Consider the following 115,343-nt stretch of genomic DNA (forward strand, 5'->3'; position numbering starts at 1 on the left):
CAGAATTATGAACACCCTCGTGGCTTGTGACCATATGAGGCTGAGCCTGTTCAAATGGAGCGGTAATATTATGGAAAAATATGCAATCTGGCAAAAATTAAGATAGCAACTTAGCTTCAAAGCCATTAGATGAATATTTTCCTTTATACGAACTTAATCCCAGAATACGATAAAAAAGCAGATTGGGTCAGCCCTTGGTAATCGAGATCACTTCTGCAGTTGGTAGAGTGGGCTCTCAACATAGTGTACTAACCACCCTCAATGGAGCTTCACCTTCATTCGATGTACAGCCTCCCATAAGCAGACCTCCAACGCCAAAATATTTAATCTAGCGAGCCTGCATTTTAGAAATGCCCCGTGATTTACTTGTTGTGCTTTTCATATTCAGATTGGTAAAGCGCAAAAAAATTGGCAGTGTGATTACCTCAAAATACCTTGGTACTTATTCCGTCAGTACCTCTGGCAATCACACTAGTGCACTCTATACTAAAATTACTTAACTGTTATCGTAGATAAGTAGACATGATCGTGACCAGTTAATGCGTCAAACGTTTGCACCACTCTAAAATCACCGCTTTTTATTAAACCACTTGATAGTGCTGCGTACTCATCAGAACGTAGATTTTCATATATTTCTTTATCTGATTTCCCTTCTCTTTCATTTATAGAAATTGACATTTTGTTACTTGCTCCATAGGGTATTAATACTTCATTGTATGAGATAAAACTCCCTGTCCCCTTATCATTATGAGCACGCAAAGTAAAAAACGTTCCAAATCCTTCAAAGAAAGTATTGTCATTATCCATCTCAACCTGTCCATAGGAAACAACATACCCATCGACAACACCTGGGATATCTGGATCATCAAATTCATCCCCAGTCTTTTTCACCTTACTAACAATATAACTTTCACCATTTTTTTCTTCATTTTCTGATGCATAATAACGATCTGCAACATTATCTAAATAGCCGACGGTGACATCGATATCTTGTTTTTCGCTACGATTAAATATTTTAATCGTAGCCTTTTGTGGAACAAAGATTAATCCCCACAAAACTTCAATTGCTAAGTAGGCTGCTGTAATCGCAACTGCACCACTTAGGCACGAAAGTAACGCTCTTCTAGCTATTACTCTTTTGCTAAAGAATTTAACATACGTTTTTTTCGTTCCCATACTTTTTTCTACGGATAGAGCAAATGATTTTGTAATAGCACCCTTTACCTCAGTCTTAAATATCTTACGACAAGTAGCATAAATTAACTTTTTAATAGCTGTCGCAAGCCCTAATTCAAGTGCAGTTCTTGCACCAAAACCAAGATATTTTTGAACAGTCGATTTTTTACCAGACTTGTAAATAACTAAAAATTCTTCAAACTCTGACTCAATCGGCTCACCATTTTCTTTATAATAATTGTATCGGTAGGAAGGCAAATCTTGGAAATAATCTTGTGCACTTTTGCTGGGCTTTGGTTGTTTCCAAATATACACCTTTGCAGCTCCATGCTTTATAACAGAGTAATGTGAACCGGCAGATGTTACAAAAGGTGCCCACTGTTTAAGTGCATCATCTTCACCTTCCTCTGAATACTGAGCTAATAGTTCACCTAGTAATCGTGAATTTTTCACATCATCTTCAGAGGGTTCAAGCAAGGCACCTCCTTTCTCCAGGGCTATGTCGAACAGTGCAAGCTCGTCTGCTGTAAACGTTTTACTAGGGCCAAAAGGTTCTAAATCAATTTTTCCATCTTGATCGTCACGAAACTCAACAACTAACCTCGGCGGTAACGCTGAATTGCTAGGTGCTTTTTCTGATTGAAGCGCCTTTATTCCATAAATATACTTTTTCCGATTTTCTTCCTTTATCGTGAATTTACTAGCTGTATCGATATCCTGTTCAACCCAACCGCTTTTTGAACATGCTTTCCAACCTGTTAGTTCAGATTCTAAAACGTATCCATCATCTAGTTCATGAAGAAAAATAACATGATGATATGGGTCAAACTCTTTGCTTCGATTACCTTCAATGTCAACATATAGTCCGTGTAACTCATCCTTCAATGCAATGATCATTGTTTTCATAACTTTTCCTCTAAATTATTTGGCTGAAAGCACTGGGAACTAACTTGTATCGACAGAGATATTAGGAAGAGATTGGAAATTTTAAAATTACACTTGATTACAAGACAACCAACAATGTCGAAAGCAAAGTTTTGCAGCTCTCTCTTTCAGACATTTACAGGCCTCTGATTCCCACTAAAGGAGGGGCCAATAGCGCTGAGGTTTGTTTTAACTTTGGATGGCACCCCTATGGCTGGGTGGCTGTCACTCCTTGAATTTACTGAAAATCACATACCAACTTAAAAATTAAAACCACTCTTTTTCAATGGCTTCTTATAAGTTGTGCAAGATGAGCTTTCTGAATGTTCGAAACCTGCACAGAATACATAAGGTAATTTAAAAGAATGACTGGAAAATATTTTTTAGCTTTAGAAGATTTTTGATTTTGGAGTGAAATCTGACACCGCAAACTTTGGAGTTTGGGTGGCAGTCTTACCAGCCACATCCCGGCACACGAGTCATTCGCTGTGGCTGCTTCCTTCCGGACCTGACCAGGTTCACGAACTATCGTTGCGAGAGGACCAATAAGACTACCATTGAGGGCCTTGTTTGGCGCGGGATGAATTATCGCGAGTTTCACGCTGGGTTGCAAGGATAAATGTGAAAAAGCCCGGCTAACTGCTTAGTGAGTATACAATTAGACGGGCTTTGCTGTTTTGGTTGGTTTTTTCTTGGGTTTTTAACTTACTTTGCCAGCGCGACTTTTAGGTCTTGCAGGCGCTTTTTCATTTTCTTCATGTTTTCCGGGCCCATGCGCAGGAATAGCTTTTGCGCATCAGACAGTTGCTCCCACTCTGCATAAGCGTACTTATAAGTCACAGATTCTTGCAGCAGCGGCAGGCTGGTTTCCGGGATAGGTGTTTCCAGCAGCTCGCCAATGGCTTCTTGCAGGGTCAGGTCGAATTCGCCGCCGTCGTAGCCAATTTCTTCGTAAGCTTCACGAATTAACGGCTTGAACTTGTCGTACGTGCGTACCAGCTGAGCTGTACTCATCGCATTGAGCATGTTCACGTATGGTGTGTAACGCTCGTAGCTGTTTGGGTCGGTAATGATGATGTCGTCTTCGATCACCATAAAGTTGTCTTGAGGTTTGCTAACCGGGAAGTGATTTTTAGCCACTTTACCTTGTGCCAGGTTGTCGACAAATACCACGCTGCGGCGGATCATGTCGTCAGTGACCACCAGATCCATGGCCGTGTCGTTCAGATAGTTGCTAATTTGCTCGCTCAGGGCCACGTCGCTGTTGTCCAGTGACGGAAGCGGCGCAGCTACTGGTTGTTCCGGCTCGCGCTGTGGCAGTGGCTCAGGTTCCGTTACAGGCTCAGGCTCTACAATTGGTTCTGGCGCTGTGGGCTCTTCAACCTCAGTAGCAAGCTCTGGGCGTGCAGTGTTGACCACTTCCGCTGGCGTTTTCTCCGGCACCACAACGTCTTGTTTAAACTTGGCGTTTTCCTGCTCATTATCCCGATTTGAAAGCACAAATATGGCCACAATAACGAGGGCCACGACCACGCTTACGGCAAGCAATAAGTGGCTGTTAGACGGCTTGCTGTTCCTTGATTCTGCTGAGTTGTGCTCTGACATGGAAGCTCCATTAAATTTGCTAAACGAATTAGTTGCACTTACGGTGATTAAAGTGCCAGATTGGGCGCTTGGCCGCGTCTCAGGCAACAAAAATAATCTATAATATACAAAAGATTATAGCTTATCGCTGGGCCCTTTGACGACCTTTGCGTTTGCAACCCATGGCATTTTTAGTCTCTTTAAACGCGTATACTCACAAATGCATCCAATATTGGTGAGTATTCATTAAAAGATATCGCATCCGCGACAAGGTGCAATATCAATTACTGCTTAGTGAGCATATGGGCGCAATATGAATCGTCAATGAATTTGTTTCTGAATCGCGATGTATTGCTGTTTTACTAAGTTAAACAAATCGTTATAGTAAGTGTACTAGGCTTCTCAAGGCCTGAATTTTTTTCTCAAATCAACCTTTGTAAATTGCGTGGTTAAGGAAGCATATGAGTCAGCAGCACAGTTCGCGTTCATGTCCTCGTTCAGCACTGTTATTAACCGGTGGTGGGGCCCGGGCTGCCTACCAGGTTGGCGTGCTAAAAGCGCTGGCGCACAGCCTGCCCAGAACCGCCCCGCTGCCCTTTCGGATTATAAACGGCACCTCGGCGGGGGCCATCAACTCCGCGGGCCTGGCTTGTTATGCCTCGAATATGCATCTGGCGATCCGTAAAATAGAATCAATCTGGAAAAACTTTCATACCGATATGGTGTACGAGAGCGGCTTTGTCGGTGCATTTGGCCACATTCTGGGTAATATGATGCGCAGTTTTCAGGCTGAATATATCAATCAGCCACCAGCCAGTTTGCTGGATAACACACCACTGCGCCACCTGCTGCGTGAGGTGCTCGACCTTTCGAGGATCGACCGTAACATTCAGCGCGGCTATCTGGATGCCTTGTCGGTGACCGTATCCAGCTACTCAACCGGCCGCTCTGTGGCGTTTTATCAGGCAAAGGACGCGCGCCCGTGGCAACGTGCCAAGCGCATTGGTGTGCCCGACCATATCACCCTGGATCACCTGATGGCCTCCAGTGCCATTCCTATGGTGTTTCCCAGTGTGCGGGTCAGGCACCATTATTACGGTGATGGCTCAATCCACCAATTGTCGCCACTGAGCCCGCCGATCCATCTGGGGGCCGAGAAGATTTTCGTCATTGGTGTTGAGCAGCCAAAAATCCCAACCCCGCTTGGCTACGAGCCGCACTTTCCCGGCATGTCGGTGGTTGCAGGTCACCTGCTCGATAGCGTGTTCAGCGATACCTTACAATCTGATCTGGAACGACTGGAGCGGGTAAACCGTACGGTCGGGTTACTACCCGCCAGAGATAAACACAAAGAGCTGAAACACATTAAAACTCTGGTGGTCAATCCCACTCATAATTTCAATGAACTGGCTTTACATTATTACGATGAGTTGCCGATGGCCATTAAGCTCTTGCTGCGCTCTATCGGGGTAAGACGGCACTCGCCATCGAGTTTAACCAGTTACTTGTTGTTCGAAAAAGCCTATACCCGGGAGTTGATAGAGTATGGCTATCAGGATGGGCTTGCCCGGCTGGACGAAATTCGCGCCTTTCTGGAGCTGGATTAAACCACACCATTCGCTATGGCAGGCCGTCTAGCAGGAATTGCTCGGCCCGCTCCACTCGCCGCGGCTTGCCTTTAAGCAGCAAAACATCGCTGGCACATAAGGTGATCTCTTCATCCGGCATAGAGATTTCTTCGCCATTGCGCCGCAGTGCTTTTACCACCACTTTATGACGTGACAGGTCCAGCTCGGCAATCGACTTATCGACCGCAAAGGCATCGTCAGGCAGCGCTATGGCATGCAAATACTCCAGCCTGTCTGAGCTGTAGCTGGCACCGTCTGCGCCCGCGTATTCTTCCATTTCCTGGCTGTCGCCGGTAAAAAAGCCGTGTAAATACTCATAGCGGTTTTCCCTTTCAATGCTCACCCGCTTGAGGATCCGGCGCATCGGCACGCCAGACATATACAACACATGCGATACCATCATCAGGCTGGCCTCCAGCGATTCTGGCACAACTTCTGTGGCACCGAGTTCTTTGAGTGCCTCCAGGTGGGTATCGTCCTTCATTCGCACCAAAATTTTTACCTCAGGGGCAAAGCGCTTCACCGCGTCTATCACGGCCTGGGCTTTGTCGAAGTCATTGAGCGACACAATTACCAGGCGGGCTTCACTGACATTGGCGGATTTCAGCACTTCCTGCTGAGTTGGATCGCCAAATACCACGGGCTCTCCGGCGGTTATCGCTTCCTGAACTATGGCCGGGTTACGCTCTACGGCAATATATGGAATGGCTTCCGGGCGCAAAAACCGCGCAATGGTCTGCCCCACCCGCGCATAACCAAAGATCACCACGTGGTTTTTAACCTTGCTGGAGTCTATAAAACCCTGCTCGTGAGGCTCTGGGCGCCCTTCGCTGTCGATACCAAACAGCTTAATAAGCCGATCTGTTTCGCTGATCAAATACGGGGTTAATGCCATAGACAACACCCCCAGCGCTATCAGGAACGAGGCCACCTCGGCACTGAGCAACTGGTGTTTGCCGGCCAGCGCCACCAATACAAAGCCAAATTCGCCCATTTGCCACAGCAACACACCGGCTGCAAAGGCGTCTTTACGGCGCTCGCCCATCAGCTGGGCTAGCAGGAAAATAATGGCCAGCTTTAGCACAATCAGCAGCGCCAGAACCAGCACAATATAGATAAATGACTGGATCACATACGACACATCGAGCTGTGTGCCTACGGTCACAAAGAACAGCCCCATCAGAATATCGCGAAAGGGCCGTATCTCAGCTTCGAGCTGGTGCCTGAACTGGCTTTCGCCGAGCATCATTCCGGCCAGAAATGCACCCAGCGCCATGGAAAGACCAAACGCATAGGTTAGCGCTCCGGCACACAGCGCCACCACCAGAGTGGTCAGTACAAATAACTCATCGGTGCGGGCCATCGCCACTTCGTTAAAGACTTTCGGCAACACCCACTTGCCAATGGCCCACAACAACATACAAACAAACGCACCTTTGGCGAGCGCAAGAATAAGCGCGCCGACTAATACCTGGTTATCAGACTGGCTTAATAAAGGAATGGTGATCAGCAGCGGGACCACGGCAATGTCCTGGAACAGCAAAACCCCCACTGCCAGCTGACCACGGCGAATATTCAATATGCCCCGCTCTTTGAGCTCTTTCACTACAACGGCTGTGGAAGACAAGGCTATCAGGCTGGCAATGATCAGCGCTTCAATCCAGTTAAATCCCAGATACTTTAAGATCACCGCCAGCACAACAGTGGTGACCAGCACCTGTAAGCTGCCCAGCCCAAATACCACGCTACGCATTGCCATCAGTTTGGGGATCGAAAACTCCAACCCCAGGCTAAACAGTAAAAACACAATCCCCAGCTCAGCTATCAGTTGGATCTCATGACTATTATTGATCCAGCCAAAGCCATAGCTACCCGCCAGCAGGCCGGTTAATAAATAAGCCAATATGGGGGGCAACCCAACCCGCTTAAACGACCACACCAGCGCCACGGCACAGAGCAACAAGGCTATCAACCCGGTAAATTGGCCCTCCAGGGCGGCAACTAGCGTACTGGTGACATCCTCACCTAAAAACCCGGCAAAATTTTGCTGCAAAGCGCCTCCCAAGCGTCAATAAATTACTGGTGAGTAATTTTTATTCACTACTAAATATAGCAAGCAGCTGTTTTTCAGCCAGTTTAAATTTTTGGCATGAAACTCGCTTAGAACAGACTGAATGTTGTACTTTAGGGGAATACTAGATGGAAAATGTCCATATTTTGACACAGCGGGCACCGACGCGCGGGGATTTTTTGCCGTTTAACGCGCAAATGCAAATGTCGCACGTCCCCGAAAACCCAATGAGCCTGACTGAAAAATTACAAACAACGCTCGATGTAAATGGACTGCTCGACATCTTTGCTGGCTATATTAAGCGCATTATAAACCTTGCCGGATTGCAGTTTCATTCCAGTGAAGGCGTGTTTCAGATGCAGCAAAGTAACAACCAGCTGAGCCCTTATACGTTTGATCTGGAGTTAAACAACCAGCATCTGGGTCAGATTGTGTATTTCAGTAAATATCGCCTGAGTGAGGCGTTGCAGGCAAGGCTTATCCAGCTGCATACCTGCTTGTTGTATCCACTCAGAAACGCCTTGATGTATCAGCGGGTACTCAAGCTGGCCACCAAAGATTCGCTGACCGGTTTATCTAATCGCAGCCAGTTCAATGAGTTTTTGGCCAAAAAGCTTGAACGCAGCCGCCGTCATCACTGCAATTTTAGCCTGATGCTGCTGGATTTAGATAACTTTAAGCAAGTGAACGACCAGTATGGTCACAAAATGGGTGATAACGTATTAATTGAATTTGCGCGTATTCTGGAGTCATCCGTGCGAGCAACAGACACCGTGTTCCGTTTTGGCGGTGATGAGTTTGCGATCCTGATTGACGATCCAGCCTTTACCACCAATAAAGTGATTGCGGAGCGCATCATGGCGTCTGTCAGATGCTGTACCATCATGAAGAGCCATGATGTTACCACCAGCATTGGCTTTACGCTGGCAACCAGCCAGGATTGCCCGAACGAAATTTTCTCGCGGGCGGATAAGGGGCTGTATCGCGCTAAGGACGCCGGCAGAGACTGCGCCCGGACAATCTAGACGACAAACTGTCTGACCATATCGCGTCCCCTAACGCGATATGGTCCTTACTTACGCAGTAAAACCAGCTTATACAGCAACAGTAGCAGTGCAAAACCCGCGAAGAAGCTGTTGATCACCCATGCCAGTGACAAAAAGTCTGGCAGTTCGCTGAAAATAATGGCCAGCATAGGTGCACCCAGGCCAAAAATAAAAAAGCTCCCGCCCTTGCCGTGCCAGTAAGCCAGCAACAGCGCCGCACTCAGCCCGCCCACACTCAGGCTAAGCACAACATTGCCGATATTCAGGCCACCATTCATCGCCAGAATAAAAAACAAAGCACCGCAGCCAAGTACTGCCCAGATAGCTTTATTTGCCAGCGATTCACCGATCTTGTGTGTTTCTTGCATCTTCTAACTTCCAATTGAGTCCCTGAGACGATGCATACGCCTCATTGACGAAAAACCCCACTACCTGTACTAATTCATCGTTGTAATAAATCAGCGGCACACGGCCGCGCTCCCAGGTAGGGACACCATAATCTTTTAGCCAGTGCTTGAGGGTATTACGGCCACTACGCCCAAGCGGTTTAACTTTTTCGTTCAGGCAGTTAAAGCGCACCGACACCTGTTCATCCGGCATTGGATGGCGGATCCCTTTCCCCTCAATAACAGATAATGTCGTGCTGTCATCCAGCATCACAGGCGCCAGAGCGATATTGCTGTACGACTGCCTGGGTGCCTGCTCACAGACCCAGTATAAGTTGTCTCTGAAGCGCCTAACCTGCCCGGCAGGTAAAGTAACAGCCATTTGTGCGTCCGCTTTGGCATTCAACGCCTGTGTCAGGATCTGTTCCAGCTGTTTTTGCGACGGCATCTGAACGCCCCGCTCAGCCAGCCAGGCACGCACCAGGTTTTGCTGGCGTAATGGCGCAAACTCTGCAAGGCGAGTAACAGACAAGCTTTGCTCATCCAGGCAGTGCATAAGATCGGCCCGGGTGATTTCATCCAGCAATGCCTGCTGCCCCTGTAACAGCTCAATGGTACGCATAACGCTGGGAACAAAGCCCGTAAAACGGGATTTTAACAAGGGCAATATCTGGTTGCGCAAAAAATTGCGGTCAAAGCGGTCGCTGAGGTTAGATTCATCTTCTATGTGTGATATGCCGAATGTCTTGGCAAACGCTTCTATGTCTGCGCGCTGGGATGTGAGCAAGGGCCTCAGACATACCCGCCCGGATGGCAACTCGGTGCGTGCCTGCATGGCGCCCAGCCCTTTAAGACCAGAGCCTCGTTTGAGGCGCAGCAGAAAGGTTTCAACCTGATCGTCCGCGTGCTGCCCCAGCACCAGTGCATGATGCGGATAAGCCTGCTTGTCCAGTGCCTCGTAACGTGCTGCACGGGCCTGAGCTTCAAGGCTCTGACGATTTTGTGCCACCACCTTAACCGAAACCGGGGTAAAGTCGATGGCCAGCGCCTCACATTGTGCCTCACAAAACGCCTGCCACTTTGGTGAATTAGGCGACAAACCATGATCAACATAAATTGCCTGTAATGCCAGCCGAGAATTGCACTGCACATAATGATGGCACAGGTACAGCAGCACCACAGAGTCTACCCCACCTGAGAGCGCCACAGTAAGGCCACGCGTTACCACTTGCAATTTAGAGTGCACTCGCTCATCAGCCAGTAAGTTATCCAGGCTGGCAGCAAAACGTTTATAAAGCGGGGTCTGAGTCATAATCTCGGATGTTGTCGATAGTTAGGTCGTATTATCCCGGTTTCGCAGGTACAAAAAAAGCCGCAATGCGGCTTTTTTCGGTGTTGCAGTGTCACAGTGGCTTAGCAATAACCAAATGACATCAGACGCTGGTAACGTTGCTCCAGCATTTCTTCTGTGCTCAGTGCTTCCAGTTCGCCCAAGTCACGCTTAAGCTGAGCTTTAAGGTTTTTCGCCATCGTGTCGTAGTTACGATGTGCGCCACCCATAGGCTCATCAATAATGGTATTGATGAGATCCAGCTCTTTAACTCGTGCTGCTGATACACCCATGGCTTCTGCAGCCAGAGGGGCTTTTTCTGCACTCTTCCACAGGATAGAGGCACACCCTTCCGGTGAGATAACAGAGTAGGTGCTGTACTGAAGCATGTTAACGCGGTCGCCCACACCAATGGCCAGTGCACCACCAGAGCCACCCTCACCAATCACGGTACAGATGGTCGGCACTTTCAGTGCAGCCATCACTTTAAGGTTACGAGCAATTGCTTCACTCTGACCACGCTCTTCAGCGCCAACGCCCGGATAAGCACCCGGGGTGTCGATGAAAGTGATGATTGGCATTTTAAAACGCTCAGCCATTTCCATCAGACGCAAGGCTTTACGATAGCCTTCAGGCTTTGGCATACCAAAGTTGCGCTTGATTTTTTCGGCTGTGTCGCGGCCTTTTTGCTGGCCGATAACCATGACTGGTTTGTCGTCTAGTCGTGCAACACCGCCCAAAATAGCCGGGTCGTTTGCGAATGTGCGGTCGCCCGCAAACTCGTCAAATTCAGTGAAAATACGCTCGATGTAATCGCGTGTATAAGGACGAAGCGGATGACGCGCCAACTGAGATACCTGCCAGGCACCGAGGTTGTCGAAGATCTTTTTCGTTTGTTCTACGCTTTTTTCCTTGAGGCGGCTGATCTCTTCTTCAAGGCTGAGATCAAGACTGCCAGAGCGGCTTACGTTTTGTAATTCATTGATTTTTGCTTCTAATTCTGCAATTGGAAGCTCAAATTCAAGATAATTGAGGCTCATGCTCTAAACTACCTGTTTAATTAAATTCTAGTTCTATTTCCTGCGCCGCCATCTTGGATAATCGTCTGAGGAGATCATCACTGGGCGTCACACACCATTGCATACCTAATGTAACTTCCGCTATCGCGTCCGGGCGCTGATATTGGATTTTTACCGGACACGTACCAAATTTGTACGGTTCCAGTACTTTTTTCAGATTATCTATGAAGTTCGTGTCAATTTGCACCATATTCAAGGTCATTTTTATCGCACTGATCCGCTTTTCACGGGCCTGAGATATGGTACAGACTTCTCTGGCGGTCATTGTAATGCCGCCGGAGAAGTTATCAAAGCTGACCTGTCCGGATATTACCAAGATTTGGTTCATTTGCAGCATATCTTGGTACATTTCGAACTGTTCAGGAAATAAGCGTACATCAATTCGTGCGCTCTTGTCATCTAAAGTTATCAGACCCCAGCGTTTGCCTTTTTTGTTGACCAGCACTCTTGCATTGATAACCAACCCGGCAGCCGTCGATTGCACATCGCGATTTGTCGGCTGTAATTCTACTAGACGACCCGAAGTATAATTTTTTAACTCTTTTCTGTACTGATTTATCGGGTGACCGGTCAGATATAAGCCCAGAGTGTCTTTTTCACCCTGCAACCATTCATCATCCGACAGCGGGATTGCTTTAACAAAGGCCTGCTCAACTTCGTCTGGCTCAACGGCCAGCAAGCCAAACAAATCACTTTGCCCCAGTGACTCGGCCTTGTGGTGCTGCTCGGCAGACTTCATGGCGTCTTTCAGGCTGGCCAGTAAGGTAGCACGCCCGGGCTGGGTTTTTTCCGGACCCAGCTGGTCCAGCGCACCTGCGTAAATCAGCTTTTCAATCACCCGGCGGTTCAGGCGTTTAAGGTCAACCCGGGCACAAAAATCGAATAAGTCTTTAAACGGACCGCCCTGCTCGCGGGCTTCCAGAATGGCTTCAACCGGGCCTTCACCCACGCCTTTGATGGCGCCGATACCATAGACGATCTCGCCCTGGCGGTTTACCGCAAACTTATATACGCCCGCGTTGACGTCCGGTGGCAACAGCGTCAACTTCATGTTTTCGCATTCGTCCACCAGGGTCACGATTTTGTCGGTGTTATCCATATCCGCCGACATTACCGCTGCCATAAACTCAGCCGGATAATGGGTTTTCATCCACAGCGTCTGATACGATACCAGTGCATAAGCAGCAGAGTGTGACTTGTTAAAGCCATAACCCGCGAACTTCTCTACCAGATCGAAGATCTTCATTGCCAGTTCGCCGTCAACGCCGTTGTCTCTGGCACCGTCTTCGAAGGTGCTACGCTGCTTGGCCATTTCCTCGGGTTTTTTCTTACCCATGGCTCGACGCAGCAAGTCTGCGCCACCTAGGCTGTATCCCGCCAGAACCTGGGCAATCTGCATTACCTGTTCCTGGTATAGGATGATCCCGTAGGTCGGCTCCAGGATTGGTTGCAGGCTGTCGTGCTGGTACTGCGCATCCGGGTAAGAGATATCTTCTCGGCCATGCTTACGGTCGATAAAGTTATCTACCATGCCCGATTGCAGCGGACCCGGACGGAACAAAGCAACCAGTGCGATCATATCTTCGAAGCAGTCCGGCTTCAAACGACGGATCAGGTCTTTCATCCCCCGCGATTCCAACTGGAATACGGCGGTGGTTTCAGCTCTGAGCAGCACTTCGAAGCTGGCCGGATCATCTAACGGAATAGCCGCGATATCGACCGGCTCAATGCCATCACGCGCCAGTCGCTCGTTGGTCATATCGAGCGCCCACTGCAAGATGGTCAGTGTACGCAGACCCAGGAAGTCGAACTTAACCAGACCGGCCGTTTCAACGTCGTTTTTATCAAACTGGGTGACCGGGAACTTACCTTCTTCGTCGCAATAGAGCGCGGCAAAGTCGGTGATACTGGTCGGCGAGATAACCACGCCCCCGGCGTGCTTACCGGCGTTACGGGTACAGCCTTCAAGAATACGACACTTGTCTATCAGCTCTCGAACTTCTTCGTCGCCGTCGTACACTTCAGGCAGACGCGGCTCAACCTCAAAGGCTTTGGCCAGGGTCATACCCGGATCGCCCGGGACGAGCTTAGAAATACGATCGACAAAGCCATAAGGGTGACCAAGCACCCGACCCACGTCGCGAATTACCGCCTTGGCGGCCATGGTACCAAAGGTGATGATCTGGGATACCGCCTGACGACCATATAGCTTAGATACGTGGTCGATTACTTCATCCCGGCGGTCCATACAGAAGTCGACGTCGAAGTCGGGCATCGAGACACGTTCCGGGTTAAGGAAACGTTCGAATAGCAGGTCAAATTCCAGTGGATCCAGATCGGTGATCTTTAACGCATACGCCACCAGTGAGCCCGCACCGGAACCCCGCCCCGGCCCGACCGGAATATCGTTATCCTTACTCCACTGGATGAACTCCATTACGATCAGGAAGTAGCCAGGGAATCCCATCTGGTTGATTACGTCGAGCTCAATTTGCAGACGCTCATCATACGGGCCGCGTTTTTCTGCGCGCTCAGCATCGTCCGGGAATAGGAACTGTAAACGCTCTTCCAGACCATCACGGGATACCTTCACCAGGAAGTCTTCGATTTTTAAATCGCCGGTCGGATAATCTGGCAGGAAGTAAGTGCCCAGCTGAACGGTGACGTTACAGCGCTTGGCAATCTCTACCGTGTTTTGCAGCGCTTCCGGAATATCGCTGAATAACTCCTGCATTTGTTCAGGGGTTTTCAGGTACTGCTCTTTGGAGAAACGTCTGGGACGGTTTTTATCTTCCAGCGTGTAACCGTCGTGAATGGCCACACGAATTTCGTGGGGTTCGAAGTCATGTTCATGGAGGAACACCACTTCGTTAGTTGCCACAACCGGCAAACCTCTTTCAGTTGCCAGCGCGACCGCCGCATGCAGGTATGCCTCTTCCTGCTCACGGCCGGTACGGTGTAGTTCAAGATAATAATGATCGGCAAAATGGGTTTCGTAGAATTCCACCGTGTCGGCAATCAGTTGCGGGTTGCCCTTTAAAAGCGCTTTACCCACATCGCCGTCTTTAGCACCGGATAATAAGATCAGGCCTTCTTTGTATTTAGCCAGCCACGCTTTGTCTATTGCGGGACGATGAAATACGTGGCCCCGTAAATAGGCCTCGGAGATCAATAAGGTAAGGTTTTTATAACCTTCGTTGTTTTTGGCCAGCACCACAATGCGGCTGGGCTCGTCCGGAAACTGATCGCTCTTAAGCCAGAAATCGGCCCCGACCAGCGGTTTAATACCCGCACCGTGGGCCGCGCCGTAAAAGCGCACCAGGCCACATAAGTTCATCTGATCTGTGATGGCAAAGGCAGGCATGCCCAGCTCGGCGGCACGCGCCACGATGGGCTTGGTTTTTGCCAGCCCGTCGACCATAGAAAAGTCGCTGTGTACTCTTAAATGAACAAACTCAGGGGCTGCCATAACTAAGATTTCTCCGCCAGAATGCGCTGTACCGGTTTGAAACTGGTTCTGTGATGCGGGGTTGCGCCGTGTTCGCTGAGCGCTGCAAAATGGGCTTTGGTCGGGTAGCCTTTGTGTCCCGCAAAACCATATTGCGGATATTGCTTATCCAGCTCCAGCATTTCCTGATCGCGGGTCACTTTTGCCAGGATAGAGGCAGCACTGATCTCAGCGACCAGGCTGTCGCCTTTAACCACCGCCTGAGCAGGCACGCTCAGTTCGGGCAAGCGATTGCCGTCAACAAATACAAACTCGGCTTTCACTGCTAAGCCTTCTACCGCGCGCGTCATGGCCAGCATAGTGGCATGCAGGATATTCAGCTCATCAATTTCGCTCACCGTAGCACGTGCCACGTGGTAGCACAGTGCTTTTTGTTTGATCTCTTCAGCCAGCAGTAAGCGCTTTTTCTCGGTAAGTTTTTTGGAATCCGTCAGCCCTTCTATCGGGTTGGCCGGATCCAGGATCACCGCCGCTGTGACCACGTCACCCACTAAAGGGCCACGGCCTACTTCATCTACGCCTGCAATATACTGCACATCAGGACGTTCAATTTGCATCTATTAACTCCACTACAGCCTGTGCCGCCTGTTTGCTGGCGTCACGGCGAATATTCTGGTGAATATCATAAAAACGTTGGATAAGCGCTGAGTTGTCTCCTTTCAGCAAAGGTAGCAATGCATCTGTGAGTGCATCGGGGTTACAATCCTGTTGTAAAAACTCTTCAACCAGGGCTTCATCTGCCAACAGATTTGGCAAAGAAAAGTGCTTAATGTTGAAGGTAAAAAAGGTATTAAAAATCCAATAACTGAGAGGCTTGAGCTTATAACCGACCACCATTGGCTTTTTATACAGCATGGCCTCCAGTGTTGCTGTGCCCGAGGCGAGCAAAACGGCAGTTGCCGCCGTCATCGCCAGCGAGGACTGGCCATCGAGTAAAATGGTTCTCAGCTCTGGGGCAACCTGGGCCTGAATAGCCTGAAATTGCGCTTTGCGCTTTTCGTTCACCAGAGGCACAAGAATTTTCAGGTTGGGGATCTTATCGGCCAGTGCTTTGGCCGTCAGTAAATAGGTTTCACTAAGCTGGCTTACTTCAGAGCCGCGACTGCCTGGCAACAGAGCCAGCACAGTATCTGAGTCTTTCAGGCCCAATTGCGCGCGCGCGGCTGACACATCCACATCGAGCGGGATTTCATCCGCCAGTGTATGACCGACAAAGGTGCACGGCACTTCGTGTTTATCGTAAAAAGCTTTTTCGAATGGCAGCAGGGATAACACCAGGTTGGTGGCTTCCGCGATTTTAAAAATGCGTTTTTGTCGCCAGGCCCAGACTGACGGACTGACATACTGAACGGTTTTAATACCGGCCGCTTTAAGTGGTTTTTCTACGCGCAGGTTGAAGTCGGGCGCATCAATACCGATATAAATATCCGGTTTATGCGCGATAAAATGCTCGACCAGTTGTTTGCGGATCTTCAGTAGGCGTGGCAGCCTTCCTAATACTTCCACCAGGCCCATCACAGCCAGCTCTTCCATATCGAATAAGGTTTCGCATCCGGCCGCCAGCATCTTCGGACCGGCAATACCGATAAATCGGGCATTAGGATAATGTTCGCGCAGTGCATGGATAAGTCCTGCACCTAAGATGTCGCCAGACAGCTCGCCGGCAACAATCCCTATCGTAATTTCTTTTTCGTTGGCCATGTGATTCATTTTAGAATAAAAAAACGCCATACAGGCTGTATGGCGTTAGTATATCAGATACAGATATGCGATGTAGAAAGGTTATCGGCCGTTATCAAAAATTAACGTACCAGTCCTCTTTCTGAGGTCGCAATAAAGTCAATCATGTCCTGAACACCGGCAAACTTTGCGGCATCTTCGCGCATGACTTCCAGCGCTTCATCCAGCTTCAGACCTTTACGGAACAAAGTCTTATAAGCTCGACGAATGGCCATGATCTCATCCGATTCATAACCACGGCGCTTTAACCCTTCTGTGTTTATCGCAGCAGGTCGCGCAGGCGTACCAGTGGTTGTTACAAATGGCGGTACGTCCTGATTCACACCGCTGTACATGCCAACAAAGGCATGAGCACCGATTTTACAGAACTGATGGACACCCGAATTACCGGCTAAAATCACAAAGTCGCCGACATGTACATGCCCTGCCACACTCGCATTGTTAGCGAAAATCACATTGTTGCCGATGACAGCATCGTGCGCAACATGGGTGTACGCCATAAACAAGTTATTGCTGCCGATCTGAGTGATGCCTTTATCCTGAATGGTACCACGGTGGATGGTGGCGCATTCGCGGATAATATTGTTGTCACCAATTACCAGCTTGGTTGGTTCATCCTTGTACTTTTTATCTTGGCAGGCTTCGCCGACTGATGCGAACTGAAAAATATGGTTACCAGAACCAATCACGCTGGGTCCTTTGATCACGACGTGAGATTCTATTTTACAGTTGTCTCCAATAACAACATCATTGCCGATATAGCTATAGGGACCAACTGATACATTTTCGCCCAGTTGAGCACCTGACTCAATAATTGCAGTAGGATGGATCACGCTTAAAACTCTCTTCTTGCACACATTAGTTCAGCGCTACACACGACCTTGCCGTCGACCTTTGCAACACCAGAAAATTTCCAGATATTGCGGCGCTCTTTCACAAATTCAACATGCAAATGCATAGTATCGCCCGGCACGACCGGCTGCTTGAAGCGCGCATTATCTATCGCTGCAAACAAGTATAGTTCATTATCACCGCGATTCTCGACGGTCTTAAAGCCAAGCAGGCCAGTCGCCTGAGCCATGGCTTCTAAAATCATCACGCCTGGGAAAATAGGCTGATCAGGAAAGTGGCCTGTAAAAATAGGCTCGTTGGCAGTCACATTTTTGACTGCATGTAAGTATTCGCCAGGCTTATAGTCAATGACCTTATCTACCAGCAGCATCGGGTAACGATGTGGCAGTAGCTTGAGGATTTCTTGAATATCAAAGCTATTTAATTCGTTGGCCAAAATAACATCCTTTAGTTATCAGTATGTTTAAGCTGTTCAGTGAGGCTTTCCAGCGCTTTCAATCGCGCTTTAAAATCCGAAAGATTACGCAGATGAGCAATGTTTTTACGCCACTCTTTGTTTGTGGTGTGTGGCATACCTGATGAGTAAATCCCCGGCTCGGAGATCCCTTTGGTCACCATGCTCATGCCTGTAATGACGACTCCGTCACACACTTCATTATGTCCGTTGACAGCCACCATACCGCCAATTTGGCAATATTTGCCGATTTTTACACTACCGGCCATTACGCTACACCCGGCAATGGCGGTACCGTAACCAATCTCAACATTGTGTGCGATTTGAATTTGGTTATCCAAAATCACATTATCGTGGATCACCGTGTCATCCAGCGCACCCCGATCTATCGTCGTGCTTGCCCCGACTTCTACGCGGTTACCAATAATGACGCTACCAAGCTGAGGAATTTTAACCCATTCTCCGCCTTCGTTTGCATAGCCAAAGCCATCGCTCCCGATCACGGCGCCGGACTGAAATAAACACGACTCGCCGATGACCACTTCATGATAAATAGTCACGTTGGCCCAGAGCTTAGTTTTAGCGCCAATACGGGTATGTTTACCAACGAAACAACCTGGACCTATCTGCACGTCATCGCCAAGCTCTACGCCTGCTTCTATCACGGCATTCGCGCCAATGCTGACATTATTACCGAGTTTCACCGACTCATGGACCGAAGCACGCTCATGAATTCCCTGCGCTGAATCAGGCGTGGTATCCATATATTGCGCAAGCTTGGCGTACGCGACGTAAGGGTTGTCACAGATTAGCTTGTTACCCGGGAAGTGTTCAGCCTCAGAGGGTGCCAGTATCACGGCCCCTGCTTGCGTGGCGGCAAGCTGGCTGCGGTATTTTTTGTTTGCCAGGAACGCGATGTCCTGGCCACCTGCATTAAGCAAGGTGGCAATTTTCTCAATTGGCTGATCCGGATCGCCCTGTAAATCGGCGCCCACAGCATCAGCCAACTGCGACAAAGTGTAGTGTTTGGTCATTACTTTTTACTGACTACTTCAACAATTTTATCAGACAGGTCAGAAACTTTATCAGGGTTGAAGTAAATTGTCGTTTCTTTTACACGAACTTCGTCGTATTTTCCTTTTTTGGCAACTTCTTCAATGGCATCAACGATCAGTTTCTGTACTTTTGCCAGTTCCTGATTTTGACGCGTTTTGATTTCTTGCTCTAAAGGACGACCCTTTTCAGCCAGTTCTTGCTGCATGCCCTGAATTTTCTTACGCAATGCAGTTTGTTGCTCTTCGCTCATAGTTGCGCTCTCACGCTTAAACTTTTCAGCTTCGAAACGAATGTCACCTTGTAGTTTTTCTAATTCTTGACGACGTTCTGCGAACTCTGACTTTAGCGTTTGCTCAATTTTAGCCATTTGTGGCAATTGTGAGTAAATGCTTTGCATGTCGATCAGACCAACTTTGTGTGCAAAAGCAGACGCAGAAGCCCCCATCATGAGTGTTGCCATCAGCGCCATGGCCGAAGTTTTGAATAGTTTTTTCACAATTAGCTCCTTAGAAAGTATTACTTATGTTAAAGCTGATGAAGTCTGTTTCATCATCCTCTTCTTTTTTCAGTGGGTAGGCAAAGCTGATCAGCATAGGTCCCATTGGCGAGATCCATTGCACAGATAAGCCAGTAGACACTCTGAACCGGCTTGGATCTGAGTAGTCTGACAATGTTTTATATACATCTGGTGACAAGTTCGTATAGCGGTCGGCATCGAACTCGGTATCCCAGACGTTCGCAGCATCAACGAAGAAGCTGGTACGTACCGAACTGGTATTTTCCTCATCCAGGAATGGCGTCGGAACAATCATTTCAATACCTGCCAGCGCTTTTGCGTTACCACCGATACGACCACCCTGGATCAGGTTATCAAACTGCGGATCACCACCAATCGAACCTGGTATTGTACCATCCGGCAGCGGCGTGCCGCCGATTGAAGCAGGTGAACGCTGCAATGCGCGTGGCAAAATGGTATTACGGTCAAAGCCACGCAATTCCATTTCGGTAATACGATAGAACTCCTGGAATGGCAAGGTTTGTTCAAAGCCATTGATTTCGCCGTAGCCATTACCATAAGCAAGTCCCGCACGAGCTGAGAACACCCAGCGATGATCGTTACTCACAGGCCAGTAGAAGCGTGAATCGTAGTTTACTTTGAAGAAGTTCAGATCTGAGTTTGGCGTTGTCACTCTGAAAGTCGCGCTCTGACGAGAACCGTCTGTCGGGAACATACCACGGTTAACCGTGATCCGTGACCAGCCTACGCTCAGCTCATACTTGGTGAAGTCGAACCCTGCATCCGGGTTATCCGGATCGGTAAACGCCAGTCGCATCACCCGAGATTGCTCGTAATCCGGGATACGATCCAGCTCTTCTTCAATCCAGCGTACACCAAAGTTAATGCGGTTAACCGCATCAATTGGGAAACCGAAATTGGTGCCAATACCATAGTTGGTCTGGTCGTAATCGATCAGGCCCAGCTTGCTGCCGTCAAAGTCGCTGTAGAAGATACTGCTACCCTGTGACACACCATCTGGCGTGAAATACGGGTTGGTATAAGATACCGTGTAGCGCTTCGAGCCGCGACCCGTGTTAATGTTAAACGCCAGCTGATTACCGGTCCCCAGGAAGTTAGACTCACTGACCCCCACGTTAAATTGCAAGCCGCCGTATGAACCATAGGCCACACCGGCCTGGAAACTTCCCGCAGGCTGCTCTTTCACCTTGAAGTCAACATCAACCTGGTCGTCAACGCCAGGAATAGGCTTCACTTCAAAATCAACGGTTTCCATATACGGCAGACGCTGGATCTGGAGTTTAGAGCGCTCCAGGCTCTGGTTAGACAACCAGGCACCTTCGAGCTGCGTCATTTCACGACGCACTACGTGATCGGCAGTCACCTGGTTACCATTAACCGCAATACGGCGCACGTAAACACGCTTGCCCGGGTCAACTGCCAGGGTGAGTTTTACCTCTTTGTTTTCGTCATCAATGTCAGGCACGGTGCGCACCTCTGCATTGGCATAACCAAAACGTGCCAGGTAGCTTTTGATGAATTCTTCGGTGGCCGTTACGATTGAGCCATTGTATAGCTCACCGCTCTTCAGTGGCACCACGCTGCGGATCAGTTCTTCACGACCAAGCAGGTCGCCAATGAATTCGAAGTCTTTCACCATGTACTGCTCGCCTTCTGTCAGGTTGGCAGTAACATAGACAGACTCACGCTCCGGGCTCACCGACACCTGAGTTGAATCTATGTTGAAACGCAGGTAGCCACGGTCAAGATAGTAACTGCGTATCTTTTCCAGATCGCCCTCAATGGTTTGCTTCTGATATCGGTCGCTCGACAGGAACTTCCACCAGGGTAAGTCTTGTTGCGACTCAACCAGCTTCAATAATTCTTCATCGGAGAATAGCTCGTTACCAACCAGGTTAATTTGCCTGACCGATGCCGCATCACCCTCTTTAAAGTCCAGCTTTAAGCGAACCCGGTTACGCGGTAACTCAACAATGCTCATCTCAATTTTGGCATTGTATTTACCGATACTATGAAAGAACTCGATCAGGCCTTTTTCGACACTGTCAATAACCGTTCTGTCGAGCGTTTCACCAGTACGGATATTTTGCTGATCTAAGCTTTCCTGTAACTGCTCATCTTTGATGTCTTTGTTACCATCAAATTCGATTGAGGCAATGGTCGGACGCTCTTTAACTTTGAATATAACCTGATTGCCATCACGGTATGCAGCGATATCGTCGAAGTGACCAGACGCAAACAGCGCCTTAATTGTCTTTGACACCGTGTAGTCATCAACTTGATCACCCACGTTGATAGGAATATGTGTTAACGCCGCGCCCAGCGCAACGCGCTGCAGGCCTTCAACTTTCAAATCTTCTACGATAAAGGAGTTTTGCCCCAGAGCAGCAAAGCTCGCGCCCAGTAAACTCGTTACAGCTAAATGTTTTTTTATAGGCATTTTATTATCTTTATCCTTTACAGCTTACGGCGAACAGTGCGCCTCAATTGCTATCGCACCTTGCGGCCTAAAGCCTCGATACATCGTTAAGTAGTGCAAAACAAGTTAGCGCCAGGAGCACAACTGCACCCACCTTGTAGCCTAACTCTTGTGTCTTTTCAGAGACCGGTTTTTTGCGAATAAGTTCAATAAAGTAATACATTAAGTGCCCGCCATCTAAGACCGGCAGGGGTAAAAGGTTAAAAACCCCCAGGTTGACGCTGATTAAAGCCAAAAAGCCTAAAAATGCGACAAACCCGTAACTGACACTATTTCCGGCCCCAACGGCAATACCAACCGGCCCGCTGAGATTTTTGACCGATACCTGACCGGTCAATAAATTACCAATCATCTCAAAACTGAGCGCCGTTAAGTCGTAGGTCTTTTTAACGCCCAGCACGATACTATCGAATACCCCGTATTGTCTAGTTTCAATGTACCCTTCTGGCCAGGGCTCAAGCACCGGTACCACGCCCAGATAGCCGATAAGGATGCCGTTATTATCTTCACGGCCCTGAGGTGTTGGGTAAAGATCAACCTCTTCGCCCGCTCTTTGCACCACTAAATGGCTGCGTTGTTGCGCTGAGGTTTGCACCAGCTGAACGAATTGCTCCCAGGAGTCTAATACTTCATTGTTATAACGCAGCAGCTTGTCACCGTTGGCTAATCCAGCCTCCTCAGCGGCAGAACCTTTAGCGACCTGCGCAATTTCCAGTTTAAGGTCCGGACGGTAGGGTTGAACGCCAACCGAGGTCAACGGGGGTACGTCCTGCTCGTCCAGTCGCCACTGTCGGGTGTCGAGCTGGCGCAGTGCCAGTTGTCCTTTGCTGTCTCGTACTTTGAGTATGATTTCAGATTCACCCAGGCCGCTCATCAGCGCAAAGGTGACCTCCTGCCACGACTGCACAAGCTGCTCATCAACACTGATAATGTGATCGCCCGGCTGCACCTGGGCCTGAGCGGCGATGCTGTTTTCGGCCACACCGCCGACGATCGGCTTGGCATTTTGCACGCCAACCATGTACATCACCGCGAGCACCAAAATAGCGAATAAGAAGTTAGCAAGGGGTCCGGCTGCTGCAATGGCGATTCTGGACAGTACAGGCTTGTTGTTAAACGAGAGGTGTTGCTCTGAAGCGGATACGTCGTCGACACGTTCATCTAACATGCGAACATACCCACCCAGCGGAATGGCGGCAATGACATATTCAGTGCCCAGCTTGTCATACCAACGGAACAGGGGTTTACCAAACCCGATGGAAAAACGCAGCACTTTAACGCCGGCTTTTCTGGCAACCCAAAAATGGCCATATTCATGTACGGCCACCAAGATCCCCAGCGCGACGATGAAAGAACCCAGGTTCCAGAAAAATTCCAACATAATGACTCCTACTTAGTGATCAGTTCCCTGGCCAGTCTGCGGGCTTGCGCATCCTGTGCCATAATCGCGTCCACAGAGTGTAAAGGCTCCAGGTGGCAACGTTCAAGCACTTCGGCGTTTATGCGGTAAATGTCGCAAAAACCGATTTGCTCGTTTAAAAAGGCCGCGACCGCAATTTCGTTTGCCGCATTCAATGTAGTTGTTGCTGATTGACCACTACGGCAGGCATCAATTGCCAGCTTTAAGTTGGGATAACGGTTGAAATCAGGCTTGGTAAAGGTGAAGTCAACAATATCGGCAAAGTCGAGCGGCCTGACGCCGGCTTCAATGCGCTCAGGGTAAGCCAGACCATAGGCAATGGGTGTGCGCATATCGGGTTGGCCCATTTGCGCTATCACCGAACCATCGATGTACTGCACCATAGAATGGATCATACTTTGCGGGTGGATGACCACGTCTATGTCGTCGGCCTGGCAATGAAACAGCCACTTTGCTTCGACAAATTCCAACCCTTTGTTCATCATGGTGGCAGAATCCACCGAAATTTTCTGGCCCATCGACCAGTTAGGGTGTGCGACAGCCTCAGCCACGGTCACATCCGCCAGCGTATCAATATCGCGGTTTAAAAAGGGTCCACCGGAGCCGGTTAGCAGGATTTTACGTATCCCTTGTGCATCAAGGGCCGTGCTAGTGCCCTTTTGCAAAGCATCAGGTAAACACTGAAAGATGGCATTGTGTTCGCTGTCTATGGGCAGCAAAGTGGCACCATGGCGTTTTACTTTGTCCATAAACAACTGGCCTGACATCACCAGAGATTCTTTATTAGCAAGCAAGACCTTTTTGCCCTGCTCGACCGCCGCGAGTGTTGGCAACAATCCCGCTGCACCGACAATAGCCGACATCACAATGTCGACGTCGGGGTGAGCCGCCATATCACACATGGCCTGAGTGCCGCTGAGCACTTCAGTCTGTTGGCTGTTGAGTGCTTCGGTTACTTCTTTGGCAGCGTCCTCCGCTCCCATAACAACATAACGAGGCTGGTGCTTTAGCGCCTGCTCAACAACCCGCGCCACGTTGCGCCCGGCAACCAGCGCAAAAACCTGATATCGCGTTTGATTTCGCTCAACAACGTCCAGCGTTGATGTACCAATAGAGCCCGTAGACCCTAAAATAACCAGGTTTTGTTTGTCACTCATAAGGTTACCGTCCAGGCGTACAGCAGAGCAAAAATCGGCGCGGCAGCCGTTAAGCTGTCGATACGGTCGAGAATGCCGCCATGTCCTGGCAGGCATTTACCGGAATCTTTTAAACCGGCTTCGCGCTTGAACATGCTTTCGAGCAGATCGCCAATCGCAGAAAATAAGGCAATCACAACAGTCAGCCCGGCATACAGGAGCCACTGGTGCTGATCCACATCGCTGCAATAACAAAAGATGACCACAAACACGACAGACGTCAGTAAACCGCCAATCAAGCCTTCAATGGTTTTATTGGGGCTGACATTGGGCATTAATTTGTGTTTGCCAAAATTCTTACCAGCAAAGTAAGCGCCGATGTCGGCACTCCAGACAATGCCCAGCACCACCATGATTAACACTGAGCCGTATTGCTCTGCCTGATGATACTCTGCACTGCGCAGCACATTGAGTGCCAGCCAAAGTGGGATAAGCGTGAGAAATCCGGCGATGGTACGCATGATCATGCCTTCATTCCAGGCTCTGGCCATACGCGGGTAATTCATAACCAGGATGGTTGCAACCAGCCACCAGGCGGCGGCCAGTGTAAAGACATAATTTGCATCAGCGACCAGGCGGCCCTGGTGCCATAACTCTGTGATCGGCCAATGAATATGCAGGCCAGCCAGAACGGCGGCCATCATGGCAACATACACGCCTTTGTGCACGCGGTCAGTCAGACCAATAAATGCGGCCCATTCCCAGGCGCCCAGTAAGATAATGCCGCCTGCGATCACGCTAAACAGATTCAGCGGTGTAAAAAACACCAATAGTAAAGCCAGTGGCGCCAGCACCACCGACGTCATAACACGTTGTTTTAACAAATTTTATACCTTCAACTTGTTGTTTTGCGCTCGGCGAGTAATTGTTTTATTTGTTCGCCGGTACAACCGAAACGTCGTTCTCTGGACACATAACAGGCCAGCGCCTCTGAAAACGCTTCTTCATTAAAATCGGGCCATAATGTTTCGGTAAAGTAGAGCTCAGCATACGCTGCCTGCCACAGTAGGAAATTACTAATGCGGTAATCTCCACCGGTACGGATCAATAGATCAAGCGGGCTTTGATCCGCCATGGTTAGCTGCGATGAAATCGCTTCTTCAGTAATGTCGCTCGCCGCAATGGCGCCATCAGCCACCTGTTCAGCCAGAGACTGGGCTGCCTGCATGATGTCCCAGCGACCGCCATAATTGGCCGCGATGTTCAACCTTAGCCCCGAGTTGTGCTCGGTCAATTGTTCTGCATCGGCAACTTTTTGCTGTAACCCGGCAGGAAAACGCGAGATGTCACCAATGATTGTCAGCTTCACATTATTCTTGTGGAGCTTTTTAACTTCTTTACTCAATACAAACAGGAATAACTCCATCAAAGTGCTGACTTCGTCCTCAGGACGACGCCAGTTTTCACTACTGAAAGCGAACAACGTCAATGACTCTATCCCTAGCTTAGAGCAAAACTGCACAGCACTGCGAACTGAATCTACCCCTTTTTTATGTCCGTATGCGCGGGGACGCTTGCGCGCCTGGGCCCAGCGGCCATTTCCATCCATAATGATAGCGACATGTTTGGGCAGAGATTGCTGTGAAATTGCGTCAGCGGTTAAAATCATAATGCCTATTTAAGTAAAAAAAAACGCCGTCTAGTATACCTTAGACGGCGCTGCAAACCTAATAAATTTGTGGCTGCTTAGATTTCCATCAGCTCGGCTTCTTTGGCGCTCAGCTGAGTGTCCATCTCTTTGATAAACTTATCAGTTAGCTTCTGGATCTCGTCTTCTGCCTGACGTGCTTCGTCCTCAGAAATCTCTTTATCCTTCAGCAGTGACTTCACGTCACCGTTGGCATCACGACGAATGTTACGAACTGCAACACGACCGCCTTCAACTTCGCCACGTACGATCTTGATAAGATCTTTACGACGCTCTTCCGTCAGCGGAGGAAGTGGTACACGGATAACCGTGCCCGCAGACATTGGGTTAAGGCCCAAATCAGATGCCATGATGGCCTTTTCTACCGCTTGTGCCAGAGACTTGTCGAATACGCTGATAGCCAGAGTACGAGAGTCTTCTACCGTCACGTTAGCAACCTGGTTCAGAGGCGTATCAGCACCGTAGTAAGATACTGAAATACCGTCAAGTAATGCCGGGTGTGCACGGCCAGTACGGATTTTAGACAGCTGGCTTGCCAGCGCAGCTACACTTTTTGTCATGCGCTCTTGCGCATCTTTTTTAATATCATCAATCACAGTGCTATCCTATTCTTTACTGTATTAATCGGACTCAGCTGGCGAGTTTAATTACTGTTTTGCCAAGGCTGTTAGCCTAAGCCCTTACTCCGCAGCTGGTTGTGTACTGATTAAAGTGCCTTCTTCTTCACCCATGATAACACGCTTTAGCGCGCCTGGTTTGTTCATGTTGAATACGCTCAAAGGCATGTTGTGGTCACGAGCCAGGGTAAATGCCGCCAGGTCCATAACCTTTAATTCTCTTTCAATCACTTCATTGTACGTCAGGTGACGGTGTAATTCTGCATCTGGATTTTTCACCGGATCATCACTAAATACGCCATCTACTTTAGTGGCCTTGATCACCGTATCGGCTTCAATTTCAATACCGCGAAGACACGCTGCTGAATCTGTGGTGAAGAACGGATTACCAGTACCTGCTGAGAAGATCACAACGCGACCTGATTTCAGCAAGCTAATTGCTTCTGCCCAGTTGTATGCATCACATACGCCATTGAGTGGAATGGCAGACATCAGGCGGGCATTCACAAACGCTCTGTGCAGTGCATCACGCATCGCCAGACCATTCATCACAGTTGCCAGCATCCCCATGTGGTCACCCACTACGCGGTTCATACCGGCTTCGGCCAAAGAGCCGCCACGTAAGAAGTTACCGCCGCCGATAACCAAACCCACTTCTACGTCGAGTTCTACAAGTTCTTTTATTTCTTGGGCCATACGATCCAATACTTTAGGATCGATTCCAAAGCCTTCATCTCCCATCAAAGCTTCGCCGCTAAGTTTAAGAAGAACGCGTCTAAAAACAGGTTTTCGATTGATAGTCATAATTTCCGGGCCAAATTAAAAGTGAGATACAAAATAACCGCGCTTATGAAAGACATAAATGCGCGGTTATTTTAGAGAATTTTGTGCAGTGACGCAAAAGCAAATCTCATCTCGAGGGGGCTTTTGCATCACTTAATCACCTAAGCGTGATTATTCGCCTTTCGCAGCTGCGATTTGAGCAGCAACTTCAGCAGCGAAGTCTTCTTCTTTCTTCTCGATACCTTCACCAACTTCAAGGCGAATGAATGAAGAAACAGAAGCACCTTTCTCTTTCAGGTACTCGCCAACAGACTTCTTAGGCTCCATGATGAAAGCTTGACCAGTAAGAGAGATCTCACCAGTGAACTTCTTCATGCGGCCAACAACCATTTTCTCAGCGATTTCAGCAGGCTTGCCTTCGTTCATAGCGATTTCAACCTGAACCGCTTTTTCTTTCTCTACAACCTCAGCAGGTACGTCTTCTGGGTTTAGGTAGTCAGGCTTAGAAGCAGCAACGTGCATTGCAACGTGCTTCAGAGTCTCTTCGTCAGCGTCACCAGTTACAACAACACCGATACGGTCGCCGTGACGGTATGCAGAGATGTTTGCGCCGTCGATGTACTCAACGCGACGAACGTTGATGTTTTCACCGATTTTAGCAACTAGTGCAACACGCGTTTCTTCGAACTGAGCTTTCAAAGTTTCGATGTCTGTCTTAGCTTCAGTAGCAGCGTCAAGAACAGTGTTAGCGAAACCCAGGAAGTTTTCGTCTTTAGCAACGAAGTCAGTTTGACAGTTAACTTCAAGAAGTGCAGCGAAACCTTCACCTTGCTTGATCAGGATTGTACCTTCAGCAGCAATGTTACCAGCTTTTTTAGCCGCTTTAGCAGCACCGCTCTTACGCATGTTCTCGATCGCCAGATCGATGTCACCGTTAGTTTCAGTCAGTGCTTTTTTACAATCCATCATGCCAGCGCCAGTACGCTCGCGAAGTTCTTTAACTAGGGCAGCAGTTACAGCCATTAGAATATCCTCAATTCTGAATTCGGTTTTTTGATAAGCGAATTACCGCTTGTAAAGAATATCAAGTCTTCGGAAAAATAAGATGAAGACTTGATGACAGCTTAGTGCGTTACAACCGGCCACCCGCACACCTGTGTTGCCAGTGGCACGGTTTGTAATCTATTACTCAGCTTCTACGAAGTCGTCGCTTTCAGCTTGAGCAACGATGTTGCTTTCACGACCTTCAGTGATAGCAGTTGCAACAGCACCAGTGTAAAGCTGGATAGCGCGGATCGCATCATCGTTACCTGGGATGATGTAGTCAACGCCGTCTGGGTTAGAGTTAGTATCAACAACAGATACTACTGGAATGCCCAGGTTGTTTGCTTCACGGATAGCGATGTGCTCGTGGTCAGCATCGATGATGAAGATAGCGTCTGGAAGACCGCCCATATCTTTGATACCACCAAGGCTCTTCTCAAGCTTTTCCATTTCACGAGTTTTCATCAAAGCTTCTTTTTTAGTCAGCTTCTCGAAAGTACCGTCTTGGCTTTGAGCTTCAAGGTCTTTAAGACGCTTGATTGACTGACGAACTGTTTTCCAGTTAGTCAGCATACCACCTAACCAACGGTGATTTACGTAGAACTGCTCGCTTTGAATAGCTGCTTCTTTAACTGCTTCGCTTGCAGCGCGCTTAGTACCTACGAAAAGGATTTTACCTTTGTTAGATGCAACGTTCGAAAGGAACTTAAGTGCATCGTTGAACATAGGAACAGTCTTTTCCAGGTTGATGATATGTACACGGTTACGAGCGCCGAAGATGAAAGGCTTCATCTTAGGGTTCCAGTAACGAGCCTGGTGACCGAAGTGAACACCAGCTTGAAGCATATCGCGCATTGAAACGTTTGCCATTTGTATTTTCCTCTAATTTAGTTAGGGTTAGGCCTCCACATATCCCATAACACCAACAAGTTCGAAAATTCGGTTACCCGATAATTTGTTCCGAGCTTGCACCCAAGTGTATGTGTCGATATGTGTGTGTGTTAAAATTAAATTTCGTGTTGTCTTCGTTACAAACAACCTAAGAGCCAAATCGCCCTGAAAGATTTATTTGTAAAAAGACGGCGCGCTTTATACCATATAAAAGAAATTAACTCAACGTTTGGGCTAAAAATCGTTCATAAACTAGCCTGACGTTGTTGCGTCGAAACTATGACTTGGAGTCTCAATGAGTGCAGTGATCAAAACCCCTGAAGAAATCGAAAAAATGCGTGTTGCCGGTAAGTTAGCCGCTGAAGTATTAGAAATGATTGAACCTTATGTCAAACCAGGGGTGACAACTGATGAGCTGAATACCATTTGTCATAATTATATTGTGGATGTGCAGCAAGCTGTGCCGGCACCACTTAACTATCATGGTTTCCCTAAGTCTATTTGTACCTCAGTGAACCACGTAATTTGCCACGGTATTCCTAACGACAAACCGCTTAAAGAAGGTGACATCGTCAACATTGATGTGACAGTGATCAAAGACGGTTACCATGGCGATACTTCAAAAATGTTCTTTGTGGGTACGCCCAGTATTCAGGGTAAGCGTCTGAGTGAAGTGACGCAGGAAGCCCTGTATATCGGTATCCGCATGGTGAAGCCGGGCGTACGTATTGGCGACATTGGCGCTGCGATTCAAAAATATGCCGAGGGCTTTAACTACTCTATCGTGCGCGAATATTGCGGCCATGGCATTGGCGCCGAATTCCACGAAGAGCCGCAAATTGTCCATTATGGCAAGCCGGGTACAGGTGAGGCCCTGCAAGCCGGTATGTGTCTGACCATCGAACCTATGGTCAATGCCGGTAAGCGCCACTGTAAACTGCTCAAAGACGATTGGACTGTAGTAACGAAAGACCGCAGCCTGTCTGCTCAGTGGGAACACACTCTACTGGTGACTGAAAACGGCGTAGAAGTGCTGACGCTGCGTAGTGACGACACCATCGAACGAGTGATTGAGCACACAGCTTAAGCTGAACTCAAAAGCGCCACCAGCCGGTGGCGTTTTGCTTTACTGACTTGTATGCTGGCTTTTCATCCAGTTAACCACCCTCTCTCTATCACTTTCTCGCATTTTTTTGCCACTTAGTGTAAAACTGAGCTGTGAGTTTTGCGCGCAATATAGGGAGCCCAGGTGGCACTACCAAACAAAGTAAAAACGCTTCTCGACGAAGCGCAAACCTTAAACGACTATAAAAACTGCCAGGCCTACTTTTACAAGTGGCTGAATAATCAGTTTTCCAAACAACCCGTCAGACAATTGATCAACGCCCGAGCCGAATTTATTGATAGGCTGCTGATCAAGCTCTACACCGAAACCGGACTGGCGCAGTTCCCGGATCTGGCGTTGATTGGTGTGGGAGGCTATGGCCGTGGCGAGTTGCACCCGTATTCCGACATCGACTTCCTGCTGCTGTGCAAGCAAGAGCCCGGCGCAGAGCTGACCGGCTCGCTGGAGTCATTTATGACTTTGCTGTGGGATCTGAACCTGGATATTGGCCACAGCGTCAGAACCCACGAGCAGGTGCTGGAACAAAAACGTGAAGACGTACACTTTACCACCAGCTTGCTGGAAAGCCGCTTAATTTGTGGTAATCACGTAGAGTTCGAACGGCTGAAAAGTCATATTGTCGAAACCCCTATCTGGCAATCCGATGAGTTCTTTATCGCCAAGATCAAAGAGCAGCGCCTGCGACGTAAAAAATGCCACGGTACCGCCTATAATCTTGAGCCAAATATCAAAGAGAACCCCGGAGGTCTGCGCGACCTTCAGACCATCTTCTGGGTGGCGAAAAAGCACTTTCATGCCGAAACCCTGGAAGAGCTGATCAGCCATGGCTACCTGACCCATGAAGAATATCAGGAACTGCTGGAGTGCCTGGAAAACCTCTGGAACATCCGCTTTGCGCTGCATCTGGCCGCCGGGCGCAGCGAAAACCGCCTGCTGTTTGACTATCAGCCTCATGCAGCGGAATTATTAGGGTTTGGCTCCGAAGGTAAAGCTTCGGTTGAGCGTATGATGAAACGCCTGTTCCGGATCATGAGCCGGGTACGGGAAATGAATCAAATGCTGCTGTCCTATTTTGAGCAGAGCATTCTACCGGATCAGAGCGAACAGACCGTAGTGCCACTCGATAACCACTTTGAGCGCGTTGGCAAAAGAATTCGGGTCAAAAACCCTTCTGTATTTTTTCGTCGGGAAAACCTGATCTTATTGTTCGAGCACATTGCCGACAACCCCGAGATCACCGATATCGATCCCAGCACCATACGTACCGTACGCCAGGTAAGACGCCGTTTGCTAGGCGACTTGCAGGATTATGCCGCCTGTCGTGACGCACTGATGCGTCTGCTCAAACACCCTAACGGTATGGGCCGCGCATTTACCCTGATGCACAAGCACGGGATCATTGCCGCCTATCTGCCACAGTGGCGTAATATTTTTGGTCAGATGCAATTTGACTTGTTCCACGCCTATACCGTGGATGAACACACCCATAAGCTAATAAACAACATTTATCGCTACTTCAGCCACGAGCATCAGAATGAGTTTCCGCTGTGTTCGGAAATTGTCACCCGCATGGATAAGCCCGAGTTGCTCTATTTAGCAGGGATATTCCATGATATTGCCAAAGGCCGTGGTGGCGACCATTCAGAGCTGGGAGCGGTGGATGCCGCGGCGTTTGCACGCATGCACGGTTTTTCCTCGTCCGATAGCAAACTGGTCGCGTGGCTGGTTGAAAATCACCTGCTAATGTCGGTCACAGCGCAGCGTAAGGACATCAATGATCCGGATGTGATCAACGAATTTGCTTCTCGCATCAAAAACGAGCGCCAGCTTGATTACCTTTATTGTCTGACCGTGGCGGATATTCGTGCCACCAATGACAATCTCTGGAATGACTGGAAAAACACTCTGCTGCGGGAGCTTTATTTACATACGCAGCGCGCACTGCGGCTGGGGCTTGAAAACCCCATGGATATGCGAGACCAAATTCGCGATAAAAAGCAACAGGCCAAGCAGCGGCTTATCAACAAAGACTACCGCGAAGATCTGATTGATATGATCTGGGCGCGCTTTAAGGCCAACTATTTTACCGCCTTCAGCGAGCAGCAAATTTCCTGGCATACCGAATACCTGCTTGGTCGTGATGATTTGAGTAAGCCTTGTGTGGTGGTTTCTGAACAACCGATGCACGGCGGCACTCAGGTATTTGTCTATGCGCCTTACGAAGCCACATTGTTTGCCAAACTGGTGGCGGTGATTGGCTCCAAAAAAGCCCAGATCCAGCATGCTCAGGTGCTGACCACCAAAGATGGCTACGTGGTCTTTAGCTTTGTCATCTTGGAAGTCGATGGCCGCCCTATCAGTGGCAGCCGGGCCAAAACCCTGCGCCGCAGCCTGGAAGTGATCCTGACTGATCCGAAAAAGAAAATTCGCCTTAAAAAGAACCGCTCGCAGCGCTTTAAAGACTTTAATATTAAACCTAAGGTCGTGGTCCGCCCCCACGCCCGTAATGACCGCAACCTGATAGAGATCCAGGCAGTGGATATTCCCGGTTTGTTGACTAAAATAGCCGAGGTATTTCAATTGCATTCACTGCATATTCACGCCGCACGTATTACCACAGTGGGCGAACGTGCGGAGGATTTCTTTGTGGTTTCGGACAAAGATTATCAACGTCTCAGTGAAGATGCTAAAGCATCGTTACACCGTTCACTGATGAAAAAACTCAATGCAGAATCTGAATAAATGAGGACACTATGTCGGATTTAAAAACCATAATTGAACAGGCCTGGGAGCAACGCGATACCATCACACCAAGTGATGTGTCACCTCAGGTTAAAAATGCCATCATTGATGCGCTGGCCATGCTGGATTCGGGTGCTGCCCGTGTTGCTGAAAAAATCAGCGGCGAGTGGGTTGTACACCAGTGGCTGAAAAAGGCGGTTCTGCTGTCGTTTCGTATTCGCGATAATCAACCGCTGCATGATGGCGTTAACCAGTTTTACGATAAAGTGCCGCTTAAGTTCAGCGACTATACGCCTGAGCAGTTTCAGCAAGGCGGCATGCGTGTAGTGCCTAATGCCGTGGCGCGTCAGGGCAGCTTTGTTGGCAAAAACGTGGTCCTGATGCCCTCTTATGTGAATATTGGCGCCTATGTTGACGAAGGCACTATGGTTGATACCTGGGCCACCGTTGGCTCTTGTGCGCAGATCGGCAAAAATGTGCACCTGTCAGGCGGTGTGGGCATTGGCGGTGTGCTGGAGCCATTGCAAGCCAATCCTACCATCATTGAAGATAACTGCTTCATCGGCGCCCGCTCTGAGATTGTTGAGGGCGTGATTGTCGAAGAAGGCGCGGTCATTTCTATGGGCGTCTATATTTCACAAAGTACCCGTATTTACGACCGTGAAACCGGCGAGATCCACTACGGTCGAGTGCCGGCTGGCGCTGTGGTCGTCCCGGGCTCTTTGCCAAGCAAAGATGGTACACACAGCCTGTATGCGGCCATTATCGTGAAAAAAGTGGATCAGCAGACACGCGAAAAAGTCGGTATTAACGCCCTGCTTCGCTCAGTGCAGGATTAATACGCATCCCGGGCTTTGTTACAAGCCCGGGGATCAACTATGCTGTGACATTCAGCCCCTCGCTGGCCTCTGACGGCATGTAGCTTTGTCCGTGTAGCGCCCTAACAACCGCCAGCCTTTCCTTCAAAAAATCCACCTGACCCACATCCCCAATGCTCTCGCTAAACTCGATGGACTGCTCAATCTGCCCAATATAGTCTGTTTTTACATCGCCCATTTGGGCCTGCTGACCATCCAGATGCACCCGGCCACCGGGTAAAACCATAGGAACAGCCAAGTCGGCAACACCCGAACGTACCAGCGCATTGTATTGATTAGGAGAAATATTGTGCATATCAATCGTCTGCTCGGCCTGACCGCCCGGCGAGGTTTTGGCAGCGTCAGTTTGCTGATAAGCCGACACCTGAGATTTGCCGGCCGTGTTGTATTGATTTGTGTTTGTGACGGCAAAGTTTTGCCCCATTCCTTGAATATTCATAGTACACCTTTGTACTTTTGTTAAACACACTTACACTGAGCATATTTTGAACCACAATGAAGCTAAACTCTAAAATACTGAGCATCAATATTTTAGAAGAAGAAAGAGTATTGGAATGGTCATCACAGGCCCTCAATTTCAAAAAGTTTAAACGTATCTTGCTAAGCTATGGCTTGTTTATCCGCAAGCATTGAATACAACAACGCGGGGTTACCAGTAACAGAGCCTCACTTTTGAAACATCATACTTTGATAACAGATGAGAAAAGAAATGGAGGTGCCTGCACTTGTAGAGGCGCTCAGTCAGTGAAATTAAACGAACAAAAAAGGAAAAGCGGGCACGAGCGTGCCCAGACAACACGATATGTTAGCTTAGGGGATCACCCGGCAGTTATGCCCTGCCAGTGATTGAGTTAAGCGCTTCAGGCAGACTGAGGTTCGTCGATTAAATCGCTTTGGGCCCCTTGCTCCAGCAAACTCAAGAAGTTTGGCTGGCCAAAAATCATCATAATATCCAGCAATTGACAAGCCGATAAGTCAGACTTGCCGCATTCCCAGTTCGAGATAGTTGCTTGATCAACGGGTGTAACAAGCTTTTTGCCTAACTCAGCCTGAGTTAAGTTCATTTCTCTGCGCAGGCGACGGATCGCAGTTTGAATTTGCTTCCTGGCTGCTATGGTGTGTGCTTTACGCACAGATTCATTTCTTTTAACAGTAGTCATAACATATCCGCTTATTATCAAATCACAGTGTCTTACAAACCTACAGCCTTGTGTTTAAAGCTAATCGATCTATAAGCCCCTAAACACAGGTCTGAATTTGTACTTAGCTGGCATCTATGCCAAAAAAGTGCTTAATTTTTCGACCCGGTTAGACATTTGACTAAGAGTCATGTAGTCTGAACGGGTCAGGTGGATAAATAATTAACCGGATTGGGTCATATGTCAAATACTTTTGCTACAAGATTAAAACAGTTACGTATCAACTTGGGGTATTCTCAGGTTGGCTTTTCAGAAATACTGGATATTCCCACTGCGTCTTACCGAAAGTATGAAAAAGATGTAAGAGAACCCACCTTATCTGTGATCAGTAAATTCTTTTTGCATCCGGCAACCAAAGATAATGCGCTGTGGTTACTCACCGGAGAGCACCCACAGCAAAGCGCCACCCCCCAAGCCACGACTGAGCCACCTATGGCTTACCACTCTGACATGGAACAAAGCCTGATAGGCAGTATTGCCAGCTCTCTTGAGTTTATTGCGCATATGAAATGGTTCACACCGGGCTCACAGGCAGGTTATCAGGATTATGGACATATCATCCTGCGCGACCTGAAACCGCTTCTGCAGCGAGGCTCAGATGCTAGCGTGCATGAAGGCAAAAAACGCGCTTAACTTAATGGATTATTGCAAAATCAAAAGTAACCCAAAGCGACCACTTTTGATTGTTTTGTCTCTACAGATTGGTCACCGTGTCCTAAGCGGTTAGACTATTACCCTTTTCTTCTTTCTTGTCGCCCGCCAGTTCCTGAGCCAATATTTGTGCGCGCTGATACGCCTGTTTAAGCGATGCCTGATGTCTGCTGTCGGCAAACTCCTGATATTCACTCACTATCTCATACATGGCTTCCACACCCAGATAACGGCTCAGTGTGCGCAAATGTGGCATGAGGTGATTACTGTTAGCCCTGACCTGAGGCGCATCAAAACCAAACTCACCGCATGAGGCTATTGCAATCAAGGTCTTTCCCGACAACAAGGGCTGCAAAGGGAAATCTCCGCGAGCGAGATCAAAGTCGAAGGTTTTATTAACTCGGATCACCTGATCAAACCAGGCTTTAAGCTGCGCCGGCATACCATAGTTATACATAGGTGTTGAAATCACAATAATATCGGCAACGACCAGTTCATTGATCAAAGTATCGGATAAGGCCAGCAGCTGCTTTTGCGCCTCAGTGCGCTTGTGTTCGGCAGTGAACACCGCTCCAATCCAGTCCTGAGTGATAAATGATGGCGGATTTATGCCAACATCACGATAAATGTACTCATCTATAACGCCTGTTTGTCGCCAGCTTTCTATGAACTTATGCGCAATGTTTTTAGAAATTGAATTATGCGACGGATTGCTGTTACTAATCGCCCTGACACTAGAATCTATATGTAATATTGTACTCATGCTGATTACCTTATTGATTAATGAACCACACTAGTGTGCGTTTCAGGACTCTGTTAAACAAACGATACTTTTACACCTATAGATGAGTTAAAATCATCTACTTCACTATTGACTGAGTCTTTACTATGCCCCTATCTGTTTCATTACAGGCACTCAGAGCGTTCGAAGCGGCGGCACGTCATAGCAGCTTTAAACGCGCAGCAGAAGAGCTTGCCTTAACACCGACGGCGATTTCTCACCATATCAGCAAACTTGAAGACCGTCTTAATGTTTGCCTGTTTGAACGTCGACCCAGGCAAGTACAGCTCACAGATACAGGGCAACAATTGGCCAAGGCGACGACTGAGGGATTTGCCAAAATTGAGCGCGCGCTGGCTGATATTCAACAATTAAATGAAGTAATGCAGATAAGTACCACCTCCTCATTTGCCGCTCAGGTTTTGCTGCCCGCACAGCACACCTTTGCGGCCACTTACCCGGATGTTTCAATGCAGATTTTGAGCGGTGAGCAGGCAAACAGCCATCCCTACTCTATTCCTGTACGGCTGGGCAATACCCAGGATGTTGCCATTGAGGACAGGCTTAATGTGGAACAGTACAATGTATTTACAGGCGCGGACACGACGGCTTTACATGACCCATCAGCTCGCCCTGTGCTTTACACAACACGCTGGAAAAATCCCGCACTGCGTAAACCACCACTAGAGACCTGGTTGGCCAGTAACGCGCTAAACAGAGACAACTTTGTGATCAGAGAGTTTGATCAGGAATTATTTGGGATCCAGCAAGCAATGGCACAAAATGCGCTGGTATTTTGTTCAGAATTACTGGTGCGGGGTATGTGCTCAAGTGGCCTGCTTGAGCCTGTGAGGGGCAATAGTGTTACCTCTGAGCTGTGTTATTACATTCCCAATAAAGCGGGCTTCAGGACGCCCAATGCGATGAAATTTATTACCTGGCTAGAAGGGCTCATGTAATACCAATTTCACTTAATCCCCGTCAATTTGAAGGAGCAAATTGGTATTACGCACAAAGCACCTGCTGAGGATAACGGCGAATACGAATAGTTGTATTGATACAAGCTTTACTAAACGGTGTGCAAACAGGCCTTGCCAGAGAGCCTGCAAGTAAAAGACGCTACTTAACCACCTTCAGGTTTACAGGGTTTTGATTATTCTCGGCTCTGAACTCTTCAACGCGGTCATAAATGTCTTTCACGCCGTAATACTGCTCGAGATTTTTCTCAGCCGCCAGTAAGTCCCCAAACTCCATCACTATTTCATAGGCTTCAGTGTACTTGTCTTCGACTTCTTCTTCGTCTTTAGCTGTTATGATAAGCGCTTTAAGACGCTTTTCAAAAGACGTGAGCTTAGTCCCTTTTACCAGCATGGCCAGGACAAAAATAAGGGCCATTACTATAAACGCACCACCGATAAAGATTAGTTGCATAATCAGATCGCTCCTTTGGTAAGTCTTGATTCCATCAGTTTGTAAAACGGATACTTAGATAGCGCAATAAACGTGCAGATGTTGAAACTCACTACGAATGGTCCATATACTTCATACAATATATGAATATCCAAATAACCACGCAAAATAAGCTGCGAAAAATTCAGACACATCAGCATAAATGATATGTAAGCTACGAGGCGTGATGTGGCAGAAAAACTACAGCCGCGGATGACATGCAGCAAATATAAAACAGTAATGAAAGACACACCAGTACATACCAGAGCAAAGTAATATACCTGGCGCATTTGTATAAGTTCAAGAGGAAGGTTGAGAATGTATGCGCCCAAATTTGCACTCACTGGGTAAAACACCAGAACGGCTAGAGCGGAAAGAAAGCATGAATGTAGCTCATGGTCTTCTTGCTTTTTCAGAGTGCTTTTGCCACCGAAAAACAATCCAAAGCGATGCTTCTTGAAACTATACAGCAGGAACAAAACAATAAACAATTCCAATGCTACTATGATCCACGAAGTGACTAGATAAAACTCATTCATGCTCGGCCAAAACCCTACTATTTACCCACTAACTAATTTCGCAGCTTCAGGAGAAAAACGTTGCACGCGAGGTTGCGCACCGCTTCCTCCGCTATTTCCACCAGACACTAACTGGGCATTTGCATCACTCAGGCTCAAGGCTCTGTCTGGTTGGATTGTGTTTGACTTTTTCTTCAAGCGTTTAGTAAAAAACTTCATATTTTCCGTCCTTCTGTAATTTTAAAAGGACCACCCACTTAAGGTTGCACACATGTTAACCTTATTGCCATATAGTAACAAGCATTAATTGTCATAAATTCACTTGATTGCGGATGATCTCGTACGCCATGAGCATGCCAAAAGCTCACTACTGACCTAATCATGGTATTGCCCATGATAAGGAAAATTAGAAAAATTGGAACAACAAAACGGCGGGTTGTGCTGTGTTCTGGTTGTAAATCAGGCTGCGATACGCAGAAATATGCCTTTGTTTAAGCCTGGCAAGCATATCTGTATCAAGCTGGAAACAACCTTTAAATAACAGACAAAAAAGCCGCAGCCTGTATAGCTGCGGCTTTTACAATTAACAAAGCAGACCACACCTACAGCGCCGTCTGCATTTCCTCGAACTTATCTGTGATCTCAGTACTGGGCTGCGCTGTGGCCAAGCTCACTGCAACAATTGCAATGGTCGCAGCGATAAAGCCCGGCACAATTTCATAGATAAGGGCACTAAGTGGCTGACCATCGACAGTCACGGGTCCATAGATCCAGAATAATACCGTGGCAGCCCCTATAACCATACCAGACAGCGCACCTGCAAAGTTCATGCGCTTCCAGAACAGGCTGAGCAGTACCAGTGGGCCAAACGCTGCGCCAAACCCGGCCCAGGCATTACTGACCAGACTCAGAATGGTGCTATCGCGATCATAAGCCAGATAAATGGCACACAGTGATACCAGTGCAACGCTGATACGTCCAACCAGTACAAGCTCTTTGTCTGAGGCGTCTTTGCGCAGGAAGATTTTATAAAAATCTTCGGTTAATGAGCTGGAGCTCACTAGTAACTGCGATGAAATGGTACTCATAATGGCTGCCAAAATCGCAGCCAGTAAGAAACCGGCGATCAACGGGTGGAACAACAACTCAGAGAGGATCAGGAAAATGGTTTCAGGGTCTTCAACCACAATGCCATTTTCATGGGCATAAGCCGCACCAAACAAACCCGTTGTAATGGCACCCATCGTTGCCACCAGCATCCAGCTCATCCCAATGCGGCGTGCGGTTGGCATGTCTTTCACGCTACGCACCGACATAAAGCGCACAATAATGTGTGGCTGACCAAAATACCCCAGGCCCCAGGACATGGCTGAGATGATACCGATTGCACCGCCTGCCCCAATCCAGGTAAGCAGCTGCGGGTTAATATCGTTGAGCGTTACGCTGAGCGGGTTATCCAGCAGTGAATAAGTCACGGCTGGCACCAAAATTAACGCCAGGAACATGATGCAGCCCTGCACAAAGTCGGTCAGGCTCACTGCCAAAAAGCCGCCAAACAGCGTATACAAGACCACCACACCGGTTGTGATATACAGGCCGGATTCGTAGCTCATGCCAAACGAGTTTTCGAACAGCTTGCCGCCGGACACCACCCCTGCAGATGTATACAGAGTAAAGAAAATAATGATCACCAGCGCGGATACAATACGCAGTGCATTGCCTTTGTCTTCAAAGCGATTAGCAAAGTAGTCAGGAATGGTGATCGCATCGTTTGCCAGCTCGGTGTACACTCGCAGTCGCGGTGCCACCAGCAAATAGTTTAAAAATGCGCCAATAACCAAGCCTATGGCTATCCAGGTACTGCTGAAGCCACTCACAAACATAGCGCCGGGCAGACCCATCAGGATCCAACCACTCATATCTGAGGCACCCGCAGACAGGGCCGCGACACTCGGTGGCAAGCTGCGGCCACCTAACATATAACCCGACACGTCGCTGGTTGACTTACGATACGCATACAGTCCGATACCCAGCATGGCGATGAAATACATGGCAAGAGAGATCATAGTGCCAGTTTCCAAAATTACCTCCTTTAGTTCGGGCCCCTCTCCACAATATCAGATACTGTTATGTTATTAGCTGAGATTGGGACAAAAGCCATTGCGAAAGGCTCACTATAACATGGCAAAGATCACCACCCAAGTTACACAAGATGAAGTGAGCATGAATTAAGCGTAGCCCCTCTCATACCTTAATACCAAAAGCTGAAACAAGCTGAATTAGTTAATGAAATATGCCTGAGATTGACTTATATTGTTGTGCAGTAGAAGTATTCAGTCAGGTGTATCTTTCATGTATTTTTATGCCGCCAGGCAGCCAATCCTAAACAAAAACAAAGAACTCGTGGGCTATGAGCTGTTATTTCGTGACGGTTTGGACAATGTCTTCCCGGAAATTGATGGCTCAGAGGCAACCTCCAGGTTGATTGAAGGCAGCCAGTTTAACTTTGGCCTGGAAGATTTAACCGATAACAAACCCGCCTATATTAACTTCACGCTGGAAACCCTGCTGAAAGGCTATCCAACCATGATGGGGCGTGAGCAACTGGTGGTAGAGATTCTTGAAACGGTGCAGCCGGGCAAGCGCCTGCTGGGTGCAGTGCAGGACCTCAAAGCAAAGGGCTACACCATAGTACTCGACGATTATCAGCACCAGAAGGTGTGGCGACACTTTTACCCGTTTATCGATCAGATCAAGATAGACATGCTGACCACAGATGTGGCCACCATTGAAGAGATCAAAGAAGCCATCGCGCCGTTTAAGAACATTGAGCTGGTTGCAGAGAAAGTCGAAACCCATGAGCAGTACCAGCAGGCACTGGAACTGGGATTTAGCTATTTTCAGGGCTTCTTTTTTGCCAAACCCGAGGTGGTACAAAGTAAAACCCTGCCCCCTTCTGAGATGGCGCTGGCGGAGCTGCTGTACGAAACCTCCAGTGTCGATGTTGATTTAAAACGCATTACTCAGGTATTCGAGCGCGATGTTAACCTCAGCTATAAACTGCTGCGTTACTCCAATTCTGCTGCATTCAAGCGCCGCGCCGAAATCTCCACCATTAAGCAGGCGTTGGTCGTGCTGGGCAATCAGGAGCTTAAAAAGTTTCTGTCGCTGCTGTTTGCCTCGCAAGTGTCTTCAGAGAAACCGCTGGAGCTGGTACGTCTGTCACTCACCCGCGCACGCTTTGCCGAGCTGCTGGCCATTAAACACCATAAGCTAAAGGACACCGGCATGGCCTTTTTAGCAGGTATGATGTCGCTGATGGATGCCATTTTGGATGAAAGCATGGAAAGCGTAATGAGCAAACTGCCGCTGGCCATTGAGATCAAAGACGCGTTATTGAAACAAGAAGGGACACTTGCCAGCTACCTGACACTGATTAAACAGTACGAGCAAGCCGACTGGCAAGGTGCCAATGAAGCGGCAAAGCAACTGGGTCTGGACCCGGACCTGCTGCCCGATTATTACCATGAAGCGCTGCAATGGTGCGACCAGCAAATGGAAGTCATGGCAATCTAGCCCTTTGGCGGATTAACCCCTTTGAATACAGCCACCACTCGGTGGCTGTATTTGTTTTAGGTCAATGTTTTGTATTTACTCTCGTTAAATCCACTGAAGTGCGACAATTTGTCACATCCCAGGCGCTTGTCTGACAAGTAAAATTCCTCTCAATAAAAACGTGAAAACACTTTGGGATGGATCATGACCAGAAACCTTATTTGGCTTGCAATAACCGCCGCTTTTTCTGCACACAGCCAGGATATGCACACAGACAACCTGGAGCGCATCGTTGTTATAGCGCCTATGCATAGTCCTTTAGACATTAAAACCGACCCAAAGGCACCCAGACAACCTTTACCCGCACAGGATGGTGCCGATCTGTTATCCAGTATTGCCGGTTTCTCTTTGGTTAAAAAAGGCGGCGCCAGCAGCGACCCTGTGTTTCGCGGTATGGCCGGGTCGCGCCTCAATATAATTACCGATGGTGGCCTGACCCTTGGTGGCTGTGGCGGCCGCATGGACCCGCCCACCGCCTACATCACACCACAAACCTACGATACCCTGACTGTTATCAAGGGCCCGCAGACCGTGTTGTACGGTCCGGGCAATAGCGCCGCCACGGTGATTTTTGAGCGTGAATCGGAACGCCTGAGCGAGACAGGCTGGCAGGGCTTTGCCAATGCAACCCTGGGCAGTTTTGGCAAGCGCATGGTGAATGCTGATGTAAAAGGCGGCACAGAGGACTATTACGCCCGCGTTGCGGCAAGTAAGAGCGACGCCGATGATTATGAAGACGGCGAAGGCCAGTCCATTCACTCCGCGTATGATAAATGGAACCTGGACTCAGAATTTGCCTACACCCCGGATGATGACAGCCTCTATAGCCTGAGCCTTGGGCGCAGCGACGGTGAGGTCGCCTATGCCGACCGCATGATGGATGGCAGCAAATTCGACCGTAATCACGTCGCGCTCAATGTTGAGCTGGATGAACTCTCCGGATTTGCTCATGCATTAGAGGCCAACGTCTATTACAACCACATTGACCATATCATGGACAATCATAGCCTGCGCCCCTTCACGCCCAACATGATGATGAAGAACCCCACTTCATCGAATCCGGATCGTCGTACCTGGGGTGCCAAGCTGATGCTAACCTCTACCATCAATACACAGCACACCCTGAGCTATGGATTGGATCATCAGCAAAACCGTCACCGTACTCGTGTCAGTATGAACCAGCCTGAGATGCCTGTAGAATCTATGCCGCGCCGCGACAACGCCGAGTTTAAACAAACTGGATTATTCGGTGAGCTGGAGTACGCATTGAGCACACAAGGCCCTACACGCAGCCAGTGGGTGAGCGGGTTGCGACTTGATGACTGGTCTGCGACCGATAAGCGCCAACAACTTGGCTCCATGATGATGCCAATGACCAACCCAACGGCGAACGAAACACGTGATGACACCCTGTGGAGCGGATTTACGCGCTATCAGGTCCAGCACCAGGATATGAGCTATTACATTGGCGCAGGTCACAGCGAACGCTTCCCGGATTACTGGGAGCTAATGGGTGGCGGACGTCGTGGCGTGGATAGCCTGAGTGCTTTCTTATTAGAGCCGGAGAAAACCAATCAGCTGGATATCGGCTGGATGCTGCAAAAATCTACGATGACCACCTCCGTCTCGCTGTTTTATAACCGTATCGATGATTATCTGCTAACCGATAACCAATACGAAACGATGGATAAAACACTGGCTGTGACCCGCAACATTGACGCCCAGACCATGGGTTTGGAAATGGAAACCCGGGTTGAGCTCAGTAAACGCCTGAATTTCACCACCAGTATCAATTATGTGCGCGGCAGCAATAAAACGGATCATACGGCCCTTGCACAGCAGCCTCCCCTGCAGGCTCGCTTTGCCATGGATTACACACTGGATAAGTGGCAAGTGGGTGGTTTATGGCGTCTTGTTAAAAGCCAGAACCGCGTTGCCATCGGTCAGGGCAACATTGCAGGTCAGGACGTTGGGCCCAGCCATGGCTTTGGCACACTGGCACTGAATGCGTCTTATAGCTACTCTGATGAACTGCTAGTGAGTTTCGGCGTCGATAACGTGCTGGATAAGGCTTACGCAGAACACCTAAGCCGCGCCGGCGCTATGGTCAGCGGCTATGCGCAAATAGACAAAGTCAACGAAGCGGGCCGCACCCTGTGGGCCAATGTGAACTGGCGTTTCTAATCTCATATTGTCTGGAGCCTGACTCTATCAGGCTCCTTCTACCACAGAAGTAGCTCGCTCCCGCCAAAAGAAAGCTGATACTATGCAAGCAAAGATAAAAAAACCGGTCAGTGAATGCTGACCGGTTTAATATGAGGTTACAGATTCTCGAGGAAATCCTCATCGAATTCCTCGGGCTCCTCCTCGACGGGCGGGTTGCCATCATGGAGTTCATACAGCTGGCGCTGAAAATACACGTCTTTGAGGAAAATATACGGGTCGAGCGACTCATTAAGGAGCTTTTCCTGTGACATCAGGCTGGCTCTTGCTTCAACGGCACGCAGGGCAAATACCAAAATGGTTTGTGGCGTAGACAGCGCAATTTCTGGCAGCACAACGTTATCGACCACATCACCTGTGAGGTTACGAGCCGTTGACGGACCATAACCTGGGATCATCAGATAAGCACCATCACCAACCCCCCAAACACCCAGCGTCTGACCAAAGTCTTCATCTTTGTGTTCCAGGCCCAGCGTCTTGGCCACATCAAACAGACCAAAAATGCCCACGGTTGTATTCACCAAAAAGCGCGCAACATTGACACCTGCATCGCCGGGTTTTGCCTGTAAGGCAGCATTCACGGCGTCTGTGGGTGCTGCCAGGTTGGTGGTAAAGTTAACCAGACTGCTGCGAACCGGTGCCGGTGTGATGGCAATATAGCCCTTCGCAGCGGGACGCAGGATATAGGCATCCAGCACGTCCATATTAAAGTCATATAACGGACGGTTGAGCGACTGGAGCGGATCTCGCGCGTCTTGTTTTTCTACGGGGACTTGCGCACACCCGGATAAAATTAGCGCCAAAGTGGCGCCAACAAGTTTTTTATACATTTAGCTTCCTGTGCTGGTTATAACACGACTGATAGTGACCGCCACCTGCTGTGCTTCTGGAGTCAGGGTAATGGTCTGGGTCACGCCTTCTAGCTCACCGCTTTGCAATCCCACATTGCCGTCTGCTGAAATACGCGCTGTAACAACCACTTCTTTAAACCCAGACATTTTCAGGTTAGGCATCATCGCCATACTATCGTCCAAGTTGACACTTAATGGCAAGTTAAAATCTGTAAGTTTGGCCACCGCCAGTGGCATAGGCGGGCCCTCTGCGGCTTTAGCAAAGACAAATAGCGTCGCATTTTCAGGGATTTTATCCTTCAGCTCATCAGCAAGCGTCACCGACACCTGCAAACCATCCGCCGGCATCGCAGGTTGTGTCGCTTGTGCTGTGCTCAGCTTGTCGTCCAGATCGGCGATACGTTGCTTGATCATTGCATAACGCGGGTCATCCTGCGTCATGCTCGCAAGCAAGACTTCGAAGGCCGCTTTAGACTCTTTCCAGTCCTGACGCTCATAGGCAATCAACGCCAGCAGAGAAATCGCATCGATATTACGAGGCTCACTTTGTAGCACCTGAGACAACATGCGGGCAGCGCGGTTCATCGCGTTTTCAGAGCCCTCAACCAGCAGCGCCTGGGCATAGCTGACCTTGACATTGCTGTTATTGGGTTGCATTGCCAACGCTTTATCAAACGCCTGCATGGCCATTTCAAAGTCATTCAGCGACATTGCAACACGGCCCAGCAGCATCCAGGCAACCGCGTCATCACCACTGTTTGCCAGTTTAGTACGCAGGCCCAGCGCAAACGCCTGAAGCTCATTTGGACTGAGTGGCTCACCCGTTTGCATCACCGCACGCTGGCCATACTCGGGCAGCATATCAACGGCTTTATACCAGTCAGCAATTTGTTTTTGGCTGCCGGTAAAAGAGTAGAATACCGCACTGACGACCAGCAGGAACGCCACACCTGTGGCTGCAAGTACCAGGTTATTGCCACGCGTGTCGAGCGTACGCTCCGGTGACAGCTCGTTCAGTAGTCGACGCTTAAGCTCCAGCACAGATTCATCGTGGCTGCTTTGGTCAATACGCTGATTGGCCAGCTCTTCTGCCAGCTCCTGTAAACGCTGCTGATAAATGTCTATGCGTTCGGCATTGGCATCATGATCTACAGCCACCAGCTTGTCACGACGGAAAAACGGCATCACCACAAACAAGCCTGCCAGCACAGTCAGAAGCGCAAACATGCCCCACATTTGCATCATGTCATTCATGAAGTACGCTCCTTACGCTGGCTTTGTTTAATTAGCTCAGCCAGTTTTTGTTCATCTTCCGGACTCCAGCTTTGTTTACGTGCAGCTTTTTTCTGTCTGAATACAATAAAGCCAAAGCCCAGCACCAGGATCACCACAGGCATTACCCACAATACAATGGTGGCCGGGGTAACGGGCGGCTGGTAATGAACAAAGTAACCGTAGCGGTCAATCATAAAGTCGATGACTTCTTGCTTAGATTTACCTTCCTGAACCATGTCCAGCACGCGGTCGCGTAAGTCTTTGGCAACTACCGCATCAGAATCCGCAATGTTCTGGTTCTGACACTTAGGGCATCTTAGTTCCTGCACCAGCTCTTTAAAGGTCTGCTCTCGTTCGGCGTTTTTGAACTGGTATTTGTCTTCAACAGCATGGGCACTAAGCGACCACAGGCCTGCCAGTAATGCCAATGCCAGCATTAGTTTTTTCATGGTTGCAACTCCTGAATTGCCGGAGCAAATTTGCTGCGCCACACGCGCGGATTAATGTCGCCGGTGTGGTGCAAAATGATCTTACCGTTTTTATCTACCAGGAAAGTTTCCGGCGCGCCCGAAACCCCCAAATCCAGCGCCAATGTGCGCTCCAGATCGAGGATATTAAACTGGTACGGGTCACCTGCGCGAGACAGCATTTGCTGTACGTCGGCACGCAGGTAGTCTATGTCAAATTGATCGCCAAAGTCGGGATCATAGGCTTGCTCATAGTACAAACCGATGATCCGCACGCCCTGCTCGCGCAGCTCGGTCAGATAACCCAGCTCCGCGATACAGGTCGGGCACCAGGTGCCCCACACGTTCAACAGGTACACCTCTCCCAGCAAGTCCTGATCGGTCCAGCGCTTTCGCTCATCCATCAGATCAGGCAACTCAAACGCCGGCATAGTGTGACCCAGGCGGCCGGTCTGCAGCTCTCTGGGGTTACCAAACAGGCCCTGATACAAGAACACACACAACAATACAAAAATCAGCAATGGCACCAGGCCTAAAAACTTCTTATTCATTATGCGTGCTCCACAGAGGGTTGCTTACGGCGACGATAACGCTTATCGGCCAGGACAATAAAGCCCGCCAGGGAGATCAGAATACCGCCCAGCCACATCCAGCGAACGTAAGGTTTATGGTAAATACGCAGTGACCAGGCACCATTGCCCATGGACTCGCCCAGCGCCAGATACAGGTCACGATAGAAGCCATCGTCAATTGCCGCTTCGGTCATAAACTGCATGCCCACATCGTACAAACGTTTTTCTGCATGTAACAAGGTGACATACTCGCCGTCCTTAAATACGGTTACTTCACCGGCATGGCCGCCATAGTTAGGGCCACGGATCTCGTTTACGCCTTCAAAGCGATACTCATACTCATTCAACGTTGCGGTTTCACCTTTTGTCATCACCACTGAGCGTTCAACAGAATACGCTGACGTCAGGGTCACACTGGCAATCACAAACGCAATACCTACATGGCCCAACACCATCGCCCAGTAGCTCATACCCAGACGTTTCAGACCTTGAGCCGTGCTTGGGTGCACACTGACCTTTTCAACCAGATCAACCACAGTGGCGATACAGATCCAAACGGCCAGTGCAGTCGCCAGATAAGTCAGCGTGCTGATGTCATCAAAGCTGGAGAACAGCCAGGCACTGGTGATCACAATAGTGGCAACAAAAATAGCGGCCCACTTTTTAGCCAGTGGTGGCAACTTGTTTTGCTTCCAGCGCAACATAGGCGCAATACCCATCAAGATGGCAAACGGCACAATCAGAATGGCAAACATCTGGTTAAAGAAAGGTACACCAATCGAGATGGAACCCAGCCCAAGTTCTTTATGGATCATTGGCAATAGCGTGCCCAGCAATACAATCAGGGTTGCCACAACCAGGAAGATGTTATTCACCCACAGTCCGACTTCGCGGGAAACAAGCTTGTAGCGACCTTCGCTGTATACCTGGCTTACGCGTAGCCCGTAGAGTGCCAGACTACCGCCCACCACTAAGGCGAGGAAAGAGAGAATAAACAAACCACGATCGGGGTCGGTGGCAAACGCGTGTACCGATACGATGATGCCGGAACGAACGATAAAGGTGCCTAACAAGCACAAGCTAAATGCGGCGATAGCTAATAAAACAGTCCAGGATTTGAACACGCCGCGTTTTTCTGTAATAGCCAGAGAGTGCAGGAGTGCAGTTGCCACTAGCCAGGGCATTAAAGAGGCATTTTCAACCGGATCCCAGAACCACCAGCCGCCCCAGCCTAGTTCAGAGTATGCCCACCAGCTACCAATGGTAATACCTAAAGTTAAAAAGCCCCATGCGGCCATAGTCCAGGGACGCGACCATTTGGCCCAGGTGTTATCCAGCTTGCCAGTTAACAATGCGGCAATTGCAAAAGAGAAAGACACAGATAATCCCACATAGCCCATATAGAGCAAAGGGGGATGAATGATCATGCCAGGGTCTTGCAGCAGCGGGTTCAAATCGCGGCCTTCTACCGGGTAGTAAGGCAGTAAACGCTCAAACGGGCTCGACATCCACAGGGTGTATAGCATAAAGCCTACGCCCAGGAAGCCCAGCACACCGAGTACGCGTGCGCGCAGTACCCAGGGCAAAGATTTAGACATCATGGCGACCAAAGCCGTCCAGCTTGCCTGCATCACCAGCCACAACAGGATGGCGCCTTCATGGCCACCCCAGGTCGACGTAACCTTGTAATACCAGGGCAGCGTACTGGAGGAATGGTGCGCTACGTAAGCCACAGTAAAGTCGTCGGCGAGTGTGATATAAATCAGTACACCAAAAGAAAACAAAACCAGCAGACACTGACCCACGGCCAGTGAAGGCGCTGTACGCATCAGGCGTAAGTTGCCGGTATAAGCGCCCCAGAGAGGAAAAATGCATAACAGCAAGCTCAGGCCCATGGCCAGAACCAATGAAAAATAACCTATCTCAGGGATCATACTAGTTCTCGCTGTTTAAATTATATTTGGGTTTTTCGTGCTTGATCCCTTTCACGGCCTCAGCTATTTCGGCTGGCATATACTCTTCGTCGTGTTTTGCCAGCACTTCAAATGCTTCAATGACATTAGGTTCAACCAGTGTGCCCTGCGCAACAATACCCTGACCCTCACGGAACAAATCAGGCAAAATACCGTGGTACTTGATGGTAACCATAGGTCCGGTGTCAATGAGCTTAAAGGTCACATCCAGAGACGTTTCTTCTCGGTTCACACTGCCAGGCACAACCATGCCGCCGATGCGCAGCTTCTGGCCAATATAAGGCAGCTCTTTATCGGGGCCCTTACCTTCTATCAGCTCGCTAGGCGTATAGAACAGATTGATATTCTCTTGTAACGCATACAGGGTCAGACCAACTGCTGAGCCAATGCCAAATATCACGGCCAATACGGCAAATAAGCGTTTTTTACGTCTTGGGTTCATGCTTGAGCCTCCTCTTGGGCCTGCTTGATACGTGCTTCACGCTTCATTTGTGCATCGACTTCACGCTTAATACGCTTGGCATCGTTTAACGACGCCCATACCAAGCCCAGCAGGATAAAGGCACAGCTACCAAACGATAGCCAGACATAAAAGGCGTAACCGCCCATGTGAAAAAAGTCACTCAAAGATTCAAACTGCATACTTAACCTCGACTAACCAGCTGGCGCACCCAGGGGCGGTGCTTCTCGACCTGAAGGATCTCGTTTTTAAGACGGACCAGTGACAGCGCGCCAACAAAGGCGGCAAACCCTAAAATATTGATAAGCAACGGCCATAACATAGACGAGTCGATGGCGGATGTATCAAATTTGGTAATGGTTGAGCCCTGGTGCAGCGTGTTCCACCACTCAACAGAGAAATGAATAATCGGTAAGTTGATCACCCCAACAATGGCCAGAATACAGGCCGCTCTGCCACCTGATTTTTTGTCCTCAAAGGCGTGATACAAAGACAGTACACCAAAGTACAAAAACAACAGGATCAACTCAGATGTTAAGCGCGCATCCCATACCCACCAGGCACCCCACATAGGTTTACCCCAGGCCGCGCCCGTGATAAGGGCAATGGCGGTCATCGCCGCGCCAACAGGCGCAATGGCAATCACGGCCAGTTCCGCATTACGAATTTGCCACACCAGCGCAACGATTGCGGCAATGGCCATAGAAGAATACGCCCCCATCGACAAAATTGCCGAAGGCACGTGAATAAAGATAATGCGATAGCTGTCCTTTTGCTGATAATCCGCCGGGGCAAATGCCAGGCCCCAGATCCATCCTACGGCGATACAGACCGCCGTCACGGTAACAAAGTACGGAAGCAAGGTGTTACACAATTGGTAAGCACGCTCCGCTTTTGCATAGGGATGTAACCACTTCCACATTTTAACTTACACTCACTCTTAAAGCTGACGATATGGCAATTGGCGCCGTGACGATGGCAACGGCCAGCATGGCACCAAGGATCGCAAGTTGTCCGCCATAAGCGACCGACATACTGGCGGTATCAATGGCAGAGGTTGCGAAAATCAGAACCGGGATATACAAAGGCAAAACAAGCAGACTCATCAAAATACCGCCTTTTTGCAGACCCACGGTTAATGCGGCGCCTATGGCGCCAATAAAACTTAATAACGGCGTTCCAATCAACAAAGTCAGAATGGTTGCGCCCAGTGCCTGGCTGTCGAGGTTCATCAACAGCGCAAATAACGGTGCCATCAGCACCATAGGCAATCCGGTGATGGTCCAGTGTGCGGCTACTTTGGCCAGCACAGACAAAGACATAGGATAGGGTGAAGCTATCATTTGCTCCAACGATCCGTCGGCATAATCATCGCGAAATAGCTTGTCCAAACCCAGCATGGTCGACAGCAACGCGGCTACCCAAATGATACCTGCAGCCATGCGCCCCAGCAAGGCCGGTTCGGGTCCAATTGCCAACGGAAATAACGAAATGACTATCAGAAAAAACAGAAGAGGGTTTACGATTTCGGCGCGTTGGCGAAAAGCCAAAGTCACATCTTTACGATAAACAGCGACAAATAAATGCCAGTAAGAATGCTCAACCTTCATTAATGGCGGTACTCCAGAGCCAGGGTTTTCAGGGAGCTGAACTGAGTCGTCAGATCCTGGTGGGTAGTCAGTAAAATAGCGCCGCCATTTGCCAGGTGCGATTCAAACTGCTGTTGCAGCAGCGCGACACCTTTTTTATCGAGTGCGGTAAAGGGTTCATCGAGGATCCACAGACGCGCTTTATTCAACCATAGCCGCACCAGCGCGACCCGACGTTGTTGACCTGCGGAGAGGGTCCGCACGGGGACGTCTTCCAGCCCAACCAGGCCAAGCTGGCCTAGCAGCGTATAGATTTCCTCTTCGTCTGCCCCGTAACCATGCACCTGCAACCAGTACAGAACGTTTTCATAGGCAGTCAATTGCTGGTTTACACCGGTTTTGTGCCCGATAAACAGCAAAGACTCGGCGAAAGTGTCGTAGTCCCGACTAATGTCCTGGCCTTCAAAACAGATCTGGCCTTCGTCGGCACGGGCAAAACCCGCGATAATACGTAATAAAGACGTTTTACCTGCACCATTTGGGCCTTCAACTTGCATGATCTGACCCGCCTGAAGCGAAAAACTCAATGACTCAAATAAACAGCGGTCCTGTTTTACACACGTGACGGACTTAATCTCTAGCAAGGCGCGACTCTCTGACGCTAAAAAATTGGGCGTTAGTCTATCATAATGGTAGGGTAATACGAATAATTGGATGCGACCGATCAACGAAAATTTGATTTAAAATAATGAATAAGCCGACGATTTCTATTCAAAACAATGCACATTTAGCCACATCACAGCTGAATGAACGCGGGTCATCAGCAAACACTGCCGCAGCGACTGAACAGACCTTCAATGCCCGCAACTTGGTGATCAAACCCGACAGCATTCAAATGGAGGTGACGATAGATGGCCGCTGGCAAGGCGTACGACTGGCCAGTCAGAGCCAGTTGCAGCAGCCGCTGAAATTACCCGAAGCCGAGGTTAAGCTCAGTGCCGATGGCACACTGCTGACGGTCAGCACCCCTGAACTGAAATTACAGATCAAACCCGCGCAAACTTTGCTGAGCCTGCTGAGTCTGATCAAAGGGCTTGGCGGGCAAAGTGCGTTGCAGCTGGATGCGCAGCTTAAAGGCAGCAATCAATCCACCTTAATGCTGGAAAAAATTGGCCTGGCGCTGCCAGTTCCCCCTGCCCTGGCAGACTTACTCAAACAAGAGAATAAACTCGTCGCCAATCTCAGTGCACGGCAGAATAACTTGCTGCTACAGATTTTTAATGCCTTTGGCGATGAGCTGATGAAAGCGCCAGTTAGTAAACACAAACTAACCTCTTTACTGGCGCAACTTGGTAATCAAGAGCAACCCAGGATTAAGCTTGGCCGCAGCAGTGCCACATTGCAGCTTGCCAACCAGCAGGTTGAAGTGAAAACCCCTGAAGCCCAGAGTGCGCTGAAGCTCAACAGCTGGTTCAATGCTCAGCTAAAAGCCCAGCCGGACGGACTGCAAATCGGCGTAGCCAGGCAATCAACTGAGGTAAAACTGGCCACGCCTTTACAGCAAGCCCTGCCCAAACTGGCCACACACCGTTTCGCCGCCGAGCTGGAAAAAGCCATTAGCCCTGCACCGGACAGTAAATCGACACTCAGCTATGATAAACCTTTGCTAAACGTATCAATGGCAGACATTAAACAGACGGTTAAACAAGCTCTGGGGCAGCTACTGTCCAGGCCCTTTTTCAACACCAAGCAAACTCAGGGTTCTCAAGCACCGACTGCCACTCAGCCGCCAACCACGGCTGCAAAATCAGCGAATGCGACTTTACCTCAGATTGCAGCCAACAATGCCGCGCTGGTATTAAAAAGCATGACGCCGGTTCACAGCCAACCTCTTTTACAGCTACTGGATAACGTAGAGCAAGTATTTACTAACATCACTAAGCAGGCTACACCTAAAGGTAACGTGCAAACCCCTGTATCATCTTCAGGTAGCTCAGTCGCTGAACGCAATACCAGCTCGGCACCAGCCGGGACAACACCACTGGAACCCGGCAAAATCAGTAAGGCTTTGTCACAAGCACCTGCGCCAGTAACGCCCTCCGGCTCTGCTGCCACAGCCAAAGATGCACAGGCGCTCTCGTCTGCAACTCCAGGCAAACCCGCTGTTGCCTCGCAGCCGTCCAGCGCGTTTACTCAACGCCTGGCGATACTTCAACAGGTCTTTGCTGCTGTGGTTCCTCAACAAAAGCCTTACAGCGCACAGCTTATAAACCCTCAGTTGCAACAGGCACAGGCACTGAGTGACGAGTCGGCAGCTAAACCCGCTGACAACCAGCCAAACCAAACGAGCTCGGCAAAAGCTGAGCAGGCGGCATCGGCCAAACCTACTTTATCTTTACCAATCGCCCAGATTTTGAGTAAAACACTGCGCCAGATAGAAGCAACACCGACACAATCTGGCCCACCACTGCAACAGCAACTCAGTGAAACCCTGTCTGCAACACAGCAATTTCGCAGCCCGCAGTCAGCCGACTTGATGCGCCTTGTACATCAGGCTTTTAGCAAAATGATGGACGAAACGCGCCACTCCCCGGAACAGGTCAGTCATGAACTATTTGCACGGTTGCCGGCGCTTGCCAGCCAGATACAGCCCACTTTGCCCAACAGCAGTTTTGCGCAAGCACTGGACAAGCTCATAGTGACTTTACTGGGTACTCAGCTTACTGCCAAAGCCCAGGACTTACCGCCGCAAACTAACCTGGAGCAGCGTGTTGCAGCCCTGGTTGAAACCCTGCAACCCGGCACGAAACTCTCGTCTCCCGGTCAGTTTATTCAGGCGGTGACTCAGCAAGCTCAGTCTCGTTTGATGGACGACCTGGCACTGTTGCAAAACAATCTGGCTAACAATGCCAGTCCAGCGCCGCTGGCGCAAAAATTCGATAGCGAAAGCCAGTTGCTGATCAATTTATTTATGCCTCTCAAATTGCCGCAGGAATGTCGCCAGAGTGAACTACAGATAGGCAAGTATAAGAAACCCGCCAAAGCCAATATGCCGGAAAAACAAGTGTGGTTTGTGCGGCTTAACTTTGATTACGCCAAGCTTGGCCAGTTAAGTGTACAAGCGGAGCTGATGGACAAAGCCCTCGACTGCGAGATTGTTGGCGACAGCGCGTCGGTTTGCCAGCTGGCCCAGCCTCACCTGGATGCACTGCGCAGCAAGCTGGCTGCACACGGCCTTCAAGTTGGGGAGATAGCGCTGCGCGAAGATGCCTCTCAGGTTAAGCGCTTTTACGACAGCCACGCCATCGTGAGTATTCAGGTGTAACCCAAATTTTACTCGTCAGGATCACGGCATATCCGGGCAGCTTTCACTTTTGACCATATGTTCTACAGTTGTAGCGCAAGTCTGACTTGCCTAACACTACATCACATATGCAAAGGAGAACGCTATGTCTTCGCACCACCCGCACCTTGGCTGTGCCTGCTGTAACTACCAATTGTTTGGCCATGCCGTACAAGGCGATCATAACCAATCAGATAAGGGGATTTTCAACCTCGATAAACTACTGATTGCCGCAGAGCATTACATAGATGATTACATTGCCAATCAGTTTGTCAGGCCCCCTCAGCAGCACAAGATTTTTTACGGCGGCACTATTCGTACGCTCGAAAGCGGTGATGTAAACAAAACCGTTGAAGCCGTTGTCATCGAGCATGGGCAGATAGTCCATACTGGTAGCCTGACTGACTGTCAAAACCAGTATCCACACGCCAACTCTGAAGATTTACAAGGGGCCTGCATGTTACCCGGGCTGATTGAACCCCATGTTCATTTGACTCCCACAGCATCTTTTAACGCCTGGCTGCAGCTCGCACCGTTCAGAGAAGGAGTAGAAAGTGGCGGTGATAGCAATGATCAGTATTTAATTGGCAAAGACTACAACAAGAAGTCAGTGTCAGCGCTGTTACTCAAAGCGGCAAAAGCACTCCCCTCTCACCGCAAATGGCTGCTGGCGTTTGGGGTCGACCCCAGCCAGTTTAACCCTATCACCACAACGTCTGCGGACGGCTCTGTCAGCCCAACGCCCTGGGAGGACTTCAACTGTACTGAGCTGGACGACATCAGCAAGCAGGCACGCTCGGGCAAGGACGATGATATTTGTATTTTTATTATGAATGCATCTGGCCATGTTGCTTACGTCAACACCAATGCGCTTGAAGCAGTGCAACGCGCGCAGCATGCAAGCAAGCTGCCCGTCAATGAAAATGGTATCTTACTCGAATCGGATCAGATTGGCCCGGTGATCAAAGTCGCGCTGGAGCAGTACTTTGTAGAACACCCTCAAGGCATCACTGAGCTGTTTGGCAATTTACAAAAGATCTTTAAGCTCGCGCTATCACGAGGCGTAACCCTGATGTGGGATGCTGCGCTCGGCGCGTCTTTGAAAAACGCTGAGCTGGAGATATTGAGTAAGATGGCCAGCAGCGGCCTTGCCGGATTGCGCCTTGGCGGTGCATTATTCTATACCTCGGCTGATCAGTGGAGTAAAATCACGCCAACCGAACCCAGCCATTACCATACGGACTGGTTCAATATTGCCCATGCCAAAATCGTCAGCGATGGCTCTAACCAGGGTCTGACCGGATATCAGCTCACTAAATATCAATTCCCGGACAGCAACATTAACGATGAATTCCCCTATGGTGTTTGGAATTTCAATCCGCCGGATGGCGACGCAGATCATCAAGTAGAATCTCCGTTTCTGGCGCTGGTGAGTGAGTTAGACACGCGCGGCTGGTCTTTGATGATCCACGCTAACGGCACACATGCCATAAACAATACCATCATGGCGTATCGTGATGCACTCCATAACCAGGAAAAAGCGGGACTGGAAAAGCGCCATCGCATAGAGCACGCATCTTTACTGAGCGACCAGAACCTGGCTGATATGGACTATCTGGGCCTGTCGCCAAGCTTTTTAATCGGGCATGTGGGTTACTGGGGCTATACCTTCAAGCATAAAGTGTTTCCTCAGCAATCGGTTGTAGAGCATCTGGATCGCACCGCCTCTGCGACTCAACATGCACTGCGCTATACCCTGCACAGTGATCACTTTGTTTCACCCATTGGCCCACTGCGTATGATGGAACAGGCCGTCACCCGTATGATGGAAGACGCCCCTGAGGAAGCCTATCAAAATGGCCACTCACCTGTGCTCAATGAGCAAGAATGTGCCACCATAGCTCAGGCCCTGCGCGCTGCAACCTATGATGCCGCCTGGCAATGTCATATGGATCACCTCATCGGTGAACTGGTGGTTGGTAAACAGGCCGATCTGGTTATTCTGGATGAAGATCCCTTAACACGCCCTGCAGTCGGACTGAGAGATGTGCCAGTCCGTCAGACCTGGGTAAATGGCAGATTGTGTCATCATAACTAAACTGGCAGCCCTTATCCGGATATAAATCCGGGTAAGGGCTTTTTCTCTGACGGTGTTACATGCTACTTTGATACTAAGATGTCTGTAGTCGTTAAATGTTATGGAACAAAAAACCGCCATTGGCCTGTTATATGAAGCGGGTAAGTCGCCCGAAGTTGTTTGTAAGGGTTTTGGCGAACTTGCCGAAGAGATCATTGCACTTGCTAAAGAAAAAGACATCATGATCCATGAAGATGCCACTTTGGTCCAGACACTCAGCCAGCTCGACCTGCACGAAGAAATCCCCAAAGAGCTCTATTATGTGATTGCAGAGCTAATCGCGTTCTCTTACGTCCTGCGTGGTAAATTTCCACCTGGGTGGAAACACTTCCAGGGTAAGCTGAATATAAAGGCCTGATCCCTTTCTCAGCAGGGTTTTATCGAGAGCGCAAAGCGAGGTATAAGAAAGTACACAGCCAACGAAAATGCAGATGTGTTCTGGCGTTTGTCGTTGGCTGATGATGAGCAACCCTATGATTGCTTGTTGTGCAGGGACATTAATAGTTCGGCTTCGGCGCGGGGTAGTTCACACTCTCGCATAATTTCTTCTATGTCTGCGCCCAGTTCAACCATTTTGACTGCGCGTGAATAAATCTTAGCATCAGGATCGTCATATTTTTGCGCAGCCTGTTGCTGGGCCAGATCCTTTGCGTAATTCTCGCAGGCTACCAGACGTTTACCAATACTTAGTACACTGGCGCGAACTTCGGCGATTTCACTGCGTAAGATAGCCACTTGTTCATTTTCTCGCTTCATATGCTGAAGCAATTTGCCATGTTCATTGTTTTGTTGTTGTACTTTTTTACTCAGCGCAAAAATAAACCCCAAGCACACTAAACATAGCAGGCTTGAGGCAATGACCAGGAGCAATAAAATCTCGTTTTGGGTTACTGCTTGCACGGGTTATATATGGCTCAACTCATCCCACTCATCATCGCTGAGTAGTTTGTTCAAATCAACCAGGATCAGTAGCTCACCTTCACGGTTCGACACGCCCTGAATAAACTTAGCACTCTCTTCAGTACCAATGTTTGGCGCGCTATCAATCTCGGAGCTGCGCAGATAAACCACTTCGGCTACGCTGTCGACCAAAATGCCAACGACTTGTTTTTCAGCCTCGATGATCACGATACGAGAGTTATCAGTGACCTCTGAGCTTGGCAGCCCAAAGCGAGAGCGCGTGTCGATAACCGTAACCACGTTACCACGTAGGTTGATGATACCAAGCACATAAGTTGGCGCGCCCGGCACAGGGGCAATCTCGGTATAGCGTAATACTTCTTGTACCTGCATTACGTTAATGCCGTAGGTTTCATCCTCTAGCTTATAGGTAACCCACTGAAGGACTTCATCATTACTATCTGCATTTTTATCAGCCGAAAGTATTCTCTCTTGACTCATGATTTTACTCCAGTTAGATGCTAGTTACTGCTCTCGGCTATCGAGGCCATGCTCTAGCAATCGATTTAAATTCTCAACATCTATCAGTGCGCACATTTTTTCTTTAATGACGCCCGCCAGCCATGGCCTTTTACCATCCGCCGTTCGCCATTTAACGTCTTCTGGTTTCAGCGTAATATTATTAACCAGATTTTCGGCCAACAAGCCCCACTGGCTATCGCCCAGCATGATCAAGTACTGGTAATCCAGCTTCTCTTCCAGCTCAGGTGTGAACTTCTCCGGCATCACCCAGCGGGCTGTATCAACCACATTGAGTTTTTCTTCCCGGTTGAGCATCACGCCTTTAAACCATTTTGGCTTACCAAACAACTGATTAACTTCGGTAAGCTGATGTATACCACCCAGCGACTGTAAAGGCACTGCCAAAGTCAGCCCGGCTACTTCAAAGAACAACGCCTGAAATTCGTTTTCCAGGTACGCATCACGCGCACGAGCTGGCCTAGCCTGCTCTGCTTCTTCTTTGATAATAGTAGTATTTTCAGTTATCTCAAGATCATCAGCCGGGGTTATTACGGGTTCTTCCTCGGCGATTTCCTGCGGCATAGCTGTTTCGGCCTGAGCCTGTGCAACAGCTTGCTCAGGTGGCTCTTGTGTAACGGCATCCTCTGAACTTGAAACAGCATGACGCGTTGCAACTTGCTCTTCTTTGGCCTCTGGCACAGATTCCAGCAGCTTAGCCACCGGTGCGAGCGCAACCTCGTCTTCCTCTTCTTCGCGTAACAAGGCGCCCAGATATTGCTTCATGACCTGTTCATTGGCAAACAGATGCTTACTCATTACTACCTCTATCCACTTCTGCCAGATGATCTAATAAGGCACGGTAAGCATAGACACCACGCGATTTAGGACAAAATTGCACTGGCACTTGCTGCGCCAAACTGGCATCTCTGAATTTAGTATCAACCGGGATCACCCCAGGCCACACTTTATCCTGATAGGTCTCGACTAAAGACTTATAGGCTTCAAGCGATGCTTTGGTGCGCTTATCATACATAGTTGGTACTATAGTATATTGATATTGCTTGGAATGCGAACTTTGCATTAATGACATTGTGCGCATCATACGATCCAGCCCCTTCAGCGCCAGGAACTCGGTTTGCACCGGGATCAAAATACGCTCGCTCGCGGCCAGGGCGTTCACCATCAGCACACCCAATACGGGTGGGCAGTCCAGAATGGCATAATCGTAGTGCTCACTTATCTTGGCCAGGGCTTTTTTCAGAATTAACCCCATGCCGGAGCGGTTGCCCATGCTGCGATCGAGTGTTGCAATAGCCATGGTCGCCGGCAATATATCGAGGTTTTCTATGGTTGAGGGGCACAATGCCTGAAGAATTTCCTCACTGGCCATGTTGGAGCCACGAATAAAAATATCATACACGCTGACTTCAAGCTCTTCTGAGTCAATGCCAAAGTAGTATGTTAAAGATGCATGCGGATCTGTGTCTATCAGTAATACACGCTTACCCTGAAGCGCCAGGATCCCACCGAGACTTACTGTGGTGGTGGTTTTACCCACCCCGCCTTTTTGGTTCGCTACCGTCCAGATTTTCACGTTATTTTTTTATTCCTTCGGCCAAACACAGACACGCATTGGGGCATAGTTACGTTATGCGCAGCCTATTTCTTTGTTTATTCTCAGCGCCACATCCTGTAAGGCAATGTCTTCCGATGAAATGCCCGCACTGGCAACCGCTTGCGGCATGCCATAGACCACACAGGTTTTTTCGTCCTGGGCCCAGATAGTCGCACCACTTTGTTTCAGCATTCTGGCACCGTCTCTGCCATCCGCGCCCATGCCCGTGAGTATAACTGCTAATACGTCCCCACCGTAGGCTTTCGCCGTACTGGCAAAAGTCACATCAACACTGGGTTTGTAGGTAATACGCGGGCTGTCGTCTTCAAACACTTTAAGCGTTTTACTGCCACCTCTGGATTCAACCAACATCTGCTGGCCACCAGGTGCAAGATAAGCAACGCCAGGTTGCAAGCGATCGCCTTGCTCCGCTTCTTTTACTTTGATTTTACACAGGCTATTTAATCGCTGTGCAAATGCCGGTGTGAATGCCGCAGGCATATGCTGGATCAGCAATATCGGGTGCGGAAAATTTGCAGGCAACTGCGTTAAAATAGTCTGAAGTGCAACCGGACCGCCCGTAGACGTGCCGATGGCAACAATTTGGTATCTTTTTCCCGACGCCTTAAACGACGCCCCTGAACTGGGCGTATCCGCCGCAGGTCGCGAGAAGGTGCGGTCTGGTTGCGCTATTGGTTTAGCCGTTGAGCGCAGCCCGGATGAGGCAGGTGTGCTGCGCGCAGGCGCAGGTGCCGGCGACGAGCTAATAGGCCGAGTAAAACGGCTTACACGACGTCGGCCAATTTCTTTGACCTTGTTTTGCAAAGAGCGGATCGCATCTTCACTATTGCGGGCAATGTCTTCAAACTTTTTCGGCAAAAAGTCGACCGCACCGGCATCCAGTGCATCTAATGTGGCACTTGCACCTTCACGGGTCAATGACGAAAACATTAAAATGGGAGTCGGTGAGCTTTGCATGATCTGCTTTACCGCGCTAATCCCATCCATCACTGGCATTTCCACATCCATAGTGATGACATCCGGTCTGAGTTTAGCCGCTTTGTCTACGGCTTCCTGACCATTTACTGCAAAGTCAATCACCTGGATTTCAGGATCTTTTTCTAGTATTTCACTCACTCGGCGACGAAAGAAGCTCGAGTCATCTACAACTAATACTTTAACTGCCATTGGCATTGCTCTTTTATTCGTTACAGATCCGAAAAGTGGTGTCAAAGACACCACTTTGTCGGTATAAATGCGCCAGTTAATTACTTACCGGCGTAATATTTTAACATGCTGGGGACGTCCAGAATCAGTGCGATACCACCATCAGATGTAATGGTTGCACCAGCCATACCTGGTGTGCCTTGCAATAAGGCATCCAATGGTTTGATAACCACTTCTTCCTGGCCTATCAGTGAATCCACCACAAATCCAACTTGCTTAGTGCCCATCTGAACAATGACCACGTGCCCTTCAGCTTTGCGGGCTCTTCTGTCCGCGCCTTTCACTAACCAATGCTCCAGATAGAACAGTGGGATCGCTTTTTCACGCACTATGATAGTCAATTGGCCATCAACCACATTGGTCTTAGTCAAATCCAGGTGGAATATTTCGCTCACCCCGGCAAGTGGCAGTGCAAATGTCTGCTGACCAATCATTACCATCAGTGTAGGCAAAATGGCCAATGTCAGTGGTACTTTGATTTCCAGTATGGTGCCTACACCCAGTTCAGACTGGATATTAACGGAACCATTAAGCTGGGTGATCTTGGTTTTAACCACGTCCATGCCAACACCCCGGCCTGAGATGTCAGAAATTTGTTCTTTGGTTGAGAAACCAGGTGCGAAGATCAGGTTGTAAGCTTCATTATCCGACAGGCGACTTGCCTGGTCTGAGTCAATAACCCCTTTGCTGATCGCAATCTTTTTCAGTTTCTCAGGGTCCATACCTGCACCATCATCACGAATGGTCAACAGAATATGGTCGCCTTCTTGCGAAGCGGATAAGGTGACAGTACCGGTTCTGGACTTACCTGCGGCTTCACGCACGTCAGGCATTTCAATACCATGGTCTACCGAGTTACGCACCAAGTGAACCAAGGGATCGGCCAATGCCTCAACCAGGTTTTTATCCAGATCCGTATCTTCCCCTTCCAATACTAAGCTAATGTCTTTTTTAAGACTGCGCGCTAAGTCACGAACAACCCGAGGGAAACGACCAAAAACTTTCTTGATTGGCTGCATCCGGGTTTTCATTACCGCGCCCTGCAAGTCTGCCGTGACCACATCCAGGTTCGAGATAGCCTTGCCCATAGACTCGCTATTAGAGTTGTTTGCCAGGCTCACTAGTCGGTTACGCACCAACACCAGCTCACCGACCATGTTCATGATCTCATCAAGGCGCTTAGTATCAACGCGAACAGTTGTCTCAGCTTGTGCAGCAGGCTTTTTAGCCGCCGCTTTATCAGCAGCAGGTTTACTCTCGGCTGGCGGCTTAGCCGCCGCTGCAGGCGCAGGTTTGGCAGCTGGTGCACTTGGTGCTTTTGCCGCCGGCGCCGCTGGCTTAGGTTCAGGTTTTGGCGGTGCTTTTGGCGCTTCTTTAGGCGCTGCTACTTCCGCTTCTGTTGACTTTGGCGCTTGCCCCTTACCATGCAACTCATCCAGCAAAGCTTCAAATTCGTCGTCGTTGATTTCGTCATCATCACCGCCCCCCGATACTGGTGCTTTTTCAGTGGCTGCGGGTGGTGCAGGTGCAGGTGTCGGTGCAGCAGGTGTTGCACCAAATTGTCCAACCCCGTGTAACTCGTCTAACAAACTGTCAAATTCGTCGTCGGTAATATCGCCGTCATCACTGCTCGCTGGCGCGGATGTGGCTTTAGGTGCAGCGGGTGTGTCTGAAGCTACTGACGGGGCATTGCCAGAGCCGTGTAACTCATCCAGTAAGCTTTCGAATTCTTCTTCTGAAATTTCATCTATGCTGTCTGAGCTTTCGCCATCGGCACCATCGACGGGGTCCGATGGTGCATCGAACAGCACATCATCTGCACTGGGCGTTGCAACAACCGGTTCAGGCTCTGTGGCAGCAGGAGCTGCAATTTCTTCGTCTGCTGATTGTGGTTGGCTAAGCTGGTGTAATACTTCCAGCAGGTGAGGATCTGCGGGCTCTGGTTGCTCTCTATTTTGAATACATGAGAACATTTCATTGATGGTGTCGAGTGACTGTAAAATCACGTCCATCAACTCTGCTGTTACCTGACGTTGGCCCTGACGCAACACATCGAACACGTTTTCCGCACCGTGACAAGCATCCACCAGTTCCGTCATACTCAGGAAGCCTGCGCCCCCCTTAACAGTATGGAAACCACGGAAAATCGCGTTCAACAGCTCTTTGTCTTCCGGATTATTTTCTAGTTCGACAAGCTGCTCAGATAACTGTTCGAGTATTTCCCCAGCTTCAACAAGAAAGTCTTGTAAGATATCTTCATCGACTTCAAAGCTCATTCGCATACTCTCCTATTAGAAGCCCAAACTCGACAACAGGTCATCAACTTCGTCCTGCCCGGATACGACATCATCTCGAGACTCAGCGTCCATAATTGGACCCTCAGGACCTGATAACTCATCAGCAACGGGGGTGGCTTTAGTTTGTGACTGCGGCTGGGCTGCAGTTTGTTGACTTTCTTCAGCGCTACCAAATACAGTCAACAAGTGAATTAGGCTGTCTTCAACTTCACGAACCAGCTCAATGACACGCCGGATCACCTGTCCGGTTAAATCCTGATAATCCTGCGCCATCAAAACATTGGTCATCAGATTCTGTAATTCATCTGTACGGCCTTTTGACGACTGCATAAAACTGTCAAGATCGTGACACAAAGACTTGAACTCTCCGAGCTGGATATCCCGGCTCATCAGTCTGTCCCAGGTGGGCTTGATTTCAGAGAGTTGGTCGGCAAGTTCTTGGGCTAAGGGAAGACTCGCTTCTACGGCATCCATGGTTTTATTGGCAGCGCTTTCGGTCATTTCCATGACGTAATTGAGGCGCTGCTTGGCATCTGGAATGGCTTCTGTCGTGAGATCTGCTAAGCGCGTATCCAACTCAAAGTTCTTCAATGATTCATGAAGTTGTCGAGTCAGCTTACCGACTTCAGCAAAAAGCTCTGATTGTTCTTTATTAGTGGCCTCAATTAATATCTCATCAGCCTTTTCCTGCTCACCTTGTTCTAGGTATTCAACGAGCAGTTTAGCCTGTTCCAGAGTTATCTGTGGCACAGAAGATGTTGACATAAGCCTACCCTTATCAATACTAGCCTAAACGCTCGAACACTTTTTCTAGCTTGGTTTTCAGGGTTCCTGCCGTAAACGGTTTAACGATATAACCATTAACTCCAGCCTGGGCAGCAGCAACGATTTGTTCTTTTTTCGCTTCCGCTGTTACCATGAGTACTGGGATGTGTTTAAGCTTGTCGTCAGCACGAATTGCGCGTAACAAATCGATACCTTGCATGCCGGGCATATTCCAGTCAGTTACGACAAAGTCGAATTCCTGATTTTGCAACATTGGAAGTGCCGTACTGCCATCATCAGCCTCTTGAACATTGGTAAAGCCTAAGTCTCTTAGCAGGTTTTTGATTATTCTTCTCATCGTAGAAAAATCATCAACCACGAGAATTTTCATGTTCTTATCCAAAACTTCCTCCGGTGAGGTTTGAACCTATATTGTAAAACTAACTCTAATTGATCCAGTCATTGATCTTCGCTCTGAGCTTGATCATTGCTTGACCGTGAATCTGACTCACTCGAGATTCGCTGACCTCTAAGATCGCGCCAATCTCTTTTAAATTCATCTCGTCGTTATAGTACAAAGACAACACCAAGGCATCTCGCTCAGGTAAAGTCTTGATAGCATTGACTAACGACTCGTTAAAGCGCTCATTTTTAACATTATTGAATGGTTTGTCTAGCGCAAAATCGTTGCCTGCGGGAGAAATTACGTCTTCGTCGACCCCTAGGTCTTCAATGCCGATAACTTTACTCGCATTGACATCATGTAAAATATGATGGTACTCATCTAGCGTAATATCAAGTTTTTCAGCGATTTCAGTATCTTTTGGTTCGCGCCCAAGCTGTGCTTCAAGCTCAGCAATGGCTTCTGCAACCATCCGGCCGTTTTTGTGCACTGAGCGGGGAGCCCAGTCGCCACGGCGGATCTCGTCAATCATTGCACCGCGAATTCGAATACCGGCAAAGGTTTCGAAGCTTGCGCCTTTACTGGCGTCAAAATTTTTGCACGCTTCGATGAGTCCAATCATACCCGACTGGACTAAATCATCTAACTGAACGCTGGCTGGTAACCTCGCTAATAAATGACAGGCCACCTTTTTTACCAAAGGCGTATGACGCTCTACCACCTTACTCAGGTGGTCCGTCGTTTTATATCCCGCCATGCGGTTGACCGGTGAAGCCATCGTTAACCGTTTACCAGTTGCTCAATAAAGAATTCCAAATGACCTGAAGGTTGGTGGGGAATGGGCCACTTGACAGCTTTGCTGGCCAGGCCTCTGAACGCCACGGCAGCAGGTGAATTAGGGAAGAGCTCTACGATGGTTTTTTGACGACGCGATGACTTGCGCATATTTTCATCAAACGGGATCGTAGCAACCAACTCCAAAGCAACATCTAAAAATCGGTCGGTCACTTTGGACAGCTTGGCAAACAACTCTTGTCCTTCACGTAGACTGCGCACCATATTGGCGACAATCTTGAATTTGTATACACCGTGTTCGCGGCTAAGCACTTTGATCAGCGCGTAAGCATCCGTGATGGAGGTTGGCTCGTCGCACACTACAACCAAGACATCCTGGGCAGCACGAGAGAAGCTCAAAACCATATCAGAAATACCAGCCGCAGTATCGACGATTAAGATGTCAAATTCGCTACTCAATTCGCTAAACGCACGGATTAATCCAGCGTGCTCTGCAGGCGTTAATTCAACCATACTCTGCGACCCTGAGGTTGCAGGTACGATGCGGATCCCAGCCGGGCCCTCTACAAGAATTTCGTCTAGTTCACATTCACCAGACAAAACATGCGATAAATTTTTCTCTACTCTTAAACCCAGCATAACGTCACAGTTAGCCAGACCTAAGTCAGCATCAAGCACCAAGACCCGATTACCCTGCTGTCCTAACGCAATGGCAGTGTTAAGGGATACATTGGTTTTACCTACTCCACCTTTACCACCAGTCACTGCGATTACTTTTACACTGTGGTTATTTTTCTGGTTCATTCTCCGCAGGCCACTTGCTTGATCTAAAACTGTATTAATCATACATTCCTACTGTCTGGGACGCCACTGGTACACGTCGCGAATGTTGTGCTTTTGTTCTCTTTAAATACAATTGCTCAGCCTTTTTGACTAACTTCTGAGCGTTTGCCACGCGAATGTCTTCAGGCACTCGCTGACCATTGGTAAGATACCCTATTGGCAGACGATTTTGAATCGCTATGCTAATTATCTCACCTAAACTTAGACTTTCATCAAGTTTTGTAAAAATACAACCACTTAAATTGACTTTTTTGAAGTGATTGACGGTTTCTTGCAGTACATGCATTTGTGCAGTCGCACTTAATACCAGGTAGCTGCGAATGTCAACACGGCTGCTACGCATCAGCGTGTTTAATTGCTCTGTCAGGCGTAAATCACGCTGACTCATACCTGCCGTGTCTATTAATATTAGACGCTTATTACGTAAATGATAAAGAACCTCAGCAAGTTCATTGGCATCTTTTACCTGCTTGACAGGACAACCGATGATCCGACCATAGGTTGCCAGTTGTTCATAAGCGCCGATACGGTAGGTATCTGTGGTGATCAGGGCGACATTATCGGCACCATATTTTTGTGCACCCAGCGCTGCCAATTTTGCAACTGTGGTGGTTTTGCCAACACCTGTAGGTCCGACCATGGCATACACACCACCCTGGCGCAGAATATCGTTGTTAGTTGTGTGCATTTGATTAACAACCATATTAAGTAGCGCATTCCAGGCTTCTTTACGAGACACGTCATCAGGGATAAAGCAAGCCATTTGCTCAGCCACTTCAGCACCAATCCCCATGCCTTTAAGGCGGTCAACCAGACAAGCACGAGTCGGGTCACGACGCGCCATTTCCTGATTCATCAGCCCTGATAGCTGGAATTCAAGTAACTGACGAATTGCATTCATCTCATCGCGCATGGAAGACATTTCATCTTCGCTGACTTTTTTCTGCGCGGCTGGCTCGTCACCGAAGCCCTGTTCCAGATCGTCACCAAACTCCCAGGAAGACGCTGTATCGCGGCCGTCAAAATCATGACTTTGGGTCTCAAAACGAGGCTGACGAGCGCTCTGAGGTGCCTCTTTAGCTGGCGCTTCATGGCGCTGCTGCGCGCCAAACATATCATCGGTATTAATACCAGATTGAGAAAACATTGAAGCAAGCTCGGGCGACTTAGGACGAGGGGCTTGACGCTCCAGCAAGGCTTCCAGGCTGTCAGCAACCTGAGCCTGCTTTTGCGGCTCTGCGCGACGCGGCTGAGGACGGACCATTCTTGCAGGCTGGCTGTAACCAGATTGCGCGCTTTGCTGCGGCGCAGCCTGACGAGGCGCGGCTTGAGGCGCAACTTGTTGAGGAGCGGGCTGCGCGGCCTGAGGTGCCGGTGTGCGGTCATTATCCACAGCTGCAACGATCTCTACACCGTCAGCCAGCTTCTTGTTCGACATGATTACCGCATCAGCACCCAGCTCTTCTTTCACTTCTTTCAAAGCCGTACGCATATCTTTTGCAAAAAAACGTTTAATTTTCATGGTCAGCCCCTTTTAGTCCTCTACTGTCCAACTGAGCTCACTATCTTAATTTGTCTCTCATCCGGTACTTCCTGATACGACATCACTCTGAGTCCCGGGATGGTGTGTTTTACAAATCGTGACAGCACACTTCTTAACATACCTGAGGTTAATAAGATGGACGGCTCGCCGAGCATTTCTTGCGTTTGATGGGCTTCTCTTAGTGAACCTTGAAGCCGCTCTGCAAGGCCTGGCTCTATGCCTGCCCCCTCATCACCTGCGTTCTGAAGTGATTTATGCAACATCTGTTCCAACTCAGGCGCCAATGTTATGACAGGGATTTCTTCAGCCCCACCAACCGCATCCTGAACAATCAATCGGCGTAGTGAAATACGTACCGCAGCCGTTAATACATCCGGGTCCTGACTGCGTGGCCCGTACTCAACCAGAGTCTGAACAATAGAGCGCATATCACGAATTGCCACGCCCTCGTTAAGCAAGTTTTGCAGTACTTTTACAATAGTTGTCAGAGGTAATACATCAGGGACCAAGCCTTCGACCAGGCGAGGGTGACTCTTGGCCAGCATATCTAGCAGGTTCTGAACTTCTTCATGGCCAAGCAGTAAAGACGCATTGTTAGTCAATAACTGACTGATATGTGTCGCCACAACCGTCGCCGCATCGACCACGGTGTACCCCAGAGAATGTGCTTCGTCTTTTTGTTCAGGTTTGATCCAAACCGCTTCCAGACCAAATGCAGGATCTTTAGTCGCAACCCCGTTGATTGGGCCAAATACCTGGCCCGGATTGATAGCCAGCTCATCACCGTGCTTCAGCTCACCATCACCGGATCCCACTCCCATCAGGGTAATGCGATAGGCATTCGGGTCTAATTCGAGGTTATCGCGAATATGCACAGGTGGCACCAGAAAACCCAGCTCCTGTGACAACTTCTTACGCACCCCTTTAATGCGATTCAACAGCTCGCCGCCTTGTGACTGATCAACCAGCGGGATAAGGCGGTAGCCTACTTCCAGACCAATCACATCCACCGGCTGTACATCATCCCAGCCAAGCTCTTTTTGTTCCTGCTGCTGAGAAGCGACTGCGCCGCCTTTTGATTCCTCTGCTTTTTCTTCTTCGGCCTTAAGCTTCTGCTGGTGTTGGTAGTAAGCCAAAAAGCCAATGAGTCCGCCCAGGCCCAGGAAAGCAACATGTGGCATGCCAGGCACAAGCCCCATCACAATCAGAATCCCGGCTGCAATAGACAAGGACTTCTCATTGCCCAGTTGCTGGGTCATCTGCTCGCCCATATTGTGCGATTCGTTCTGACGAGTTACAACAATCGCCGTACCGATAGAAAGTAGCAGTGACGGCAGCTGAGCAACCAGACCATCACCAATAGTCAGTAAGGTATACACCTCCATCGCTCTGCCAAAAGTCAGGTCGTGCTGTACCATACCGACAAACAGGCCGCCAATGATGTTAATTACCAGAATAACAATCCCCGCTATCGCATCCCCTTTTACGAATTTACTGGCACCATCCATTGAACCGTAGAAATCAGCTTCACGGGTGACTTCTTCACGTCTTGCTCTGGCTTCGTCAGCCGAGATGAAACCGGCATTTAAGTCTGCGTCAATCGCCATTTGTTTACCTGGCATCGCGTCCAGGGTAAAACGGGCTGATACTTCGGAGATACGGCCGGCACCTTTGGTGATAACCACAAAGTTAATGATGATGAGGATCAGGAAGACGACCAGACCAACCGCGTAGTTACCGCCAATTACAACGGAACCAAACGCTTCGATCACTTTACCGGCTGCGTCTCCGCCGTTATGACCTTCCAGCAGCACCACCCGGGTACTGGCAACATTCAGTGCCAATCGTAGGATTGTCGCTATCAGCAAAACTGAAGGGAACATGCCAAATTCAAGCGGCTTCATGGTGTAAACCGTCACTAGCAGTACAACCAATGCCAGGGCAATATTGAATGAGAACAAGATATCAAGCAAGAAAGGGGGCATAGGTAATACCACCATGCCCAATGCCGCCAACACCAGCACTGGGGTACCAATGCCTTTGGCGTACTCTTTTTTATCTCGATTAACCTGCTGTAAAACCGCTTTAAAATCCATAACTTACAAACCACAAATTATTGACGCAGTTACATTAAAGCAAGTTTAATACCAATTAGCTTAGTGTTTTAGTTCATCGGGGATCGGCAGGTCTTTATTCAGGGCAACAGGCCGCTTACCCCGCCCCTTGTTGAACTTTTTCAGCTGGAATACGTAGGCCAGCACTTGCGCCACGGCGGTAAACAGCTGTTGTGGAATTTGGTCGCCCACCTCAGTGGTGTGGTACAAAGAACGAGTCAGCACAGGCGACTCGACAATCGGGACTTCATTACCTTTGGCAATTTTACGGATCTGCATGGCCAGTTCATCAACTCCTTTCGCAATGACCATAGGGGCACCGGCTTTGTCAGTGTCATACTTGAGCGCCACAGAATAGTGAGTGGGGTTGGTTACAACCACATCGGCATCAGGTACTTCCTGCATCATACGACGCTGCGACATCTCCCGTTGTGTGCGCCGAATACGCGCTTTGATCTGGGGATCACCTTCGGAGTTCTTGTACTCGTCCTTTACTTCTTGCAGCGTCATCTTGAGTTGTTTGTGATGATTATAGCTCTGATAGGGTGCGTCAATGGCTGAGATAATGATCATAGTGCAGCTCAGTGCGAGAAACATCCAGGCAAGAATTTCCAGCGAGTGCAGAATACTGCCAGGGATTTGCTCGATACTCAGGTGTAATATCTCATAGAAGAACATCTTGATCAGCAAAATTGCAAACCCGGCCACCAGCACGAATTTAAGGATGGATTTGACCAGCTCTACAGCCGCCTGAGGCCCAAACATACGTTTAATGCCTTTCATTGGTGACATTTTGCTGGCTTTAGGGGCTGCGGCTTCCCAGCTAAAATTAAACCCGCCTAACAAAGTATTTCCAATGATCCCGGCAACCATGATGATCAACACAAACATAGACAGCGGGAAGATGATCTCAGAAAATGCATCACCCCAAACCGAAAACATTTTAGTGGTGTCATAGGTTTCATTGCGATTTAGCGTAAACATGCGACCCATCATGTTATACAGCCCCTTCGCAATGTCCGCGCCATACAACAGCAATGCCACAGCTGAGAATATGAGCACGAACGTCGTACCCAGCTCTTTTGACCGCGCAACCTGCCCTTTTTTCTTCGAGTCAGCTATCTTTTTGTCTGTGGGTTCTTCCGTGCGTTCCTGACCAGAATCTTCTGCCATCTTCTTGCTCCCGGTACCCGATTACACCGTACAACCAATCAGGTTGCACATCAGCTCTGTCATTTTCAGCCACTGAAACTCGTACTGAATAATAAAGTTCCCCATCGTCATCCAGATGATCAACAAACCTGCCACCATAGTAAACGCAAATCCGACCGAGAAGATATTCATCTGCGGCGCGGCACGGGTCATTATGCCAAATGACAAGTTAATCAACAGCATGGCCGTTAAAGGTGCCAAAGACAACGCCAGTGCCGTGGCAAACAACCAGCTCCCCCAGGTCACTATCAACCAATAGTTATCGGCCACCCACCAGGTACCGTCAATAGGCCAGGTCTGAAAGCTATAAACCACCATGTTAATCATCATCAGATGACCATTAAAGACAAAAAACAATAACGTAGCCAGGATCAGATAAAACTGACCAACAGCAGGTACACTCAGACCATTGGCGGGGTCAACCACGGACGCAAAACCCAGGCCTGTTTGCATTGCCAGGATCTGACCCGCAACAATAAAGGTATTTAGCAACAATACCGAGGCGAAGCCAATTGCAACCCCAACAATGATTTCATGTGTCACCACCAAAATCATGGCAAAAGAAAATAAATCAGTAAACTGAGTCTGAGGGATAGCAGGTACAACCGCCACCGTTACCACAATCGACAGGGCAAGCTTCACTCGGGTAGGCACACTTTGCGCACCCAAACCGGCCATGATCATGATCATTGAGCTGATCCGAACAAATGGCAACAGGTAGTCACTCAGCCACTGTATGATGATTGCAAAAGGGTACTCCATAGCAGACTATCCCGCTATTTCAGGGATTTGCAGTACCAACTGGTTGAAGAAGTCCATCAGCACCTGAGTCATCCAATGACCACCATAGATGAGTGCCACAATGGTGATGATGAGCCTGGGCAAAAAGCTCAGAGTCTGTTCGTTGATTGACGTAGCAGCCTGGAACACCGCGACCACCAAACCTATCATCAGACCGGGGAGTACAATGGCTGTCACCAGCTTGATAACAATAAAGAGCGAGTCACTGAGAATGTCGACAAAAACTTCTGGCTCCATATTACACTCCTAAGCCAAAACTTCGCGCCAGCGTGCCCATGATCAAAGACCAGCCATCAACCAACACAAACAGCATAATCTTAAAGGGTAAAGCCACAATCATGGGCGACAGCATCATCATACCCATAGCCATCAAGACACTGGCAACCACCAGGTCAACTATCAGGAAGGGGATAAAAAACATAAAGCCAATGATAAAAGCGGTCTGCAATTCGCTGGTAACAAAAGCCGGGATTATCACCACAAACGGGGTGTCTTCCGGGCTATCGAGTTTATCGTAACCGGCTATCTTGGCGAATGTTTCCAAATCCTTTATCCGGGTTTGGGAAAGCATAAATGCTTTGATAGGCTCTTTGGCTTCTTGCAATGCCTGGATCGACGTCAACTCTTCGTTCAAATAAGGTTGTACGGCGCGGTCGTTAATTTGATTGAAGATTGGCGCCATAATAAAAAAGGTCAGAAACAGCGACATACCCACCAAGACCTGATTTGACGGCGATTGCTGTAAGCCAATTGCCTGACGCAATATCGCCAGTACCACAATGATGCGCGTAAACGAGGTCATCATAATCACAGCAGCCGGGATAAAGCTCAGTGCTGTCATGATGGCCAATACTTGCAGGGTTACTGAGTATTCCTGAGAGCCATCCGGATTAGTTGTTACGCTCAGAGCCTCAATACCATCAGCAAAGGCATTTGATGCAAAGAAGAACACACTGATGAGGAGAAGAATTCGGACCATAGGTTTATTTCTTATTGTTATTTGCGCCAGACATTAAGCGACTAAGTTCTTTAGCAAAAGGCGCTGTGGGTGTCACCTCTAACGGCGACTCTAACTGATATAAATAATTAATACTGTGTGGCGTGACACCGAGCAAGTGTTGCTTATCGTCAATTTCTATTACCAGCAGGCGCTCTTTACTACCTAGCGGTAAGCTGCGGATCACTTTAAAATCCTGGCTGTTACCCAGATTTGGGTTAAAGCGCTTAACCAGCAATGCCAACCCGATAATCGCTAGCACCACCAAAGCCAAAGACAGGCCAACCGATAATAGCTCACTGCTGAGCCCACTTGGTGGCTGCACTGCAGCCACACTGGAGAACATTAATACACTCATTCCCTGGGCTGCTAGCGAAGCTTTTTGATGCGTTCGACCTGGCTGATCACGTCAGTCAGGCGAATACCAAACTTATCGTTTACAACAACCACTTCACCGTGCGCAATCAAAGTGCCGTTAACCAATACATCCAGAGGTTCACCGGCAACCCTGTCCAGCTCAACAACGGAGCCCTGGTTTAACTGGAGTAAATTACGGATATTAATTTTAGAGCGGCCCACCTCCATCGAAATGGTGACCGGGATATCTAAAATTGTATCGAGTTTGCGCTTTTCATCCGCACTCAGATTAGCGCCACTGTCCTGTAACTCTTCCAGTTCTGCAACTTCGGCTTCAGTACCGTCCTGGTCAGCTTCCTCGGCCTCTGCAAGTGCAGCCGCCCATTCGTCCATTGTATCTTGATCATCGCTCATGCACTGACTACCTTAATTAACTTCTTCATCACCAATCCAAATCCACACCTTCAGACAGGTGCAGATCTTCTTCTAATTCTGCCAATTCGGCATCCGAGTCCAGCTTCTTGCCGCCCTTTGTAAACACGTGAAGCTCAGACTTAACCGATTCAGGACGTTTAATCTTCTCACTGATCTGCAGCGCCACATTATCGCGGGAGCGCCCCATTTTAGCCCGAAACGTCGGCAGCTCCTCCACAAACACAGTGATATGCTCAGGCATTTCAACGGGGATAATATCACCCGCTTTCAACTGCATAATTTGCTCCAAAGACAAGTCGACTTCCAGTAACTGTGTAGACAGCTCAACTTCAACATCCATAATTTCGTCACGCAGTGCCTTACTCCAACGCAGATCCGTATCTTCCGTATCTGATTGAACACCGGCGTCGAGCAGTTCACGGATGGGTTCGAGCATCGAGTAAGGTAGGGAAATATGGAAGTCTCCGCCCCCGCCGTCCAGCTCAATGTGGAATGAGCTTATTACCACAACCTCGGTCGGTGACACTATGTTGGCCATCGCAGGGTTTACTTCTGAATCCAGGTATTCAAAAGATACATCCATAACCGGCGCCCAGGCTTCTTTGTAATCTTCAAAGATGATCTTGAGCAGCATCTGAACAATACGTCGCTCAGTTGGCGTAAATTCACGTCCTTCAATTTTCGCATGGTAACGGCCATCACCACCGAAGAAGTTATCTACCAGAATAAACACCAAACGGGCTTCCATGGTGATCAAACCGGTGCCCTTAAGCGGGCGAAAACGCACCATGTTCAAGCTGGTCGGTACAAACAAAGTGTGAATGTACTCGCCAAACTTGAGCATTTGTACACCATTGATTGACACTTCAGCGGTACGACGCATCATATTGAACAGACTGATCCGCATATGCCGGGCAAATCGTTCGTTAACGATTTCCAGCGTTGGCATGCGACCACGAACGATTCTGTCCTGCGACGAAAAGTCGTATTGTAAGGCGTTACTGGTCCCGCCATCGTCACTATCGGGAACCTCTTCTTCTTCGACTTCATCAACGCCATGCAATAAGGCATCGATTTCGTCTTGTGATAATAAGTCGCTCACTGACTCTTCCTACTGCATTACAAAACCGGTAAATAACACACGCTCAACTACCTTGCTGCCCTCAACGCTTTCCATTGCGGCCTGCACTTTATCCAGCGCGCTCAGACGTAAGGTCTCTTTACCTGCACTGGTACTCAATTCATCAGCGGTTGTGGTGGAAAACACACTTAACAGGGTGCCTTCAATCAGAGGAATATGCTTCTTGGCCACCTCTTCATTGACGTCGCCCCGCACCAGCAGCTGTACTTTAATTTGCACTATGCGGTCGCGACTCGCGCCTGGCACGTTAAACACAAAAGGACGAGGCATAGCGACATACAACGCACTGCCCGTTTGAGCAGCATTTTGCTGCGATGCCTGTACCTGCTGTTCGGTCGTTTCTTCTGCCAGCGATTCGGGCGCCTCATCTGACCCTGCAAATAAAAAGTAGCCCGCAACTGCGGCTAAAACAACAACCACAGCCGCAATAATAATGATTAATTTCTTCTTCGAGCCACCGGTTTCTTCTATTTCTAAATCGCTTTCTTCTGCCATTGTCGCGCTTCTTTAACTCACTGTAACCTTAATCATAGCAGCTGTTACGCATAGTAATCTATTGCAGAATCACTTTGCCGCCTGCTAGTTGTTGATTGTTGGCCGTTATTTTGCGCTTCACTGCCATTATTAGCAAGTGTTCCATGACCTTGCGATGATTCCTGATGCTGTTGTTCACCGCCTTGTCCTTGTTGAATGTTACTTTCTCCAAGCTGGATCCCTTGCTCTGCCAGCATCTCCCTGAGTTTTGGCATGGACTGTTCAAGCTGTTCTTTCGCTTGCTGGTTTTGCACAACAAAGTTAACCTGAGCCTGCTCTCCCTCCGAGCGTATACGTATCTGCATACTGCCCAATTCAGGTGGATCTAAGCGGATCTCAGCTTCCTTGTTATTGATATTCAGCATCATATTGACGCGCTCTTGTAAGGCTTTCACCGCATCATTTCTTGCAATATTTATGGCCTGACTGACGGCAGGGTCGGTCTGCATGGCTTTTTGGTTCACTGCACTTTGCTGGTTAACCTGCTGGGTTTGACGGACCTGCTCAACTTGTGCCAGTACCTCATTAAACTCATGCTTTAACCCATCATCGACACGCTCGCCACGAATGGCTTTAAAGATATTTTCTATGGGTGCTGGCACGGCGCTGCGCTGCTGCGAATTTTGCTGCTCAGACTGCCCCCCCTCTTTTTTTAGCTGCGCTAACTCTGGGTGTTCACTATCGAGCGGCTCGCTTGCAACCGCTTGCTGCTGCACGTCTTTGAGCTGCGATTTTTGTTCTGCGTTACCCACAGCCGACTGACTTACCGCAGCACTCTGTTTGTTCACCTTATCTGGTGAAACCGGATCTGCTACTTTTGCGGCTTTGCTGTCTTTTTCAGATGTAGCAAGCTGCTCAGTATTATTGTTTTGCACTTGCTGATCAGTTTGAGCTGGCTGTTTGGCCACCGTCGCTGTCATGTCCTGAGCTTTGTTTGCCCCCGCCAGTTGGGGCTTCACACCCAACTCTTGCAGCAACTGTTCGGCTTTCGCGCGATGCTCAGGGTCGCTCAGCTCACCACTGTCCAGCTGAGACTGAAGATTCGTTGCCAGTGTCTGCTTTTGCTGCGGCGTCAATGCGTCAACCATCCCTTTCAGATCACTTGTGCTGGTTGCATTGCTAAGCTGCTGAGGCTGAGCTGGTTGGGGTGTTTTGATTGCCTTGTCTGCACTAGCCCCCTGGGCGTCATCGCCCTGTGGCGTTGTGATCACCGGGCCGATTTGCTCGCCAGGGCGCTGAGTAACTTGACCAGTCAAAGGTTGTGCCTCGCCCGCGTATTTATGCACTGCACTTTGTGCTGATGCTTGCTCACGCAGCGGTGCCTCTGAGGTCACAGCCTTACCCGCTGGCAATGCCTGCTCTGCTTGTAGTGGCTTAGTCTGCGCTGCGTGCTTCTGCTCATCGGTCGACGTTACGTTTACCGCATTTTTAATATCGCCTGTACTGCCTGACTTTAACGCTTCTGTCAGCCCGGCAGCCTTTGCTTCTCCTTTCACAGGCTGATTATCCGCTTGTGCAGGCAAAGCAGCATCGCTTGGTTGCGTGATCACCGGTCCCACTCGTTCAACGCGTTTGGCAATCACCAGCTCATCAACACCCTCAGCCTGCGTCTTACCCTCCATAGATTTCGCACCTGCATGGCTAGGTGCGCTTGTCAGTGACGCTTTTGTATCAGTGAGTTCAGGGTCCTGGGCCTCATCGACTTGCCCTGCAGGCGCAGGTACGACTGGCCCGATATTATCGCCAGGCTGTTTACCTTCAGGTGGCATTACCAGGGCTTCTTTGCCCAGATAGTCTTTCAGTGCTTTGGGCACAGGTGCCAGGTTATGTGCAACGTCAGTGCTTTGTGCATTGGATGAGGTGATCTGAGCAAGCAGATCATCGGCATCGCTGTTTGAACCAGCAGCTGCGCCCGATTGGCCTACTGTCTGACCAGGTAGCTCAGAATCATCGAGTTTTAACGGTTCGTCCGGCGCAGCTTTTTTATTCGTCGGTACGTCACTGGTATCCAAACCCAGACGGCGGTCCAGGCCTCCCGGCAAAGGAATATACTCCTGCGTCTCATCGGTGTCTGACTGTTGAGCCTCGTCGCTACTGTCTTGCTCTGCCTGAGCCAACATAGCGAGAAAGCCCGAGTCCTCGGACTGTTCCGTTTGATCCTTTCCCTTCGCCGAAACTCCGTTATTGATTGCTACTTCTAGCGAAACATTGACCATACTGTCACCTTCATATGCGGCAAGTTTGCGCCGCTAACCGGATTAAATTGATTTACAGGGTTGATATTGCAAAAAACAGGCCATTTATTGTGCTTGTTTGCGCCGCATAAAAATATTAGTGGCAAACTCGTCCAGCATCTTCTGCTCGGCTTTGGCCAGCTTTTGCTGATGCTCCAGTGCTTTTTTCTCTATCAGCTTGGCAATTGCTTTGGCCTTAACTTGTTGCTCAAGCCATAACTTGCGGCGCTGGTCGACCACGCGCTTAGCCGTTGCCACTGTGCTTGCCTGCTGTGTGATGGCTTGTTCAATTTTGTTAATAAAGGCGTGATACTGGCCAAACCCGGCGCTCGATAAACCTTGCAGGGCTTTTTGGTGCAGCTGTTGACTATACTCAAGGCGAAAATCATTCAAACCATTGAGCTTTTGCTGGTTGGCATGAAAGTTCTGCTCAGCCTGAATAAAGTTAAGACGCAGTTTTTCTTCTTTTTCGCTTTCCAGTTTGTAAAGCAAATCGAGTTTGTTATTTGCCATTAGCCTTGTCCCAGAAGTTGTGCCAGACCTTGCAGACATTCGTCATAATGCAGCACGTCTTTCATTCCCTGCTGCAAGAAGGCATTAATATTCGGCATCATGTTGATGGCCTGATCCAGCATAGGGTCACTGCCCTGCTGATAAGCCCCTAAAGTGATCATGTCTTTATTTTGCTGGTACATAGAATAAACCTGTTTAAGCACCCGAGCCTGTTGCATATGGCTCTCAGACACCACCTGCGGCATCACCCGCGAAATCGACTTTTCAATATCAATGGCCGGATAGTGGCCGCTGTCTGCCAGGTCCCGTGACAACACGATGTGCCCATCAAGAATAGCCCGGGCAGAATCGGCAATGGGGTCCTGCATGTCATCCCCCTCACTCAGTACCGTGAAGAAGGCTGTGATTGAGCCCTGCCCCTCGCCTCCGTTACCTGCGCGCTCTACCAGCGCCGGCAACTTAGCAAATACAGATGGCGGATACCCTTTGGTGGCCGGTGGCTCTCCCACCGCCAGGGCAATTTCCCGCTGTGCCATGGCGTAGCGGGTCACCGAGTCGAGCAGTAACAGCACGTTCAGCCCCTGATCGCGAAAATATTCCGCAATGGTTACTGCACTTTCACAGCCCTTGAGCCGCATCAGCGGCGAAGCATCAGCCGGTGCGGCAACCACCACAGAGCGTCGCCGCCCTTCTACACCCAGGATCTCATCTATGAATTCTTTTACTTCCCGGCCCCGTTCACCAACCAGACCGACCACAATCACATCCGCCTCACTGCCGCGCGTCATCATGCCAAGCAACACAGATTTACCCACACCACTACCTGCAAACAGACCCATCCGCTGCCCCTGGCCTACAGTAACAATGGAATTAATGGCACGTACACCCACATCCATCGGCTCTTTGATTGGGCGTCTGGCCAGCGGGTTTATGGCTGCCTGAGCGAATTTGAGGTGGGTTTCTGCTTCAATCGGTCCGAGGCCATCCAGTGGGCGTCCCAGTCCGTCGACTACTCGACCTAACAGGCTCATCCCCACCGGCAAACCAGCCTCTTTGATCTGTGGGATCACACGGGCACCCGGCAGGACACCAGAAATATGATCATTGGGCATCAGATAGAGGGTATCCTGGTTAAATCCGATGACTTCGGCATCAACAAATCCGCGGATGGTTTCTATCTTACACTGGCTGCCGACCGGGGCATTGAGCCCCCTCGCTTCAAGCGTGAGGCCGACTACCCGAGTCAGGCTGCCCGCTACAGCAACGCCATAAGGCTGGATATGTTTTTGAAATTTTTGCAGGCGTTCAGCCAGGGGCGGTTGTGTCGAACTGGATACGGTCATTTGCTATCGGTGAAAAAATTCAGATAACTCACTCATGCAAAAAGCTAACCAACATTTAGTTTAGTGCGATGCTCGGTTAGCTACACCGCACTATGGTATGGCTCAGGTGTCTACGCCGCTACCCTGTAAAAAGCTGCCAAGCACCTCACTGATGCGGTTTTTGAGGCTTAAGTCGATGGAGGACTCCGGCGTTCTGATCTGGCAGCCACCGCGTTCCAGGGTTGGCTCAGGCACGAGCTGCCAGTGTTGCTCGGCAATGGTTTCTTCGCCATATGCTTCTTTGACCAGCGCCAGGTCATCAGGGTGTAAATTGATCCGCATCTGCGTATCATGCAAAGGTAAGGCGTCAATCCCTTTCTTCAGCGCCTGTAAAATCAGCTCCGGACGCGCCTTCACCTGCTCAAAAATCACTTGCTCTGCCAATAAATTGACGAGTTGCAATAATTGCTTTTCAGCGGCTTCATCTATCTGACGCAGAGGGTTTTGGGTGGCATCCAGTAACGCAGACAATGACTGCAATCGCTCTTCAATGAGCGGCTTTGCTTCTTCTATGCCCTGCTCCTTACCAAGCGTGACACCTTCTTTGTAGCCGGCTTCTTTGCCTTCACTGACGCCTTTGTCAAAGCCCTCAATATAGCCCTGTTCATGGCCCTGCTTAAGGCCTTCTTCGTAAGCGTCCTGTCTGATCTGCTCGAGCTCCTCAAGTGTCAGTGTTGGAACGGCTTCTTCTTCAGGCTCAGGTTCGGCGTGTTTAACTTTTTGCTGATAAACCTCCTCAAGCGGCGTCCCCATTGCGGTTGAACGCCCGGAATACTTGCTCAGATCCTGTTCTACATCCGGGATCGGCCAGTTTTCTAACAGTTCGTCCAAGGCGTCGGAGCTCACAGGTTTACCACGATATAACTTTTTCTCAGCCATGGCTTACAGGAACTCCTCACCACCACCACCACCGAGCATAATTTCACCCGAGTCGGCAAGACGTCTGGCTGTGGCCAGGATCTCTTTCTGCGCAGCTTCAACTTCACTGATCCTAACTGGTGGCATGGCTTCCAGATCATCGGCCATCATTTCTGCGGCACGTTTAGACATGTTCTTCATGATCTTGTCTTTCAGAGAGTCATCGGCACCTTTGATGGCCTTCATCAATACATCCTGCTGTACTTCACGTAGAATCGCCTGAATACCTCTATCTTCAACATCCATAAGGTTTTCAAAGACAAACATCAGATCCTGAATTTGCTGCGACATTTCTTCATCATGTTCACGGATAGAGTCCATCAGCTGACCTTCGATGTTGGTATCCAGATAGTTCATAATGTCGGCAGCGGCTTTCAGGCCACCCATTTTCGCAGCCTGCGCACCAGCTTGACCGGCAAACTGTTTCTCCATGATTTCATTCAGCTCTTGCAGTGCAGCGGGTTGTACTTCTTCGAGGTTGGCGATACGCATTGTCAGGTCTAAGCGAACCTTCTCAGGGAACTGAGCAAGTATCTCAGCCGATTGCTCCGGCTCCAGATAGGATAATACGATTGTCTGGATCTGCGGGTGCTCGTTACGGATGATGTTAGCCACCTGTTTGGAGTCCATCCATTTCAATGAGTCCAGGCCTTTAGCACCTGAGCCCATCACAATCTGGTCGATCAGGCTGGCTGCTTTGTCTTCACCCAGTGCCGCAGTCAGTGCCTTCTTAATGAAGTCCTCAGACTGGAAGCCGATGGTACTGAAGCTTTGGATCTGCTCGATAAACAGGTTGTGCACCGCACTTATTTTGGCCTGCGATAAGTCATCGAGTGCCGCCATCGCCATACCCACTTTTTGCACCTGCTTGGGTTCCAGATGCTTCAATATCTGGGCAGCATCTTCTTCCGTCAGGCTCAGTAGCAGGATGGCAGCCTTATCGACCCCATCCAGTTTGTCTACATCAAATGCCGGCGGCAGTTGTTTTTGTTCTTCATCACTCATCTTCAGTTAACCATGCTTTAACTACTTGAGAAGACAGCTCTGGCTCATTGGCAACCAGTGCACGAACCGCTTTGAGCAAGTCTTCGTCACCATGTAAGTCTGGCAATTGTAATGTACCATCGGAAGAGAAGCCAACTGCTGATTCATCAAAGTCATTGTTTAGCATATCTAAAGTACTGTCGCCAAGGTCTACCCCTGAGGTTAGTGCATCTTCATCATATTCTTCAAGCGTATCTTCTGGGTAAATCAGACGTTTCAGCATAGGTCTGACAACAGCCAGTATCAGTACGATGATAACCAGGGCGCCCATTACCAGACGGATGGTTTTCATAAACCATTCCTGCTCCCATAGCGGCAGGTCGCCTTCTTCCATAATGTTTTCGCGAACAAATGGCACAGTCACTACTTCCAGCGCATCACCACGTTGCATGTCGAAGCCGACACCGCCCTGAAGCAAGCGACGAATGTTGTTCAGCTCTTCCTGAGAGCGTGGTGTCATCACCATATTGCCCTCAGCATCCGGTTTGTTCATATAATCCACTGCGACCGAGACACTGATGCGACGGATCACGCCGGTTTGCTGACGCTTATGTGAAATGGTGGTATCCAGCTCATAGTTACGTGTGGCTTCTTTATGGATACGTGACGGCGTAGTGCCCGTGCCATTACCCTGGCCTGCCACTTCCGGAATATTGGAGTTCACCGGCGGCTGGTTTGTTAGCGCGCCTGGGATACCCACAGCCAGACCACCCACATTATTCTCTTCAAAGGTGGTTTCACTGCGCACCGCAGGTAAGTCCGGATTAAAACGTTTCTGGGTTTCTTCTACCGCACTGAAGTCCATCGTCAGGTCAACCTGCGCGGTGTACTTACCGAGCCCAACCACAGGGATCATGATGCTGTCGATTTTTTCCAGGTATTCCTGCTCGCGCTTACGCTCGATTTCATATTCTTTACGAGAACGTGCAGCCAGCGAATCCTGAGAACCGGAATTAAGTAAGCGGCCATTCTGATCCGTCACCGTGACGCGGGCTGGGGTCAAGCCCTGCACAGCAGACGCGACGATATCAACGATGGAGTCTACTTCTTCGCTGTCCAGTGTACGACCGCGTTTTAAGGTAACAACCACTGTGGCTGAGGGCTGTTTTTCGCGGCGTGCAAAGACGTTTTCTTTAGGAATAGCCAACAATACTTTGGCACGATTAATATCTTGCAGTTCTTCTATGGTGCGGGCCAGTTGTTGCTCACGACTGTGCTTAAGACGCTCACGTTCAAGTCGCTGACTTACGCCAAAGCCCATGTCCTGCATCAGAATATCAGTACCACTGCTGGGCGCCTGACTGAACCCGTCTCGGGCCATTCTCAGCTTGATATCCTGATAATCAGATTCGGCGACCATAATGGTGTTACCATCCAGGTCATATTCGATTTTTTGGGCATCCAGAAAGTCCAGCGTCTGAACCAGCTCTTCGGTTGGATATTGGCCCAGCGGGCGCATATCGGGCTGACGGGCCCAGATAATGATAAAAATCGCGATTGCCAGACAGATGGCCAACGCTATCACCAAAGTAATCTGGCGGAGCATATCAACACCGCTCAAAGCACTAAAGTAGCCAGATTTTTGCTCTTGTTGCGTATCTGCATCGCCACCTGCACCGGGAACGGTTTGTCCATCAGCAAGTGCCAGATCGGTTGATTGATTGTTAGCCACGATTACTCTCCACTAAGCTCTGTTTAAACCGGCATGCTCATAATGTCTTTATAAGCTTCAATCAGCTTATTTCTGACCTGCATTGTGGCATCAAACGCCACCGATGATTTGTTTTTGGCAATCATAGCTTCTGCCAGAGACACACTGCGATCACCCATTTCAACCGCAGTGACCTTTTCTTTGGCATCGCGCTGTAATCCGGCAACGGTATTGAGTGCATCACTGAGTAAGTCACCAAACTGGGCGCTTGACGTTGCAGCCGTTGCCTGAACAGGTAGCTTATTTGGGTCCTGAGGTCTGACACGGCCAGCCTCTGAGGCCATAGCCTGCATTTCCTGATAAAGTCCGGTAGATTGAATTTTCATGGTCTGGCTCACTTTGTGAGTTATACATAACTCTAATAAAGCACAAAGCGTGCCAAAATAAACACATTTAAATTCAATAACTTAAAAGAAATTAGGTGGGTCGAATTTTTGACAGTGACAAATTTCGACAAAGAAAACAGAGAAATCCGGGCAGTGATTGCCCGGATGATATGGTTTGCAAGTCAGGCCGGCACGGGTAACCCCAAATCGCGCATTCTGGCCAGCTTATATCTGAGTGTTCTTGGACTGATCCCCAGCAATTCAGCGACATCTTTGCGCTTACCGTTGCAACGGCTCAGCGTATCCAGAATGATCTGATGCTCCTTGTCCTGCAATTCTTCTTTATAGTTCAAGCCTTCGGCGTCCTCAGCCATATTGATGTCGGCCTGACTGACGGGGTCGGCTTCTGGGGCAGAGAATACAGCCGTTTGTTCAGTGCTCTGCTGCGCGTGTGCGCTCACAGCAGGCGCAAAATTCTCGATAAAAATATCATCAGCAGTAATGTGTGTTCCCTGCTGCAGGATCAGCGCTCTTTGAACAACATTATCTAGTTCTCTGACATTGCCAGGCCAGGCATGACTGAGCAGCTTGTCTTTGGCACACTGTGATAACGAGGGTGTCAATTTTCCGGCTTTGTCACAATGGCGCTGTAACAGGTGCTGTGCCAGTGGTACTACATCACCACTGCGCTCTGCCAGTGGCAGCCAGGTCAAAGGAAACACATTAAGCCGGTAATACAGATCTTCACGGAATACGCCATCCTTGACCGCCTCTTTAAGGTCGCGGTTACTGGTTGCCAGCACCCGTACATCCAGCTCAATGGTTTTACGACCACCAAGACGCTCGACCTCTCTTTCTTGCAGTACCCGCAGTAGTTTTGCTTGCAGGCCCAGGTCCATCTCAGTGATTTCATCCAATAAAATGGTGCCTTTTTGCGCTTGTTCAAACTTACCCGGACACGCGGCAATCGCGCCCGTAAACGCGCCCTTCTCATAGCCAAACAGCGTGGCTTCGAGCATATTCTCGGGGATCGCCGCACAGTTGATGGCCACAAATGGCTGTTCGGCGCGCTCTGAACGGTCGTGGATATAACGAGCCAGTACCTCTTTGCCTGAACCACTGGGGCCCAACACCATGACACTGGCATCAGAGCGAGCCACTTTTTTGGCCAGTTCAAGCAACTCAAGACTTTTGCTGTCTGCAACCACCGGACCGTCGGTTTCTTTCTCTTTTTCAGGCATATAACGGCTGACCATATTGAGCAATACTTCGGGCGCAAAGGGTTTAGCCATGTAATCGATTGCCCCTAGTCGCATCGCTTCAACCGCGTCATCTATGGTGGCATAGGCGGTCATCATCAGCACAGGCAGCTCAGGATAATTCAGTTTTACCGTTCTAAGCAGATCCAGACCACTCATGGCCCCCATTTGTACATCACTGACCAGCAGTGAAAAGGTCTGCTCTTTTAGCAATATGACTGCCTGCTCAGCGCTATCTGCTTCGACGCACTCAAACCCTGACATTTCAAGGGTGTCAATCAGTGCTTCGCGCAACCCGGCATCGTCTTCTACAACCAGAATCTTGTTGCTCATACGGCCTCCTGTAATGATGAATGTTCGCTGGAAATAGGCAGTAACATGCTAAAACATGCGCCTCCGCTTTCATTGTTCTTGACGTCTACCCGACCTTTGTGAGAATGGGCGACGGAATTTACAACGGCTAAGCCCAGGCCCGTGCCCTGTGATTTAGTCGTGTAAAAGGGTTCAAATAATTTGCTTGCCAGGCTCAGGTCAACCCCTGGGCCGTTGTCAGACACGCTGATACGAACAGTATCTGTGCCAGCCTCACGTTTGGCACAGATCTCTATTCTGGCATCTCCGCCAATATGCTGCACACTGTTGTGGATCAGGTTCTGGATGGCACTGGCCAGCGCCGTTTTATTGCCCAGAATTTCAATATCCGGCTCGGGCAAAACCACGGATAACTCTGCCTTGTGCAGTGAAACCATAGCATCTGCTCCGGCTTTGACCTCGCTCAGAAGCTGTTGCATTGAAACGCGCTCGATCACCTGTTGCTCGCCACTTTTAGCAAACAACAGCATGTCATTGACCTGGTTTTCAAGGTCTTTAAGACGCGACATCAGCTTAGTGTGAAATTTGTCTCGAGACTGTGCGGGAAGCTTGCTGCTGCCCAGGTTTGCACCATACAACATGGCCGCAGACAAAGGCGTACGCACCTGGTGCGCCAATGAGGCGACCATTTTACCCAGCGCGCTGAGGCGCTGCATATGGGCAACACGCGCTTGCAGACGTCTTGTTTCAGTTAAGTCGGTCATCAGGATCAGCTGTCCGGGCTCCGGGGTCAGAGCGGTAATAGCGAGTTTGATCAGGCGTCCGTCTTTGAGAGACACTTCATGGCCATCATCCTGCTGTGGACAGAAAGAACGCTGGATAATGCTGAACCACTTCTCTCCTTCCAGAGGCTCGCCCAGCATGTCAATGGCTATCTGATTGGCCTTGGCTATCATGCCCTGACCATCCAGTACCACCACACCGGCTGGCATGGTATCGACCAGGTGGCTCAACCAGCTGGCCTGCTGGCGCAGATCGCTCAGCTCGCCCATGTACGCCTCTTGCAACAAGCAAGGGTTATACTGAGTGGTTGGCACAAATTGTGGATTGATCACTTTTGCTAATGCCATGATGTTGCTCTCATAAACTTAGATACTGTGATAAAGCAATTGATGTGCCAACTTTAATTATCAATAAATTCAGTGGATTATAATATGCTATTACCCTTCAAAAGTTTGACACTGTTTATTTGTACAGCCATTCATTATGCGCTAAACTGAACTCAACCTAACATCACCATTAAGGACAATATCATGACCACACGCTGTCACTGGGTCGATTTAAGTAAGCCTGATTATGTCGCCTATCACGATGAGGAATGGGGAAAACCCGTACTGGAAGACGCTAAGCTGTTCGAGTTTATCACGCTGGAATCGGCACAGGCAGGTCTGAGCTGGTACACCATTTTGAAAAAACGCGACAACTACCGGGCGGCGTTTCATCAATTTGACCTGCATAAAGTCGCGGCGATGACAGAAGACGACGTCATTAAACTGATGGATAACACTGGGATCATTCGTAATAAACTAAAAATCCAGGCAACAATCAATAACGCCAAGCGGTTTATAGAGATACAACAAGAATTTGGTAGTTTTGCTTACTACCAGTGGCAGTTTGTTAACTTTGAACCAATCGTGAGCACTATCCATAGCCCGCAGGATTATCAGGCCACGACAGAGATCAGTACGCAATTCGCAAAAGATCTGAAAAAACGGGGTTTTAAATTCCTGGGACCCACCACAGTATACGCCCACATGCAGGCCTGTGGCATGGTCAATGACCATCACGACGACTGCTTTTGTAAAGCGCCGATTTTAGAGATGTATCAGCAGTTGGATATTAAAGCGCAGTTGAGTAGTCAGAAATAAGATACACAGAGGCAGCTTTTCTGTAGCCATAAAAAACGGCGCTATCAAAGCGCCGCTCTTCTATGTCCTACTACCATGGCTAGTCGCGGTTTAGGTTGTATTTTTTCATTTTTTCGACCAGCGTAGTGCGGCGTACACCCAGAATCTCTGCCGCTCTGGCAACCACATAATCATAACGCTCAAGTGCCTGGGTGATCAGGCTAATTTCCATGTCTGCGAGATACTCTTTCAGCTCTATCCCTTCATCTGGCAGTAGCCCAAGACCAGGCTCTGCACTGGCCTGTTCAAGTGATTCTTCTTCATCTTCAAAATCACTGAATCCATCACTGAACAGCTCGTTAAAGACATCTTTTTCAAGCAGTTCTTCCGGATATTCAGGTTCGTAAGCCTCGACATCGATATAACGATACTTACCCGGTAAGTCTGTGACATCTACCACTTTTTCCGGGAACATTATGGCCATGCGTTCTACCAGGTTTGCCAGTTCACGAATGTTACCGGGCCAGCTATGTGCCTTGAGACTGTCAACGGCACGATCGGTGAATTTGACTGAACTGCCGCCCTGCTCTGCAACACGGCGCAGTAACTCTTTGAGCAAAAGAGGAATATCATCTGCGCGTTCACGCAGCGAAGGGTTCTCGATGGGAAATACATTGAGGCGGTAGAACAAATCCTCACGGAACTTGCCCTCCTCGATCATGATTTCCAGGTTGCGGTGTGTAGCTGCAATCACCCTGACATCTGCCTGAATGGGCTTAGTGCCGCCAACCCGCTCGTAGCTACGCTCTTGCAAAACACGTAGCAACTTAACCTGCATCTGCAACGGCATATCACCTATTTCGTCGAGAAACAGAGTACCGCCTTGTGCCAACTCAAAGCGTCCTTTACGTGCCGAGATTGCGCCGGTAAATGCGCCTTTCTCATGACCAAACAACTCGCTTTCCAGCAGCTCACCAGGAATAGCACCACAGTTAACCGGTACAAACGGGCCTGAATTGCGGTTGGATAGCAAGTGTACATTGCGTGCAACCACCTCTTTACCTGTACCTGATTCGCCAAGGATCAATACATTGGCATCTGTTTTAGCCACCTGAGAGATTAAAAAGCGCACTTCTTTAACGGCTTTGGTATCACCTACCAGGCCATCAAACGACTTAGCGTCATTAAGCTGAGTCGACTTGCCCGGCAACATACGCAGATATTGCTGACAATCGTGCAGCAGCTGCATGGTCACTTCCTGACTAAACGGCTCTGTGATAAGACCAATCACATTGGCGAGAGAAAGCAGCGGCCTTAAGGTTTCCCCAATCAGCAAAAATGGCACTGCAGGCAATGATTTTATCAGCACTTCATGATTGTGCTGTGACAGAGCGCCCAGGATCACCACCGGCTCTTGTAGATTGCTGAATAGATCGGAGGAAAACTCCGGCTCTGCAATCACCTGTGCCGGCTGCCCGACAAAACTCAATGCCGCAGCCAGTCCGGTTGCTCTGTTATTATTGTTATCGAGGATCGTAATCATGCCCGCAAGGTCACACTTCTTCGTTTACATCAATAGTATTGATTGTAAGTCAGTGACATGGGGATGCAATACCTAAGTGGCAAGTTTTTGACATCAACGCCAAAAAAACGCCACAGCCCATGCGCTAAATCAATACTTAAGGATTAAAATGGCAGAAAATGAGACATACGTACATTTATAAGGAACGAGCGTTCACGCGCTCAAATTGGTATAAAAAAGCCAGTGTAAGTTCACTGGCTTTATTTAGTTCTGAGTGACGGCTTTACAGTAAGCCCAGCACCGATGAAGCTGACTGGTTTGCCTGGCCTCGCAATGCAATTGATGCCTGAGACAAAATATCATTGGCTGTTTGCTCTGCAACCGCACTGGCATAGTCAGTGTCCTGGATCCGACTCTGACTTTCGGCAATATTATCTCTTTGCGTACCCAGACCGCGTATTGTGCTGTTCAGAGTGTTTTCAAACGCGCCTAGCTGCGTTCTTTGCGTGTTTAGCGCTTCAGAAACCTGATCGGCGGCATCTATGGCCGTTTGCGCACCCGCCTGCGTTGAAATATCAACACTCAGAATAGGGTTAGCAAAGCTGCCGTCCGACGCCGTAAAGCCTTGCGTTGTATTGGCATCTGGCCCAACCTGAAAACTGGTTTGGTTGCCGTCAAACAAGGCCTGGCCACCAAAGGTGGTATTTTCAAAGGTGTCGGTGATCTGCGACTGAAGCTGAGACACTTCGTCCTGCAAGGCTTGTCTGTCTGAGTCGGTCAGTGCACCACTGCCCGCCTGGATCGACAATTCACGGATCCGCGACACAGCGTCGTTAACCCCAGACAATGCAGAGTCTGTTGTTTGCGAATAAGAGATGCCGTCATAAGCATTGCGGATAGACTGATTATATCCTTCCTGCTGAGATGTCAGCCGGTTGATAATTTGCAGTGCAGCCGCATCATCCGCAGCCGAGTTGACCTTTTTACCACTGGCAAGCTGTTGATTGAGCTTGTTATTGGTCTGATCAACTTGATTAAAAAAACTGTTACTTTGAGATTTTATCTGCATAACGCCTCCCCATCAGGTGTTATATAGCACTAAGTCTACTCCTTTGTGTTCAAAAAGTCATCTATTATAAGAAATTGAATATTACGCTTGGTATATTTACTGCAAAAACTCCATAACTGATATAAAGTGTTGAGTAATCACTTTTTTATCTTTAGTTAGGCGGGTTTCTTACAGTCATACCTTTTTCTATACTGTAAAGAATTCAATGCACCTTTAGGTGGACTTTATGTTTGATAACAAAACCATTCTCATCACAGGCGGCACCGGCTCATTCGGCAAAAAGTATGTTAAGACACTACTTACCCGATATAAGCCAAAGAAAATTATTGTTTTTTCTCGTGATGAGCTAAAACAATTTGAGATGCAGCAAGTATTTAATGACCCTTGCATGCGTTACTTTATCGGTGACGTTCGAGACAAAAGCCGCCTTTATCGTGCCATGCAGGGCGTTGATTATGTGATCCATGCCGCAGCACTCAAACAAGTGCCAGCGGCCGAGTATAATCCCATGGAGTGCATCAAAACCAATATTAATGGCGCCGAGAACGTGATTGAGGCTGCACTCGATAACAACGTCGAAAAGGTGATTGCCCTGTCAACGGATAAGGCAGCTAACCCGATCAACCTGTACGGTGCCACTAAGCTGGCTTCCGATAAATTGTTTGTTGCAGCAAATAACATCGCAGGTGGACATAAAACCCTGTTCTCTGTCGTTCGATACGGCAATGTGGTGTGTTCAAGAGGCTCGGTTGTTCCTGTATTTCAACGCTTTATCGATGAAGGTTGCGATCATATTCCTATTACCCATGCCGATATGACGCGCTTCTGGATCAGTCTCCAGCAGGGGGTAGACTTCGTGCTGAAGAATTTTGAGCGTATGCTGGGCGGGGAGATCTTCGTACCTAAGATCCCTTCTATCCGCATTGTCGATCTTGCCACAGCTATGGCACCGCAACTGCCACATAAAATAATCGGTATACGCCCCGGAGAAAAGCTGCACGAAGTAATGTGCCCCGAAGATCTCTGCTTTGATACCTTTGAATTTAGCGATCACTTTGTCATCGCGCCCGGCATTAAGTTTAGCAGCCGCAGTAATGACTTTGATACCAATGCACTCGGGGAGCGAGGCCATGCTGTAGCACCTGGATTTGAGTACAATTCACTCAGTAACCCGGACTACCTGTCTGTCGAAGCCATTAAAGCTTTTAATGCTCAGGCATTGATCTAACCTGACAGGAGCACAACATGATCCCTTATGGCAAACAGAATATTGCTCAGCAAGACATCGATGCAGTGGTTGCGGTATTACAGTCTGATTTTCTGACCCAGGGTCCGGTTGTTCCCCAGTTCGAACACGCTGTTGCTCAATACTGCCAGGCATCTCATGCGGTCGCGATGAATAGTGCCACGTCAGCTTTGCATGTTGCTTGCATGGCCCTGGATGTTACCCAGGATAGCCTGGTCTGGACCGTACCTAACTCTTTCGTTGCCTCTGCGAATTGTGCACTGTATTGCGGCGCGTCTGTCGATTTTGTCGACATCGACGTGACCACAGGTAATCTGTGCCCGCTTGCGCTGGCAGCCAAACTAGAAACAGCAAGGGCAGCCGGGCGCTTACCCGATGTTGTGATCACAGTGCACTTTGCAGGTCAATCTTGCGATATGGCAGCCATCGCACAACTGGCCGGACAATACGATTTTAAAGTCATTGAAGATGCATCCCATGCTATCGGAGGGCGTTATCAGGATAAGCCTGTTGGCAACTGTGACTATTCAGATATTTGTGTGTTCAGCTTTCACCCGGTTAAAATTATTACATCGGCTGAAGGCGGTATGGCCGTGACGCAAAATGAGCAGCTTGCACAGCGCATGCGCTCACTAAGAAGCCATGGTATCACGGCAGATCCCACCTTGCTGACTGAGCCAAGTCATGGCCCCTGGTACTATCAGCAACAAGCGTTGGGGTTCAACTATCGCATGACGGACCTGCATGCCGCGCTGGGCCTGAGTCAGTTAGCACAACTTGACCGATTTGTGGCCACTCGCAACAAGCTTGCGCAACACTATGATGCCTTGTTTGCAAAAGTTGAAGGTGTCACGCCGTTATCCCAATCCGATAACCAATACAGTGCTTACCATTTGTATGTGGTCAGAATTGCTCATAGCACCGGGCAGTTACATGAGTATCTTGTGACTCAGTTAAGAGCCCAAGGGGTTTTTGCTCATGTGCACTATATCCCCATTTATCTGCAGCCCTATTATCAACAATTAGGGTTTGAGCCCGGCTATTGCCCAGCGAGCGAAGCCTATTATCACAGTGCGATTACCTTGCCACTGTTTCCCTCTTTGACGACAGCACAACAGCAACATGTCGTCGATACCCTTTGCCAGCTGCTCAGCGATTGGCAAAAAAATCACTCTGCACTGAAGGAGTAGCAGCCATGACAACCAAGCCCTTACACCTTGCTTTTATCGGCGGAGGCATGAATTCGGCCGTCGGCTACGTGCACTTTAGTGCTGCACAACTGGATAATCGTTTTAAAGTGGTAGCCGGTGCTTTCAGTCGTGATCAGGATACCAATACGGCGACCGCACAACAGTGGGATATCGCCCCTGAGCGCACCTACAGTGACTGGCGCACCCTTATCGAACAAGAAAAAGACCGGGTAGACGCGGTGGTGGTTCTCACACCGACACCGCATCACCTGGATGTACTAACGGCATTACTGAGCAAAAATATTCCGATCATTTGTGAAAAGTCATTGGTCTGTGGAACCGCTGAGACACAAGCCTTGGCCAAAGTGTATGACCCGGCGACACACTTCCTGGCGGTGACTTACAACTACAGTGGTTATGCTATGGTCCGTGAGCTCAAACATCTGATCGCTCAGGGGACGCTTGGCCAGATCCAGAAAATTCACCTGGAAATGCCACAGGAAGGTTTTAAACGTCCGCCGGATATTGCCGGCAAACCCGCTAAACCTCAAGCGTGGCGGCTACAGGATTATCAGGTGCCGACTATCTGCCTGGATTTGGGTGTGCATTTACATCACTTGTCGAGTTATTTACTGGAGCGGGAGCCAACAGAAACCTGCGCTCAGTTTGCTAACCACTCTGACTATCCGGGATTGATTGACGACGTGCAAATGCTGCTTAAATACCCTGACGGGATCCACGGCAGCATGTGGATGTCAAAAACTGCCATCGGTCATCGTAATGGCTTACAGATCAGAGTCTATGGTACGGCGGGCAGTGCCACCTGGGTACAGCTCAACCCGGATGAGCTGCAATTACAATTTAGTGATGGCAGAAGAGAGATACTGGACCGCGCTGGTCAGTGCCAGTACGCGCATCAGTTTCGTTACAACCGCATGAAGCCAGGACACCCAACCGGGTTTGTGGAAGCGTTTGCCAACTTATACACTGATATTCACCAGGGCCTGACGGCCTATCAGGCGGGTATCGCGCCCAAAAATGAATATGTCTTTGGCTTTGCTCAGGCGCAGGCCGGGCTTGCGCTGTTTGAAGCGGCGGTCACTTCTAATGAGCAACACCGGTGGTGTCAGGTTTCCTCCTGACACTCCTTTTAGAGCTCTGAGTAACGCAGTTTTACATCGTTTCTCAGCACTTTACCCATTGGGTTTCTGGGTAGTGCACTGAGGCACTCAAGCGCACGTGGTTGCTGGTAATCCGTCAGCTCAGCTAAACACAGCAACCGCAGCTCGCGACTAATATCTACATCATCCTGCTGCTCATAAACCACTTTGATATATTCGCCCAGCTGCCTGTCTGCACAACCAAAAGCAACACAATCAATCACTTTGGGGTGTTTCTTAATAACGGCCTCGATATCCTGCGGAAAGATATTGATGCCCCCGCTGGAGATCACCTCTTTTTTACGTCCGACGTAATACAAAAAGCCGTCTTCATCCAGATATCCCAAGTCGCCCGTAAGAAAATACCCTTCAGAGTCATAAGCATCTTGCGTCTGCTGTGGCATTTTTAAATAGCCACTGAACCCGGTTGTCGTCTGACAGGCAATCTCACCCACTTCACCAGCATCCAAAGTACGCCCTTCTTTATCCAAGATTTTAACCTGAACAAAAGGTAAAGCCGCGCCGACAGCACCGTTCTTATCGCGTCGTTCGCTGACACAAAAATCACTGACAACGCCCACTTCAGAAGCGCCGTAACACTCATGCAAGCGACAAGGTAGTTTTTTTAACAGCGCCTGTTTAGATTCTCCGGCGAGCACAGCAGACGACGACACTACGCAGCGCAGCGAGCTCAGGTCCATTTCTTCGTCACTGCTCAGCAAACTCTCTAATTGAGCTGATACGGCAAACAAAAAACTGACTTTATGGGTTTTGATGGCTTCCAGCCATTTCGGCAAAGTAAACTTGGGCAGGATCACACTGGTTGCACCCAGCATCAGCGGCATCAACACCCCGCGCTGGGCCAGCGAGTGATAAAGCGGTGTAGCAACCAGCACGACCTCATCCAACGTTAATCCGTAATAGCGGATTGTGGCGTCAAACGCACGACTGATTTTACATTGCTGGCTCAGTACGATGGGTTTAGGCTGACCGGTCGAACCGGATGTCATTGTGAGTATAAAAGGCGCGTTAATATCCACCTGTGGCTCTGGGATATTTATCGCCTGTGCGGGCAACTCCTCTGACATAATATCCTGCCAGCACGGCTCATCAGCAACGGGCTGCGAAAGACTGAGCAGATTAGCAGGCTCTATGACTGCATCTGCCAACAGCGCTCGCCCGATAGAAGGCCAGGCTATTACCGCTGCAACGGGGGTCTTCTTTAACGCCACTGACAGCGCATCGCCCTTCAGGCTGATAGGTAGCGGCACAATGGCAAGGCCGAGGCGCGCCGCTGCCAGCATCACAATCGGGTATTCCAGGCCGTTCGGCGCAAATAAAGCTACCCGCTGACCCGGTTGTAACCCTAAGCGGTAAAAATGGGCACACAGCTTCAATACTTTGATATTCAGCGCCTGATAACTCACTGTTTGTTGCTCAAACACCAAAGCGACCTTCTCTGGGTGAGACTGCACATGCTGCGCAAAAATTTGATAGATATTACTCACAGTCTGTCCTCATTGGATATTTGGCGACAAAGTTAAAGTCCTGATGGCTGGCACCAGGAAAGAGCTGCTGCACAGCTTTATAACCGGGCTCATCTTCTGCCAGCGTCGCAAAGCCTGCCCGCTCATTGAGCAAGTTAACAAATCGATTTTGTTTATTGATCACCGCAACCCAGATGGCATCAGGGAAAGCCTCGCCCGTAAGTGTCAGCTGCCACTGCAAAATGAGCTGAGCATGGACAAAATTAACCGCGTCACTGGCTGCAAACCAACCACCAAACAGATAGACCTGTCCATCTATTGTGGTACATTGGTGCCAGACGTAGAGTAGCGGTTCATCGTCCTGCAACAGCACAAATGAGTTACGGGTTTGCCGGAACCACCAGCGATAATGCTCCACTTCATTAATTCGATCGGTAATAGTCATACGCCAGGCGTTATCACTGCGGTTACGGGCACTGAGATAACGGTTGATATGCACATCTGTCACCGGCAGCAATCGCAAGTTATCCGTCAGTGTCCAGCTGATTTGTGGCTGTTCATTGAGGTCTCTGAGTGCGGTCAATCCTGCGCCCGTTCCATTTAACAAAGCAGCGGCAATACGCTGCGCACCCAGCCCGTCCACCTTTATAGCCGCTTTTGTGCAAAGCTGATGAACTCGTTTACGCTCACTGTACAAAGTTGCGATTAGCTCGGTCACCTTGTGTTTATCCTGCGCCAGCAAGTCCGGAATATGCAGGTAATGCCCCAGCGCCTCTAGGTCCGCTAGTTCATTATCCTGATTGACAGCCAGGCTAAAGCTCAGCGCAGGGGTTTGTGTCGCAGCCAGTTCGTACAAAGATGTACCCAGCGCGCCAACAAAAAAGCCACAGCGCTGATAGTAGCCAATCAAACTGGTTGCCTGTTCAATCAAAACTAAGCGGCTGTGTTGCGCGGCCAGTGTGTATAGCTGCTCGGTGTTCGTGGCCTTGGGGCCTATCACCACCTGTATTGGTGTGTTTTCCAGTCCAGCGGGCGGCATATCGAGTAGGCGGGAAATCCATTGCGTAGGCACCTGCCAGTCTCCGCCTCCGCCCAGTGAAAATAACAGCCCGCCATCACGCACGTCGGTCTGCGCCTGGCAGTACTCGGGTGCCAGAATACAATAATCGGGGCCCAGTAAAGTCTGGCTGTGCTGAGCAAGTTTGCCATTGTAACGCACAGCAGTCTGTGCCCCCTGCCATTTAGCATCTACCACCAGGTCGGCCACATGTGCCCGGGCTAAATCATCCATGGCCAACAAGGAAGCCCCGGTTTGCCGAATAAGTTGTTCCCATTGCACATCAAAGCCATAACCATCGACCACCCAGCGGCTGGCTGTTAATCCTCGCTGTGCGAGGACATCCAGGGCAAACCGGGCGTCACTGGCGGTATCTGGTTGCTGCGGTACTTCGACTAACTCGATATCCAGATCGTGATAAAAACGCGCTGGCACTGTATCCGCATCCACCAGCATCATCACTCGTTGCTGCTGCTCGAGCAACGCTTTAGCCAGCCACTTAATACGCATAAAGTGACCCAGGCCACAGCGCGTGTCTACACGAATGGCTATCATGCCAGAGCCACTATGGCATCAGCGAAACGCCCCACTTGTGCATTGCGTGTATCCAGCAGCAGTTCGGGTGGGACTGACAAGCCAAAATGCGCTTCGATGTGCATGATCATCGATAACACCTCAAAGGAATCCAGCACACCGGCGGCGATAAAATCGAAAGACTCAAAATCAGCCTCGCTGACCACCACAGCACGTGCTTCAAAAAACTCTTTCAGCAGAGCCAGGACCGCGTCGCGTTGTACACTCATAGCAAGTCTCCCCAGCTTAGTTGCATGCCACGCGTCAGCGCCTTGTTGACTGTGCGGCCAATAACATCCGGTAAGGATTTGGGCATAATTTCTCCGCCACCAGGTCGCATCTGTGCAACATGTTCTGGCGTGATCCCCTCCCCCGCTTTGATGTCTTTGACGATATACACACAGCGGCGTGCTTTAGACGCCTCGCTGGGGTAATGAACCCGCCCCATTGCCAGTTCAATTTGCCGAACGCCATGCACTAACGCAGCCAGGTCATCCGGTGTCATTGAGAAGAAACTGTCTGCGGTGTTATCCTCTTTGCTCATCACAAAGTGCTTTTCAATCATACATGCACCGACCGCCACTGAAGCCAGCGGTACATCATTCCCCAGCGTATGATCAGACAAACCAACAGGACAACCAAATGCCTCTCGCATATGCGGTATGGTGCGCAGGTTAATACTGTCGGCCGGAGCAGGATAGGTGCTGGTACATTTCATCAAGCAAAGCTCTTTAACTCCCGCTTCCTCGGCCACTTTCACCGCCTCGGCAATCTCTACCAGAGTAGCGCCGCCCGTTGACATGATCACCGGCTTGTTGGTGGCTGCCACATCACGAATAAGTTGATGATCAATCAGTTCTGGTGATGCAATTTTATAGGCCGGCGCATTCAGTTGAGCAAGCAGGTCGACTGCGGTTTTATCAAAGGGTGAAGAAAAGCAGGTGATACCAATTTTTTCAGCCAACTCAAACAGCTCAGCATGAAAATCCCAAGGCATATAGGCCCCTTTGTAGAGGTCATACAAATATTGACCCTGCCAGGGGCCAGTTGCCTCAAAATGCGGCAGTCTACAGTCCATAGTTAGCGTATCTGCGGTGTAAGTTTGCAACTTAATTGCATCAGCACCGGCTTCTTTCGCTGCATAAACCAGCTCTTTGGCTTTACTTAATGACTGGCCATGATTTGCAGACATCTCCGCAATGATGTAGCAAGGTTGGTCATGGCCAATGACCTTATCACCGATTCTCAATTCTTTATCGAACAAATTGCGCTCCGCTAGCTAGATTGTTGAAGTCTTCATCAATATATTCTACTTATTGTTTTTAAGGATATCGGTCAATACCTTAAAAGCTTTACAGCTCATTTTAATATGCTATCGTTTCAAAGAATTAAGTCCAAGAAATTTATTATCTGATGAGTGAATTATTCGTCATTATTCAGGCTAGAATGACATCCAGCCGGCTGCCCGGTAAAGTACTATTGCCGCTTGGGCCGCAATCAGTGTTAGAGACAATGCTCAGTCGCTTGGCACCCCTTAAACAAAATATCATTGTTGCAACGACTAAGGATGGTTCTGAAACCCCTATTATTGAGGTATGTGAAAAGCGAGGAGTAAAGTATTTCAGGGGGTCAACTGAAGATGTACTTCGCCGTTACTACGAAGCAGCCAAGTTTTTTGGAGCTACTGAACGGGATATTGTCGTAAGGCTGACAAGTGACTGTCCTTTCATTGATGCCACATTGGTCCAAGCTGCCATTCATAAATTTAAAACTGAAAGTTATGATATGGTGTCACTCGGTCCACATTCAGGCTTTCCCAGAGGCCTGGATACGTGTGTTTTTCCATTTTCATTGCTAAAACTGACACACCAAAGAGCTATTAGTCAGCAGGATAGAGAACACGTCACGCTTGGTATGGCAAAATTTAAGAGCATTCAAATTTACAATATTAGCGCTTATAAAGATCTAAGCCAATATCGAATTACTTTGGATGAGCCTGACGACTACACAATGCTCAGCACGCTATTTGCGTTCTTTGATCATAAAGTCAATTTTACATTAGAGCAGCTATTCAACACACTGCTAACTCAGCCTGATATCACAAAGATTAATCAGCATGTAGAACAAAAAACCCACTAGCGGCATGAGTATTGCTTAAGCTAGAACAATATTTAATTGAGCAAATGATATGAAAAATGTACTAGTCACTGGCGCATCAGGATACGTTGGAAGTGTACTTGTCCGACTACTACTTGAACAGAACTGTAACGTTATCGCGATTGATAGATTCTTTTTTGGTGACAGATTACCTTCACACAGCCGTTTGACAAAACTTAAACTGGACTGTCGTACCCTGACGCCAGAGCTATTTGTGGGCGTAGATGTAGTCATTGATCTTGTCGCACTTTCTAACGATCCAAGTGGTGAGTTGTTTCAAGATATTACTTTCGATATCAACCATGCGGCCCGAGTAAAAACAGCAACTTTGGCAAAAAAACTAGGTGTAAAACGATATATTTTACCATCAAGTTGCAGTATTTACGGTTTTCAGAAGGTACGTGTCGATGAATCGTCTAAAACAAATGCTTTGACAACGTATGCGATTGCCAATGAAAGGGCTGAATCAGGTGTCCTCGCTCTTTCCGATTCATCTTTTTGTGTTACCGTACTACGGCAGGCAACATTATTTGGATATAGCCCAAGAATGCGCTTTGACCTTGCGATCAATGGAATGACACTCGGCGCCTTCAAAGATGGCAGACTTCCTCTTATGCGTGATGGCACACAAAAACGCCCTATGCTGCATGTCAAAGATACATCAGAGTTAATGTGTTTGCTAATGAATGCCCCTACAGAAGTTATTAATGGAGAAATATTCAATGTTGGTGGTAATGAGCAAAACTATCAACTCTCACAGTTGGCCGATAGTGTCTGCAAAGTTGCCGAATCACTTCTTGAAAAAAAGGTAAGCATCAGTTGGTACGGAGATCCTGACGAACGAAGTTACGAAGTGAGCTTTGATAAAATCAATAGTAAACTTGGCTGGCAACCAAGGTACGATGTTAATTTTGGTGTTCAAGAAATAATGAAAAAGCTTAAAAGTGGTGAACTAGTGAATACACCCGACACTATAACTCTCAATTGGTATAAGTCACTTATAAAGTGGCATAAAATAATCAATGATACTGAACTAGATGGTAACATTTTACACTTAAGTGAGCGTTCACTATGAAAGGGTTAGTTCTTGCGGGAGGGACAGGTTCCCGGATGTACCCCGTCACTCAAAGCGTTAACAAGCACCTCTTACCAGTGTTCGACAAACCAATGATATTTTATGCAATTTCTGTCCTGATGCTGGGAAATATACGGGAGATTGGCGTTGTTTGTAGAGATATTGACAAGCCGGCATTCGAACGACTACTCGGTGACGGTTCGAAACTTGGATTAAAAATTGAGTACATTATCCAGACCCACGCAGCAGGAATTGCTGACGGCATCAAGCAAGCCAAACGATTTTTGGACGATGCACCTTTTTGCCTAATTCTAGGGGATAATTTTTTCTTTGGCCCCGGACTTACTCCTCTATTAAAGGATGCCATGGCAAAGTTTAAGCAAGCAACAGCTTTTGCCTATGAAGTAAAAAATCCCAGCAGCTTCGGGGTCATCTCATACAATAAGTTAAATCAGGTCGTATCAATAGAAGAGAAGCCTTCTAAACCGAAATCAAACAAGATAGCAACTGGGCTGTACATGTTTGACAAAAATGCTATATCGTATGTAGAAAAGCTTACAGCATCTAATCGTGGTGAGCTAGAAATTACAGATTTACTCAATGTGTACATAAAAAACCAAGGATTATCTGTTGAAGTGCTAGGGAGAGGCTATGCTTGGCTGGATATGGGCACTAGCGAGAGCCTTATGGAAGCATCAGTCTTTATACAATCTATTGAAAAGCGGCAAGGTTTTAAGATTGCCTGCCTTGAGGAAATTGCATTTCGCAAAGACTGGATTTCGATTACTGAGCTCCAATTGGCAAGTGAACAGTATAAAAATACGACCTATGGAGAGTACTTATCAAATGTACTAACTACCCTAAAATGATTCACGTAACCTCTCCCTACCTCCCATCAATGAAAAAATACATCAAGTATGTAGAGGGTATTTATGAGCGCAAATGGCTTACCAATGATGGACCTCTAGTTAAAGAGCTCACTGCGCGACTAGAAGCTCAACTTGGCGTTAATAATTTACTCCTAGTCTCTAGTGGTACCATGGCATTGCAAATCGCATTCAGAGTAAAAAACCTGCGTAACAAACATGTCGTGACAACACCATTTACCTTTCAGGCTACATACTCAGCACTGGAATGGCAAGGGTCACATGCTAGTTTTTGCGACATAGATACAGACACCTGGAATATGGACCCCTATGTTTTGGAACAACAACTGCAAGCAGGGAAGCAGGTGGACTGTGTTGTACCCGTTCACACATTTGGTAACTCATGTGCTGTTGAAGCTTTCAATGAGCTTCAACAGAGGTACAAATTTGATATAATTTACGACGCCGCACATGCCCTGACAACACTTGATGATAAGAATAAAAGCATCTTGACTTATGGCGATATCAGTTGTTTTAGTCTTCATGCTACTAAACTATTTCACACTGTTGAAGGAGGTGCTCTCGTTTTTAAAAATGACAGTGAGCTAGAAACGGCAAGAAAGATGATTAACTTTGGGCTGGATGGTGAATTCGCATCTGAAGCGGGCATAAATGGCAAACTAAGTGAATTTCACGCCGCTATGGGATTATCTGTACTCGACGATTTGGATTTAATTTTATCCCAACGAAAAGACCAAATTGCGACTTACAAATCACTTTTACATAACTCTGTTAATTATCAGGCTGTAATTGTAGGGCATGACATCTGTCCATCATATATGCCCATTTTGTTGCCCAATGAACATTCTGTTTTAAATATTATCAATAAACTCGCTAAACTCAATATTTTCCCAAGGCGATATTTTTATCCTGCAATCAATAAAAGTCCGTACTATCAAAAGATTTGCCCTAATATATCAATGCCTGTAGCTGAAAACGTTTCCAGTAGGATATTATGCCTACCTCTGTTTCCAGGGCTAAACAAGCAAGCAATTTCGCAAATAAGCAACATAATAACGCATGAAGTAAAATCGACTCTTCGTGGGTAAATGCAGTAAGGTAAACTATGAGAGAAATCGTTATATACGGCGATGGAGCAATGGCTAAAACCATTTACCCATATATCGCACAGAACTATAAGGTCAAGTGCTTTACGGTAGAGCGTGCATACAGGACATGCTCAAGTATGTTTGGTCTACCTGTATGTGATTTGGAAACGCTACCTAATGGGGATTTCTACTTCATTATCGCCATTGGCTATGGGGAGTTAAACCAACTCCGGGAACAGTACTTTGCTTTAATGAAAAAAAGCGGTTACAAACCTGGATATTTTTACTGTCCTGAGCAAAAGAAAATGCATCATCTGGAGGTTGGTGAAGGCAGTATAGTACTCGCCAAATCATCCATACACTGCGGCACTAAGATTGGCAAAAATGTTTTTATCTCTTCAGGGGTTAACATTGGCCACTGCTGCACAATTGAGGATAATGTATGGATAAACTCAGGTGTCACTATCGCGGGTAATACAACGATTGGCAGAAACTCAATTATATGCATCAATGCCACAATAGGGAACGACATTGTAATTGGTCAGAGCAACTTCATTGGCGCTGGCACATTGATAACAAAAAGTACTCAAGACTTTGCCTGCTATGCAACTGAGCCAACAGCCCAGCTCCCAATACCTTCTACTACTTTCACGAAGTTATCCCAGAGAATGCGCTGAAAAAGCGCTGACTTCTCAAGACAATTAGGAGTTCTTGTTAGGTAGGAGCCTAGAAAAACATCTATATTGTAAGAAATAAACTGCGAACCCTTTCAATGCCTCGTTAGGCAAACAATCGTATAAGTAAAGGAGCAGCCAGCGCTAAAGAGATATCGCTGGCTAATTTTTCGAGTGATATATTATACGTCAATAAAAACTACTGATTTACATCATGCAGTGCTAACAGCTCAGGTTCCATCCCGGGCCACATAAATGCCATGTTAGTATGAGCAATGTGAAAAATACTATGCTCAACACTGTAAGCATCGACGAATTCAGTAACATCTGTAAAAACGTCAGAATTATAATCGTGCCAAACAAGTACGCCACCTTCAGAAAGCATTTCAAGCGCTTTTTGTGTATCACTTTTAATTATTTCCGTTTCATGACCACCGTCAACAAAAATAAGGCCGCATTGCTTTGTCAGCTCAGATGTAGAAAAAGTCAGACTGTTACAAAGTAGCCTCACTATTTTAGCTTTTATTTCATCTCTTTCTTTTTCTATACATTTTGCCTGCTCTTCGACACTTTGCAGTCTTAGCATGTGATCTACTTCTTCAGCTTTTGAGTCGAAGCTTTTTCTGTCTACATCCTCACATGGTATGTCCAGTGTATATACGACTCCGTTTTCATCTATATTTCTAGCTAAGAACACGGATGTATGACCCATAAACGTCCCGAACTCAAAGACTTTAATTGGCCTAATCACCTTAATAAACGCAAGCAGCATTGCAGACTCAAGTAACGTAAGGCTGCCAATATAACTTGGCGGCATGAGAAATTCCCCTGCAATATTTTCTCCGGTGACTCTTTCTTCTACCATCTTTATCAAGACTTTTGGCTTTATCTTTATAACTTTGCCGCTCATTATATGACTCCTTAATCTACCTCAAACCAAAAGTCTGGATGGTAATGTTTAAATATATCAGGGTACTTCGCCCTTGCTGTAAAATAATTTCGTTTTGATAAAAGCTCATCGTCAAGACTGCCATACCTAGCAGTAGCAACCCAACGAGACTTCTGTGAGTAGTTTATACCACTTCGGTGCAGCAACAAAGCATCAAACAAAATCATATCGCCGGGCAACACCTCTTGTAGTTCAATTGAATTTTCCTCGAACTGTTTTTCTAATATATCCAACTCTCTTAACTTTATATAACGAGAGTTATGAAACTGACTTTTAATTTTATGGCTATATTCTATCGGCAACAATTCACATTTTGGCACTACAACTCTCATTCTACCCATATTTTTCTCAACTGGGAGAATTGGTATCCATGCAGTAATGGCATTTAGCGACAGCATATTGTAAGGGTAATCTTGGTGCCATGGTAAGTTTGTAAAATCGCTATTTGGCCTATCTATTCTTAGTACATTGCTATCATCAGCAGATTGAATATTTTCGGTACCCAACAATGCATGAATCCACTTCATTACATAATCTGATGAGATCAACTTCTTAAATGCAGGTAAGTCTTTACCAATAGTCAGCAAATACTTAGATTTCTCTGGATCGAGAGACTGCTCTACCAAATGATGTACTTCATCGAGAGACATTCCAGCTTTAAAGTCTAGGCTATGATTCTTCAAAACCGATTCAAAGAACTGGCGGAGCTTATTTTCAGTTTCTTCAATTAGCTCTTTTGGAATCGCATTTTTGACAACCACTATTCCCAAATTTTGATAGTGTTTAATCGCATCATGTGAACAAAAATCGTCACGTTGTACTTCAGATATCTTGTCAAAAGTTTTCATGTCAAAGCCTTGTTATTTTTGGGAAGAAAAAACATTACGCTTTCAGACCAGCCCTCAGTGTAATGCCTAAAACGAAGTTTGTACTTATTATTGTTAGATAATACAAACTCAGGAATTTCCCAAAAGTGATTTGGATCATGATATACGGAAATTGCCATAACGGGTGTATCTTCTTTGATATGAACCTTTGCTCCTTTTAATGCTTTTAAATCAAAACCTTCAACATCAAGCTTTATAAAGTTAACACACTCTCTGACAGATTCATCTATAGTAGTGACTTCAATACTTTGCGAACCTGATTCAGAAAAAGAAGAATATGTAGTTTTTAAGCTTGAAAACTGCAAGCAATCACTTTCATCCGACAAGCCTTTCTGTTGTATTATAACATTGTCAAATTTCGATAGGTTCTTTCTCGCATTTTTTGCGTTACATTCATCCGGCTCAAATACGTATATCTTACTGAAATCCCCACCATAGAATTCAATATATTTTTCAGCAGTATCTCCATCAAATCCACCACCATCGACGAAGATACCTGCAGCATCATCTTTAATAAAACCCTCGAAGTATTGCTGTTCAATACTAACCTTGAAGCCAAAGTCTCTACAGTTGTCTCCTGTCAATCTGTACCACATAACTTGACTAAAGCAGTTTTTTGACTCATCATCTTCCAAACTATTAAATACTTTCATAATCTGGGGTGAATGTTTAGAACATGCGATATAGGTCTCACGAACAAAATCAGGAACATCTAAGCATTCATGGAATGCTGATAACTGAGTGTAGCTGATTATAATCCTTGGCTTTAAATTTCGAGAAAGATTAAAAACGGTCAATGGATAAATAGAGTGAGAACAGTTTATTATATTCATTCCTTGAGGAACTTTTTCTCTAGAAACGATGGGCACTCCTTCATAAACTTGTCCATCTCTTCCATCGTCGATAATTAAGTCAAGTTTAAAGAATTGACATAGTCTTCTAGAGTCTTCATTAAAACCAAAGCATACTAACTTAGTATCCAGCTTATCAGGAATATTTCCATAGTAAGCTCGAATAAATGCTTTTACATCCTTAAATTTCGTCAGACTTGAAAATACCTTATTCACTAATACCCTCCAGGAAAGATACATCAATCATAAACACTGTATATATTTTCAACACTAGCATACTCATTAAGTTGGCATCTAATCTCATTATGAAAAGAAGAAACGATCAAAACATCGTAACGTTCATTTCTCATAAATACGGAATCCGGATCATTGACTAGCCAACCGAACCAATTTTTCCCAACTTTGTTACTATCATTATCGCACAAATAGCTTACATTGACTCCTTCCAAATCAATCAAAAACTTCATAGTTCGAAGCGACTCGGATGCACCAAACAATACAACTTTATTATTTGACTCAACAAGCTTTTTATAATAAGCAGGCATTTCACGCGCTATAATATCTTTTGATTTTCTATGGTGCTCAAAATACTTTTGTGTTGTATTTACAAAATCAGCAACGCACCTCTCTGATTCTATTTCTAATTCTTCAATCAATGCTTCTAGCTTGCTCTCAGTGTTCAGTGCATACAAAATTTGTTCTTCACTATTTCCATAAGCTACGCCATACCTCAATTTTTCTACGGGTTGCCAGTCATGTTCATCAAGACCATCTTCAGGTACAATTATCGGTATACACCCACACAAAGCAGCAAAAGAAGAATAGGCGGAGTAGAGATCATAGCAATAAAAATACTTTTTACTATTAAATACATCTGCTATTTCACTGTGAGATTTTCCATCTAATAGAACTGAATCAGATATATCATGCACAAGTTTTCTTCCTTTTCCTTTGCGCATCATGTAGCAAGTCCCTTTCCTATCATTTTTATTTTTATTTTTATATAAGCCACTCAAAAAATACGCTACGTAAAGTCTATGATTTGCCACATACTTGCTATGATTGAAAATTTCCTGAAAGTAGAAATAAAGTTCATTTTCTCCATATTTTACATTATTCGTGAAGAACCCGGGCTTATTCAAATACCACCGCACTACGTTAGGGCAGTTAATTGGATTTCCACTAACAACATCCATATATACAACGATAAATTCATCGAGATTTTTCGTATATATTTCCGGCGTATTAAAATCTTTATTTTTGAGAAAACCTGATTTTCCATCGTGCCATAAAAAGGCTTGCTCTCCACCTTCATTTAGTAAGTGACAAAGTCTATGCATCGATATTGCACCACCTACGTTTTCATCATAATTTGGTGCAAATATTATGTACTTCTTCTTCATTCAACTATCCAACACTCTTGCATAAAGAACAGCCTCTGCCCCAGTATCAGTATAATAATCAAAATACAGCTCGTAGCCACAATCAAGGCTGTTTATAAAATCGGGAATGCTAACCAAGTCATCATCTTTATGATAGACGCAAATAGCCAACTTAGGCTTATATTTTAAGATTGTTTCTCTTGCCCCTTTAAGTGCGTTTAATTCCGCTCCCTCGATGTCCATTTTTATAAAGTCTACCCGACTCCCGTTTTGACGTATAAAATCATCAATCGTTATCGTTTTAACTATATCTCCACCTTTTAATGAACACTCTTGAACGGATGTTGCGTTGCCGTTTTCCGAAAAGTTCAAATCTATATTACTTTTATCCCATAACGCACGCTCTACCAACTCTATACTATTTTTTAAATCGCCATTCTGAGTCATTACTTCATTAAATTTTATAATGTTATCTCTTGTAAATTCAAATGAATAGACAGTTTTAGCGCCTAGTGCTGCAAAATAAAGCGCAGTATCTCCATTCGCCGCACCACAATCCAAAACGATATCATCGCATTCAACAACTACTTTGTCTTGATAAGCATACTGTTGAAGCTTGAAATTAATCACAAAACCTATCGGCTCAAGAGGTAAGTAAATATTTCTGCCATTTACGGAAACCTTTTGATATCGCCCCTGCTCTCTATCCGCCAGGAATTCACTTTCGTAAACATCAAAGCTCTCCATATCGAAAGGCAACCGCGCACCATATCTCCTGACATAGTTGAAAGACACATAATTTACATACCTATCGCCACTAGCATCATCTCCCATTTTTTCATACGCTCGTTCAAAGCTCTGTATGTTGTTTACATAGTAATTTCCCTGATCGAGCATAAGTATAGATGGGTCATACCTAGATAGGTATCCTCTTGATAAATAACTAAAAACAAGCGTAAGCTTTCTCATAAAAACTTGAAAGCAGTGAATTAATTTTACTCTCGGACCAACACCATGTCTGAATTTACTAACGCTTGCCTCGTCAAATTTTTGGCTCGAGAGCCTATTTATTTCTTTTATAAGTTTTAGATAGAAGTCAGACATAATTATCTCCGAGGGAGTTGTGAAACGGCCGTCATACAATTCCTAAAAATATTGTAACTAGCCGTGTGAACTGGGTTAATTTTATACACTATAAAGAGCCGTCCCCTAATTTAGGATGGCAGAGCAAATACGTGATTGGCTATCACTCACAAGCGAAGTAACGTTAACAAACACCTATATTCTGGTAATGATTGAAAACCGAATTCGCGCCTTGACACCTGTATTTTAAGCACTAACTCTATTCTATGTTATCATTTACAACAATATTCGGGAAAATAGTGTACGCTAACAGCGGTGAACACCACTGAAATAGTGTATCAGCCAGAGTAAACCAAGCAAAAAGCAAGCCAGAAATTGCTGGTTCAAAATTTGCACGCTTAGTTCCAAAATCACTTAAGGAATTTTTTATGTCATTTTGTCAAAATTGGGATCTACTTTACCGCAATAGCCAGCATTTATCTGTGTGGCCCTGGAGCGAAGTCGTCAGCGGTGCACTACGTAATACCCGTCTGCGCGACGGCGATCCATCGTTCACCATATTGGAAGTGGGCTGTGGGGCGGGTGCGAATTTCCCCTTTTTCTTGAGTTATTGTCCAAACGTCTATGGCATTGATGGTAGTGATTTTATTATCGGTGAACTGAAGAATCGATTCACTGATATTGCCGATAACTTACATGTGGGCGACTTTACACAGCCCTGGCCCTTTGAGACACAATTCGATTTAATCGTCGATCGGGGCGCATCCGTACACAATCCAGCCAGTAGCATTCAGCGCTACCTGGATCAGGCATACGACCAGCTTAAGCCGGGCGGTGTAATTCTGATCACAGACTGGTTTAGCACCGAGCACTCTGATTACGCAAAAGCACCGGAGTCAGTCGATCAATACACCAAAACAGGCTACACCTGGGGCCCGTTTGCAGACGTCGGTAACGTAAACTTCTTTGATGCTGATCTTATCCACCAACTGGTATCAAAATTTGAGATAGTTTCACTGAGCCATTCTCAGTCCAGTGAATATGGTAGTGACGGCGTCCATGCGGCGTGGAGTATGGTACTGAAAAAGCCAGCCCATGAAGAATAAGTTTAGCCTTGAACGCTGTGAGCTGGACCCGAACTGGGACAGCTTCATTGCCACATCTCCCCATGGTAGTCCGTTTATTCATAGCCAGTTTATTGCGCTGCTGGGTGTGAAGTATCACGCCTATTATTGCTGTAAAGGCAAAGAAAAAATAGCCGCTGTGCTATTGATCGTAGATGAAAGCGAAACTCAGGTCATTGGCCACCATGATGTGATCCATGACGGCATAGCGCATCGCAATATCAGTCACCTTAATCGTGCCCAGGGCCATTCCGAGTTATTTGCCGCGCAAGAATATATTGCCGAGTATCTCGCAGAGCACTACTCTCAGGTGCAACTCAAATTGCACCCGGCCATTAAAGATATTCGTGCTTTTTTGTGGGTCAATTATCATAACGATGGACCCAAGTATGCCGTGACCCCGCGCTATACCTCCATACTCGAGCTGGACGAGTTTGCCGCACCACGGGATACGCTAGAAGGCTCCGACAACTATAACAACAGCTCGGTGTCGAGGCGTCAGGAGATCCGCTACGGTATTAAAAAAGAAGTGACCCTGAGTGACTCAACAGACTTCGCTTTATTCGCCAAGTACTATGGAATGACCATGGCTCGCCAGGGGATTGAAATTAGCACAGCGCAGCTGGATGCGCTTGCATTCAGGGTCAAGAACCTGGCACAGCAGGGGCTGCTCTGTATGTATCAGGCACAGACTCGTGAGCATGAAATTGGCAGTTTCGCGACTTACTTACTCCATCGGAACACGGCTTATTATTTTTACGGCGCAAACCACCCTGACATGCGTGACAGCCATACTGGTACAGCTGTGCTCTGGCAGGCTTTCCCATTGCTCGCACAAAAAGGCATATCACAGTTAGATTTAGAGGGGATTAACAGCCCTCAGAGAGGCTGGTTCAAACTGAGTTTTGGCGGCAATGTAGAGCCATATTTTCATGTTCGGTTGGCAAAAACCGACGCTTAACTCGCGTCGGTTGCCTGCATAATGGACTCGTAGGCCTCGATCAGCACCTCAGCCTGACGCCAGCACTTTCCGCTGAATCGACCAGATACCACGACATTGTCAACACAGTTTGACAATGTCTCATAGTTTTGCTGATTAACAGCCTGAAACTCTGTGGTGGGTACCGGAAACGTGTTGTTAATCACCTGAGTCTGCCCACTGACACACTTTGCCTGTGGGTCAACTACCCCCATCGACACAAGCTGCTGGATGATCTCAGACTGGGTAAAGGAGTCAACTTCATCAGGACTGCACAAGATCTCTGCAGATAAGTGATTATGGTTACTCTGCCCGGTTAGATTTGGATACAAGGTCAGGCGAAATATCGCACTACTCGGATCCCAGACCCAAAGATAATGGGACTTGTTATCAAGCAAGGGTCTGTCAAAGTTAAGATGAAAAATAAGCGCTGTGCGCAAGGTTACCAGGCCTCTTGCCGGCGTCAGGCCCATCGCGGCTAAGGCAATAAAAGGCGGTGCACTCCAGAAAAGAAAATCGCAGTCAAGTACGCGTTCACTGTTAGCCAAAACCAGACTAGTCACTTTTTTATCATGATGTGCAATGTTTGCCACCCGCTCTGAGGTGATAATTTCAATCCCGGCGCGCTCAACACGCTTTTGCAGTTGAGTTACCCAATAGCCAATGCCCTCTCCCGTCGTTGGGTAGTAGTAAGTCACCTCGCTGAGGTTATCCTGTACTTTGCGCTGCTGAAAATCGGCTTCCCGCTGATAACCCAGCTTAGCATCAAAGGCCGGAAGCTGCTTAAGGGTGGCTGTTACATCAGCGGGCAATGCCAGAATACGGGTAAAACCAAATAATCCCGCAGCCATAGTCAATGACTTCAGCGGCGCATCCTGCCCATATAACTTACGTAATATTGGCACCACGATACTTTCTGTGAAGACGACACCTAAAGAATTGGTACAGTAGTCATAGATTAAATTAGACTCAGGTAGATCAGTATGATTGATGAGTTCACCACAGCCCTGCTGATAAATGTCTTGTGGTAACTTAGAAGCGTCCGGAAATGGGCTGTTCAAGTCCCAGCTGCCGCCAAAATAGTTACCTGAGCATAGCCTGGCAATTTTATGCCAACTGCTTGTATCCGTATCTGCGAATAATATCTCGTCTAACTCTGCCATACCGGTGGCGTTGGGAATATGTGAACCCATATCATAAGCAGCACCTGAGCTGTCTTTGACAGAGCAAAACAAGCCACCAACCGTATCGGCTTGCTCGATCAACACCACATTAGTAAAGCGTTGCTTTAACAGCAAAGCCGCCACCATGCCACAAATGCCGCCGCCAACAACAACCGCCTGAGTATTCGCCATAACTACGCCTCCAACTGACTCTTTGGAGGGAGCATTTTCAACAACGCATGTGCCTCCAGCTTATTGATTGCACCTGCAAATTCCGTGACAGATTGATTGTACTTTTCTGCAATGTCTATAGTGTCATGCTCCCCATCACTGTAACAGAGCAACATCTTGATATGATTGAGCTCGTCTAGCTGGCGGGTCCGCTCTTCACTGAAAAAACTGAGTGTTGGATATAACCCCCGGTTGCCCAGGTTAGGTTCACCATAAGGATGGGTATTTTCAAACCGAGCGCTTTGTTCAAATGCCAAAAAGATTTTTTCGAGCTTATCAATGCTATCCAGTAGTGGTTTGATGCCCATATAGTCTTTGTTATCGAGTGATGTGTGATATTCCTTGTAGCCAGTATGAAAACTGCGGCTTACACAGCATACGGGGAATTGGAAGCCAGGCGCATTGTACTGGCGCTCATCAGAACCACCGAGCGGACTAAATGGAATATTGCTATGACTATGACCTTGCTCACTCAGGTGATACAAGAGTTTATCAAGTAACCCGTTGTCATTGCGGCTGTGTTTAAACACCAGTTCCTGGGGGTCTCCCCCTAAGCAGTTAAGTACCAACCCAGATACCAGGTGCTGGCGAAAATGATCCTGCAGCAGGTGCAGTACCCCAAGACTCCCGATGGTCTCAGGGTGCAGCATAAAACGGTATGTGTAGCGGCGGTTCGGCCACTGTTTAATCCTGTGATACAAACCCAGTAACACCAGTGGCCCACTGAGTTCATTGTTGGCCATTGAAGGGTGACACAAATAAGAACTGAGCAGGACCTCCTGCTTTGACTGACCGTCAAGTACCGCTTGCGCAATATCCAGGTGCCCATCAACAAAGCGGCTCTTAATCACAGCGCGATATTGGCCAGGCTTAAGCTGTTCACGACGCGAATGACTCATGCAAAAACCCCAGCGCTTTTTATAATAGCTGGTCACATAAGGTACTGCCTCAGGCAGCTCTGGTAAACTGTACAAATGCGCTTGTAACTCTTCCAAAGACAGAGTTATGTCCACAGGCTCAGAGTAATTCACGACTTCGAGGTTGAGTCTGTGCATATCCGCCACTCGCTCACCATCAGGTCCTAACAGATACGCTTCATCGCAGTGCCATTCCTGTGGAACCTGCCAGTCGAACAGAGCGGTCCCCGAAGGAATAGACAGCCGCTCCAATGGCAGATAACGCGCAAAAATATCATAACTTTGTCTCAGCCCTGGGCCTGTGATCGACCTCAAGATGGGAAACAACTCATCATAAAGGTCACTGTAAAAGGCTTCTGTTTCTTGATATGGCACTACTACTACTCCCGTCCCAGATCACACTTCTCAGTGTAATGCTCACAAAAATGTGCATAAATTTCTTTGATATAGCTCATCCACAGCTGATTTAAACGCTGGTACTGCTCAAGACAAAATGCTTCATCTTCATAGGTATACAAAAGTGTAATCAAAGGACAGTGATAATACAGCAATGACCCCTTAAGCACATGGAACAAATGCCCCCATTTGGAGTCACGATACGCGAATACATAGCGAGCCTGACGCCTGAGTTGATCAGCCGCTTCCTGACGGGTTTGTACTGGCTCAGACGCAATGCTACAAATGTGTTCAACCAGCTCTTTCAGACCATTCAGCGCAATCACTTCCTCGCTGACGTCATCCAGAGGAAACACATTGAAGCACTCAGATTTGATAGCTTCAACCGTGGCCTGAATATCAAATGCTTCTTCGATATCAAGCAAGTCTTCTGCTTTTACAGGCAGTGCCTTGGCTATTTGCGCACCACTACCGATATTCAGGCACGTATCTACGTCATAGTATCTGAGTAGTTTTTCAAGCTGAGCATGGGCTATCATAAACAAGTCATTGGATACCACAATCCCACCGAAATTAGCCGGTAGTGTATGTCCTTTTATCTCCAGATGACCGAACCCCAAGGATTCATCATCCTCGTTTCGGGCCCGATAAATACTGTCTTTACTATGGTGTGCCCCTCTTGGGTCTTTACCATTATCCACCCCGAACAAGTATACATTGCGAAAACCAAGGTAGAGCGCAAATGACAGCGCCGTATTCGCAACTACCGGGTTACTGTATGGGATTTTGGGCAAGGTTTGTGACATATAGCGCAGCGCCAGCAAGTCCATCATGGAAGTCCCTGCTTCGGCTCCTTTTGCCGCAATACCCGCCCATTTATATCTATGATTAGTATCCGGATAAAGTGTACTTAGACCAATCAAATTGGTGTTCTGGTACACTTCTGGCGGCACAATATCACCAAAAATCTTATAATTAGAATAAGGCCTTTCCACCAGCGCATGGAAGTCGACAGGTATCCCTTTGTTATGCAAGGTTGCAATGGAAGTACCCGCTGCAATCACGATGGCGTTTTTATGATTGCGCTTTATGAATGCTTCCGCTTCGTCTAAGGAGGGGCCATTGCCAATGATAAAAACAGGCGTGTCTTTGTTAATATTTGACGCGCTTCTCGTCAACCAGGCCGCTTTATTTCTGACATGATGAATACTGTGTGCCAAACCGGTCACGGCATCATTATAAAAGCCATGCCCAAACTGGAATCTGAAGTAGTCTTTTGCCCACTGCTGGATCAAAGTATTTAGCTGTGCACCGGGAGTATGCTGATAGCAAAAACTGCGCACCAGCGCAAAGGCGCCTACATCTTCGGCGACCTTTTCTATATCCTGAATAAATAGGCTGTGGTCTACGCCCAAATGAAAGAATAAACACCCGCCCTGCTCGTCTATATCAGCAATAATTTGAAACCAGTCAGTACAAAACAGACTGGCAAAAAACTGTTCAAAATCAGGTTCAATCAAGAAAATGTAATCGAACTGAGTGCGCTCCAGTAACAAAGGAATGTGGTAGCCCAGACCTATGCCAAAAATCACGGCGCTTGGAAAATGTTCAGGTATTTTACTGAGCGGCGCCTGCCCCTGATCGCGGATATCGATCATCAGGTTTGTCAGCTCAGTCATATAGCGCACATGCAAGCGCTCGTCTTCCTGGTTTTGGCCATACCCCGTATAATCGGTCAGGCTCATAACGGGCTTACTGAGTTGTCGCTCCACCTGCTCTGTGGTTTGCTCTATAGGCGACTGTGAATAAATGGGCGCACTGCTGCCTTTAGGAACAAAATTACCATGACCAGATGAGGTCACATGGAGGCAAAACTCCTCGCGAACGTCGTAGTTACTGATTGCCTTAGCAATGTCTGGATAGTATTGCTCGAAACTTTGCAGGTTTTTGCTGAAGCGCTCATTGGCCTCATGGGCGAATTTCGCCTCCCGAGCCTGGTGCGCAGTTGTTTCCGAGAGTTTCTCGCTAAGAGACTCTAGTTGTTGTGATATCGGATCTTTGTTCATACATCAGCCAATGTCGTATTATGTGTTTTTATACGCTTTGATCTTTTTTTGATTGCCAACAAATTGCGAAAGCTCTTTTGCCACTGACACTTTGCTTTGTTGTAATGCGCCGGAGAGCGTTTGGATATGATTAAATAGAGAGATTGCAGCCTGCTGAGTGGCTTGTGACTCAGCGAGCATTTCTTGCGTTAATGTCGCACGGAGCTGTTCATCAAAGTGCTTAAAGAGACGCTGTGCCTCCTCAAGCTCGCCTGCCTGGCAAGCCGCATCTACTGCTTCTAAAGATGCTTCTATTTCAGTAAAGCTAACCGACATTGGCATCAGCGCCATTGTCATTCAACGTCTGCTGTCGCACGTCGACAGGGATTGCATCCCAGGCTGACTTAATTTCCTTTAACAGGTTTGACACTTCATCGACGATTGCCGGATCGTTTTGCAGACTGGCATCCAGTAATCTGTCAATCATATAAGAATACAAAGCATATAAATTCTCGGTGACTTCTCCACCCACTTCAAAATCCAAACAACCTCGAAGTGCCTCTAAAATCGCAGAGGCTTTTGAAATATGTTCTGCTTTTGCCTCAAGGTGGCGCTTTTCAATCGATACTTTAGCAAGTACCATTTTCTCCACTGCGCCAGCCATTAGCATTTGAATAATTTCGTAACGATCAGCACCGGCTACACGTGTTTTCAGTGCTTCTTTTTGATAATTTTTAACTCTTGC

The 115,343-nt window shown here is 48.1% G+C and carries 107 protein-coding genes and 1 other RNA gene (1 of these 108 running past the window's edge); 23 read left to right on the forward strand and 85 right to left on the reverse strand.

The window, feature by feature from the left end:
* Positions 1-492 precede the first annotated feature (492 nt).
* The 3 genes from TW77_RS04885 to TW77_RS04890 form a co-directional block, all read right to left on the reverse strand.
* Positions 493-2,082: a hypothetical protein gene (locus tag TW77_RS04885; protein WP_046003853.1), complete on the reverse strand. Its 1,590-nt coding sequence runs from the start codon at positions 2,080-2,082 to the stop codon at positions 493-495.
* Between the two features lie 469 nt (positions 2,083-2,551).
* Positions 2,552-2,648, reverse strand: an RNA gene (ffs, locus tag TW77_RS24575) — signal recognition particle sRNA small type.
* Positions 2,649-2,805: 157 nt separating this feature from the next.
* Positions 2,806-3,705 (reverse strand): DUF3014 domain-containing protein, encoded by a 900-nt coding sequence (locus TW77_RS04890; protein ID WP_046003854.1) that lies wholly within the window; start codon positions 3,703-3,705, stop codon positions 2,806-2,808.
* Between the two features lie 440 nt (positions 3,706-4,145).
* On the opposite strand from TW77_RS04890, the gene TW77_RS04895 reads away from it, so the two are divergent.
* Positions 4,146-5,291 carry a patatin-like phospholipase family protein gene (locus TW77_RS04895; RefSeq protein WP_046003855.1) on the forward strand — a complete coding sequence of 382 codons (1,146 nt, stop codon included), beginning with the start codon at positions 4,146-4,148 and terminating at the stop codon, positions 5,289-5,291.
* 13 nt (positions 5,292-5,304) lie between these two features.
* Here TW77_RS04895 and TW77_RS04900 read toward each other — a convergent pair whose 3' ends face one another.
* Positions 5,305-7,305, reverse strand: a complete 2,001-nt coding sequence (locus tag TW77_RS04900; protein ID WP_046003959.1) for a cation:proton antiporter — start codon at positions 7,303-7,305, stop codon at positions 5,305-5,307.
* 206 nt (positions 7,306-7,511) lie between these two features.
* Here TW77_RS04900 and TW77_RS04905 point away from each other — a divergent pair, with 206 nt between their 5' ends.
* On the forward strand, positions 7,512-8,408 hold the full coding sequence (locus TW77_RS04905; RefSeq protein WP_046003856.1) for a GGDEF domain-containing protein: 897 nt from the start codon (positions 7,512-7,514) through the stop codon (positions 8,406-8,408).
* Between the two features lie 47 nt (positions 8,409-8,455).
* Here the strand turns inward: TW77_RS04905 and TW77_RS04910 are convergent, their stop codons facing one another.
* From TW77_RS04910 to rpsB, 19 genes are all read right to left on the reverse strand, one after another.
* Positions 8,456-8,797 carry a hypothetical protein gene (locus TW77_RS04910; RefSeq protein WP_046003857.1) on the reverse strand — a complete coding sequence of 114 codons (342 nt, stop codon included), beginning with the start codon at positions 8,795-8,797 and terminating at the stop codon, positions 8,456-8,458.
* Positions 8,772-10,127 (reverse strand): tRNA lysidine(34) synthetase TilS, encoded by a 1,356-nt coding sequence (tilS, locus tag TW77_RS04915; RefSeq protein WP_046003858.1) that lies wholly within the window; start codon positions 10,125-10,127, stop codon positions 8,772-8,774. Before tilS ends, TW77_RS04910 begins: the two co-directional genes overlap by 26 nt.
* Positions 10,128-10,228: 101 nt before the next feature.
* Positions 10,229-11,185 carry an acetyl-CoA carboxylase carboxyl transferase subunit alpha gene (gene accA, locus TW77_RS04920; RefSeq protein WP_046003859.1) on the reverse strand — a complete coding sequence of 319 codons (957 nt, stop codon included), beginning with the start codon at positions 11,183-11,185 and terminating at the stop codon, positions 10,229-10,231.
* A 16-nt stretch (positions 11,186-11,201) separates the two neighbouring features.
* A complete protein-coding gene (dnaE, locus tag TW77_RS04925) occupies positions 11,202-14,693 on the reverse strand; it encodes a DNA polymerase III subunit alpha (protein WP_046003860.1) in 3,492 nt (1,163 codons plus the stop codon).
* A 2-nt stretch (positions 14,694-14,695) separates the two neighbouring features.
* Positions 14,696-15,289 (reverse strand): ribonuclease HII, encoded by a 594-nt coding sequence (rnhB, locus tag TW77_RS04930; RefSeq protein WP_046003861.1) that lies wholly within the window; start codon positions 15,287-15,289, stop codon positions 14,696-14,698.
* Complete coding sequence (gene lpxB, locus TW77_RS04935) at positions 15,279-16,433, reverse strand: lipid-A-disaccharide synthase (RefSeq protein WP_428838738.1); 1,155 nt, start codon at positions 16,431-16,433, stop codon at positions 15,279-15,281. Before lpxB ends, rnhB begins: the two co-directional genes overlap by 11 nt.
* Positions 16,434-16,534: 101 nt before the next feature.
* Positions 16,535-17,305 carry an acyl-ACP--UDP-N-acetylglucosamine O-acyltransferase gene (gene lpxA / locus TW77_RS04940; RefSeq protein WP_046003862.1) on the reverse strand — a complete coding sequence of 257 codons (771 nt, stop codon included), beginning with the start codon at positions 17,303-17,305 and terminating at the stop codon, positions 16,535-16,537.
* A gap of 2 nt (positions 17,306-17,307) precedes the next feature.
* On the reverse strand, positions 17,308-17,760 hold the full coding sequence (gene fabZ / locus TW77_RS04945; protein WP_046003863.1) for a 3-hydroxyacyl-ACP dehydratase FabZ: 453 nt from the start codon (positions 17,758-17,760) through the stop codon (positions 17,308-17,310).
* Positions 17,761-17,771: 11 nt separating this feature from the next.
* Entirely contained in the window at positions 17,772-18,812 is a 1,041-nt protein-coding gene (gene lpxD, locus TW77_RS04950; protein ID WP_046003864.1) for a UDP-3-O-(3-hydroxymyristoyl)glucosamine N-acyltransferase, read from the reverse strand.
* Positions 18,812-19,330 (reverse strand): OmpH family outer membrane protein, encoded by a 519-nt coding sequence (locus TW77_RS04955; RefSeq protein WP_046003865.1) that lies wholly within the window; start codon positions 19,328-19,330, stop codon positions 18,812-18,814. Before TW77_RS04955 ends, lpxD begins: the two co-directional genes overlap by 1 nt.
* A gap of 10 nt (positions 19,331-19,340) precedes the next feature.
* On the reverse strand, positions 19,341-21,812 hold the full coding sequence (bamA, locus tag TW77_RS04960) for an outer membrane protein assembly factor BamA (protein WP_046003866.1): 2,472 nt from the start codon (positions 21,810-21,812) through the stop codon (positions 19,341-19,343).
* A gap of 67 nt (positions 21,813-21,879) precedes the next feature.
* Entirely contained in the window at positions 21,880-23,232 is a 1,353-nt protein-coding gene (rseP, locus tag TW77_RS04965; RefSeq protein ID WP_046003867.1) for a sigma E protease regulator RseP, read from the reverse strand.
* Positions 23,233-23,240: 8 nt separating this feature from the next.
* Positions 23,241-24,428, reverse strand: coding sequence for a 1-deoxy-D-xylulose-5-phosphate reductoisomerase (gene ispC / locus TW77_RS04970; protein WP_046003868.1), 1,188 nt, complete (start codon positions 24,426-24,428; stop codon positions 23,241-23,243).
* Positions 24,425-25,291, reverse strand: coding sequence for a phosphatidate cytidylyltransferase (locus tag TW77_RS04975; protein WP_046003869.1), 867 nt, complete (start codon positions 25,289-25,291; stop codon positions 24,425-24,427). The genes ispC and TW77_RS04975 overlap by 4 nt, the downstream gene beginning before the upstream one ends.
* Positions 25,292-25,302: 11 nt before the next feature.
* The gene (locus TW77_RS04980; RefSeq protein ID WP_046003870.1) at positions 25,303-26,076 is read right to left on the reverse strand and encodes an isoprenyl transferase; all 774 of its coding nucleotides are present in this window, start codon (positions 26,074-26,076) and stop codon (positions 25,303-25,305) included.
* A 77-nt stretch (positions 26,077-26,153) separates the two neighbouring features.
* Positions 26,154-26,711 (reverse strand): ribosome recycling factor, encoded by a 558-nt coding sequence (gene frr / locus TW77_RS04985; RefSeq protein WP_010385751.1) that lies wholly within the window; start codon positions 26,709-26,711, stop codon positions 26,154-26,156.
* Positions 26,712-26,795: 84 nt separating this feature from the next.
* Positions 26,796-27,536: a UMP kinase gene (gene pyrH / locus TW77_RS04990; protein WP_010385750.1), complete on the reverse strand. Its 741-nt coding sequence runs from the start codon at positions 27,534-27,536 to the stop codon at positions 26,796-26,798.
* A 150-nt stretch (positions 27,537-27,686) separates the two neighbouring features.
* A complete protein-coding gene (gene tsf, locus TW77_RS04995) occupies positions 27,687-28,538 on the reverse strand; it encodes a translation elongation factor Ts (RefSeq protein ID WP_046003871.1) in 852 nt (283 codons plus the stop codon).
* A 162-nt stretch (positions 28,539-28,700) separates the two neighbouring features.
* Complete coding sequence (gene rpsB / locus TW77_RS05000; protein WP_046003872.1) at positions 28,701-29,429, reverse strand: 30S ribosomal protein S2; 729 nt, start codon at positions 29,427-29,429, stop codon at positions 28,701-28,703.
* 316 nt (positions 29,430-29,745) lie between these two features.
* Between rpsB and map the strand changes: the two genes are divergently transcribed.
* The 3 genes from map (at position 29,746) to dapD (ending at position 34,157) form a co-directional block, all read left to right on the forward strand.
* The gene (map, locus tag TW77_RS05005; RefSeq protein ID WP_046003873.1) at positions 29,746-30,537 is read left to right on the forward strand and encodes a type I methionyl aminopeptidase; all 792 of its coding nucleotides are present in this window, start codon (positions 29,746-29,748) and stop codon (positions 30,535-30,537) included.
* 162 nt (positions 30,538-30,699) lie between these two features.
* A complete protein-coding gene (gene glnD, locus TW77_RS05010) occupies positions 30,700-33,318 on the forward strand; it encodes a [protein-PII] uridylyltransferase (protein ID WP_046003874.1) in 2,619 nt (872 codons plus the stop codon).
* 11 nt (positions 33,319-33,329) lie between these two features.
* Entirely contained in the window at positions 33,330-34,157 is an 828-nt protein-coding gene (dapD, locus tag TW77_RS05015) for a 2,3,4,5-tetrahydropyridine-2,6-dicarboxylate N-succinyltransferase (RefSeq protein WP_046003875.1), read from the forward strand.
* 37 nt (positions 34,158-34,194) lie between these two features.
* Here dapD and TW77_RS05020 read toward each other — a convergent pair whose 3' ends face one another.
* The gene (locus TW77_RS05020) at positions 34,195-34,635 is read right to left on the reverse strand and encodes a hypothetical protein (protein WP_046003876.1); all 441 of its coding nucleotides are present in this window, start codon (positions 34,633-34,635) and stop codon (positions 34,195-34,197) included.
* A gap of 421 nt (positions 34,636-35,056) precedes the next feature.
* Positions 35,057-35,356, reverse strand: a complete 300-nt coding sequence (locus tag TW77_RS05025; protein WP_082078842.1) for a helix-turn-helix domain-containing protein — start codon at positions 35,354-35,356, stop codon at positions 35,057-35,059.
* Positions 35,357-35,575: 219 nt separating this feature from the next.
* On the opposite strand from TW77_RS05025, the gene TW77_RS05030 reads away from it, so the two are divergent.
* Positions 35,576-36,028, forward strand: coding sequence for a helix-turn-helix transcriptional regulator (locus TW77_RS05030; protein ID WP_046003877.1), 453 nt, complete (start codon positions 35,576-35,578; stop codon positions 36,026-36,028).
* An 82-nt stretch (positions 36,029-36,110) separates the two neighbouring features.
* Here the strand turns inward: TW77_RS05030 and TW77_RS05035 are convergent, their stop codons facing one another.
* Positions 36,111-36,809: an FMN-dependent NADH-azoreductase gene (locus TW77_RS05035; protein ID WP_046003878.1), complete on the reverse strand. Its 699-nt coding sequence runs from the start codon at positions 36,807-36,809 to the stop codon at positions 36,111-36,113.
* A 125-nt stretch (positions 36,810-36,934) separates the two neighbouring features.
* On the opposite strand from TW77_RS05035, the gene TW77_RS05040 reads away from it, so the two are divergent.
* On the forward strand, positions 36,935-37,786 hold the full coding sequence (locus TW77_RS05040; RefSeq protein ID WP_046003879.1) for a LysR family transcriptional regulator: 852 nt from the start codon (positions 36,935-36,937) through the stop codon (positions 37,784-37,786).
* A 160-nt stretch (positions 37,787-37,946) separates the two neighbouring features.
* On the opposite strand, the gene TW77_RS05045 is transcribed toward TW77_RS05040, so the two are convergent.
* The 4 genes from TW77_RS05045 to putP all read right to left on the reverse strand — a co-directional run bounded on the left by TW77_RS05045 (position 37,947) and on the right by putP (position 40,875).
* Complete coding sequence (locus tag TW77_RS05045; RefSeq protein WP_046003880.1) at positions 37,947-38,258, reverse strand: hypothetical protein; 312 nt, start codon at positions 38,256-38,258, stop codon at positions 37,947-37,949.
* Between the two features lie 2 nt (positions 38,259-38,260).
* Positions 38,261-38,815: a hypothetical protein gene (locus TW77_RS05050; RefSeq protein WP_046003881.1), complete on the reverse strand. Its 555-nt coding sequence runs from the start codon at positions 38,813-38,815 to the stop codon at positions 38,261-38,263.
* Positions 38,816-38,836: 21 nt separating this feature from the next.
* A complete protein-coding gene (locus TW77_RS25075; protein ID WP_156158600.1) occupies positions 38,837-39,013 on the reverse strand; it encodes a hypothetical protein in 177 nt (58 codons plus the stop codon).
* 383 nt (positions 39,014-39,396) lie between these two features.
* Entirely contained in the window at positions 39,397-40,875 is a 1,479-nt protein-coding gene (gene putP, locus TW77_RS05055; RefSeq protein ID WP_046003882.1) for a sodium/proline symporter PutP, read from the reverse strand.
* Between the two features lie 271 nt (positions 40,876-41,146).
* On the opposite strand from putP, the gene TW77_RS05060 reads away from it, so the two are divergent.
* Both TW77_RS05060 and TW77_RS05065 read left to right on the forward strand, forming a co-directional pair.
* On the forward strand, positions 41,147-42,370 hold the full coding sequence (locus tag TW77_RS05060; protein WP_046003883.1) for an EAL and HDOD domain-containing protein: 1,224 nt from the start codon (positions 41,147-41,149) through the stop codon (positions 42,368-42,370).
* Between the two features lie 183 nt (positions 42,371-42,553).
* Positions 42,554-44,593 (forward strand): TonB-dependent copper receptor, encoded by a 2,040-nt coding sequence (locus TW77_RS05065; protein ID WP_046003884.1) that lies wholly within the window; start codon positions 42,554-42,556, stop codon positions 44,591-44,593.
* A gap of 137 nt (positions 44,594-44,730) precedes the next feature.
* Here the strand turns inward: TW77_RS05065 and TW77_RS05070 are convergent, their stop codons facing one another.
* Genes TW77_RS05070 through ccmA form a run of 10 tightly spaced genes read right to left on the reverse strand, consistent with a single transcriptional unit; the run spans position 44,731 to position 52,463 of the window.
* Positions 44,731-45,462 (reverse strand): MlaA family lipoprotein, encoded by a 732-nt coding sequence (locus TW77_RS05070; protein WP_046003885.1) that lies wholly within the window; start codon positions 45,460-45,462, stop codon positions 44,731-44,733.
* The gene (gene ccmI, locus TW77_RS05075) at positions 45,463-46,737 is read right to left on the reverse strand and encodes a c-type cytochrome biogenesis protein CcmI (RefSeq protein WP_428838739.1); all 1,275 of its coding nucleotides are present in this window, start codon (positions 46,735-46,737) and stop codon (positions 45,463-45,465) included.
* Positions 46,734-47,207 (reverse strand): cytochrome c-type biogenesis protein, encoded by a 474-nt coding sequence (locus TW77_RS05080; RefSeq protein WP_046003886.1) that lies wholly within the window; start codon positions 47,205-47,207, stop codon positions 46,734-46,736. The genes ccmI and TW77_RS05080 overlap by 4 nt, the downstream gene beginning before the upstream one ends.
* Positions 47,204-47,776: a redoxin family protein gene (locus TW77_RS05085; protein WP_046003887.1), complete on the reverse strand. Its 573-nt coding sequence runs from the start codon at positions 47,774-47,776 to the stop codon at positions 47,204-47,206. The genes TW77_RS05080 and TW77_RS05085 overlap by 4 nt, the downstream gene beginning before the upstream one ends.
* Positions 47,776-49,731: a heme lyase CcmF/NrfE family subunit gene (locus tag TW77_RS05090; protein WP_046003888.1), complete on the reverse strand. Its 1,956-nt coding sequence runs from the start codon at positions 49,729-49,731 to the stop codon at positions 47,776-47,778. The genes TW77_RS05085 and TW77_RS05090 overlap by 1 nt, the downstream gene beginning before the upstream one ends.
* Before the next feature lies 1 nt (position 49,732).
* A complete protein-coding gene (ccmE, locus tag TW77_RS05095) occupies positions 49,733-50,212 on the reverse strand; it encodes a cytochrome c maturation protein CcmE (protein ID WP_046003889.1) in 480 nt (159 codons plus the stop codon).
* Positions 50,209-50,412 (reverse strand): heme exporter protein CcmD, encoded by a 204-nt coding sequence (gene ccmD / locus TW77_RS05100; RefSeq protein ID WP_046003890.1) that lies wholly within the window; start codon positions 50,410-50,412, stop codon positions 50,209-50,211. The genes ccmE and ccmD overlap by 4 nt, the downstream gene beginning before the upstream one ends.
* A 2-nt stretch (positions 50,413-50,414) precedes the next feature.
* On the reverse strand, positions 50,415-51,152 hold the full coding sequence (locus TW77_RS05105; protein ID WP_046003891.1) for a heme ABC transporter permease: 738 nt from the start codon (positions 51,150-51,152) through the stop codon (positions 50,415-50,417).
* 1 nt (position 51,153) lies between these two features.
* Positions 51,154-51,840, reverse strand: a complete 687-nt coding sequence (gene ccmB / locus TW77_RS05110) for a heme exporter protein CcmB (RefSeq protein ID WP_046003892.1) — start codon at positions 51,838-51,840, stop codon at positions 51,154-51,156.
* Positions 51,840-52,463: a cytochrome c biogenesis heme-transporting ATPase CcmA gene (gene ccmA / locus TW77_RS05115; RefSeq protein WP_082078843.1), complete on the reverse strand. Its 624-nt coding sequence runs from the start codon at positions 52,461-52,463 to the stop codon at positions 51,840-51,842. Before ccmA ends, ccmB begins: the two co-directional genes overlap by 1 nt.
* A gap of 104 nt (positions 52,464-52,567) precedes the next feature.
* Here ccmA and TW77_RS05120 point away from each other — a divergent pair, with 104 nt between their 5' ends.
* The 3 genes from TW77_RS05120 to TW77_RS05130 all read left to right on the forward strand — a co-directional run bounded on the left by TW77_RS05120 (position 52,568) and on the right by TW77_RS05130 (position 57,657).
* Complete coding sequence (locus tag TW77_RS05120) at positions 52,568-55,144, forward strand: flagellar hook-length control protein FliK (RefSeq protein WP_046003894.1); 2,577 nt, start codon at positions 52,568-52,570, stop codon at positions 55,142-55,144.
* A gap of 124 nt (positions 55,145-55,268) precedes the next feature.
* Entirely contained in the window at positions 55,269-57,260 is a 1,992-nt protein-coding gene (locus tag TW77_RS05125; RefSeq protein WP_052713044.1) for an amidohydrolase, read from the forward strand.
* Between the two features lie 100 nt (positions 57,261-57,360).
* Positions 57,361-57,657 carry an EscU/YscU/HrcU family type III secretion system export apparatus switch protein gene (locus TW77_RS05130; protein ID WP_010385716.1) on the forward strand — a complete coding sequence of 99 codons (297 nt, stop codon included), beginning with the start codon at positions 57,361-57,363 and terminating at the stop codon, positions 57,655-57,657.
* Between the two features lie 113 nt (positions 57,658-57,770).
* On the opposite strand, the gene TW77_RS05135 is transcribed toward TW77_RS05130, so the two are convergent.
* The 29 genes from TW77_RS05135 to TW77_RS05275 form a co-directional block, all read right to left on the reverse strand.
* Positions 57,771-58,199: a DUF2802 domain-containing protein gene (locus tag TW77_RS05135; protein ID WP_046003895.1), complete on the reverse strand. Its 429-nt coding sequence runs from the start codon at positions 58,197-58,199 to the stop codon at positions 57,771-57,773.
* Between the two features lie 3 nt (positions 58,200-58,202).
* Entirely contained in the window at positions 58,203-58,700 is a 498-nt protein-coding gene (locus TW77_RS05140) for a chemotaxis protein CheW (protein ID WP_010385708.1), read from the reverse strand.
* Between the two features lie 24 nt (positions 58,701-58,724).
* Positions 58,725-59,537 carry a chemotaxis protein CheW gene (locus tag TW77_RS05145; protein WP_046003896.1) on the reverse strand — a complete coding sequence of 271 codons (813 nt, stop codon included), beginning with the start codon at positions 59,535-59,537 and terminating at the stop codon, positions 58,725-58,727.
* A complete protein-coding gene (locus tag TW77_RS05150) occupies positions 59,530-60,315 on the reverse strand; it encodes a ParA family protein (RefSeq protein ID WP_046003897.1) in 786 nt (261 codons plus the stop codon). Before TW77_RS05150 ends, TW77_RS05145 begins: the two co-directional genes overlap by 8 nt.
* A 54-nt stretch (positions 60,316-60,369) precedes the next feature.
* Positions 60,370-61,524, reverse strand: a complete 1,155-nt coding sequence (locus TW77_RS05155) for a protein-glutamate methylesterase/protein-glutamine glutaminase (RefSeq protein WP_046003898.1) — start codon at positions 61,522-61,524, stop codon at positions 60,370-60,372.
* Positions 61,525-61,604: 80 nt separating this feature from the next.
* Positions 61,605-63,839 (reverse strand): chemotaxis protein CheA, encoded by a 2,235-nt coding sequence (locus TW77_RS05160; protein WP_046003899.1) that lies wholly within the window; start codon positions 63,837-63,839, stop codon positions 61,605-61,607.
* 15 nt (positions 63,840-63,854) lie between these two features.
* Entirely contained in the window at positions 63,855-64,625 is a 771-nt protein-coding gene (locus TW77_RS05165) for a protein phosphatase CheZ (protein WP_046003900.1), read from the reverse strand.
* A 19-nt stretch (positions 64,626-64,644) separates the two neighbouring features.
* Positions 64,645-65,028, reverse strand: coding sequence for a chemotaxis response regulator CheY (cheY, locus tag TW77_RS05170; protein WP_010385696.1), 384 nt, complete (start codon positions 65,026-65,028; stop codon positions 64,645-64,647).
* Between the two features lie 43 nt (positions 65,029-65,071).
* Positions 65,072-65,806 (reverse strand): RNA polymerase sigma factor FliA, encoded by a 735-nt coding sequence (locus TW77_RS05175; protein ID WP_046003901.1) that lies wholly within the window; start codon positions 65,804-65,806, stop codon positions 65,072-65,074.
* A 2-nt stretch (positions 65,807-65,808) separates the two neighbouring features.
* The gene (locus tag TW77_RS05180; protein ID WP_046003902.1) at positions 65,809-66,669 is read right to left on the reverse strand and encodes a MinD/ParA family protein; all 861 of its coding nucleotides are present in this window, start codon (positions 66,667-66,669) and stop codon (positions 65,809-65,811) included.
* Positions 66,662-68,188, reverse strand: coding sequence for a flagellar biosynthesis protein FlhF (gene flhF / locus TW77_RS05185; protein ID WP_046003903.1), 1,527 nt, complete (start codon positions 68,186-68,188; stop codon positions 66,662-66,664). The genes TW77_RS05180 and flhF overlap by 8 nt, the downstream gene beginning before the upstream one ends.
* 20 nt (positions 68,189-68,208) lie before the next feature.
* A complete protein-coding gene (gene flhA, locus TW77_RS05190) occupies positions 68,209-70,305 on the reverse strand; it encodes a flagellar biosynthesis protein FlhA (protein ID WP_046003904.1) in 2,097 nt (698 codons plus the stop codon).
* Between the two features lie 60 nt (positions 70,306-70,365).
* Positions 70,366-71,496, reverse strand: coding sequence for a flagellar biosynthesis protein FlhB (gene flhB / locus TW77_RS05195; RefSeq protein WP_046003905.1), 1,131 nt, complete (start codon positions 71,494-71,496; stop codon positions 70,366-70,368).
* 21 nt (positions 71,497-71,517) lie between these two features.
* Positions 71,518-72,297 carry a flagellar biosynthetic protein FliR gene (gene fliR / locus TW77_RS05200; protein ID WP_046003906.1) on the reverse strand — a complete coding sequence of 260 codons (780 nt, stop codon included), beginning with the start codon at positions 72,295-72,297 and terminating at the stop codon, positions 71,518-71,520.
* Positions 72,298-72,303: 6 nt separating this feature from the next.
* Complete coding sequence (gene fliQ / locus TW77_RS05205) at positions 72,304-72,573, reverse strand: flagellar biosynthesis protein FliQ (protein WP_046003907.1); 270 nt, start codon at positions 72,571-72,573, stop codon at positions 72,304-72,306.
* 1 nt (position 72,574) lies between these two features.
* On the reverse strand, positions 72,575-73,315 hold the full coding sequence (gene fliP, locus TW77_RS05210; protein ID WP_046003908.1) for a flagellar type III secretion system pore protein FliP: 741 nt from the start codon (positions 73,313-73,315) through the stop codon (positions 72,575-72,577).
* Between the two features lie 4 nt (positions 73,316-73,319).
* Positions 73,320-73,691 carry a flagellar biosynthetic protein FliO gene (gene fliO / locus TW77_RS05215; RefSeq protein ID WP_046003909.1) on the reverse strand — a complete coding sequence of 124 codons (372 nt, stop codon included), beginning with the start codon at positions 73,689-73,691 and terminating at the stop codon, positions 73,320-73,322.
* Between the two features lie 11 nt (positions 73,692-73,702).
* Positions 73,703-74,104 carry a flagellar motor switch protein FliN gene (gene fliN, locus TW77_RS05220; protein ID WP_046003910.1) on the reverse strand — a complete coding sequence of 134 codons (402 nt, stop codon included), beginning with the start codon at positions 74,102-74,104 and terminating at the stop codon, positions 73,703-73,705.
* Positions 74,105-74,132: 28 nt separating this feature from the next.
* Positions 74,133-75,227 (reverse strand): flagellar motor switch protein FliM, encoded by a 1,095-nt coding sequence (gene fliM, locus TW77_RS05225; protein ID WP_046003911.1) that lies wholly within the window; start codon positions 75,225-75,227, stop codon positions 74,133-74,135.
* 9 nt (positions 75,228-75,236) lie between these two features.
* Positions 75,237-75,761 (reverse strand): flagellar basal body-associated protein FliL, encoded by a 525-nt coding sequence (gene fliL, locus TW77_RS05230; RefSeq protein WP_046003912.1) that lies wholly within the window; start codon positions 75,759-75,761, stop codon positions 75,237-75,239.
* A 44-nt stretch (positions 75,762-75,805) separates the two neighbouring features.
* Positions 75,806-78,016, reverse strand: a complete 2,211-nt coding sequence (locus TW77_RS24580) for a flagellar hook-length control protein FliK (protein ID WP_071211946.1) — start codon at positions 78,014-78,016, stop codon at positions 75,806-75,808.
* Between the two features lie 84 nt (positions 78,017-78,100).
* A complete protein-coding gene (gene fliJ, locus TW77_RS05240) occupies positions 78,101-78,547 on the reverse strand; it encodes a flagellar export protein FliJ (protein ID WP_046003913.1) in 447 nt (148 codons plus the stop codon).
* On the reverse strand, positions 78,547-79,890 hold the full coding sequence (gene fliI, locus TW77_RS05245) for a flagellar protein export ATPase FliI (protein WP_046003914.1): 1,344 nt from the start codon (positions 79,888-79,890) through the stop codon (positions 78,547-78,549). Before fliI ends, fliJ begins: the two co-directional genes overlap by 1 nt.
* Positions 79,891-79,992: 102 nt before the next feature.
* The gene (gene fliH / locus TW77_RS05250) at positions 79,993-80,808 is read right to left on the reverse strand and encodes a flagellar assembly protein FliH (protein WP_046003915.1); all 816 of its coding nucleotides are present in this window, start codon (positions 80,806-80,808) and stop codon (positions 79,993-79,995) included.
* Between the two features lie 3 nt (positions 80,809-80,811).
* Positions 80,812-81,852, reverse strand: coding sequence for a flagellar motor switch protein FliG (gene fliG / locus TW77_RS05255; RefSeq protein WP_046003916.1), 1,041 nt, complete (start codon positions 81,850-81,852; stop codon positions 80,812-80,814).
* Positions 81,845-83,566: a flagellar basal-body MS-ring/collar protein FliF gene (gene fliF / locus TW77_RS05260; protein WP_156158601.1), complete on the reverse strand. Its 1,722-nt coding sequence runs from the start codon at positions 83,564-83,566 to the stop codon at positions 81,845-81,847. The genes fliG and fliF overlap by 8 nt, the downstream gene beginning before the upstream one ends.
* A gap of 20 nt (positions 83,567-83,586) precedes the next feature.
* A complete protein-coding gene (gene fliE / locus TW77_RS05265; protein WP_010385672.1) occupies positions 83,587-83,928 on the reverse strand; it encodes a flagellar hook-basal body complex protein FliE in 342 nt (113 codons plus the stop codon).
* Between the two features lie 182 nt (positions 83,929-84,110).
* Positions 84,111-85,520: a sigma-54-dependent transcriptional regulator gene (locus TW77_RS05270; RefSeq protein WP_046003918.1), complete on the reverse strand. Its 1,410-nt coding sequence runs from the start codon at positions 85,518-85,520 to the stop codon at positions 84,111-84,113.
* Positions 85,517-86,629 (reverse strand): sensor histidine kinase, encoded by a 1,113-nt coding sequence (locus tag TW77_RS05275; RefSeq protein ID WP_046003919.1) that lies wholly within the window; start codon positions 86,627-86,629, stop codon positions 85,517-85,519. The genes TW77_RS05270 and TW77_RS05275 overlap by 4 nt, the downstream gene beginning before the upstream one ends.
* Before the next feature lie 183 nt (positions 86,630-86,812).
* On the opposite strand from TW77_RS05275, the gene TW77_RS05280 reads away from it, so the two are divergent.
* Entirely contained in the window at positions 86,813-87,427 is a 615-nt protein-coding gene (locus TW77_RS05280; RefSeq protein WP_046003920.1) for a DNA-3-methyladenine glycosylase I, read from the forward strand.
* Between the two features lie 79 nt (positions 87,428-87,506).
* Here TW77_RS05280 and TW77_RS05285 read toward each other — a convergent pair whose 3' ends face one another.
* Both TW77_RS05285 and TW77_RS05290 read right to left on the reverse strand, forming a co-directional pair.
* Positions 87,507-88,949, reverse strand: a complete 1,443-nt coding sequence (locus TW77_RS05285; RefSeq protein WP_046003921.1) for a sigma-54 dependent transcriptional regulator — start codon at positions 88,947-88,949, stop codon at positions 87,507-87,509.
* A gap of 262 nt (positions 88,950-89,211) precedes the next feature.
* Positions 89,212-89,997, reverse strand: coding sequence for a flagellin (locus tag TW77_RS05290; protein WP_046003922.1), 786 nt, complete (start codon positions 89,995-89,997; stop codon positions 89,212-89,214).
* Between the two features lie 226 nt (positions 89,998-90,223).
* Between TW77_RS05290 and pseB the strand changes: the two genes are divergently transcribed.
* Genes pseB through TW77_RS05305 form a run of 3 tightly spaced genes read left to right on the forward strand, consistent with a single transcriptional unit; the run spans position 90,224 to position 93,575 of the window.
* Positions 90,224-91,225, forward strand: coding sequence for a UDP-N-acetylglucosamine 4,6-dehydratase (inverting) (pseB, locus tag TW77_RS05295; RefSeq protein WP_046003923.1), 1,002 nt, complete (start codon positions 90,224-90,226; stop codon positions 91,223-91,225).
* Between the two features lie 17 nt (positions 91,226-91,242).
* Positions 91,243-92,433, forward strand: a complete 1,191-nt coding sequence (pseC, locus tag TW77_RS05300; protein ID WP_046003924.1) for a UDP-4-amino-4,6-dideoxy-N-acetyl-beta-L-altrosamine transaminase — start codon at positions 91,243-91,245, stop codon at positions 92,431-92,433.
* Between the two features lie 5 nt (positions 92,434-92,438).
* A complete protein-coding gene (locus TW77_RS05305; protein WP_046003925.1) occupies positions 92,439-93,575 on the forward strand; it encodes a Gfo/Idh/MocA family protein in 1,137 nt (378 codons plus the stop codon).
* 8 nt (positions 93,576-93,583) lie between these two features.
* Here TW77_RS05305 and TW77_RS05310 read toward each other — a convergent pair whose 3' ends face one another.
* Genes TW77_RS05310 through pseI form a run of 4 tightly spaced genes read right to left on the reverse strand, consistent with a single transcriptional unit; the run spans position 93,584 to position 97,974 of the window.
* Entirely contained in the window at positions 93,584-95,101 is a 1,518-nt protein-coding gene (locus tag TW77_RS05310) for a class I adenylate-forming enzyme family protein (RefSeq protein WP_046003926.1), read from the reverse strand.
* Positions 95,094-96,692, reverse strand: a complete 1,599-nt coding sequence (locus TW77_RS05315; RefSeq protein ID WP_046003927.1) for a hypothetical protein — start codon at positions 96,690-96,692, stop codon at positions 95,094-95,096. The genes TW77_RS05310 and TW77_RS05315 overlap by 8 nt, the downstream gene beginning before the upstream one ends.
* Positions 96,689-96,940: a phosphopantetheine-binding protein gene (locus TW77_RS05320; RefSeq protein ID WP_046003928.1), complete on the reverse strand. Its 252-nt coding sequence runs from the start codon at positions 96,938-96,940 to the stop codon at positions 96,689-96,691. Before TW77_RS05320 ends, TW77_RS05315 begins: the two co-directional genes overlap by 4 nt.
* Entirely contained in the window at positions 96,937-97,974 is a 1,038-nt protein-coding gene (pseI, locus tag TW77_RS05325; RefSeq protein ID WP_046003929.1) for a pseudaminic acid synthase, read from the reverse strand. The genes TW77_RS05320 and pseI overlap by 4 nt, the downstream gene beginning before the upstream one ends.
* Positions 97,975-98,123: 149 nt before the next feature.
* Here pseI and TW77_RS05330 point away from each other — a divergent pair, with 149 nt between their 5' ends.
* The 5 genes from TW77_RS05330 to TW77_RS26010 are packed head-to-tail and all read left to right on the forward strand — an operon-like array spanning position 98,124 to position 102,594.
* Positions 98,124-98,849 carry a cytidylyltransferase domain-containing protein gene (locus TW77_RS05330; RefSeq protein WP_082078844.1) on the forward strand — a complete coding sequence of 242 codons (726 nt, stop codon included), beginning with the start codon at positions 98,124-98,126 and terminating at the stop codon, positions 98,847-98,849.
* 49 nt (positions 98,850-98,898) lie between these two features.
* Entirely contained in the window at positions 98,899-99,942 is a 1,044-nt protein-coding gene (locus TW77_RS05335) for an NAD-dependent epimerase/dehydratase family protein (protein ID WP_046003930.1), read from the forward strand.
* Positions 99,939-100,811 carry a glucose-1-phosphate thymidylyltransferase RfbA gene (rfbA, locus tag TW77_RS05340; protein WP_046003931.1) on the forward strand — a complete coding sequence of 291 codons (873 nt, stop codon included), beginning with the start codon at positions 99,939-99,941 and terminating at the stop codon, positions 100,809-100,811. Before TW77_RS05335 ends, rfbA begins: the two co-directional genes overlap by 4 nt.
* 29 nt (positions 100,812-100,840) lie before the next feature.
* Entirely contained in the window at positions 100,841-101,917 is a 1,077-nt protein-coding gene (locus tag TW77_RS05345) for a DegT/DnrJ/EryC1/StrS family aminotransferase (RefSeq protein ID WP_162197944.1), read from the forward strand.
* Between the two features lie 17 nt (positions 101,918-101,934).
* Positions 101,935-102,594, forward strand: coding sequence for a hypothetical protein (locus TW77_RS26010; RefSeq protein ID WP_046003933.1), 660 nt, complete (start codon positions 101,935-101,937; stop codon positions 102,592-102,594).
* A 196-nt stretch (positions 102,595-102,790) separates the two neighbouring features.
* Here the strand turns inward: TW77_RS26010 and TW77_RS05355 are convergent, their stop codons facing one another.
* Genes TW77_RS05355 through TW77_RS24135 form a run of 5 tightly spaced genes read right to left on the reverse strand, consistent with a single transcriptional unit; the run spans position 102,791 to position 107,764 of the window.
* Positions 102,791-103,501 carry a class I SAM-dependent methyltransferase gene (locus TW77_RS05355; RefSeq protein ID WP_046003934.1) on the reverse strand — a complete coding sequence of 237 codons (711 nt, stop codon included), beginning with the start codon at positions 103,499-103,501 and terminating at the stop codon, positions 102,791-102,793.
* Positions 103,502-103,512: 11 nt separating this feature from the next.
* Positions 103,513-104,388: a phytanoyl-CoA dioxygenase family protein gene (locus TW77_RS05360; RefSeq protein ID WP_046003935.1), complete on the reverse strand. Its 876-nt coding sequence runs from the start codon at positions 104,386-104,388 to the stop codon at positions 103,513-103,515.
* A complete protein-coding gene (locus TW77_RS24130) occupies positions 104,385-105,494 on the reverse strand; it encodes an FkbM family methyltransferase (RefSeq protein ID WP_052713045.1) in 1,110 nt (369 codons plus the stop codon). Before TW77_RS24130 ends, TW77_RS05360 begins: the two co-directional genes overlap by 4 nt.
* A gap of 23 nt (positions 105,495-105,517) precedes the next feature.
* Positions 105,518-106,681: a hypothetical protein gene (locus TW77_RS05370; protein WP_046003936.1), complete on the reverse strand. Its 1,164-nt coding sequence runs from the start codon at positions 106,679-106,681 to the stop codon at positions 105,518-105,520.
* The gene (locus TW77_RS24135; protein ID WP_052713046.1) at positions 106,682-107,764 is read right to left on the reverse strand and encodes an FkbM family methyltransferase; all 1,083 of its coding nucleotides are present in this window, start codon (positions 107,762-107,764) and stop codon (positions 106,682-106,684) included.
* A gap of 407 nt (positions 107,765-108,171) precedes the next feature.
* Between TW77_RS24135 and TW77_RS05380 the strand changes: the two genes are divergently transcribed.
* A complete protein-coding gene (locus TW77_RS05380; RefSeq protein WP_046003937.1) occupies positions 108,172-108,849 on the forward strand; it encodes a class I SAM-dependent methyltransferase in 678 nt (225 codons plus the stop codon).
* Entirely contained in the window at positions 108,839-109,828 is a 990-nt protein-coding gene (locus tag TW77_RS05385; RefSeq protein ID WP_046003938.1) for a GNAT family N-acetyltransferase, read from the forward strand. Before TW77_RS05380 ends, TW77_RS05385 begins: the two co-directional genes overlap by 11 nt.
* On the opposite strand, the gene TW77_RS05390 is transcribed toward TW77_RS05385, so the two are convergent.
* The 5 genes in view from TW77_RS05390 to fliS are tightly spaced (at most 18 nt apart) and all read right to left on the reverse strand, a layout consistent with a single transcriptional unit that may run on beyond the window.
* Positions 109,825-111,201, reverse strand: coding sequence for an NAD(P)-binding protein (locus TW77_RS05390; protein ID WP_046003939.1), 1,377 nt, complete (start codon positions 111,199-111,201; stop codon positions 109,825-109,827). The two genes, TW77_RS05385 and TW77_RS05390, sit on opposite strands and share 4 nt — an antisense overlap.
* A 2-nt stretch (positions 111,202-111,203) precedes the next feature.
* The gene (locus tag TW77_RS05395; protein ID WP_046003940.1) at positions 111,204-112,532 is read right to left on the reverse strand and encodes a DUF4910 domain-containing protein; all 1,329 of its coding nucleotides are present in this window, start codon (positions 112,530-112,532) and stop codon (positions 111,204-111,206) included.
* Positions 112,533-112,537: 5 nt separating this feature from the next.
* Positions 112,538-114,619, reverse strand: a complete 2,082-nt coding sequence (locus tag TW77_RS05400) for a motility associated factor glycosyltransferase family protein (RefSeq protein ID WP_046003941.1) — start codon at positions 114,617-114,619, stop codon at positions 112,538-112,540.
* An 18-nt stretch (positions 114,620-114,637) separates the two neighbouring features.
* On the reverse strand, positions 114,638-114,934 hold the full coding sequence (locus TW77_RS05405) for a hypothetical protein (RefSeq protein WP_046003942.1): 297 nt from the start codon (positions 114,932-114,934) through the stop codon (positions 114,638-114,640).
* Positions 114,924-115,343 carry the 3' portion of a flagellar export chaperone FliS gene (gene fliS, locus TW77_RS05410; RefSeq protein WP_046003943.1) on the reverse strand. 9 nt of this gene lie beyond the right edge of the window, so the window shows 420 of its 429 coding nt (coding positions 10-429); the start codon falls outside the window, past its right edge; the stop codon is at positions 114,924-114,926. The genes TW77_RS05405 and fliS overlap by 11 nt, the downstream gene beginning before the upstream one ends.

Origin of the sequence: Pseudoalteromonas rubra, from assembly GCF_000967655.1 — a bacterium.
In the GTDB taxonomy this organism is placed as follows: Bacteria; Pseudomonadota; Gammaproteobacteria; order Enterobacterales; family Alteromonadaceae; genus Pseudoalteromonas; species Pseudoalteromonas rubra_A.

Coding starts and splice junctions, on each gene's coding strand:
- TW77_RS04885 (WP_046003853.1), bottom strand. CDS start 2,082: ATGAAAACAATGATCATTGCATTGAAGGATGAGTTACACGGACTATAT.
- TW77_RS04890 (WP_046003854.1), bottom strand. CDS start 3,705: ATGTCAGAGCACAACTCAGCAGAATCAAGGAACAGCAAGCCGTCTAAC.
- TW77_RS04895 (WP_046003855.1), top strand. CDS start 4,146: ATGAGTCAGCAGCACAGTTCGCGTTCATGTCCTCGTTCAGCACTGTTA.
- TW77_RS04905 (WP_046003856.1), top strand. CDS start 7,512: ATGGAAAATGTCCATATTTTGACACAGCGGGCACCGACGCGCGGGGAT.
- TW77_RS04910 (WP_046003857.1), bottom strand. CDS start 8,797: ATGCAAGAAACACACAAGATCGGTGAATCGCTGGCAAATAAAGCTATC.
- tilS (WP_046003858.1), bottom strand. CDS start 10,127: ATGACTCAGACCCCGCTTTATAAACGTTTTGCTGCCAGCCTGGATAAC.
- accA (WP_046003859.1), bottom strand. CDS start 11,185: ATGAGCCTCAATTATCTTGAATTTGAGCTTCCAATTGCAGAATTAGAA.
- dnaE (WP_046003860.1), bottom strand. CDS start 14,693: ATGGCAGCCCCTGAGTTTGTTCATTTAAGAGTACACAGCGACTTTTCT.
- rnhB (WP_046003861.1), bottom strand. CDS start 15,289: ATGCAAATTGAACGTCCTGATGTGCAGTATATTGCAGGCGTAGATGAA.
- lpxB (WP_428838738.1), bottom strand. CDS start 16,433: ATGGCCAACGAAAAAGAAATTACGATAGGGATTGTTGCCGGCGAGCTG.
- lpxD (WP_046003864.1), bottom strand. CDS start 18,812: ATGACCAAACACTACACTTTGTCGCAGTTGGCTGATGCTGTGGGCGCC.
- bamA (WP_046003866.1), bottom strand. CDS start 21,812: ATGCCTATAAAAAAACATTTAGCTGTAACGAGTTTACTGGGCGCGAGC.
- rseP (WP_046003867.1), bottom strand. CDS start 23,232: ATGTTGGAATTTTTCTGGAACCTGGGTTCTTTCATCGTCGCGCTGGGG.
- ispC (WP_046003868.1), bottom strand. CDS start 24,428: ATGAGTGACAAACAAAACCTGGTTATTTTAGGGTCTACGGGCTCTATT.
- TW77_RS04980 (WP_046003870.1), bottom strand. CDS start 26,076: ATGATTTTAACCGCTGACGCAATTTCACAGCAATCTCTGCCCAAACAT.
- pyrH (WP_010385750.1), bottom strand. CDS start 27,536: ATGACTATCAATCGAAAACCTGTTTTTAGACGCGTTCTTCTTAAACTT.
- tsf (WP_046003871.1), bottom strand. CDS start 28,538: ATGGCTGTAACTGCTGCCCTAGTTAAAGAACTTCGCGAGCGTACTGGC.
- rpsB (WP_046003872.1), bottom strand. CDS start 29,429: ATGGCAAACGTTTCAATGCGCGATATGCTTCAAGCTGGTGTTCACTTC.
- map (WP_046003873.1), top strand. CDS start 29,746: ATGAGTGCAGTGATCAAAACCCCTGAAGAAATCGAAAAAATGCGTGTT.
- dapD (WP_046003875.1), top strand. CDS start 33,330: ATGTCGGATTTAAAAACCATAATTGAACAGGCCTGGGAGCAACGCGAT.
- TW77_RS05020 (WP_046003876.1), bottom strand. CDS start 34,635: ATGAATATTCAAGGAATGGGGCAAAACTTTGCCGTCACAAACACAAAT.
- TW77_RS05025 (WP_082078842.1), bottom strand. CDS start 35,356: ATGACTACTGTTAAAAGAAATGAATCTGTGCGTAAAGCACACACCATA.
- TW77_RS05030 (WP_046003877.1), top strand. CDS start 35,576: ATGTCAAATACTTTTGCTACAAGATTAAAACAGTTACGTATCAACTTG.
- TW77_RS05035 (WP_046003878.1), bottom strand. CDS start 36,809: ATGAGTACAATATTACATATAGATTCTAGTGTCAGGGCGATTAGTAAC.
- TW77_RS05040 (WP_046003879.1), top strand. CDS start 36,935: ATGCCCCTATCTGTTTCATTACAGGCACTCAGAGCGTTCGAAGCGGCG.
- TW77_RS05045 (WP_046003880.1), bottom strand. CDS start 38,258: ATGCAACTAATCTTTATCGGTGGTGCGTTTATAGTAATGGCCCTTATT.
- TW77_RS05050 (WP_046003881.1), bottom strand. CDS start 38,815: ATGAATGAGTTTTATCTAGTCACTTCGTGGATCATAGTAGCATTGGAA.
- TW77_RS25075 (WP_156158600.1), bottom strand. CDS start 39,013: ATGAAGTTTTTTACTAAACGCTTGAAGAAAAAGTCAAACACAATCCAA.
- TW77_RS05060 (WP_046003883.1), top strand. CDS start 41,147: ATGTATTTTTATGCCGCCAGGCAGCCAATCCTAAACAAAAACAAAGAA.
- TW77_RS05065 (WP_046003884.1), top strand. CDS start 42,554: ATGACCAGAAACCTTATTTGGCTTGCAATAACCGCCGCTTTTTCTGCA.
- TW77_RS05070 (WP_046003885.1), bottom strand. CDS start 45,462: ATGTATAAAAAACTTGTTGGCGCCACTTTGGCGCTAATTTTATCCGGG.
- ccmI (WP_428838739.1), bottom strand. CDS start 46,737: ATGAATGACATGATGCAAATGTGGGGCATGTTTGCGCTTCTGACTGTG.
- TW77_RS05080 (WP_046003886.1), bottom strand. CDS start 47,207: ATGAAAAAACTAATGCTGGCATTGGCATTACTGGCAGGCCTGTGGTCG.
- TW77_RS05085 (WP_046003887.1), bottom strand. CDS start 47,776: ATGAATAAGAAGTTTTTAGGCCTGGTGCCATTGCTGATTTTTGTATTG.
- TW77_RS05090 (WP_046003888.1), bottom strand. CDS start 49,731: ATGATCCCTGAGATAGGTTATTTTTCATTGGTTCTGGCCATGGGCCTG.
- ccmE (WP_046003889.1), bottom strand. CDS start 50,212: ATGAACCCAAGACGTAAAAAACGCTTATTTGCCGTATTGGCCGTGATA.
- ccmD (WP_046003890.1), bottom strand. CDS start 50,412: ATGCAGTTTGAATCTTTGAGTGACTTTTTTCACATGGGCGGTTACGCC.
- TW77_RS05105 (WP_046003891.1), bottom strand. CDS start 51,152: ATGTGGAAGTGGTTACATCCCTATGCAAAAGCGGAGCGTGCTTACCAA.
- ccmB (WP_046003892.1), bottom strand. CDS start 51,840: ATGAAGGTTGAGCATTCTTACTGGCATTTATTTGTCGCTGTTTATCGT.
- TW77_RS05120 (WP_046003894.1), top strand. CDS start 52,568: ATGAATAAGCCGACGATTTCTATTCAAAACAATGCACATTTAGCCACA.
- TW77_RS05125 (WP_052713044.1), top strand. CDS start 55,269: ATGTCTTCGCACCACCCGCACCTTGGCTGTGCCTGCTGTAACTACCAA.
- TW77_RS05130 (WP_010385716.1), top strand. CDS start 57,361: ATGGAACAAAAAACCGCCATTGGCCTGTTATATGAAGCGGGTAAGTCG.
- TW77_RS05140 (WP_010385708.1), bottom strand. CDS start 58,700: ATGAGTCAAGAGAGAATACTTTCGGCTGATAAAAATGCAGATAGTAAT.
- TW77_RS05145 (WP_046003896.1), bottom strand. CDS start 59,537: ATGAGTAAGCATCTGTTTGCCAATGAACAGGTCATGAAGCAATATCTG.
- TW77_RS05155 (WP_046003898.1), bottom strand. CDS start 61,524: ATGGCAGTTAAAGTATTAGTTGTAGATGACTCGAGCTTCTTTCGTCGC.
- TW77_RS05160 (WP_046003899.1), bottom strand. CDS start 63,839: ATGAGCTTTGAAGTCGATGAAGATATCTTACAAGACTTTCTTGTTGAA.
- TW77_RS05165 (WP_046003900.1), bottom strand. CDS start 64,625: ATGTCAACATCTTCTGTGCCACAGATAACTCTGGAACAGGCTAAACTG.
- TW77_RS05175 (WP_046003901.1), bottom strand. CDS start 65,806: ATGGCTTCACCGGTCAACCGCATGGCGGGATATAAAACGACGGACCAC.
- TW77_RS05180 (WP_046003902.1), bottom strand. CDS start 66,669: ATGATTAATACAGTTTTAGATCAAGCAAGTGGCCTGCGGAGAATGAAC.
- flhF (WP_046003903.1), bottom strand. CDS start 68,188: ATGAAAATTAAACGTTTTTTTGCAAAAGATATGCGTACGGCTTTGAAA.
- flhA (WP_046003904.1), bottom strand. CDS start 70,305: ATGGATTTTAAAGCGGTTTTACAGCAGGTTAATCGAGATAAAAAAGAG.
- flhB (WP_046003905.1), bottom strand. CDS start 71,496: ATGGCAGAAGATTCTGGTCAGGAACGCACGGAAGAACCCACAGACAAA.
- fliR (WP_046003906.1), bottom strand. CDS start 72,297: ATGGAGTACCCTTTTGCAATCATCATACAGTGGCTGAGTGACTACCTG.
- fliQ (WP_046003907.1), bottom strand. CDS start 72,573: ATGGAGCCAGAAGTTTTTGTCGACATTCTCAGTGACTCGCTCTTTATT.
- fliP (WP_046003908.1), bottom strand. CDS start 73,315: ATGGTCCGAATTCTTCTCCTCATCAGTGTGTTCTTCTTTGCATCAAAT.
- fliO (WP_046003909.1), bottom strand. CDS start 73,691: ATGAGTGTATTAATGTTCTCCAGTGTGGCTGCAGTGCAGCCACCAAGT.
- fliN (WP_046003910.1), bottom strand. CDS start 74,104: ATGAGCGATGATCAAGATACAATGGACGAATGGGCGGCTGCACTTGCA.
- fliL (WP_046003912.1), bottom strand. CDS start 75,761: ATGGCAGAAGAAAGCGATTTAGAAATAGAAGAAACCGGTGGCTCGAAG.
- TW77_RS24580 (WP_071211946.1), bottom strand. CDS start 78,016: ATGGTCAATGTTTCGCTAGAAGTAGCAATCAATAACGGAGTTTCGGCG.
- fliJ (WP_046003913.1), bottom strand. CDS start 78,547: ATGGCAAATAACAAACTCGATTTGCTTTACAAACTGGAAAGCGAAAAA.
- fliI (WP_046003914.1), bottom strand. CDS start 79,890: ATGACCGTATCCAGTTCGACACAACCGCCCCTGGCTGAACGCCTGCAA.
- fliH (WP_046003915.1), bottom strand. CDS start 80,808: ATGGCTGAGAAAAAGTTATATCGTGGTAAACCTGTGAGCTCCGACGCC.
- fliG (WP_046003916.1), bottom strand. CDS start 81,852: ATGAGTGATGAAGAACAAAAACAACTGCCGCCGGCATTTGATGTAGAC.
- fliE (WP_010385672.1), bottom strand. CDS start 83,928: ATGAAAATTCAATCTACCGGACTTTATCAGGAAATGCAGGCTATGGCC.
- TW77_RS05270 (WP_046003918.1), bottom strand. CDS start 85,520: ATGAGCAACAAGATTCTGGTTGTAGAAGACGATGCCGGGTTGCGCGAA.
- TW77_RS05275 (WP_046003919.1), bottom strand. CDS start 86,629: ATGGCATTAGCAAAAGTGATCAATCCACAATTTGTGCCAACCACTCAG.
- TW77_RS05280 (WP_046003920.1), top strand. CDS start 86,813: ATGACCACACGCTGTCACTGGGTCGATTTAAGTAAGCCTGATTATGTC.
- TW77_RS05285 (WP_046003921.1), bottom strand. CDS start 88,949: ATGATTACGATCCTCGATAACAATAATAACAGAGCAACCGGACTGGCT.
- TW77_RS05290 (WP_046003922.1), bottom strand. CDS start 89,997: ATGCAGATAAAATCTCAAAGTAACAGTTTTTTTAATCAAGTTGATCAG.
- pseB (WP_046003923.1), top strand. CDS start 90,224: ATGTTTGATAACAAAACCATTCTCATCACAGGCGGCACCGGCTCATTC.
- pseC (WP_046003924.1), top strand. CDS start 91,243: ATGATCCCTTATGGCAAACAGAATATTGCTCAGCAAGACATCGATGCA.
- TW77_RS05305 (WP_046003925.1), top strand. CDS start 92,439: ATGACAACCAAGCCCTTACACCTTGCTTTTATCGGCGGAGGCATGAAT.
- TW77_RS05315 (WP_046003927.1), bottom strand. CDS start 96,692: ATGATAGCCATTCGTGTAGACACGCGCTGTGGCCTGGGTCACTTTATG.
- TW77_RS05320 (WP_046003928.1), bottom strand. CDS start 96,940: ATGAGTGTACAACGCGACGCGGTCCTGGCTCTGCTGAAAGAGTTTTTT.
- TW77_RS05330 (WP_082078844.1), top strand. CDS start 98,124: ATGAGTGAATTATTCGTCATTATTCAGGCTAGAATGACATCCAGCCGG.
- TW77_RS05335 (WP_046003930.1), top strand. CDS start 98,899: ATGAAAAATGTACTAGTCACTGGCGCATCAGGATACGTTGGAAGTGTA.
- rfbA (WP_046003931.1), top strand. CDS start 99,939: ATGAAAGGGTTAGTTCTTGCGGGAGGGACAGGTTCCCGGATGTACCCC.
- TW77_RS05345 (WP_162197944.1), top strand. CDS start 100,841: ATGAAAAAATACATCAAGTATGTAGAGGGTATTTATGAGCGCAAATGG.
- TW77_RS26010 (WP_046003933.1), top strand. CDS start 101,935: ATGAGAGAAATCGTTATATACGGCGATGGAGCAATGGCTAAAACCATT.
- TW77_RS05355 (WP_046003934.1), bottom strand. CDS start 103,501: ATGAGCGGCAAAGTTATAAAGATAAAGCCAAAAGTCTTGATAAAGATG.
- TW77_RS05360 (WP_046003935.1), bottom strand. CDS start 104,388: ATGAAAACTTTTGACAAGATATCTGAAGTACAACGTGACGATTTTTGT.
- TW77_RS05370 (WP_046003936.1), bottom strand. CDS start 106,681: ATGAAGAAGAAGTACATAATATTTGCACCAAATTATGATGAAAACGTA.
- TW77_RS24135 (WP_052713046.1), bottom strand. CDS start 107,764: ATGTCTGACTTCTATCTAAAACTTATAAAAGAAATAAATAGGCTCTCG.
- TW77_RS05380 (WP_046003937.1), top strand. CDS start 108,172: ATGTCATTTTGTCAAAATTGGGATCTACTTTACCGCAATAGCCAGCAT.
- TW77_RS05385 (WP_046003938.1), top strand. CDS start 108,839: ATGAAGAATAAGTTTAGCCTTGAACGCTGTGAGCTGGACCCGAACTGG.
- TW77_RS05390 (WP_046003939.1), bottom strand. CDS start 111,201: ATGGCGAATACTCAGGCGGTTGTTGTTGGCGGCGGCATTTGTGGCATG.
- TW77_RS05400 (WP_046003941.1), bottom strand. CDS start 114,619: ATGAACAAAGATCCGATATCACAACAACTAGAGTCTCTTAGCGAGAAA.
- TW77_RS05405 (WP_046003942.1), bottom strand. CDS start 114,934: ATGTCGGTTAGCTTTACTGAAATAGAAGCATCTTTAGAAGCAGTAGAT.